The following is a 115343-nucleotide window of genomic DNA, read 5'->3' as shown; positions in this document are numbered from 1 at the left end:
GCGACGACCGGCGTGTTGTTGATGAATCCCGAGACCGGCCCGGTGACGCCGATAGTCGCGGCGAGTTGCTTACGTCGGTCGGTCCCGGCGTACGCGGCCATCTTCTGGCCGATCAGCTGGACGATGCCGGTTCGGTTGATTCCCGTGCTCAGGATGAGCATGGCCAGCACGGTAATCGTGGCCGGGTTCGCGAACCCCGAGATGCCCTCCTGCGGGGATATCTGGGTCCACGGTTGGAGGACCATCAACAGGACCATCACCAGGATGGCGGTGACGTCGATGGGGAACCACTCTGTCGCGAACAGAACGAGCGCGAGGAGAATGAGCGCGAAAACGACGAGCATGTCGGTCGTCACCGGCGTCGAAACCGGATTTTGGGCTACCAGCGAAGTGACGGAGAAAGACACATAGAAGAGAGACGCCACCGACGGATAAGGGCTGGTATTCCCGCGGGGAGTGGAGCGAAGCGCTCGTCTCGAAACTGACACTCAGTATCAATTAGGTTCGCCTAAAAACCGAAACCTCTTTTGTTGTTTAGGCGAGCCTAATTCGTATGACGGAAGATTCTCGCGGTCGTGACGCACCGACGCGGCGGCAGTACCTGAAGTACGGCGGGGCGGTCATCGGCGGCGGACTGCTCGCCGGTTGTACCGGTGGCGGGGACGCCGAGTCGAACGCCGAGACGACGTCCACGACCACTGAGACGACGACCGAGGAGACGACCCAGACCTCCACGACCGGAGACGAGTCGTCGTCCGGGGGCAAATCCTACTCGGTCTCGATGGTACCGGTCGGCGAGGTCACGTTCGACAGCGTGCCCGAGACGTGGATAGCGAACAACGGCAGTTGGGCCGACATGGGCATCGCGCTCGGTCTCGACGCGCCGAAGGGCGTCTGGCTTCCGAGCAGGTATCACACCCAGTATTACGACGAGATTCCGGGCGTGAGCGTGGACAAGAGCTCGATTCAGAAGCTGTGGGGCGACAGCGGGGTCGGCAAAGAGCAGTTCTACGAACTCGACGTGGACGTCCACGTCGCGGACCCCAACTTCCTGATGAACCGCGGGAAGTGGAAGCAGTCGGACATCGACGAAATCAGCACGCAGGTGGCGCCCTTCTTCGGGAACAGCATCTTCTCGCGGGGGTACGCGTGGCACGAGAACTACCGGTACTACACCCTGTATCAGGCCTTCGAGAAGCTCTCGAAAGTGTTCCAGCGTCAGAAGCGGTTCGAGGCGTTCGAGAAGCTCCACGAGGAGTTCCAATCCAGCCTCGCACCGGTCGTCCCCGCCCGGAAGAAGCGCCCCGAGGTCGCGGTCGTCTGGGGCGGCGGCAACCAACCCGAGAAGTTCTACCCGTACGTCGTCGACGAGGGGACGAGTTTCAAGCACCTCCGGGACCTGAAGGTGAAAGACGCCCTCGCCGCGTCCGACGTGAAGAACTTCCACAGCAGTCGGGGCGCTATCGACTACGAGACGCTGCTGGAGGTCGACCCCGAGGTGCTGCTGGTTCGCGGACAGGAAGCCAAGTCGAAGAAGAAGTTCCAGAACACGGTCGTGAAGTTCATGAAGAACCACTCCGTGGCGAGCGAACTCACCGCGGTCAAGAACGGCGACGTCTACCGCGCCGGACCGCTCTATCAGGGACCCATCACGAACCTCGTCGTCACCGACCGCATGGCCCGAACGCTGTACGGTGCCGAGGAGAAACTGTTCGACCCCAAGCGGGTCGCCGACATCGTGAACGGAGACATCTGAAGATGCCAGACGGCGGTGTAGACGCCGGTCACGACGACCGAGACGGCGGCGACTACGACGTGGTGGTCGTCGGGGGCGGACCGTCCGGCTGTTCGGCGGCCGTCTTCGCCGCTCGATACGGCCTCAACGCGGTGGTGTTCGACCGCGGGCGCTCCTCGATTCGGCGGTGCGCCTACGTGGAGAACTACCTCGGATTCCCCGCCGGTGTCGACGTCGAGACGCTGTACGCGCTGATGCACGACCACGTCGCGGAGGCCGGCGGCGAACTGGTCGCCGACCTCGTCGAGTCGGTAACTCGGGCCGACGACGGCGACGGGTTCGTCGTCGAGACGCAGGACGGCCGACGCGTTTCGGCCCGGCGAGTCGTCGCGGCCACGCGGTACGACGCCGAGTACCTCCGCCCGCTCGACGACGGGACGATGTTCGAGACGCGCGAACACGACGGCGAGGAGCGCGAGCAGTTCGACCGGTCCTATCCGGAGTCGGACGGAACGACGCCGGTGGACGGTCTCTACGTCGCGTCGCCGTCCGACGAGGCGGACCGACAGGCCGTCGTCGCCGCGGGTCGCGGCGCGCGCGTCGGACTCGCAGTCGTCGGGGACGCTCGCCGCGATGACGGCTACCCGGAGTCGGTCGCGAAGCACTACGACTGGGTGCGCCGGGAGGCGGCCCGCGACGAGGAGTGGGCCGACCGCGACCGATGGCGCGAGTGGTACGACGGCCGGCGGCCGGACGACGCAGATATCGACGACGCTCTGTGGACGGACCTTCGAGAGCGCGACATCGACCGGCGACTGTCGGCGTACCTCTCGGACGACGAGATAGCGGAGCGGACCGAGCGCGGCCAGCGCCGCCTGCTCGACCACGTCGACGACGAGTTAGTCGTCGAGCGGGCGCGCGAAATCGAGTCGGAAGGTGCGGAGGTGAGTTCGTGACCATGGCGAGCGAAACCACGGACGAACCGGCCACAGAGGCGAGTCACGAACAGTGGCTCGACGGGTCACTGATCACCCTCTGCGTCGGGAGCCTGTTCGTCGTCGTCGTCGGCGGACTCGTCCAGGTGAGTTTCGGCGCGTTCTCGATGACCATCGCCGAGGCGTGGCGGGCCGTCTTCAACCCCGAGGTACTCCTCAACCCGCGGGCGTGGGAGATGTTCCTGCTCGGCGGCAAGTTGAACGCGGACGCGCTGTTGAACCCGCTCGCGTGGGACTCGCTCATCGTCAGTGCGGAGATGCCCGAGATGAACAAGCGGAGCCTCATCGTCTGGAACATCCGCCTCCCGCGAGTACTCGTCGGTGCGCTCGTGGGGATGAACCTCGCCGTCTCGGGGGCCATCTTTCAGGCGGTCACGCGCAACGAACTCGCGAGTCCGTTCATCCTCGGCGTCTCGTCGGGCGCGGGGCTGGCGATTCTGCTCACGCTGGTCGTCTTCTCCAGTCTGTCGGCGCTCCTGCCGCTGGTCGCCTCGTTCGGCGGCGCGCTCGCGTTCCTCGTCGTCTACGCCATCGCGTGGAAGAACGGCACCTCGCCCGTCCGACTCGTCCTCGCGGGCGTCATCGTCGGGACGGTGTTCGGGAGCCTCCAGACGGGGCTGTTCTTCTTCGCCGACGACATCGGCGTCGTCCAGAGCGCCATCGCGTGGACCACGGGGTCGCTGACGGGCACCGACTGGGAGCAGGTCCGCATGGCCCTGCCGTGGACCGTCGTGGCGATGCTGCTGGCGCTCGTCAGTTCGCGCCAGTTGAACGTCCTCCTGTTGGGCGAGAACACGGCAAGTTCGCTCGGCATGAACGTCGAGAAGGTCCGGTTCGCCATCTCGGGCGTGGCGGTCCTCGCCGCCGCGGCGAGCATCGCCGTCGCCGGAATCGTGGGCTTCGTCGGCCTCATCGTCCCGCACATGGTCCGGAACCTCGTCGGCAGCGACTACCGGAAACTCGTCGTCGGCTGTATCTTCGCCGGACCGGCGCTGATGGTGGCCGCCGACGTGGGCGCGCGACTCGCACTGAGTCCCGTCCAGATTCCGGTCGGAATCGTCACCGGCCTCATCGGCGGTCCGTACTTCCTCTACCTGATGCGCAAGCAGGACGAGATGGGCGAAATCTGAGCGTCACCGCGGCCCGAGCGACTCCGAGCGTCGGACGCGTCCGGTCGGCTTCCGCCCGTCGCGTTCTTCGAAAGTGGTGATTTCCTATTCGCGTTCCGCGAAACCGGCTCAGTCGTATCGAGGCATTCTGTCGAACGATTGGAGTCTGTGCTACACCCGTAGCTAAAACCTCTCACTTCGTAGGGGAATCGGTCTCACGATAAGAACGCTACTTATAGGTGACTCCTTTCGTAAGACGAACTATGCCAGGGGACCGCGTGACAGTGTCGCTCGACGACGACGCGAAAGCCGCGCTCGAACAGCTGACCGAGCAGACCGACGAGAGCCGAAGCGAGATAATCCGCAGGGCGGTGTCGTTCTACGCGGCTAACTACGAGTCCGCGAAGACGAGCGACAGCGACGATTTGCAGACCTACTACCAGATGCTGACGACGGGCGAACACGTCTTGCTGGACGTCGACTTGCTCCACGCGTTCCTGAACCAAGTGTACGACGGCGAAACGGGTGACTCCGAGTTTCTCCAAACGGTCGATAGAGTCGCTCACTACCACTCTCAGGAGTACGCCGAGCGGTTCGATTCGCTGGGCGAGGTCCTCGATTGGCTATCGCTCTGCGGGTTCCTGACGGTCCGGAAAACGGAGGGCGACAGCTACCACGTGGTGTTCCCGTCCGAATCGCTCCGTTGGTTCATGATGCGGTTCATACAGGGGAGCGTCGAGGGCTTGCCCTTCGAAATCGACATCGAGGAGAGCGTCTCCAAGGTGTTGCTGACAGAACGTGACGAGTGAATCACTATTCACTACATTTTCACACACGTGATGCAGAAGATGCACAGGATTCACAACAACCCTTTTGTTTGATTGCCGTTACCGTGACAATGGATATCAACGTAAACGACTATGAAGGTTGTCCAACGACTCAAGGCCATCGGCCCCGGTGCAATGGTTGCAGCGGCGTTCATCGGTCCTGGCACGGTTACGACGGCTAGTGTAACGGGCGCACGATTCGGATACGCACTCCTCTGGACGATTGCGTTCTCGGTCATCGCCACCATCGTTCTCCAAGAGATGAGCGCGCGTTTGGGCCTCATCTCGGGCGAAGGACTGGGCGAGGCCCTTCGGGAACGGTTCGACAATCCCGTCGTCGAGTACTTGAGCATCTTCCTCGTCGTGGGCGCAATCGGCATCGGAACGGCGGCCTACGAGGCCGGAAACATTCTGGGTGGCGCCGCGGGACTGGCGACCATCACGGGCGTGAGTTCCACCGTCTGGGGCGTCCTCATGGGACTCGTCGCCGGCGTGTTGCTGTACACCGGTCGGTACAAAGTTATCGAGCGGGCGTTGGTGGGACTCGTGGTCATCATGGCCCTCTCGTTCGTGACCTCGGCCATCCTGATAGGGCCGGACGTGGGAGCCATCTTCGCGGGGTTCGTCCCCGGAATCCCGTCCGGGTCGCTCTATCTCATCACCGGTTTGGTCGGCACGACCATCGTGGGCTACAATCTGTTCCTCCACGCGAGCAACGTTCAGGAACGCTGGTCCGGCCCCGGTGACCTGCCCCAATCCCGCACGGACACCGTCCTGTCCATCGCGCTCGGCGGTTTCATCACGATTACGATAATGGTCACCGCGGCCGCCGCCTTCGAGACCGGTACTCAGATAAGCAACGTCGGGCGAATGGCCGAGCAACTCAAGCCGCTCGCCGGCCCGTACGCCAAACTGTTCTTCAGCATCGGCCTGTTCGCCGCGGGGTTCACTAGCGCGACCACCGCGCCGCTGGCAGGGGCGTGGGCGACGACGGGCGCCCTCGGTTGGGACTCGGACATGCAGAGCACCAAGTTCCGAGCGGTCTGGGGCGTCATCCTCGCGGTCGGCGTGTTGTCGGTCCTGCTCGGCGGCAGTCCGGTCGAGATCATCGTCTTCGCGCAGGTCGTGAACGGGATTCTGCTCCCCATCGTCGCCATCTTCCTCATCTACGCGATGAACCAAGACGACCTGCTCGGGCAGTACACGAACGGTCCCGTCACGAACACCCTCGGGGCCGTCGTCACTATCATCGTGGTCTGGCTCGGCATCCGAACGCTGCTCAGCGTGGCGGGGGTACTGTAGATGGCCGACCGGGTGGTCGGGGTCGACGTGGGCGGTACGTTCACCGACGTGACGCTGTTGGTCGACGGTGAACTCGTCACGGCCAAGGTTCCGAGTACCGAGGACCAGAGCGAAGGCGTGATGGCCGGCATCGAGAAGGCCTGTAGCGACGCCGGCATCGCTCCCGACGAACTCGACGAGTTCTCGCACGCGATGACCGTCTCGGTCAACGCGCTGCTCGAAGAGTCGGGCGCGAAAACCGCTCTCGTCACCACCGAGGGATTCCGGGACGTTCTCGAGATAGGTCGCCAAGACAGGCCGGCGTTGTACGACCTCGAAGCGGAGAAACCGACGCCGCTCGTCCCCCGGCGTCGCCGGTACGAAGTGGCCGAGCGGACGACCACTGAGGGCATCGAACGGCCCGTAGACGAGGCGGACGTCCGACGGGTGGCCGAGGAGATACGCGAGGACGGCGCCGAAGCGGTCGCCGTGTCGCTCCTCCACGCGTACGCACACCCGGAGAACGAACGGCGCGTCGTCCGGATACTCCGGGAGGAACTCGACGTTCCCGTCTCGGCATCGCACGAGGTCTTGGGCGAGTTCCGCGAGTACGAGCGAACCTCGACGACCGTCGTCGACGCGTACGTCCGACCGGCAATCGACCGGTACATCGGCCACCTCTCCGAGCGAGCGTCCGAGGCGGGCGTTCCCCAACCTCGAATCATGCAGGCCAACGGGGGAATCACCGACGCGAAAGCGGTTCGCCAGAACGCCGTCCTGACCGTACTTTCGGGGCCTGCCGCGGGCGTCGTGGGCGCGAACGCGATGGCCGGCGACAGTGGCGACGAACCGAACTCGGGACTCGTCACGTTCGACATGGGCGGTACGTCGAGCGACGTCAGTCTCGTTCGGGACGGCGAAGTCGAGCGAACGACGGACGGGTCCATCAGCGACCGACCCATCAAGACGCCGCTGGTCGACATCGAGACGGTCGGCGCAGGCGGCGGGTCGATAGCGTGGGTCGACTCCGGCGGTGCCCTCCGAATCGGCCCTCGGTCGGCGGGGGCCGAACCGGGGCCCGCCTGTTACGGGCGCGGCGGCACCGAACCGACGGTTACGGACGCCAATCTCGTGCTCGGATACATCGGGTCCAGCACGAGTCTCGGCGGAGAGTTGTCGCTCGACGAGCAGGCGGCCCACGACGCCTTGGCCGACCTCGCCGAGGAGGCCGGCATGGACGGCCCGGTCGAGGCCGCACGGGGCGTCTACCGAGTCGCCAACGCGAACATGACGCGAGCGATTCGGTCCGTGACCGTGGAGCGCGGGTTCGACCCGCGCAAGTTCGGACTGGTCGCGTTCGGCGGCGCCGGACCGATGCACGCCGTCTCCATCGCTGATAACCTCGACATGGACCGCGTGGTTATCCCGCGGGCGTCGGGAGTCCTGTCGGCGTACGGCCTGCTCGCCGCCGACGAAAAGCAGGACGCGGTCCGAACCTTCCAGCGGTCGCTCGACTCCGTCGACCCCGACGCCGTGGACGAAGTTTATTCCGAACTGGAGGACCGAGTTCTCACGGAGGTCAGCGACGGAGAGCGCGCCGCGATAGAGTACTCCGCCGACCTCAGCTATGCCGGTCAAAGTTTCGAACTCACCGTCGACGTGGGCGAGTCGTTCGACCCCGCCGACGCCGAGAGGCGATTCGCGGAGGCCCACGAAGTCGCCTACGGGTATCGAATGGACGAACCGGTCCACTTGGTCAACTGTCGCGTTTCGGCGACTATCGCGCGCGACGACCCGGATATCCGGTATCAATCCGGCGGTGACCCGCTGAAGGGGACCCGGGAGGCGACCTTCGAGGACGGCGTGTACGAGACGCCCGTCCTTCACCGCGAGAAGTTGGCCCCGGGGCGGAGCGTCGAGGGGCCGGCCGTAATCGAACAGGACGAAAGCACCGTCGTCATTCCGCCCGCGTGGGACGTGCGGGTCCGCGAAGACGGCGCGTTGGTGTCCGAAGTGGGCGAAGAATGACGACGAACACTCGCTACGATGGAATCCGACACAGGGGGTAAGACCGACATGAGTAGCACAACCGACGATATCGACCCAGTCACGCTCGAAATCCTCAGGAATCAGCTAGAGAGCATCGCGGAGGAGATGGGGCACGTCCTCATCACCGGTTCGTACTCGCCGAACATCAAGGAGCGTCAGGACTGCTCGACCGCGCTCTTCGACGCCGAGGGGAAGATGATAGCGCAGGCCGAGCACATCCCCGTCCATCTGGGGGCGATGCCCGACGCGGTCGACGTGGTGATGGACAAGGACCCGAAACCCGGAGACGTCTTCATCGTCAACGACCCGTTCGAGGGCGGCACCCACCTGCCCGACATAACGCTCGTCTCGACTATCGCGCCCCGGGACGAGGTCATCGGGTTCGCCGTTTCGCGGGCACACCACGCGGACGTCGGCGGTAGTTCCCCGGGAAGTATGCCTCCGGGGGCCAAGGAAATCTACGAGGAGGGGCTACGACTCCCGGCCGTCCGCCTCGTCGACGGCGGGGAACCGAACGACGAGGTCCACGAGATGATTCTGGCCAACGTCAGAACGCCCGACGAGCGACGGGCGGACCTCCGGGCCCAACGGGCCGCGAACGACCGTGCGGAGGAACGAATCGGCGAACTCCTCGACGAACACGGGTCGCTGCTGTTGGAAGCCTTCGACGCCGTGGTCGATTACTCGCGGGAACGCATGGAAGCCGAACTGTCGGAACTCCCGGACGGTGAGTACCGCGCTCGCGACGTACTCGAAGGCGACGGGGTGACGAACGACGACATCCCCATCGAGGCGACGGTCACCGTCGACGGGTCCTCCATCGACGTCGATTTCTCCGGGACGGCCGACCAAGTCGCCGGAAACCTCAACGCTCCGCTGTCCGTGGCGAAGAGCGCGGTCTACTTCGTCGTCCGCGCGGTGACCGACCCCGAGATTCCGCCGAATCACGGGTGCTACGAGCGAGTGACCGTCTCCGCCCCGGAACGGTCGGTTCTCAACCCGTCCCCGCCCGCCGCCGTCGTCGGCGGTAACGTCGAGACCAGCCAACGGGTCACGGACGTCACGCTGGAAGCGCTCGCGCAGGCGATTCCGGACCGGGTGCCCGCCGGCGGTCAGGGCACGATGAACAACCTGATAATCGGCGACCGAACCGGCGAGTTCACCTACTACGAGACCATCGGCGGCGGGTTCGGTGCGAGACCCGACAAGGACGGCATGGACGGGGTCCAAGTGGGGATGACGAACACGCTCAACACGCCCATCGAAGCGATGGAGGCCGAGTACCCGTTGCGTCTGGAGAGATACGCGCTCCGGGAATCGAGCGGCGGAGACGGCCGGTATCGCGGCGGGTTGGGCCTCGAGCGGTCGGTGACCGTCGAGACGGACGCGACCGTCTCCCTGCTCACCGAGCGGAGACGGACCGCACCCGCCGGCGTCGACGGTGGCGACGACGGAGCGACCGGAGAGAATCTCGTAGACGGCGAGCAGGTCCCGTCGAAGGCATCGGTCGACGTGGACGCCGGAACCACCGTGACGATACTCACGCCCGGCGGCGGCGGGCACGGCGACCCGGACGAACGCGACCCGGAGGCCAGAGAGCGCGACCGGCGGGACGAGAAGGTGACGGACTGATGGCGCGACTCGGACTCGTGGTCCCGTCTTCGAACACGACCGCAGAGCCCGAATTCCGGGCGATGGCTCCCGACGACAGCACGGTTCACGCCGCTCGGATGCCCCTCGAAGACGTCACTGCCGACCGACTCGACGAGATGGCGGACGGGGCCGAGAGAGCGGCCGAACTACTCTCCCACGCGGACGTCGACGGTGTGGCGTACGCCTGCACCACGGGCAGTCTCCTCCACGGGACCGGCTTCGACACCGAACTGGAGTCGCGCTTGTCGGAGCTGACGGGAGCGCCCGCGGTTGCGACGGCGCTATCGGTGACCAGAGCGTTGGACGAACTCGACGTGGAGACGTTGGCCGTCGTCACGCCCTACGCGTCCGAACTCGACGAACTGGAGCGGGAGTATCTCACCGAGTCGGGGTTCGACGTCGCGTCTATCGACGGGCGGGGACTCGTCGAGAACACCGAAATCGGCGGACTCACTCCCTCCGACGCCGAACGGCAGGTCCGGTCGTCGCTCGGCGACGACCCCGACGTAGACGGGGTCTTCGTTTCCTGCACGAACTACCGCTCCCTCTCGGCGCTGGCCGCCTGCGAGGAACGTCTCGGCGTTCCGGTGGTCTCCAGCAATCTGGCGACGATGTGGGACCTCGGCAATCGGTTAGGTCTCGACGTGGACCTCTCTACGTCTCTCGTCTAACGGACCGTCTATCTCGTCACTCGATTTTACTCACCCTCACCGCGCGAGTCGTTGCTCGACGCCGTACACCGCGTCCATCCCGGCATCGAACACCCGCGGCGACCCTGACAGCGAGAACAGCAACGCCGCGGCCGCGTTCGGTCGGAAATCCAGTTCGAGCGCCCGCCGGAGGTAGGGCCGACCCGCGGCCAGTCGCCCGGCCTCGCAGTAGGTCGTCCCGGCGTCGGCGAGGAACTGGGCGCGCGCCTCGGCGGGCAGGTCGTGGCGCTCTGCTCGGTGACGGCCCTCGGCGGGTAGGCCCCGAACGACCGGATTCGGGTCTACGGCTCCGAGAGTACGCGCTCGACCGCGCGGAGGAGGAACTCGACTACCACCGCGACGAGAGCGCGGACGGCCACTACTACCTGTTCGACGGGGCCGCGGCGGCGCTGGAGCGCGGCGAGCAACCGCCGGTCCCGCTGGCTCACAGCCACTGGGTCCTCGAACTGATGGAGGCGGTGCGGGCCGACGCCGAACCGGTGCGAGGCCCATCGAACGAGTTCCAGTAGCGGCGCTTACAGGAATTCGTTTCCGGGAAGGCTTTTTCCGTCGCTCCGAGTAGCGAGCGTATGGTCTCGCTGGTGCGTCGCTACTACCTCTACCGCGCGACGCTCTCCCCCGGGTTCTACATCCCGGTCTCCGTGATTTACATGGAGGCCCGGGGGCTGGGCCTCGCCGACATCGGCTTCGTGCAGGGGGCGTTCCTGTTCTCGATGGTCGCCTCGGAGCTACCGACCGGCTACCTCGGCGACCGACTCGGCCGCCGGAACGCGCTCGCGGTCGGAAGCGCAATCGTCACCGCGGTGATGCTCGGGTTCAGCGTCGCCGACTCAACCGCCGACTTCGCCGTCGTCTACGTCGTCTGGGCGGTCGGGTGGACGTTCCGGACCGGAACCGTGGACGCGTGGCTGTACGAACTGCTCGCCGAACGAGACGCCGAGGACGAGTACGCCCGAATCAGCGGTCGCGCCGACTCGGCCCTGCGACTCGTCTCCGGGATTACGGCGCTCGCCGCCAGTCTGCTGTACACCGTCGACCCGTCCGTTCCGTTCCTCGCGAACGCGGGACTGGCGGCGCTCGGCCTCCCGCTGTTGGCCACGCTCCCGACGACGCGGGGCGACGGCGAGGACGACCGGATGAGCGTCCGCGAGGCGGGTCGCGTGCTCCGGACGCAACTCTCGCGGGCGTCGCTGCGCTGGATAGTCCTCTACGCCGCGCTGTTCAACCTCGTCTTCTCGGTGACGCGGGTGTTCGAACAGCCCGCGATGCGCGCCGTCGGCGTCCCCGTCGCCGGACTGGGCGTCCTCTACGCCGGGTTCAAACTGGTCTCGGCGGTCGCCGCGAGCGCGGCCGGGCCGGCCCAAGACCGACTCGGGACGCGGGGCGTGCTGGTGCTGCTCGTTCCCGTCGTCGGAGTCGCGTACGCCAGCTTTACCGTCGTTCCGGTGCTGCTGGTCCCCGCGCTGTTCGTCAGGCGCGGCCTCCAGCGAATCACCCGTCCCGTCCGGAACGAGTACATCAACGACCGACTGGAGGACGTGGGGCGCGCGACGGTGCTGTCGGGCGTCTCGATGGCGCTCACGCTCGCGTCTGGGACCGCGAACGTCCTCGGCGGCCGGGTCGCGGCCGCCGTCGGTCCGGTGACGTTCCTCTCGGTGACCGGCGTGGCCGCGTCGCTCGCCGGCGGCCTCCTCTGGGTCGTCACGCGGCCGATTCGGGAGGGAACCGCCGACGCGGCGCCGACGTAGCGCAGAGAAATGTATATCGTTGTCTAAAGTGGGTGTAGTTGTCTCCGCGTCGCGCTCCTCGGCGGCGGGCAGGTCGTCGGCTACCGCGTCCACCACGTCCTGCTCAGGCGTCCCGCTTCGCCGGTGGGTTCACTGAGATTCCGATGAGTCACGCCCGGGAGCGGCCTTCCACCGGTTTGCGGCCGGACGAATCTCGCAGTTCGCCAACGTTTCAACGTTTTTAACTTACGGTTGTTCCTACCTCGGGCGTATGGCCGCCATCGAAACGCGCTCGCTGACAAAGCGGTTCGGTTCCCTCCACGCCGTTCGCGACCTCGACCTCCGCGTCGAACGCGGCGAAGTGTTCGGCTTCCTCGGCCCGAACGGCGCGGGCAAGTCCACGACCATCAACGTGTTGCTGGACTTCGTCCGGCGCACCTCGGGCGACGTGTCCGTCCTCGGCTACGACCCCGAGGAGGACCCCCGAGCGGTCCGCCAACGCATCGGCGTCTTGCCGGAGGCCGCCGGGTTCTACGACCGGGACACCGCCCGCGACCACCTCCGGTTCGCGACCGAGATGAAGCGCGCGACCGACGACCCCGGCGACCTCCTCGAACGCGTCGGTATCGCCGACGCCGCCGACCGGCCGGTCGGCGGGTTCTCGAAGGGCATGCGAAAGCGCCTCGGTCTCGCAATCGCGCTCGTCGGCGACCCCGACCTGCTCGTCCTCGACGAACCCCTCGGCGGACTCGACCCGTCCGGCGTGAGTCTCGTCCGCGAAATCGTCCGGGAGGAGCGCGACCGCGGTGCCGCGGTGTTCTTCTCAAGTCACATCATGGACCAAGTGGAGACGGTCTGCGACCGGGTGGGCATCATGCACCGCGGCGAACTCGCGGCCGTCGGCGCGGTCGAGTCGCTCCGGGCCGACACCGAGACGCCCGCCGAGTTCACTCTCGCCGTCGAGTCAGCGCCCGACGGCGTCGAGCGCGAACTCGCGGCGCTCGACGGCGTCGACGACGCGACGGCGCGCGACGGGACCCTTCGGGTCGTCTGCACGGACCCGTCGGTGAAGGCCGACGTGGTCTCCCGAGTGGACGACGCGGGCGCGACCGTCGTGGACATCGACAACGAAACACCGTCGTTGGAGCAGGTCTTCCGGGCGGTAACCGACGGGACGAACGCATGAGTCGGGTCTGGACCATCGCCCGGGAGGACGCACGTCGCGCGGCCCGGAGCCGACTCGTCTGGGGCGCCGTCATCCTCCTCGGAATGATGTTCCTCCTGTCGATTCCGGGGTCCGCGCGGCCGGAGATACATCCAATCGGCGAGTACCTGCTGATGCTCCCGATGGAACTGATGACCTTCGCGCTCGTGGTCGTCGCCGCCGTCGGCTACAACTCGGTCGTCGGGGACCGAGCGACCGGAACCCTCCAGTTCGCGCTCGGCCTCGGCGGAACGCGACGGGGGTTCGTCTTGGGGAAACTCCTCGCGCGCGCTGCCGTCGTCGTCGGTGCGCTGACGGTGGTCCTCGCCGTCGCGAGCGCTCTCGTCGCCCGGGGGTACGGCCGACCGCATCTGGCGTCGTTCTGGGTGATGGCCGGGTGGATGCTCCTCTACGGCGCGGTCTGGACCGCCGTCGCCGTCGGCTACTCGGCGGCGTTCGCCTCGGAGTACCGGACGCTCGGCGCGTTAGCCGGGACGTACGCCCTGTTCAGTCTGGACGTGGGCATCTGGAACGTCGTCGTCCGGCCGGTGTTCTCGCTCGTGTTCACCGGGTCGCTCGACGCGCCGTCGTACGAGACGCTGGCGTCGGCCCCGACGTGGCTCCGCGTCACCGAGCGCCTCAACCCGCTGATAAGCTTCTGGGAGGCGATGCGCTGGTCGGTCGAGTCCGTGGGTCCGGGGACTCCCACCGGCGGCCTCCTCCCGAACCTGCTGGGGGCCGCCGCGTTCGTCCTGTTCGGCGCGGTCCCGCTGGCGGTCGGAGCGCGTCGCTTCGAGCGTGCGGACCTCGACGACGACGGTTCCGGACTCGGGGTGGGGAGTCGGCTCTGGCGGTTGCTCTCCGGCGTCGGACCCGCTACACGCAGTCGGGACGGCCCCGGGCCGCGGACGACGCTCGCGCGCGTTCGCACGGTCGCCCGCGCTGACGCCCGGCACACGCTCCAGAACTGGGTCGCGATGGGCGGCATCGCGGCGGTCGTTCTGTTCACCGGACCGCGCCTCTGGCAGGGCCTCGACCCGAACAGCGTGTCGACCGTCGCCGGGGAACTCGCGGACGTTCCGCGGACGTTCTTCCTTCCGGTGACGGCCCTCGGCATCGCGGTCGGGTATCGGACCGTCGCGGGCGACCGAGAGGACGGGACCGCCCGACTGGTCCTCGGACTGTCGGCGACCCGTCGGGACCTCGTCCTCGGGAAACTCCTCTCGCGGACGACGCTCGCCGTCTGCACGCTCCTCCCCCTCGTCTGCTTCGCGGAGGCCCTCGTCGCGACGCGCTTCGGCGAGTTCTACCCCGGAGTCTTCCTCGCGTGGGCGGGATGGACGCTGCTGTACGCCGTCGCCTGGACGAGCGTCGTCGTCGGCGTCTCCGCGGCCGTCTCGTCGCGGTATCGGGCGCTCGCGGCCGCGTTCGGGACGTTTCTGGCGTTCACCCCCGCCTACGGCCTGTGGGGCGTACTCGTCCGGCCGACGGCCGCGCTCGTCTTCACCGGCGAGTTCCGCACCCCGGACACCGCGATCACCACCAGCCTCGGTCCGCTGTGGTTCCGCTACCTCGACCGCCTCAGCCCGTTCGTCGCGTTCGAGACGGTTCTCGACGGTCTCTTCGCGCTGACCGCGTACGAAACCCACGCGGAAGTGACCGCGCCGGTGTTCCTCTACAGCGTCGCCGTCTCCGCGTCGTTCGCCGCACTCGCGGTGTATCTCGGTTTCCGGCGGTTCGCTCGGAGCGACCTCGGATAGCGAAACCTCGGCTAGCGAGACGACCGACGCGACGCACACCCGGCGTCACACCGACCGAAGCCGAAACCGGTCGGCGGGCGGCGACAGAATCGCTCGGGCCTCGGGAGCCGAATCGCGCTCCAGTCGCCCGAGCCACGTCCGGGCGTCGTTGATGCGGAGCTTCAGCCTGACCGGTAGCTCCTGAATCGCCGGTCGGTCGGGGAACAGTTCGGCGTCCAAGTTCGCCCGGTCGTACTCCCGGCGGCGGTCCGGCCACGCGTTCTCGAAGGACTCGAGGAACGGCGTCCGCGCCCGGACGAACTGCTCTATCTCGTTGAGTGTCGCCGAGTCGTGGGGTCTGTCGGGCGGTCGGTGTCGAAGCACGTCCGAGTCGATGCGCTCCAGCGCCCGCCGGAAGGTCCGAGTGTTGCGGTGTTCGGGCGGGGTCCGGAGGTGCCAGTCCAGCAGTTCGGCGTCGGCCGCTGGGAACGCTTCGAGGAAGTGGTTCGCCAAGTGAGTCCGGAACGGGTGGGTCGGCTGGTTGGCGACGCCGACGGCCGCACAGCCGTTGTGCGGCGAGTCGTAGCGGTCGTCAAGTCGGTCGAACTCCCGGTCCACGGCGTCGCGGGCGAAGTCGAGACTCTCGACGCCCACGCCGAAGTCGGCGGCGCGGTCGCTCAGCGGGACGAACCCGAACTTGTCGGTCACGAGGCGTCTCGCGGGGTCGAAGTCGGTCGCCAGTTTCGACCGGGGGAGCCGATACCCCCACGCCTCGACCGCGTCGCGGGGGAGGAAGTGGCCCCGGAGGAACGTGTCGAACAGCAGGCCGTGGTACATCGCGTCGGCGTCCATGCGGTCGGCGTAGCCTCCCTGATGGATGTGGATGGACTCGCGGATACCGTTGGCGTACCGAATCGTCTCGAAGTCGGTGTTCAGGTAGTCGCCGTCGGCCTCGAAGGCGTCGTGGTCGCTGCCGTACTGGTCGGCGATGCGTCCGGCCACCGCGGCCTCGCGGCCGCCCTGTCGCGTCACGGTGTAACAGGCGTTCACGTCGGTCGCTCCGGCGAGGAAGGCCCGCGAGTCGTAGCCCGCGCTCAGGAGCAAGCCCTTCCGACCCGGAAGCCGCGCCCGGCGTTCGAGCGCGCGTTCGAGGCGGACCGCGAGTTGCTCGACGTGGTCGAACTCGGTCGGCCGGTATGCGAACCGGTCGAACGTCTCGGTGCGGTCGGCGTGGAGGCGGCCGTCGAACGGCACCCGGCGGAGTTCGTCCACGAGGGTCGCGTCGCCCAGCACCACGCCGAGGTGGAGGAATTCGAGCAGGCTGTCCCGGCGGACCGTCGGGTCGGGAATCGCGCGCGCCACCTCGAAGGCGTCGCTACCGAACACCCTGACGCCGGGCGCGTCGGTGTAGAAGCAGTCCCACGTCCGGGCCGGGTCGGTGGCGACGTAGGCCGAGTCGCCCCCGTCGACCGCGGCGAGGTGCGACCCGTTCACGTCGGCCAGCACGTCGGGACCCGCCGCGAGGGCGCGCTCCAGCATCCGCTTGGCGGGCGTCGTGGTCGCTTCCGGGAGGTACGCCTCGCCCCAGAGGACGCAGAGGCCGTCGTCGCCCGCGTGTGCGTCCGTCCGGCCCGGGATTCCGAATCCGACGTCGCGGACGCCGACAGTCATCGAGTCGCCCTCGACCACGCAGTCGAACGACGACGGTTCTCGGAACCGCGCGAACGCCGCCCGGTCGCCGAAGACGCCGAACAGTTCTCGGTTCATTCGCGCTCACTCGACGGTGACGCTCTTGGCGAGGTTGCGCGGCTTGTCGATGGCGCGGCCGAGTCGGTCGGCGGTGTGGTACGACAGCAGTTGGAGTTGGACGTTCGCCAGCAGACCCGCGATGTCCGGGTGGGTGTCCGGAATCGGCAGGTGGGCGTCGGCCGCGTCGGTGACGGTGTGGTCCGGCGGAGAGACCGCGACGATGGGCGCGCCGCGGGTCTGGGCCTCCCGAGCGTTCGTCACCGTCGTCTCGTCGTCGTCGCCCGTGACGACCGTGAAGACGGGTGTGCGGGGCGTGACGAGCGCGAGCGGGCCGTGCTTGAGTTCGCCGGCGGCGAACCCCTCGGCGTGTTCGTAAGTTATCTCCTTGAACTTGAGCGCGCCCTCGATGGCGACCGGGTAGGCGAGACCCCGGCCGATGAAGAAGAAGGCGTCGCTCCCGAGGTAGTCGTCGGCGACCCCCGCCGCGTCCTCCCGGCCGAGGACGCGTTCGACGTGGTCGGGGAGGCGTTCGAGCGCGTCGTAGAACGCCGCCGGGTCGTCCCACGGCGATTCGTCCGCCGCGTCGGCCGAGACCCGGTGGGCCAGAAGCGAGAGCGAGACGACCTGCGAGGAGAACGTCTTGGTCGCCGCGACCCCGATTTCGGGGCCGGCCCGGATGAACAGCGCGTCGTCGGCCTCCCGGGCCGCGGAGGACCCCATCACGTTCGTCACCGCGACCGTACGCGCGCCCGCCTTCGTCGCGCGGTCGAGCGCCGCGAGGGTGTCTGCGGTCTCGCCGCTCTGGGTCACCGCGACGACCAGCGTCTCGCGGTCGACCGGAATCGCGTCGTCGTACTCGCTGGCCCGGAACGCTTGGGCGGCGACCCCGGCCTTGTTGAGCAGTTGGGTGCCGTACTTCGCGGCGTGGAACGAGGTGCCGCAGGCGACGAACTGGACGCGCTCGACGCCCTCGAACGCGCCCGGCGGGAAGTCGTCGAGGTCGGGTTCCCGGCCGTCGGGTCCGACTCGGCCCTTGATTCCGTTCGCCAGCGAGACGTGCTGGGTCTCGATTTCCTTGCGCATGTAGTGGTCGTAGCCGCCCTTGCCGGTCTCCTCGGGGTCCCACGAGACGACTTCGCTCGACCGCTCGACCGGGTCGCCGTCGAGCGTCGAGAGTTCCACGTCACCGGGTCGGACGACGCCGACCTCGTCGTCTTCGAAGTAGATCACCTCGTCGGTGTGTTCGAGGAACGCGGGCACGTCGCTGGCGAGGAAGTACTCCTCGTCGTCCACGCCCAGCACCAGCGGCGACCCCTGCCTCGCGGCGAAGACCGCGTCCTCGCCCTCGACCATCGCGGCGATGGCGTAGCTTCCGTCGAGGTCCCGGACCGCCTCTCGGAAGGCCGTCTCGGGGTCGTTGTCCGCGAGGTGGCGCTCGAAGAGGTGCGGGATGACCTCGGTGTCGGTGTCGCTGGTGAACTCGTGGCCCGCGGCCTCCAACTCCGCGCGGAGTTCGGCGTGGTTCTCGACGACGCCGTTGTGGACCACCGCGACCTCTCCGGTCGCGCCGGTGTGGGGGTGGGCGTTGTCGTCGGTCGGCGGGCCGTGGGTACTCCAGCGCGTGTGCCCGATGCCGATACCGCCGTAGACGCCGCTGTCGTCGACCGACTCCTTGAGGTCGTCGACGCGGCCGCTACACTTCTGGACGGCGAGTCCCGCGCCGTTCTCCACCGCGATGCCCGCGGAGTCGTAGCCGCGGTATTCGAGTCGTTCGAGACCGCCGAGCAGTCGGTCCACGCCGTCGTCCGCGCCGATGCGCGCGATGATGCCGCACATCTCAGCTCACCCGCCCGTCGGTCGCGGTCCGGTCGTTCGACGCCGTCGCGCTCTGCATCTGTCCCGCCAGACGACTCCGTCGGGTCGTGCTGTAGGCCATACTGTCAGGGTCGGCCGGGGCGTCCATTACTATAAAGCGGGTAAGCCCTCGCTTATCGCACCGATAACGACGCCCTCTCCCTCGTGCGATTAGCTCGTTGCAACAGTTGCACTTATTTCGCTCTGATGTTCGGCTTTGCGCGAATTAGCACCCTCCAAAAATGCCTTGGTGGTGACAGACTCTCGACAACTACCTGCGCGCGTCCCATGCATCGAACGAGATTCGCCACCGGGAACAACTCGACCGCATCCCCGAGGAGAGTGAAAATCTCGGATGGTGCCAGCGGACGGCCGCTACTAACAACGCTCCGCTACGCGGAGGTCAGGGAACGGTGATGGTGAGGGTGTATGGGAAGAGTTGATTCCACCAGTCGTACTCCTTCGCGCCCTCGTACGTCGGCCACTTCGCCCAAATTGTGCCGAGCGCCTCGTAAGTCCCCGTCTGAAGGGACTCATCGCCTCCCAGCTGGTCGTGGCCGAGGCGGTAGGTCGCAGACTCGGTCCGGCCCGGCAGGAGGTCCATCTCTGCGTGTGACTCCGGAGTGACGCTCTGGCCCTCGATAACTACGTTCTCGGTCTGTTCGTACGCATCGTTCCAGAGGACGTGTTCGCCGCCGAGGCCGTACGCCCAGAGTACACCGAATGGGGCGATGCCGGCCATCTGCAGTTGGACACTGTGGTCAGCGGTATTCTGCACGGAGAGCCGGATATCAACGGAGCCAGCTGTCTCTGCATTCTCTTCGGAGACGGTCGCGTGGAACGCAAGCGGGAGTTCGTCCCAATGGACGTGGCGAGTCTCGAACACGTAGACCGCGTCGTCAACGCGGACGTAGTTACTGTCGTGGTTGAGGTCCTTGGCGAACTGTCGGGGGACCTCATCCGGATAGGTAGTGTGGATGCGGTCCTGATAGTTACCTGGTGTCTTCCGGTCACTGGTGAGGACGCGGTCGATGAAATCTCTCGTCGGCGGGCCGTACTCGGTGGCCTCCCAGACGCGGCGACCGTAGAGTTCCTCGTCAGTAACTTCCTGCGCACGAACGGTGTGCGGTGGAGCGCGTTTGGTTCGGGAGATGACGATTTCGCCAACGCCTTGCGGGGTCTCGATGTAGTCGTATCGGTCGAGGAAGTCTCGGACGGAGGGTTCGAGTCGGGTGGTCTCGTAGGGACGTCGTTGGGTTTCGACGCCAAGGGAAGCGATGGTCGAGACCACTTCTTGGATGGCATCGTTCGACTGGACGTCCTCGCTGTTGGACGCGACGGTGCGGTTTTTGACGGGTTCGCTCTTGGAGATATCGGTGTCGAGACGAACGGTCACGGTTGGGAACGTGTGCTCGATGTCCCAGACTGTGCCGTTGTACGCAACTAGGTTGACGCCGTCGATACTGTCGAGAAATGCCTGTGTAGCATCCCGAGTCTCGTAAGGTGAGGACTCGATGGCAGTACGGACAGCGTCACGGACGGACTTGTCGAGGTCCGAGAGAGGGACAGCGTCAGTTTCCGGGAAGCGGAAGGTGCCCTCTGAGAGAGTCCACGCTTTCGCCAGATACGATTCCCGTTTGATGTCGACGAGCGTCGGGGACTCGGTCGTGGTTCCGGATGTGGTAGTTCTGGAGGTCGTCCGGTCTGACGGCTTCTGTTGGTTACAGCCAGCGACGGTAGTGCTGACGGCGAGTCCAGTCGCTGTGCGGAGGAGGCCGCGTCGGGTGGCGGAGGGCGACATGGACTGAGGATTAGATGGCTCGGAGAAATGTTTTCTGTTTGTCTGTAGACTCGGATGTTGAAATAGTCGCGTCTGCTTGCATGAATCCGTAATCCTGAACTGGTAATTCCGTTTGCGGCACGTAACGAGTCACCGCTGACCGATACGCACGCTGTATCTTGCAAGTCACTCCCGACCTACCCAACCCCCGGCAGAAATAGCATGCTGAATACCAAGGATGTATGTAGTTTCTAGTAACTTCTGAGGACTCAACAGAGCCGGATTTCGGATTGGAAGCGGTGTATCTCTCCTATCCCGGTCCGAAGGCCGCGATATCGGCTCCCACTGTCGCCAGTGCGTCGGCGGGATTCGGGTCGCTGTCGGCCAGATGCGTGTAGTGGTGTTCCGGGATGCTCGACAGTGCTTCCGCGACGGCCTCGCTGTATGCCTCAACGCCTGGTTCCGTCGGGTCGTCGCCGCCCCAGACGTCTCGGATGACCGTCATCGAATCGATGCGCACTTCGAGCCTGCGTGGCTCGTAACGAGTCAACAGTTCGGAGAGTCCGAGTTGGAGGGCGACGTACTCGGCGGTGTTGTTCCCCGTCCGAGAGCCGACCGGTCGGCCGAGACGGGCGAGTTCGTCCTCCGCAGCGTCCATGATGACAGCGCCCGCACCTGCGGGGCCGGGATTACCGCGCGAACTGCCGTCGACGTAGAGGACGAAGGTATCGCTCGTCGGTTCGGCGACGGGTGGCCGGGTGAGTTCCGACGTCAGTAGACTTTCGAGCGCACGACGCAACTCGTCCGAGGTGGTCGAAGGGTCGAACAGACCGCCGTAGCCGGGGACGGCGTCGTCGATGGCGTCGGTGGCGGCCGCCATCTCGTAGCCGGCGCCCGCGAGCACCTCGTCGACGAGCGCGGCGAGCGGCGAGAGGTGTTCGGCCGGGAGTCGGTCGTCGGTCACGCCACGTCCCCCTTCGGGCATCGGTTCTGGGACCTCGCACCCTCGCCCCCGGATAGTCTCGCTGGCTGGTCGTACAACTGCATACAGGTCCTCGGTGGTCGAGCGGGATAATATCTTCAGGTGCTACCGGTAGCGGGCGGTTTGAATCGGTCGGCTGTGGGTCATCTGCGGCGGATGCAAACGGTATGTTGAATACAGAGGCTGTATTCATCACAACCGCCGACTGGAAGAGTGCGAAATGTAGAGCGTTGGAATTTTCGGGCACTCAGTACGGGTCGGTGTTTTGGACGGCCTTGATGAGGGACTCCTGCAGATCCTCGTCGGTGATGCGGAATCCGAGAGCTTCGCTCTCCCCTTCGAGTATGATGGTTCCGTCATCGAGTTGCTCTATGGACTGCACTTCGCCGATTTCGGTATCAGTATCCATTGTTGGAGTACGCGTAGGTGCTGATGGGACGAAACGGTTATGGCCAGTTCGAATGTGGCGTTTTTTGGAGGCATTATAACGCGTTCTCTCGTCTTCTGTCGCAGAAGCTCGAACACCTACGCCGGGATTGAAACCCCGCCCGACTCGGTCCAGACCCACTCGGCATGCAAGTGGATACGTGCCCTCTATTTAACACGAAAGTCACCGACTAATGATTGCCGATTGTACTGCACCTAAGTGGATATCGACCGCCACTACAAACTATCGAGACGGACTGGAAGATCCTACCCTATACACGTATTCGACTAGGACCTCGATGTCTTGGCCGGTTTGCTTGGTGATGAGCGTGATAATCTTCTCGGGAAGGTTTGGATAGTCTCGACCCTCGCAATTCTTCGCTGGAAAGCAAACAGTGGTCGATGGGCTCCACGTGGACGACGATTTCGGCATCGGTAGCCTCACGGACGTCGGTGATGTCCTCGGCGCCCATCGTAATCGGCTCACCCTGGTCGAACTGCGCTTTGTCGCCCTCAAGGACAACCATCGACGGAACTGACCGCATACCGTAGTGAAAGCAGCCGATATACTGTTCTACGATTCTGACTGTTCACCGACCGATAGCAGAGTAACGACAGTACGACAGGACTTTTGGCCTACGTAGTGGATAGTCTCACGTATGAATTCTACGGACGAAATGCTCGACACGGCCCACCTCTCGGCCGAGAACGTCGGCGGTATCGAGGAGACGGAACTCACCTTCCGTCACGGGGTCAACGTTCTCACCGGCCGTAACGCGACGAACCGTACGTCGACACTTCAGGCGCTCATGGCTGTTCTCGGAAGCGACATGGCGAGTCTGAAAGCCGACGCCGAGCGCGGGCATGTAGAACTCACTATCGGTGACGACACCTACACGCGGACGCTCACGCGGACCGATAGCGACGTAGTCATGACGGGCGAGCCACTGGTAGATACCTCCGTCCTCCCGGACCTTTACGCGTTCTTGCTGGAGAACAACGAGTCGCGGCGGGCGGTCGCGCGGAGCGATGACCTGCGAGAGGTCATTATGCGACCGGTCGATACCGACGAGATAGAGGCCGAAATCGACAGACTCGAACGGGAGAAACGCCGACTCACCGACGACCTCGAATCGCTCTCCGACCTCGAACGGCGACTGCCCAAACTCGCCGAGGAGGAGACGCGTCTGAAACGCGAACTCGAAGAGACAAGCGAGGAACTCGAAGCGAAGAAGGCCGAAATCGACGCCTCGAACGCGGACGTGGAGGAGACCCGCGAGGAGAAAGACGAGTTGGAATCGAAATTGGAGGAGTTACAGGACGTCCGGTCGGCGCTCGAAGACACCCGCTACGAGATCGAGACCAATCGAGAGAGCATCGAGCGTCTCCGCGAGGAACTCGACGAGTATCGAGAGCGCGAAGAGCAACTACCCGCCGCGCCGGCCGAGCGAATCGACGAACTCGACTCGGAGATCGACCGACTTCGACGACGGAAACGGGATCTCGAATCCGACATCACCCAACTGCAGAGCATCATCCAGTTCAACCAAGACATGCTGGACGACTACGAGTCGGACGTTCTCGAAACGCTCGGTGATACCGGAGCGTCGAGCGGCGACGGAGTGACTGACCAACTGCTCGGCGGTCAACAGGAAGTGACGTGTTGGACGTGCGGGAGTGCGGTCGAACGCGACCAGATAGACTCGACGACCGAACAGATACGAGAGTTCCAATCGACGAAACGCGACGACCGTCGCGAACTCGAAACCCGGATTTCGGAACTCGTCTCGGAACGAGACGAACTGAAGGACCGATTGCAGACGCGCGAACGACTGGAGAACCAGATCGAGGAGTCGGAAGCCGAACTCGCCGACCGCGAAGAGCGCGTCGATGAACTGCGAATCGAACGCGAGGGCCTCGAATCGGAACTCACGACGCTGAACGACGAGGTGGAGTCGCTTCGGAGCGAAGACTACGACGAGATTCTGGACCTCCACCGTGAGGCGAACCAACTCGAATTCGAGTGCGATCGCCTGAGAGACGAGCTATCGGAGGTCCGCGAGGAGATAGCGCAGGTCAAGGACAAACTCGACGAACGGGAGTCGCTCGAAGCGGAGCGAGACGAAATCGACGCGGACCTCGAAGAGCTTCGGACCCGCGTCTCCCGCATCGAACGAGAGGCCGTCGAAGCGTTCAACCAGCACATGGAGGAACTGCTCGACGTGCTCGACTACTCGAACCTCGACCGTATCTGGCTCGAACGAACCGAGACTGAAGTCCGCGAGGGACGGCGTAAGGTCTCGAAGACGACGTTCGACCTGCACGTCGTTCGTAGCACCGAGTCGGGCACCGCCTACGAGGACACCATCGACCACCTGAGCGAGAGCGAGCGTGAGGTGACGGGTCTCGTGTTCGCGCTGGCCGGGTTCCTCGTCCACGACGTTCACGAACGGATTCCGTTCATGCTGTTGGACTCGCTGGAGGCAATCGACTCCGAGCGCATCGCAGCGCTCGTCGAGTATTTCGAGTCCTACGTCGATTACGTGGTCGTCGCACTCCTCCCCGAGGACGCCGACGCTCTCCCGGACGAGTACGAGCGAATTACCGACATTTAGCGGTACTTGCAACCCTTTACCTGAATCTCTGCGTTTCCTTCTCAATGCGCCGACCACGCTACAGTCCGTCGATGTAGTTCAAATCCGTGTGGTGAGAGCCTCGACACTTGTTACGGACCCCGAAGCTCCCGTCGTTTGTACAGGTACGCAGGAATAATCAAGACTGGGAACAGCAGGGACCCGACGAGGTAGAGACCGGTATCGGGTTGCCACCCGGTCGTTACGTCTTCGAGATATTGCGAGTCGAGGTACATCGTAATCGGGCTGAGGAGGTATCCCGCGACGAGGAACGCCAGCGACCATCTGTAGAGTCCGACGACCAGCAGTACAGCCGAGAGATAGACGCCGTAGTGCCACCGATTCCAGTGGTCGGAGTGGGTATCGAGCTTTTCGACTGCCGCTTCGGAGTCCCCGCCGTAGGCGAGGGTATCCGTCCAATCGGCCGCCTCCTCCGACTCCCCGTTTCGGGGACTCCCTTGGGGTGCCATACAATCTCAAGGAGGCATGCGGATAAAAGCTTTCGTCCGAAAGCGAGAGCGATTCGTTGTCCAAACCCACACAGAAGTAATTAGAGCTAATATAGTTAATTATACATATAAGTTGATTACTCGGTAGTCGAGAAAACTCAGACTAAGGACGTGTATTCCGGTAAATGGACTGGAAATTCTATGACATTTTGTTATTGAGGGACCCACGCTATAATACTGTAAAATACGCGAATATACGAAGAATTCCCGAAATAAATGCGCATTACTCGCATTTACGGGAAATAAACCAGGGCTACGACGAGTAATATCGTTAGATTCGATAGTCCATATATCTACAAACATTTCTAATTATTGTCGGGGGTAGCGAACTCCTCCGTAGCTAAACAACTCCGCTTGCTGTGAACTCCACATTCCTCCACGAATGCGGAACGTATCCGCCGCCGGACTACCCCTCACACTCGCACCCGCGTTCGGTGAGCAGATCGACGATATCGCGTTGCGTACCGCAGTCCTCGCAGAAGACGTTGACGTCGACAAAGATGTCGAAGTCACCGACCGATATCAACTCCTTGTTGGAGAGTTTCTGTAGGTTCTGTTCTGAGACGGCAGTTAATCGACTCTGTAACCGTTGCACGCTGTCGAGGGTCTTCTCCACACGTTGCCGCTCTCCGGTTTCGGACTCCCATTCGGCGTCACGGTACTCCGTGAGATAGGTGTGGACCGCCTGATGTGAGACGAAGTTTCGTTGCAGTTCCTCGACGGCGATGCCTTCGCGTCGCAACGTCGATTCGGCCTCAGTTTTGTTGCCCGCACTCGTCTCGTCGTCGGTCAGGAGGCGGTAGAAGTTCTCTACTTCGCCGTCGAGTGGATTCATCCCGGCGTCTTCCATCGCCGTCCGTAGCAACGCCTGATTCAGGTGGTCCGCCAACTCGCGTAAACTCCGCTGGTCGTCGCCCTGGTCGGTCCACGACGCGACGAGTTCGTCGCCGGTTCCGTTCAATCCGTACTCCCCGATGACGCGGGCGACTTTACTCCGGTGTCCGGTCGACGTTTGCTCGGTCTTCTCGTCGGAGTCCATTTCTGGTTGCTCTACGTCGTCCAGATAAAAAAGGTACGCAGTTACCACTCGACGGCTTTCTACCGACGCAACGAAACCGCTTCGCCGTATCGTATCGGTAATTCACCGGCACTGGTACTGAATTCGGATACGACCCCGAGGTTCGATACGTGTCTTTCCCCGAAATCGCCGAACTGTCTCTCCCGAAACTTTACCTCCGGGGGCGTTATCTGTCCACTCCAATGTCAGACTTCGACGATACGAACTGGACGAATCCTTCCAAGATCGACCGACCGTACGAGGGAATCGAGCGACGCGTCCTCTCGTACACGGACGAACTGATGCTCGTCCATTACACGGTTGCGGAGGGAGCGGTGTTCCCGGAACACGAACACGACGAGACGGTGCAAGCCGTGTTCGTCATCGACGGTTGCATCGAACTCTTCGGCGACCGAGAGGGACGTTTGGCCGCCGGTGATTCGTTCGTCGTCCATCCCGGAGTCCGTCACGGCATCGAAGGCGTCGCACCCCGGACGCAGTTGATAGACGCTTTCAATCCGCCTATCGAGCGCTATCGTGAGTAGTCGCCGTAGACATCGTTACGCCGTTATCGTCTGTGGTACTACCGCCTGTAGAGGTCCCCTCGACACCCGGTCCGTAGATGCCTTTACAAGACTAAACGCGTAAAGCATTGTGATAAGGTAACAGGTAACTTATTTCCGGTCCGTTAGCAATAATGTGGAGTTCGAAACGCAACTGTCGGTGGCGGGGAGACAGCGCACGTAACCGGGATTTGCTAGTTACAGAACGACGGTGTAACGCTGAAATCGGGTCCGATACGGTTCACGAGTACTTCAGGTTCAGTTCGAGTTCGTTGGCAGTCCCGAGTAGGAGATTCGGAATCTCGCGGTCGAACCACTCGCCCTTCATCCGGTGTGTCGGTCCGGAGACACTGAGCGCACCGACCAGTTCGTCAGTACCGTCCATGACCGGAACGCCGACCGCACGCAGACCTTCCGTACTCTCCTCTTTGTTGACGGCGTACCCCTGCTCACGGATGAGATTCAGTTCCTCGAAGAGTTCGTCGCGGTCCGTAATCGTGTTCTCCGTGAGCGCCGGGAGTCCCCACTGATCGAGAATCTCCGTGACTCGACTCTCGGGCAGGTTCGCGAGTACGGACTTTCCGGCGGCGGTCGAGTGGAGATAGATGCGGTTCCCGAGGCCCGAATCGGTCCAGACAGCCTGTTCGCCCGTCTCCCGGTGGAGGTAGACGCCTCGGCCGTACTCCTCGATGATGAACTGGCAGCGCTCTTCGGTCTCTTCGGCCAGTTGCTTCACCTTCGGTTTTATCAGCTCGAAGGCTTCCCTCCGTTCCTTCACGGCCTCGCCCAACTTCAGGAACTTGGACCCCACCAGATACTCGTCGCCCTCCTTGACCACGTATCCCATCTCGTACAACGTCGTGAGGTGACTGTGGACCGTGCTGTTCGCCAGTCCGAGGTGGTCGGCGAGCTCTGTCACTCGCGCACCGTCCAACTCTTCGAGCCCTTCGATGATAGTGAACGCCGTTTCGGTCGTCTTGACCGTTCGACCGTCCCCGCCATGGTTTCTCATACCTATGTCTGCCTTTTGGCCAGAACTACTTATAATTCGGCCCTCACGAACTCCGGTTTGGACCAGAATACCGCTCTCAGTTAAGTAGTGTCTAATTGGATAGCGCTAAACCCCGGCCAACAGCGATTAGAACCCCGATAGAGATTCGAGGTAGTAGATTCGCTGACTGCGAAACAACATTCTCACCGTTTAACTCGGTTCCATCTCGAAACGGCGGTAAAACCCGTTCTCAAGGTCAAAAAGCTGAGACCGGCGCTTGTTCGTCTCGGTAGCGATGGCATTCGATTCGGCGACGCCGAATGCGCCGCTCAGTCGAGGTCTTCGGGTTGCGTTCCGACCCCTTCTATCCACCCCGGCGGCTTTGCGGCACTCGGTTGCGCGTGTTCGCGTTTCAGGACCATGGGTGTCCGTTCGAGCGACAGGACGAGGTCGTCGTCCTGATTGTACGCCCGCAGTTCGGTAGTGACGATTCCAACGTGGTCCCGCGAATCGCTCTCGCGTTTGTCGAGCACTTCGCTCTCGGCGAATATCGTGTCACCGTGGAACACCGGTGCGTGGTGTCGGATGTCGTCGTAGCCGAGGTTCGCCGTGGCGTTCTGCGAGACGTCGATGACGCTCATCCCGACGGCCAAGGCGATGACGAACGTCCCGTCCACGAGGCGCTCGCCAAACTCCGTCTCGGCGGCGTACGCCTCGTTGAAGTGCATCGGGTTGAGGTTCATGCTGACGTTCGTGAACCAGACGTTGTCGGTTTCGGTCACGGTCCGCCCGTAGGGGTGTTTGTAGATGTCGCCGACCTGGAAGTCCTCGTAGAAGCGCCCCTGCCAACCGGAGACGAGTCGTCGGGCGTCTTCGTCGGTCCCTTCGGGCGCGTCTCGGTCGTCGCTCTCGGAGTCGTCGGTGTCTACCATCGTTTCACGATAGAACTCGCCGAGACGATACTAAAACTTTCGCGCGGTAGTCAGTACGAGCGAGGTAGTCCGAGTACGTTCTCGCCGATGTAGTTCAGCGCGAGTTGCTGCGTTATCGGGACCAGTCGGGTCAACCGCGCCTCGCGGAAGTAGCGCTCGACGTCGTACTCCGTCGCCACGCCGAACCCGCCGTGGGTCTGCACCGCGGCGTCCGCTGCCTCGAAACACGCCTCCGCGGCGAGGTACTTCGACATGTTGGCGCGCGCGCCGATCTCCTCGCTCGACCCGCCGGTCGCGTCGGCAGCGTCGTAGGTCATCTGCTTGGCGGCCTGGACGCGGGCGTGAGCGTCCGCGAGCGGATGCTGGATAGATTGGTTCTTCCCGACGGGTCGGCCGAACACCTCGCGCTCGTTGGCGTACTCGACGCCACGCTCGACGGCTAACTCGCCGAGTCCGACGCACTCGGCGGCGATGACGAGGCGTTCCTCGTTCAGACCGTCCAGCACCTGATAGAACCCCTCGCCTTCCTCCCCTATCAGGTTCTCCTCGGGTACGCGGAGGTCCTCGAACCAGAGTTCGTAGGAGTGGACGAACTCGCTGACCGACTTCGATATCTCCTCCATCTCCAGCGCGCCCTGCGCCAGCGCGTCGTCGAGGTCGATAAGGAACATCGAGATACCGCGAGTGGACTTCTCGACGTCGGACTTGGGAGTCGTGCGGACGACGAGGACGAGGTAGTCGCTCTGGTCCACCCGCGAGGTCCATATCTTCTGTCCGTTCACGACGTACTCGTCGCCGTCCTTCTCCGCCCGGGTCTCGATGGACGTGGAGTCGGACCCCGCGTTGGGTTCGGTCAGTCCGAACGCCTGTATCGAGGCCTCCCCGTCGGCTACTTTCGGCAGCAGTTCCGACTTCAACTCCTCGCTGCCGTACTCGACGAGCGGGACGGTGTTGTAGATGCCCCCGTGGACCGCCTGCGCGGCGCTGAACCCGCCGCCGTTGGCCGCTATCTCCTCCATCATCACCACGACCTCGCTCGTCTCCATGCCCGCACCGCCGTACTCCTCCGGGATGAGCGCACCCATCCACCCGTTGTCTATCAGCTCGTCCACGAACTCGCGGGGGTAGGCTCCCTCTCGTGCCCGGTCGCGCCAGTACGCGCGGTCGAAGTTGTCGCATATCTCTCTGATGCTTCGACGCACCAGGCGCTGCTGCTCGGACAACGGGAGGGTGTCCCTGAAGCGATGAGCCATCGACCGAACATGAGGCGGCCCGGAGTATAATTCCGAGGGTTACCGAGTCCGGACCAGCGCGTCCACCACCTCGACCCCCGACTCGCGAACCAGCACGGGGTTGAGGTCGAGTTCGTCGAGCGACCCGCACTCCGCAGCGAGGTCGCCGACCCGAGAGAGGAGTTCAGCCAGCGCGGTCGCGTCGGCGTCAGATTGGACTAAGAGCGCATCGAGGCGAGTCTCGGCGATAGCGTCCGCCGCCTCCGCCGCCGTGAACGGCGGAACCAGCAACGCCCGCTCGTCGAACTGCTCGACGAGCGTCCCGCCCGGTCCCACCGCGACGAGCGGCCCGAACTCGGGGTCGGTGGAGACCCCCGTCAGCGCCTCCACGCCGTCTTCGACCTGCGGTTGGATCAGGACGCCCTCTATCTCGGCGTCGGGGACCGCCTCGCGGACGCTCGACAGTATCTCCTCGTACGCATCCCGGGCGTCGGCCGCGGTGCGCACGTCGGTCCGCACGCCGCCGACTGTGGACCGGTGGGGGACGTCGGCCGAATCGACCTTGAGGACGACCGGGAAACCGAGGTCCGACGCGACCGTCGCCGCCTCGTCCGGCCCCTCGGCGAGTCGCGTCTCGACGGTCTCGACGTCGAACGCCGAGAGGAGGTCGGCGGATTCGCCCCACGTCAGAGTCCGGTCGGTCGGCACATCGAGTTCGCGTTGGTCGCTCTCGGGCCTCTGGTAACTCCGGGCCGGTCGGTCCGCGAGTCGGTCCCGGTTCGCCCCGAACTCGACCAGCGAGGCGAGCGCGTCCATGCACCGGCCGGGGTCGTAGAACAGCGGCACTTGCTCGCGAACTCGCTCGTAGGGCTGTAGGTCGCCGAGTTCGTCGGGGTCCTTGCGGCCGGTCCAGAGGAAGAGGACGGGGTCGTCCGCGGCGTCGGCGACCGCGAGCAGGTCGTCGGCGATGTCATCGGCGCGTTCGTCCACCGCCGAGAGGCCGACCGCGAACACGTAGGCGTCGTACGCGTCGTCCGCGAACAGGGCGTCGGCGATTTCGGGGAGGTGGTCCGCGCCGTAGCCTCTGATGTCCACGGGGTTGTGGAGTTCGCCGAAGGTCAACAGCCCCTCCATGTCGAGCAGTCGGCGCTCGGTCTCCCCCTCCAAGGGCGGGACGTCGAGGCCGCGTTCGCTCGCCATGTCCGCGAGCAGACTCGCCAGCCCCCCGCTCGTGGAGGCGACGCACACCCGGTTCGACGACGGCGGGTCGAACGCCGCGTGAGCGCTCGCGCGTCCCAGAAGGTCGGGGATGTCCGGCACCTGTTGGACCCCGACCCGGTCGCAGACGGCGTCCCAGGCCTCGTCGGTACCGACCAGCGACCCCGTGTGAGACATGGCCGCGCTCTCGGCCGCGGCGGACCCGCCTATCTTGACTGCGAGGACCGGCGTACCCCCGCGGACGGCGGCCTCGGCCGCCCCCATGAACCGTCGGGGCCGGTCGAGTCCCTCGACGTACGCGCAGATGACGTCCACCGCCGGGTCGGCGGCCATGTACTCGACGTAGTCTGTGAGCGTCAGATCGGCCTCGTTACCGGTCGAGACGATGTGGGAGAACGCGAGGTCTTCGTCGGCGGCGCGCTCGAAGAAGGTCGTGAACGCCAGCGCCCCCGAGTGGCTGACCAGTCCGACGTTGCCCGGTTCCGGCTTCCGCGAGCAGGTGCTGGTCAGTACCGTCCCCTCGCGGGCGTTCGCTAGTCCGATGCAATTGGGACCGCACACCCGAATATCGTGTTCGGCGGCCGCCTCGGCCAGTTCGGCCTGAAGTCGAGCGCCCTCGTCGTCGGCCTCGGCGAACCCCGCGGTGATGACGAGCGCGGCGGGCACGCCCATCTCGCCCGCCGCGGTCACCACGTCCACCACGTACTCTCGCGGGACGCTGACGACCGCCAAGTCCACGACCTCGGGCACGTCCGCGATGGTGTCGTAGCAGGTCCGGTCCCACGCCTCGTCGCGACTCGGATTGACCGGGTACACCGTCCCGTCGTAGCCGTAGTCGAGGAGGTTGTCCATCAACTGCGAGGAGTACCACGAGTCGGGACTGGCCCCGACGACGGCCACCGACTCGGGCGCGAACAGCGGGTCGAGGTCGGGGCGCTCGGGGTTCTCTCGGTCACTCGCCACCGCCAGCACCCCCGAACGCCCCGTCCGCGCGCCACTCGTCCAGCGTGGTCTGGTCGTCGGCGACGTCCGCGAACACCTCGTCGGTGTGTTCGCCCAGCCGAGGTGCGGGACTCCGAATCTCGGTCTCGAAGTCGGGGAAGTTGACCGGGTGGCCGGGCAGGACGACCTCGCCGCCGTCGGGGTCGTCGTGTTCTCGGACGAGTCCTCGCGCCTCCGCCTGCGGGTGGTCCACCACGTCGCCCACGTCGTTGAGCGGGCCGTTCGGGAACCCGTGTTCGGTCAACGTCGAGAGCCAGTGGTCGGTCGAGCGCTTGGCGAACTCCTCCTGAATTATCGCGGTGACCTCCTCCGCGTTCGCGGCGCGCTCGTCGTTGGTCGGGTACTGCCTGAGTTCCTCCCGGCCGACGACGTCCACGAAGTCGTCCCACCGCTCGTCGCTCGGGACGCCGGTCACGACGTGCCCGTCGGCCGTCTCGAACAGCTGGTACGGCACGAGCGACTGATGGGAAGTCCCCTGGGGACCGGGAACCTCGCCGGTCATCGAGTTGAAGGTCAGGTACTCGTTCATGACGCTGACGATGGCGTCGAACAGGCCGACGTCGAACTTCCCGACGAACTCGCCGTCGCCGTCTCCCTCGGTTCCGGCCCGCCGGTCGCGCTCGTGAAGTCGGGCCAACACGGCGATGGCGGCGAACATCCCCGCGCTCAGGTCGCCGATGGCCTGTCCGACCTTCACGGGGTCGCCGTCTTCGGGACCCGTCACGCTCATGATACCGCCCTCCGCCTGCAGGATGAGGTCGAGGCCCTTCTTCTCCTTGGACGGCCCCGTCTCGCCGTACCCCTTGATGGACGCGTAGATTATCTCCTCGTTCACTTCCCGGACGTCCTCGTAGCCGATGCCGAGTTTGTCGGTGACGCCGTAGCCGAAGTTCTCGACGAAGACGTCCGCGTCGGCGAGTAGGTCGAGGGCCGCCTCCCGTCCCGCGTCGGCCTTCAGGTCGAGCGTGACCGACTTCTTGTTCCGATTGTTCGCCATGAAGTAGCCCGACTTGCCCGCCGGACCCGCCCCTTGGTCACGGGCCGGGTCGCCGATACCCGGCCGTTCGATTTTCACGACCTCCGCTCCGAGGTCCGCCAGCAGCGCCCCGCAGAAGGGGCCAGCGCGGTGGGCAGTCATCTCTACGACGGTCAGGTCCGACAGCGGTCCCTGCTTCGACATGACATAGCAACGCGACCCCGAGGACAAAAAGATTTGCCGGGCGCTACTCCTCGTTGAACTCGTCCACGAGGTCCCGGCGCTCGTCGGTGGCGAACTGCTCCCACCAGAGGTCGGCCTCGTACTCCCTCGCGGCGTCGATGTCGGGCGCGTCGGCGGCCTGGTTGATGGCCTTCTTCGAATTCTTGACAGCGCCCCGGCCGGTGCTCTGAATCGCGTCCACGATTCCGGCGACCTTCTCGTTGAGGTCCTCGGACGGGACCACGTGATTGACCAGCCCGATGCGGTGAGCCTCCTCGTCGTCGATGAACCCGGCCGTGAGAACGAGCTCCTTCGCCTTGGCCTCGCCGACGAGTTGGACCGCGCGGTAGTTCGACCCGCCGGTCGGAATCTGGCCGATGTTACAGGTAGGGACGCCGAACTGCGACCCCTCGGCGGCGACCCGCATGTCGCAGTACATCGCGAGAATCAGGCCACCGCCCGCGCAGTAGCCGTCTATCTTGGCGATGACGGGGGCGTGGAGGTCGAGCGGTGCGCGGTAGATGTCGTAGAACAGCTCTTGGCGGTCCTTCTGACGGGGGTCGTGTTCCTCGGCGGGCCCGGCGTACTGCTCGATGTCCGCGCCCGCGGAGAAAGCGTCCTCGCCCTCCCCGGTGATGACCACGACGTCGATGTCCCGGTCGAGTTGGAGTTCGGCGAACGCCCGCTGGAGGTCGAGCATCACCTCGGTGTTGAGGGCGTTGTACTTCTCGGGTCGGTGGAATTCGATGGTGGCGACGCCGTCTGCGACGTCCACCGTGATGCTATCGTAAGCGCTGTAGAAGCCCATACATCGAACGAATACAGAATCTGCCGAGAAAGAACTTTGGGTGTGATTCACTCTCGCCGTCTCCGGTCCCGAGGTCCGGAACTCTCCGGTCTCGGGGCTCGAAGCTCTCGCTGTCCCTGCTCCATCGCCGTCCGCAGAAACCTTATCGTGAAGTCCGCCCACTTGTGGGTATGGCACCAATCGCCACGGAGACGCTCCGCGAGGAGACGGAGGTCCTCGCGTTCGACCTCTGGGACACGCTTCTCGACCGCGAATCGACGCTCGTCCCCGCGCTCGGGGACCTCCTCGACGCCCACGGGAGCGACTACGACCCCGAGATTCTGCTCCGGCGGTATCTGGCGATGCACTTTCGCGACTCGATGATAGACTCGCTGATTCCCGGTCCGCACACGCCCTTCAAGGAGATAAGTCGGCGCGCGCTCGCCTACCGCCTCGACCAACTCGGTCTCGACGTGCCGGACGAGGCGGTGCGCGACGTCATCAGGCAGTGGAAGCAACTCGAACCGTACCCCGACGTGGACGCCGCCCTCGCCGACCTCGCTGAGGAGTACACGCTCGTCGGACTCTCGAACGGCGACCCCGACATGCTCGCCGCGGTCCGTCCGAACTTCGAGACGGACCTCGACGGCGTCGTCTCGGTCGCGGAAGCGGGCGCGTACAAACCGCACCGCGCCTCCTACGACCTGTGTTGCGACCGATTCGACGTCGCCCCGCACGAAGTGACGTTCGTGACCGCCCACACCTTCGATTTGGTCGGTGCGAAGGCGGTGGGAATGCGCGGGGCGTTTCTCAACCGCCACGAGAACCCCTTCGGCGGGTGGCCCCAGCGACCGGAGCTGGTAGTCGAGGACACCGAGCGGTTGGCAGAGGCGTTGCTGTGAGGAACGGTCACAACGTCACGTACTCCTCTCAACCGTCAGATTGCGCATATCGCGTAATCCGGTCGCGCCACTCCTGAGGAATCGAGCGCGACTCGCCGGTCTCGCGGTCGAACACGACCTGTACCGTCTCGGCCGTCGCGGCGACGCCGTCCCCGGTTCGAATCTCGTACTCCATGGGGATGCTCGACTCGCCCAGGTCGCCGACACCGAGCGCGACCGCGACCGTCTCGTCGGCCGTGACGGGGCGCCGGTACGCTATCGAGAGGTTCACCAGCACCGTGTCGGCTTCCGGGAGGGGTATGTCGACGACGTCGGCGTAGTAGTCGGCGCGCGCCTGCTCCAGGTACGTGGCGTAGACGGCGTTGTTGACGTGGCCCATCGCGTCGAGGTCCCGGAATCGAACGTCGAGTTCGGTCGCGTACTCGTAGTCCGTCATGATTCAGTTACGCGTCCGCCGCGGATTTATATCCTCGCCGGGCAGCGGGTATCTCGACCACCGACGGCGGAGAAGTCTGAACCGACGATGGTGGAGGTAATCGAACTGCGACGGTGAACCGTCGACGCGCTTCCCGAACGACCGGTCCTTATATCTACATCCGGAGGTACCGTAGTCGTATGAACCAACATCCACGAGTCGGCGGGCGGTTACGAGCCGTCGCGGAGTCGTCGTCGGTCGGGAGACGGAGGAGGCGGAGCCAGCGATGACCGGGACCGACTCCGCTCGCCCGCTGGACGGCGTTCGGGTCCTCGACTGCACCCAGATGCTCTCGGGACCGTTCGCGACCCAGTTGCTCGCGGACCTCGGGGCCGAAGTCGTCAAAGTCGAGCGCCCCGAGATCGGCGACATCACGAGGGCCGTGGGGCCGACGGTGGGCGACTCGGACGTTTCGAGCTACTTCGCGTCGCTCAACCGCGGCAAGCGCAGCGTCGAACTCGACCTCTCGACACCGGCGGGGGCGGCGGCCTTCGAGCGCCTCGCCGCCGACGCCGACGTGGTCGTCGAGAACTACCGCCCCGGGACGATGGCGGAGTGGGGGCTCGGCTACGACGACCTCCGGGAGGGCAACGACGACCTCGTCTACTGCTCGATATCGGGCTTCCTAGAGGGCCCCAACCGCGATCTCGCGGCGTTCGACATGGTCGTGCAGGCACTGAGCGGGAGCATGAGCGTGACGGGGCAGGCCGACGGCTCGCCGGCGCGTCCGGGGATTCCGATCGGCGACATCTGCGCGGGCATGTACGCCGCGCTCTCGGTCGTCACCGCGCTCTCGGTGCGCGACCAACACGGCGGTCAGCACGTCGAGGTTCCGATGTTCGAGGGACTCGTCTCGTGGCTGACCGAGCGCGCCGGTCGGACGCTGGCCACCGGCGACCCCTACCCGCGGATGGGGACCGCCCACCCGTCGCTCGCGCCGTACCGCGCGTTCGAGACGGCCGACGGGTGGTTCGCCGTCGCCGTGGGGAGCGAGGGGACGTGGGCGTCGTTCTGCGACGCCATCGACCGGCCGGACCTCGCAGACGACCCCCGGTTCGAGACCAACGCCGACCGGGTCGAACACCGCGAGGAACTGACCGCGGAACTCGAACCGCTGTTCGCCGGGCAGTCGGCCGAGGCGTGGTTCGACCTGTTCTGCGAGCACGGCGTCCCCGGCGCGCCGGTCCGGGACACCGTCGAGGTGTTCGAGGACCCCCAACTCCGCGAGAGCGACGTGACCACCGACCTCTCGCTCGGTGGTACCGACATGCCGCTAGTCCAGTTCCCCGCTCGATTCTCCGGTCTCAGCACCGGGACAAACCGAGTGCCGCCGCGACTCGGCGAACACACCCGTGAGGTCCTCGACGACGACGCGCTCGACGCGGTCGAACGCGACGGGGGGTGACGGTCCGCGGCGCGCCCCTGTCGGCGCGAGCGAGGACGGTCCGCGTGGGTGTGGGGTTTGCTACCTTGGGAAAGTTTCAGTACGGTGGCCTCCGACGTGGGGAGCATGGAAGTCGCAAGCGTCGAAGCGATTCCGCTACGCAGAGACCTCGGTGAACGGTTCGCCAACGCCCAGAAGTGGATAGACAGCCGCGAGTACTGCCTCGTCCGAGTCGAGGCCGACGACGGCACGGTCGGGTGGGGCGAGTGCTGGGGACCGACCGCGGGCAACCGCGAACTCGTCGAGGAGTACGTCTCGCCGTGGCTCCGGGGTCGAGACCCCCGAAACGTCGAGCAGATTCACGACGACCTCGTCTACAAACTCCGGTCGTCGTACCACTCCTACGTCCCCGCCAGCGTAGTCAGCGGCGTGGACATCGCGCTGTGGGATCTCTACGGAAAGGCGGTCGGCCAACCCGTCTCCGCGCTCGTGGGCGGTCGGCGACGAGACCAGGTGCGGGCGTACGCGACCGGCCACTTCTGGGGCGACGTCGAGGACTTCGAGACCCTCCGGGCCGACGTCGTCGAGGAGGCGGAGGGCCACGTCGCGGCGGGGTTCGACGCGCTCAAAAACAAGATCGGCCTCTCGCGCATCTTCGGATGGGGGCCGGAGAAGGACGTCGAACTCGTCCGGGCCATCCGCGAGGCGGTCGGCGACGACGTGCGCCTGATGACCGACGCCAACCACGCCTACGACGTGGCCGACGCCCGGCGCGTCGCCGAGGGACTGGCGGAACTCGACGTCCACTTCTTCGAGGAACCCGTCCCCCCGCGCAACATCGAGAACTACGCCGCGATAAACGAGGAGGTGGAGGTCCCGCTCGCGGGCGGCGAGTGCTGGGCCTTCCAGCACGAGTTCGACCGAGTCCTCGACGCCGGTGCCGTGGGGTACGTCCAACCCGACGTCACCAGCGCGGGCGGCATCACCTCGACGCGGCGCGTGGCGACGATGGCCGACGCGGCGAACGTCCAGTGTCATCCCCACGTGTTCGGCAGCGCCGTCGCGCTCGCGGCCAGCCTACAGATGTTGGCGACGATTCCCGGCGACCCGATGCTGGAGTTCGACCGCACGCCGAACCCCATCCGCGAGGACCTCGCGGTCGAACCCATCACGAACGAGGGGAACTCGGTGCCGATTCCGGACTCGCCCGGCCTCGGAATCGAAATCGATCGGGACGTGCTGGCGGAGTTCCGGGCCGACGCGTAGCGGCTATCGGCGTCCGCGGTCCGAGGTCCGTTCGGCGTCCGGCCGTTCCACACGTTCCCTGCCGGCCGTCCCATGGCCGGAGTCGCCGCGCGTCGGTGCCGTTGACAAACATATAAATTTCTCCGAACAACAATTTTGGTTCTTAAGCAACTATCTACCTTTCTCTTCTTCGCACGGTATAAGTCAATTTTCTCACACCCAGAAACCCAAAGCCATCGTTCTTACACGCCCGCCCACCGACCGATGGGCCGGTCGTCCGCGGCCCCGCACCGACCGAGGTTTTTTACGATATTTCTCCGATTGGTGGAGTATGGCATACGAGATAGCCACCATTCCCGGTGACGGTATCGGTCCGGAAGTCGTCGACGCGGCACTCCCGCTGTTCGAGGACGCCGCCGACGCGGCGGGATTCTCCTTCGAGACGGACCGCTTCGACTGGGGAAGCGAACGCTACGTCGAAGAGGGAGCGATGATGCCGGACGACGGCCTCGACCGACTGGAGTCGTACGACTCGATTCTACTCGGGGCAGTCGGCCACCCCGAGGTGCCGGACCACGTCACGCTCCACGGACTACTACTGCCCATCCGGAAAGGATTCGACCAGGGCATCTGCAAGCGCCCCTCGGTGCTGTTCGACGGCATCGAGAGTCCGCTCCGGGGCTACGAGGGCGGCGACATCGATTTCGTGGTGTACCGCGAGAACACCGAGGGCGAGTACGCGGACGTCGGCGGCCGCGAACACCTCGGGTTCGACAACGACGTGGCGGTCCAGAGCGGCGTGTTCACCCGCGACGCGACCGAGCGCATCGTCCGGGCCGCGTTCGACGCCGCGGCCGAGCGTGAGGGGAAGGTGACCAGCATCACGAAGTCGAACGCGCAGGCCCACAGCATGGTGTTCTGGGACGACATCGTCGAGGAAATCGGCGAGGAGTACCCTGATATCGAGGTCGAGCGTCTGCTGGTCGACGCCGCGAGCATGGACTTCATCCGCCGACCCGAGGAGTTCGACGTAGTGGTGGCCTCGAACCTCTTCGGCGACATCCTGACCGACATCGGGGCCATCGTCACCGGGAGCATGGGACTCGCGCCCTCCGCGAACGTCAACCCGGACGGCGAGTACCCCTCGATGTTCGAACCGGTCCACGGGAGCGCCCCCGACATCGTCGGGAAGGGCGTCGCCAACCCGCTCGCGACCGTTCTCTCGGGGTCGATGCTCTTCGAACACCTCGGCGAGCAGGCCGCGGCCGACGCCCTCTGGGACGCGGTCACCGACCAAGTGGCCGACCCCGACGCGCCGCGGACCCCCGACCTCGGCGGGGAGGCCGCGACCGAGGACGTGGTCGCCGACCTCCGAGACAGACTGTCGGTGTAGATGGTCCGAGTCAAGCATCGCGTCCTCGAACGATTCGCCCGCGATATCGTCGCCGAACTCGGGGCACCAGAGCCGACCGCGGAGCGGGTCGCCGAATCGCTGGTGGCGGCAGACCTCCGCGGGCACACTTCCCACGGCGTACTCAGACTCCCGCTGTACGCGGAGATGGTCGAGGCCGACCGACTCGACCCGACGGCGGCTCCGGCAGTCGAGCGCGAGGACGAGACGACCGCGACCGTGGACGGCCGGGACGCCTTCGGGCAGGTCGTCGGTCCCGAGGCGACGGCGCTCGCGACCGCGAAGTCGCTCGACAGCGGCGTCGCCGCCGTCGGGGTCCGGGACGCCACCCACTTGGGCCGAATCGGCGAGTGGGCCGAGCGCGCCGCCGAGGCGGGGACGGCGTTCGCCGCCTTCGTCAACGTTCAGGGCGGGTCCCAGACCGTCGCGCCGCCCGGGAGCGCCGACCGTAAACTCGCGACCAACCCCGTCGCCTTCGGCGTGCCGACGTTCGGCGCGCTCGACTTCCCGCTCGTCCTCGACATTGCTACCAGTCAGGTCGCCCACGGCAAGATACGCGAACTGGCCCACGCCGACGAACCGCTCCCCGACGACTGGACGGTCACGGCGTCGGGCGCCCCCGAGACCGACGCGCGGGCGTTCGAGGACGGTGAGGGGGCGCTGCTCCCACTCGGCGGCAGGTCGGCGGGGTACAAGGGGTTCGGACTCGCCGTCGTCGCCGAACTGTTCGCCGGTATCGCGGGCGACGCGGCGGTGGCCGGTCAGCGGAGCCACGAGTGGGCCGACAACGCGGCGCTGTTCGTCGCCTTCGACCCGACGCGGTTCACGAGCGAAGCGGGCGTCCGCGACCGAGTGACGGCGCTGGCCGACCACCTCCGGTCGGCCGACTACTCGCCGTCGGTTCCGACGGGCGCTGCCGGCGAGGGAGACGACGCCCTCCTGCCCGGGGAGGCCGAGTATCGGACCGCGGTCGAGCGCCGCGAGGCGGGGATTCCGCTCCCGGACAGAGTCGCCGACTCGCTTCGCGAACTCGCCGTCTCGCGGGGCCTCGGGGACCGCGTCCCCGACGCGTTCGCAAAGTGACGCGGACGCGACGCGCGTCGGCGGACGCGCAGTTCAGTCGGTCGTCCGGTCGTTCTCGCCGTCCGCGTCGCTTCCGGGTTCCGCGGCGCTGGACAGGCCGCCGCCGGTCCCGTCGCGGCCCGTATCGAAACTGTGGGTGTGTTCGTCCGGGGTGGCGGGGAGGAACAGGTAGAGAACCGACGCGACCGCCGTGACCCCCGCGAGGGCGAGGAACGCCTCGTCGAACCATCCCCACTCGGCCAGGACGCCGACGAACAGCGACCCCGACGCGCCGACCGCGAGGTAGAACGTCCGAAACAGGCCGTAGCCCGCGCCCTGAATCTCCTCGGGGAGCAGCGCCGCGACGAAGCCGTTGCCGACCGGGCCGATACCGAGTCGCGTCCCGAGCAGCGCGGATAGGACCGCGAGCGCCGCCGTCCCGCCGACGAAGGGGAGCGCGGCGAGCGTGAACACGCCGAACCCGGCGACCGCCGCCAGCACGGTGCGCTCGCCGTACCGGTCGGCAGCGTTTCCGGCGACCCACTGGGAGGCGGCCCCGCTCGCGTAGAACAGGCCGTACAGCGCCGACGCGGTCCCCTGATTCAGTCCCTTGACGTCGATGAGGTACGTCGGCAGGAACGCAGTGATACCCTGATAGGCGAACAGTATCAGCGTCATCGCCACCCACGCCAGCGCCACGTCGCGGTCGGTCACGCCGCGGAGCAGTCGCACGGCGGTCCGCCGGGTGAACCGCTCGGCCGCGCGGGCCTGCCCGCTCGGGCGCGGCGGGACGTAGAGCCAGAGGCCGACCGCGACCAGCGCGAGCGGAATCACGACGAACCCGAAGCCGAGACGCCAGTGGACCCACACCGCCAGCGCCCCCGCGACCAGCGGAAGCGCCGCCGCCCCGAGGTTGCCGACCGCGAAGGTGACCCCGAGCGCGGTCCCGTCGCGGTCGGGGTAGATGCGCGACAGCACCGTGACCCGCGGCGGCGCGTACAGGCCCGACCCGAGACCGAACAGCACGCTGCCGAGGACGAACACCGCGAACGAGGGGGCGAACGTCAGCGCGGCGGCCCCGGCGGCGGTGACCACCGCGCTCGCGGCCAGCGTCGTCCGCTCGCCGATTCGGTCCACCATCATGCCCGCTGGGAACTGGGTCACCGCGTAGGCGGCCCACATGACCGACACGAGCAGACCCGCGGTCGCGTTGTCGATGCCGAACGCGGTCTTGACCTGCGGGAGGAGCGCCGGGAGGACGACGCGGGTACCCAGTACCAGCAACCAACCGACCGCAACGACCGTTAGGATGCGCCCGCGGCCGTCTCCGCGGAGTGTGTCGACGCCGCTCCAGAATCTCGTGACGGCTCGGCCGACGACGTCGCGCACCATCGTGGGTTACGGGGCCGCGACCGCGGCCCGACGGACGGCGTCGGTCAGGTCGGCGACGCTGCGGTCCTCGAACTCGCGCACGACGCCGACGAGTTCCCGTCGCGCGTCCTCACCGACGCCCGACGACCGCGCCAGCGACTCGAACTTCTCGGTCACGCCGTCCCACCCGAGCGGTTTCTCGGGTTCGCCGAGGGCGGTCTCCACGAACCGCTCGTGGGTCCCGCCGTCGGTTTCGACGACGACCCGCGCGGCCCATTGGTCGGGGAACAGCGACTGGACCGTCTCGGTGGACACCACGTCGGTCGCGTCCATCAGTCCGCGGAGGTCCGGGTCGTCGAGTCGGGTCTGGGCGTCGAGGAACGCCTCCAATCCCGCCTCGCCGGTCGATAGCGCGAGCGCCGACGCGAAGGGCATGCTGAACTGGCAGTCCACGAAGTTCGACGGTCGGCGCTTGCGCTCGATGGGGTCGCCGGTCAGTCGCACGCCCGGTTCGGGGAGGTCCACGACTACCGAATTCACCGCGCTCGGAGGGATCTGCTCTCCGATTTCGGTGAGAGCGTCGATAGCCGCGTGCATGTATCGACAGCACGGGTACGGCTTCAGCGCCGTCTCCATCACGGCGTACTCGTCGCCGAGTCGGTCGAACGCGTCGGGATTCGGGTCGCCGGTGTATCCGTTGAGGAAGCCGTACTCGCCCTCGATGGCCTCGTCCGCGCCGCGGAACCCGGCCGCGGCGAGCGAGGCGGCGGTGACGCCTCGTCTGGCGGCGAGTCCGGGGTGGAGGCGCTTGTTCCACGCGCCGTTCGAGAGGAACTGGAGCGACCCGGCGGCCTGACTCCCGCCGACGCCGAAGGCCGACTCGAACTCGTCCGCCGAGAGACCGGCCACCACGCCAGCGGCGGCGATAGCGCCGAACGTCCCGCAGGTCGCCGTGCCGTGGAACCCGCGGTCGTAGTGGGCGTCGGGGTTGACCGCCCGGCCGAGGACGCAGGCCACGTCGAACCCGGCCGAGACGCCTGCGAGAACTCGTTCGGTGGTCGCCCCCTCGCGCTCGGCGACCGCGAGCGCGGCCGGAATCACCGGCGCGCCCGGGTGGAGCGACGACTCGCGGTGGGTGTCGTCGAAGTCGAGGCTGTGGGCGAGCGCGCCGTTGACCGCGGCGGCCCGGTCGGGCGCCCGTCGCTCGCCCGTCCCGATGGCAGTCGCCTCGCCGCCTTCGCCGCCGCCGAGTCCGGCGAGAATCGAGGACGTGGACTCGGCGTGTTCGCGCGCGCCGAGCGTGACCCCGAGGTAGTCGAGCAAGTGTCGCTTGAGTTTCTCTCGGACGTCTGCGGGGAGGCCCGCGAAACTCGTCTCGGCGCAGTGCGCCGCTACCCTGGCGGTCGCGTCAGTCGATGGCATACCGAATCCGATGCGATTGGGAGGAATAAACGTGGGGGTCGCGTTACCTTTCGCCTCGGATGACGCTCGACGGCGTGTCGAAGGTGAAGTGGTACTTGCCCAGACCGACACCGGCGAGCGCGATGGCGCTGAACGGGAGCGCGACGAACGTCAGCGCCCCCGCGATGGCCGACAGCATCACCCACATCCACCGAATTCGCCTGCGACCCCAGCGGACGCCGAGCGCCTGGAACAGCGTCACGCCGGTGAACTGCACGGCGAGCAGCACGACTTTGTACGGTTCGAAGCCGTAGAACCGTCCCTGCGAGACGGAGTACCACAGGAACACCGTCCCGACGAACGTGATGAGCGTCGCGGTGAACAGCGACCCCGCACCGAGCGTGACGACCCACTCTGGAACCCGAGCGAGGAGCCGGTTGTCCTCCTCCGCGACGTGTTGGTCGGAGGGGTCCTCGACTGCCTCCTGGTCGGTCGCGGTTTGGTCGGTGTCTGCCTCTTGGGCGGTTCCGTCTGTCGCGGCCTCCTCGGCGGCGGTCCCGTCCCTGAATCGCTCCGGCGTGGTGTTCTCGTCGGTCATGTCGTGGACCCTCTCATTCGCCCGGAATCGCTCCGACGCTCCTGAGCGTCTCGATGTCCTCGTCGGTGTACCCCAACTCTCGAAGGAGCGGTTCGGTGTCCTCGCCCAGCAGCGGCGGTGCCTCCTCGAACCCGGACTCCGCGTTCTCGAAGTTCAGCGGGTGTTCGACAACCGGAATCTCCCCGGCCGCGGGGTGGTCCGCCGTCGAGAGGACGTTCCGGGCCTCCACCTGCTCGTTGTGGAGCGCCTCGTCCACGTTGTAGACCGGTCCCACGGGGAGTCCCCGCTCGTCCGCGAGCAGTTCGACCCACTCGTCGGTCGGCCGCTGTCGGAAGGTCTCGGAGAGTTCGACCTCCAGTTCGTCCATGTTCTCGACCCTGTCGGCGTTGGACGCGAACCGAGAGTCCTCGAGCAGGTCGGGCCGGTCGATGGCCTCGCACAGTTCGGTCCAGAGCTTCTGGTTCGCCGACGCGACGCTGAGGTGGCCGTCGGCCGTGGGGTACACCTGATACGGCGCGAGTACAGGGTCCTTAGTCCCCATGCGCTCGGGTTTCTCGCCCGCGAACGTCTTCCCGGCCTGCTTGGTCAACCACGGGAGCGCGGCGTCCAGCATCCCGAGTTCGACGCGCTCGCCCTCTCCGGTCGATTCCCGGCGGTACAGCGCTCCCATGATTCCGAACGCGGCCCACATCCCGGTGATGAGGTCGGTCTGGGGGAGTCCGACCTTCACCGGGTCGCCGCCCTCGGGTCCCGTCACGTCCATGATGCCGCTCATCCCCTGTACGAGCAGGTCGTACCCGGGCCGGTCGCTCCACGGCCCGGAGTCGCCGAACGCGGAGATGGAGCAGTAGACGAGTCGGTCGTTGCGTGCGCGCAAGTCTTCGTAGCCGACGCCGAGTCGCTCGGCGGTGCCCGGTCGGTAGTTCTCGATGAACACGTCGGCCTCCGTGACCAAGTCGTAGAGCACCTCCAACCCCTCGTCGGTCTTCAGATTCAGTTCGACGCTCTTCTTGTCGTAATTGACCGTCCAGAAGTAGGGCGATTCACCGCGCTCCGCGGCCGTCTTCCCCGGTCCGTCGTACCCGTCCACGTCCACGAAGGGCGGTCCGGAGTGGCGGTTGTCGTCACCGGCCTCCGGGCGTTCGATCTTGATTACTTCCGCCCCCTGATTCGCGAGCATCAGCGAGGCGAACCCGCCGGTGACGAACGTCGAGAGGTCGAGGACGCGCACGCCGTCGAGTATCCCCGACTCTCCGCTCGTCGTGTCATCGGTTGACTTTGACATGGATGACGAAAGACCGACCGCTCAGATAAGATTTTGCATCGAATGGGCCGGTTATATAAGAAGGATGATGATTTACCATGCAAGAGTTTATATAACTATATGCTATGAGTTAGCTTGTATGGGGCAAACTAACCAGGCCCACGACCGCGACGGTGGTTCCGAGTGGATCACGGAACACTCGCTGGCGGCGGCGCTCATCGTGTACGCCGTACTGAGCATCCCTGTGTACATCTGGCTGGAAGGGCCAGTCGGAATTGCCGGAACGGTTGATGCCTCGCTGGTCGTTGCGGGGCTCGTCCTCGGAAGTATCCTGTTCGTGCCTATCATCAAATCGGTGCTCGTCAACACGTTCGGCGCGAGCAGAGTTCACACCGGCGTAAAATAGGATTTCAAAACGATGTACGGACTACGCAAACCGAACCGCACTACGACGATTACCGAAAACGAACTGTTCAACCATGGCTGACGCAAAACTCGAAAACGTCCGAAAGACGTTCAACGACGGGCAGGTCGTCGCCGTCGACGACATCGACTTGCACATAGAGGAGGGGGAGTTCCTCGTCCTGGTCGGCCCCTCCGGGTGCGGCAAATCGACGACGCTTCGCTGCATCGCCGGCCTGGAGGTACCGGACTCGGGAACCATCACGTTCGGCGGCCACGACGTGACCGAACTGCCGCCGAAGGACCGCGCCATTTCGATGGTGTTCCAGAACTACGCGCTCTACCCGTCGATGACGGTGTACGAGAACATGGCCTTCGGACTGAAGATGCGGGGCGCGGACAAGGAGAAGATCGACGAACAGGTCCGCTGGGCCGCCGACATCATGGAGATCAGCGACCTACTCGACCGGTACCCGAACCAGCTGTCCGGCGGACAGCAACAGCGGGTCGCGCTGGGGCGGGCCATCGTCCGGGACCCCGCGCTGTTCCTGCTCGACGAACCGCTCAGTAACCTCGACGCGAAACTCCGCGCGGTGATGCGGACCGAGATACAGGAACTCCAGCAGGAACTCGACGTCGCGTCGGTGTTCGTCACCCACGACCAGGAGGAGGCGATGAGCATGGGCGACCGCATCGCGGTGATGAACGCCGGTCGCATCGAGCAGATCGCACCGCCCGAGGAGATTTACCACGACCCCAACAGCCTGTTCGTGGCCGACTTCATCGGAAGCCCGTCCATCAACTTCTTCGAGATGACGTTCGACGGGTCGTCGATCACCGGCGACGAGTTCGGCGTGGACCTGCCGGAAGCCGTTGCCGAAGAACTCCGTGACGGTCTCCCCGGCGAGGACGTCGTCGTCGGTATTCGGCCCGGAAACATCAACGTCACCGACGCCGGGACGGGTCTCGTCGACATCGAGGTCGAGGTCGTGGAACCGATGGGTGACACGAAGATACTCTACTTCGACCTGGACGGCCAACGGGTGAACGCAGTCGTGCAGTCCACCGAGCGAGTCCAAGAGGGCGACACGATTGGACTCGAAATCGAGTGGCCGAACGTCCACTTCTTCCGCCCGGACGGTCCCAAGGTCGTCAAGTGGATGCACGCCACCGAAGGAACCGTGCCCGGCGTCCCCGGCCAACCCGACGACGAGGTCCGGGCGGACGGGTCGCCGTCGGGCGCACGCGAGGAGGGGAACTGAGCGATGTCGACGGTCTCCGAAGATATCGCGCAACGTGACCGCTCGTTCAGGGACCGGGTCCTCGAGGAGTACGGGGGACTGCAGGGCATCCTGTTCCTGCTGCCGACCCTCGTGCTGCTCACTGGCATCGTCTTCTACCCGATGGTCGTCAACGGGTTCCTGTTGAGCTTCAAGCAGTTCACGCTCAACCCGGACGCGGTGGACCCCTGGGTCGGTCTGGAGAACTACGAGTACTGGCTGTTCGGTCAGGGACAGAGCCTGTTCCTGTTCAGCCTCAAGATGACGCTGCTGTACGAACTGGTCGTGGTTCCGTTCGACCTCGTGGTCGCGCTCGGGGCCGCGCTGGTCATGAACGAGAGCCTCCCGGCCCGCCCGTTCTGGCGCGGCCTGATGCTCGCGGGGTACGCTAGCCCCGCGATCGCCGCCGGACTGGTGTGGGGGACGATGGAGCAGGCGGCCACCTACGGCCTCGTCTACAACACGCTCAACATCTTCTTCGACATCCCGGCGTCCGGAGGCATCACCTCGAACACCCCCTGGGCGTTCTGGGGCGTCGTCATCGCCAAGGTGTGGCGCGACTTCGGGTTCATGTACGTCGTATTCTTGGCCGGCGTCCAGTCGATACCGAAGGAGTTGTACGAGATAGCGAAGGTGGACGGCGCCGGTCCGGTCCAGCGATTCCGGTACATCACGCTGCCCCACCTGCGGACCGTCATCGTCACCGTCGTGATGATTCGGACAGTCTTCACGGTCGGTAAGGTGGCCATCCCGTGGGCGGTCACGAAGGGTGGCCCCGTCAACTACACGACGTTCCTCGGGGTCGCCATCTTCAAGTCGGCGTTCCTCAACTGGAGCATGGGTCAGGCCGCGGCGCTGGGCATGGTGTTCGCGGTCGGAATCATCCCGCTCATCCTCATCTGGGTGCGCACCGAAACGGAGGACTACTAATGAGTACAGATACCGATAGACGATTCGAGTTCGAGACGGACCAATCAGGGTGGAGCTGGGAGACGCACTACAAGCCGGTGCTGAAGTACATCTCGCTGGCTGTCCTGATGGTGTGGATGCTGCTACCGGTGTACTACACCTTCGCGAACTCGCTGAAGACGCCGGAGATGATCTTCACTCAGCCGCTGGGCATCCCGTTCGTCACCTTCGACCCGGTGGCGTTCAGCGGCCGGAACGCGTGGCGGACGATGTGGGATGCGTTCCCGTTCGTCGAGTACACGCTGGCGACGTTCATCGTCAGCGTCGGCACCGCCGGCCTGGCGACGGTCGCCGCGGTGTTCGCCGCCTACTCGTTCGCGCGACTCGACTACCCGTTCAAGAACTCGCTGTTCGTGCTGAGCGTCGCCGGGTTCATGTTCCCCATCGTGCTGCTGGCGATCCCGATCTTCGTCCTGATGCAGCAGCTCGGACTGCTCAACACCTACGTCGGCATGATACTGGCGTTCACCGCGTTCACGCTGCCGTACAACATCTGGCTGTTGCGGGGGTTCTTCGAGGAACTCCCGGACAACTTGGAGGAGTCGGCCCGCGTGGACGGGTGTACCCAGATCGGCGCGTTCTTCAGGGTCATCCTCCCGCTGTCGCGCCCGGCGCTGGCCTCGGTGTTCCTGCTCGCGTTCCTGCTGGCGTGGCACAACTACCTGATGGCGTTCATCATCGGGCAGGACCCGCTCCACACCACGCTCGCCCCCGCGCTGCTCGAACTCAAGGGGACGTTCTTCGTCCGGAACTTCCACTACATCATGGCCGGGACGTTCCTCTCGATGATCGTCCCCATCACGATGTACATGTACCTGCAGAAGTACCTGGTCGAAGGCCTCTCGTCGGGCGGCGGCGTCAAGGGCTAACGCCACCCCGACTTCGGCGGCTTCGTTTCCGCTGTCCGTCTACGACTCAGTAGCCGACCGTCTCGTTCTCGTGGCGGCGAACGCGGAATCGGTCGAATCCCGTCGGACGCGTGCGTAGGCCAGTACGTTGTTGGCCGTGTCCGTTTTGTATCGACTGTCAGCCGTCCCAGAGTCGTACCGGGGGTCAGTCGTCCCCTGACTCACGTCGGCCGGACCATCTCGCGGCCCCTGTCCGCGCGGACTCACCGCCGAGCGGACTGCTTCCGTTCTCTGAACCCCCGAGTGACGCGCCCGTCTGCGGCTCGTCGAACGCGGCGGCCGCTTACCCCCACTGCCCCGGCTGGATGCAGAACGCGACTACGGGTGACTCTCGGTTCGCTCGTGGTGGTAGGGACCAATCGCCCGGCTACACCGGCAGTACTCCGGAACCGGCGTCGAGACTCGACGCGTCTAGCGGTCGTCGGTCCCCGATTCGAAGCCTCGAAAAATGAGCGACGTTCAGTCCTCGCCCACGTCCACGGTCCACTCCTGGGTCTGGTCCACCTTCTCGGTCTGCCACTCTTCGAGTTTGTTGCCCAGCACCGACAGCAGGTACCCCAGCGCGAGGACGATGATTGCGAGGATGAACAGGCCACTGTTGGCGTTCGGTTCGTCCGCAAGCGCGAACTGCTCGATGAGAATCTGGCCCGAGTGGCGCCAATCGAAGTACAGTCCGGCGAGGAACATGATCCCCGCGAGCGCGTACACGACGTTGGCGGCCAGCGTGAGGTAGTCCGCCTTGTCCCGAGTGCCGACACCTGACCGTACGGTCTGCCCTGACATAGGGTGACATACACGCAAACGGCCCATAAACGTTCCGCCGTCTAACGTCCGCCGGGTACAGGCCTCGAATCATAGGAAGATGTAGCGATAGCCGGGAAAAATACTGCAAAACTTTATGATAGATGCTACCGACCAACAGTGTGGTGGGGAGTTACCAAATGGCACAGAAGCAAGACGTTGCCGATAAGGCAACTGATAATAGCACAGTCGATAGACGAAGTTTCCTCAAAGCCGCCGGAGCGGGCGCGACGGCGACGGCCCTCCCGGGTTACGTGGGGTTCCAGGGCAACGTGACGCTGGAAGTCTGGCTCTCGTACTACACGGAAGGGGAGACCAAGAAGAAGTACACCGACGAACTCGTCAAGCAGTACCAGAACGAGACCGGCACGCAGATCAACATCACGGGCGTGCCGTACACGGACGTGGTGACGAAGTTCCGATCGGCGCGGGCCGCCGGTAACGTCCCGCACCTCGTGGAGGTGATGACGCGGCCGGGCATCCTCGCGGGCGGCGCGGGCATGGTCGTCAACGACCTCTGGCAGAGTTCCTCGCTCGCCGACAAGGCCTCCGACAAGGTCATGGCCGGTCACAGGGTCTGGGGGTCCCAGTCTACGGGTGAAGAGGGCAACCTCGTGACGTTCCCGCTCGGGTTCCGTCCGTACCTGTCTGCGTGGCGGACCGACTGGCTCGAACAGGCGGGCATCGACCCGAGTGAGGTCAATCACAAGGCCGGCAGTCTCCACTGGTACGACGACATGCCGGGCATCTACGACAAGCTGAAACAGACCAAACTGGGGCAGAAAAAGGGGGCGTTCCCAGACACGACCGGGATGAAGCAGAGCGACGAGGAGTACATGTCGCTGTACATCCCCCAGCACGGCGGGTCGAAGTCCGGCGTCGTCAACCTCAAGGGGGACAAGGCCACTATCGACACGCCGGAGGCCCGCAAGGCCATCAAGATGCAGTTCGACTACATCGACCAGGGGTACTTCCACGAGAACTCCATCAACCACGGCGACGAGGAGTCCACGACGCTCCACTGGTCGGGGCAGACCGCGGTCAATCACATCCAGGACTCGACGGACCTCTGGGGCGACTACCTCGAAGAGCAGCCCAAGGCCATGAAGAACGGCGCTTACACGTGGGGCCTGCCGATGAACGCCGGTACCAAGTCGGCGCTGGCGTGGCTGCCGGCGCTCGGGTTCATCGCGGACGGGTTCGACAACCAGCAGCAACAGGACGCCGCGGTCAAGTTCATCGAGTGGTGGGTCGGCGACAGCGACCGTGCGGTCAAGAACGCCAAGAACCTCGGGTTCGTCCCGGTCGCGCCCGACCAGATCAAGAAGGAAGACTTCTTCGCGCAGACGGAGATGCACAAGGAGTTCTGGCGGGGTGCGGCGCTGAAGACGCTTAACCAGTTCGAACCGTCGGTCATCCCGGCGGTGGCCGGCGCGAACGCCATCACCTACGACATCCCGCGCAGTATGCACCAGCGCATCTCGCAGATGCTCGGGCGGGGAACGGGACTGGATAAGGCCGTGAATCAGGCGACGTCGCAGGCCGCGAAGGAGATCAACCAGCGACTGCAGCAGAGTCAGTAGCGACTCTTCCGTTCTCGTTTTTCTTCAGTCCGACTCGGTAATTAGTCGATAGACCATCGTCCGTCGGGACGCTCCCGAGAGGCGTCCGTTACAGTGTGGAGCGTTACCATTTACCAATGAGCGATTAAACTCCGGTATAGGACGTGTATATCTGGGTAAGATTTAAGACCTTCACTATTAAAGAGGGTAGTGAGTTGTTAAACTGTGGCAAGGAAACAGTCGACAGACTCGAACTCGGGGCATAGTTCCGTCAATCGCCGTCGGTTCCTGAAAGTGGCGGGTGCTGGCGCAGCGGCGACCAGTCTCGCCGGTTGTAGTGGTGGCGGCGGCGGCGGTGAAGGTAACGCTACCACGACGACCGAGTCCAGCGGCGGACAGGACCAGGGTACGACCGTCGGAAGCACCGACAAACCGACGCTCGAAATCTGGCTCTCGTACTACACAGAGGGCGAAACCAAGAAGAAATACACCGATAAACTCGTCAAACAGTTCCAGAACAAGACCGGAATTCAGATCAACATCACGGGCGTGCCGTACACGGACGTGGTGACGAAATTCCGGTCGGCGCGCGCGGCGGGCAACGTCCCGCACATGGTGGAAGTGATGACGCGGCCGGGCATCCTCGCGGGCGGCGCGGGCATGGTCGTCAACGACCTCTGGCAGAGTTCCTCGCTCGCCGACAAGACCTCCGACAAGGTCATGGCCGGTCACAAGGTCTGGGGGTCCCAGTCCACCGGCAAGCAAGGGAACCTCGTGACGTTCCCGCTCGGGTTCCGCCCGTACTTCACGGCGTGGCGGACCGACTGGCTCGACTCGGCGGGTATCGATCCGAGCGAAGTCAATCACAAGGCCGGGAGCCTCCACTGGTACGACGACATCCCGGGCATCTACGACAAACTGAAGCAGAGCAAGATGGGCCAGAAGAAAGGCTTCTACCCCGACTCGACCGGGATGAAGCAGAGCGACGAGGAGTACATGTCGCTGTACATCCCCCAGCACGGCGGGTCGAAGTCCGGCGTCGTCAACCTCACGGGCGACAAGGCCGCCATCGACACGCCGGAGGCCCGCAAGGCCATCAAGATGCAGAAGGACTACGTCGATAAGGGCTACTTCCACCAGAACTCCATCAACACCGGCGACGAGGAGTCCACGACTCGCCACTGGGCGGGCAAGCAGGCGGTCAACCACCTGCAGGACTCGACGGACCTCTGGGGCGACTACCTCGAAGAACAGCCTAAGGCCATGAAGAACGGCGACTACACCTTCGGCCTGCCGATGAACGCCGGAACCAAGTCGGCGCTCGCGTGGCTCCCATCGCTCGGATTCATCGGCGACGGGTTCAACAACCAGCAGGAGAAGGACGCCGCGGTCAAGTTCATCGAGTGGTGGGTCGGCGACAGCGACCGCGCGGTCCAGAACGCCAAGAACCTCGGGTTCGTCCCGGTCGCGCCCGACCAGATCAAGAAGGAAGACTTCTTCGCGCAGACGGAGTTGCACAAGGAGTTCTGGCGGGGTGCGGCGCTGAAGACGCTCCAGAACTTCGAACCGGCGGTCATCCCGGCGGTGCCCGGCGCGAACGCCATCACCTACGAGGTTCCGCGCAAGATGCACCAGCGCATCATGCAGCAGGGCATGAGCGTCAAGAAGGCCACCTCGCAGGCCGCAAAGGAGATCAATCAGCTCCTCCAAGAGAACTCCTGAACCGCGTTCGACCGACTCGGTTGCGCAACCGGAAGCAGGCTGTCAGTCCACGTATTCCGCGCTTTTTTCGCCGGCGATTCGACCGAACACCGCCGCGTTCGTCAGTCCGGTCCCGCCGGGGTAGTTGTCGTAGAATAGGTCACCGACGCTGTTACCGGCGGCGTACAGCCCCGGTATCACGCGGTCGCGGGTGTCGAGTACCTCCGCGTCGGCGGTGGTCGCCACTCCGCCGAAGGCGAACGTGATGCCGCCCGTCACCGCGTAGGCGTAGAACGGCGGGTCGTCGAGGGGGAGCGCCCAGTTCGATTTCCGGGGAGTCACGCCGGTCGCTTCGTTGCCGTCGAGCACCTGCGGGTCGAACGAGTCCGGGTCGCAGGCGGCGTTGTACTCCTCGACGGTGGCGACTGCGGCGTCGGGGCTCTCGCATCCCACTCGTTCGAGGACGTCGCGCAGGTCGTCGCCCACCACGGGGTCGGACGGGCCGGTCGCGTCCACCTCGTCGATGGTCTGGTCGTCCACGAGGATGAACGCCTCGCGGTTCGGCTGTTCGAATATCTTCTGCCCGAACTTGGCGTAGGTGTGGGCGCGGGAGTCCTCGCCCTCGTCCACGAACCGCTCGCCGTCGTGGTTCACCAGCAGTCCGTACTGGTAGCCGTCGATGCGGTTGGTTCCGCCCTCCACGTCCGGGGCGGCGGCGTCGATGAGCGCCATGTGCGCCCCGCCCCACTGTCCCACCGCCTTGGCCCCGGCGTCGAGCACCATGTCTATCGCTTCCCCGGTGTTGTACCGACTCCCGCGGACGGTCATCGCATCGTAGTCCGGGCCGTAGTAGCGCGTGCGCTTCTCCGGACTCGACTCGTAGCCCCCGGCGGCGAGTATCGCGGCGTCGCAGTCGAACCGGACGAACCCCTCGTCGGTGACCGCGTCGACTGCCGTTATCTGCCGGTCGCTCGACTGCCGGAGTTCTCTGGCCTCGGCGTCGTAGTAGACGTCCGCGCCCGCGTCGGTCGCCGCCTCGACGAGCGTCTCGACCAACTCCTCGCCGTCGAACCACGTCCGACCGACGGTGTACCCGGAGTTGAGCGGGGTCATGTCCCACTCGACGCCGAGTTCGGTCAGCCACTCTACCGTCTCGCCCGCGTTCTCGACCAGCGTCTGCGCGAGGTCCTCGTCGGCCCGACCGTTCGTCTGGGTCATGATGTCGTCGTAGAACTCCGAGACGGTGTAGTCGGGGATGTCGAACTCGTAGCCGTACTCGGTGAGGTCGGTGTCGGCTGACGGGACGCGGAAGGACTCAGTGAACCGAGTGTGGCCGCCCCGTCGCTCTTCCGGGGACTTCTCCAACAGCGCCACGTCGAGTCCGAGTCGCGCCGCCCGATTCCCGGCGGCCAACCCGGCCATCCCGCATCCAATTACGACGACGTCGTACTCCTCGCGTCGCTCCGGAGCGTTCCGCTCGCTGCCATCTTTCACTGCCATCGCCCGTAATATGCTCGACAATCACAATCAAACTACCGCCGATGCCGCCGCCGGAGCGAACGGCGACGGCTACGACGGAGAGTCGTCCGCATCTTCGGCGTCGTCTCGCACGGCCTCGTCCTCGCTGCCTTGCACAGTCTCGTCCCCGCCGTATCGCTCGGCCAGCAGTTCCTCGTAGCTCTGGACCTGGTGAACCGGCCGCCTTCCCTCGGGCGGACTCCCGACGGCCACGATTTTGCACCGGTCGTCGAACGGGTTGTGGAGCATGTGCGGGACGCCTTCCGCGAACCGGAGGGCGTCGTCGGTCTCGGCGTCGAACGACCCGTCATCGACCTCGACGCGGCATCGACCGTCGGCGACGTAGTAGAACTCAGCCTGATTCGGGTGGTAGTGGTAGGCGTTCTGGGACAGTCGCTCGCCCGGTTCGATGACGGCGACGTTGACGTTGTAGTCGTCGATGCCGAGTTTCGGGGATAGCTCCCACCGACGGCCGGGTTTCTCCGGATTCGTCTCCAGGTCGTCGAGCGACAGGTGTTCGTAGTCGTCGCTCATTCGTCTTCACTCGCGGCGGTGGCGTTCTCCAGTAAGCGGTCGAGCGAACCCTCGGCATCGAGCGCGGCGACGGCGGACGCGACGGCGTCGGCGCGCTCGGTGCCCACCGTCGGTTCGGCGCACTCGAAGAACTTGGCGTCGAGGCGCTCGTCGGAGACGGGGTTGTTGGGACTCCCCGGCGCGTGCTTTTCGACTTCGACGTACTCCTCGCCGTCCTTCGTCGTAACCGTCACGCGGGCACCGTACCCGGCGAAACTCCCGCCGAAGAGGTTCGTCTCGAAGTCGCGCTCGACCTTCGCCATTACCTCACGCGTGCGCGCGTCGGCGACGTACTCGTCGGAGAACTCCCGGACGCCCGCGTCCCCCTCACGGAGTATCGCGGCGAGACAGAACTCGATGGAGAACTTCGCCTGCAGGGCGTCGTCGGGGTCGGCGTGGATGAGCATCTCGGAGGCGGCCTCGTCGAGCGCGACTTGGACCGTCTCCACGTCGGCCGGGTCGAGGCCCTCGCGCTCGACCACAGCTCGCAGGGCGTCCATCGCCGCGTGGGTTATCACGCCCGAGGGGTACGGTTTGAAGCCGATGTCCTCGACAGCCCACTCCTCGCCCAGTCCCTCGGTTATCTCGGTCGGGTCGTACTCGCCGCCGGGGGTCATCACCTCGCCGTAGCCGATATCGCCCTCGAACACCGCGTCGTCGGCGGTGAAGCCGGACTCGGCGAGCAGCGCGGCGCGCACGCCCATCTGAGCGGCGTGACCCGCGTGGAGGGGTTTCGTCATGGTCCCGAAGTTCTTCTTCAGCGACGACGAGGACGAGGCCGCGATGCCGTACGCGTGGGCTATCTCCTCGGCGCTCAGTCCGAGCGCCGACCCCGCGGCCGCCGTCGCGCCGAACGTCCCGACCGTGCCGGTGCTGTGCCACCCGTTGTCGTAGTGGCTGGGGTAGGTGGCGTGGCCGGTTCGGAAGGCGGCCTCAACGCCGACGATGTACGCCGTCAGCGCGTCGCGCCCGGTGCCGTCGGCCACCTCTACCCCGGCGAGGGCGGCGGGGAACACGGGCGACGTCGGGTGGATGACTATCGACTCGAAGGTGTCGTCGTAGTCGATGGCGTGTCCGAACGCGCCGTTCGCGAGCGCCGCGCCGGGCGGACTCGCCGCGCCGCGACCGAGCACCGCCGTCTCATCGCCCGCCATGCATCGGTCTACGTACGTCGAGATGCGCTCGCCGACGCCGTGCTGGGACCCGTACAGCGCGACGCCGACGTAGTCCTTAATCGCCCGTTTCGCCTCCGTCACTATCTCGTCCGGAACGTCCTCGAACGCGGCGTTCGCTGCGAACTCGGCTAACGTGTGCGTCTCTCCCATGCGAGTTGTTATCGTAACGCCGTGATTATAATCGTACTCCCGATTCCGACACCCGGTCCTTGACGCCGACTCGGACCCCTGTCGGGTCCGGTTCGACGCAGCGACTCTGCCTCGGACTCTCGTCGCTCGGTCATCCCGTTCCTTACCAAAATTTTATACGACTCCGAATCATCGGTCCACTCGATTTACCCGATTCCGCGGTGACCACGAACGATGAAATCCAACGACCGGGCCATCGTCGGGTTCACGATGCTCGCCCACGCGATGTTCCACACCTACGAACTGGCCATCCCCATCTTCGTGACGGTGTGGCTCGACGCCTTCACGGCGACGGAGGCCACGCTGGGTCTCGTCGTCGGCGCGGGCTACGCCCTCATCGGACTGGGCGCGCTCCCGAGCGGCATCCTCGCCGACGCGTACGGTTCGAAGCGACTCGTTCTCGGCTCCGCCGCCGGGATGGGCGGCGGGTTCCTGCTCGTCAGTGTCGCCCCGAACGTCTGGGTGCTGGGCGCGGCGCTGGTGCTGTGGGGCGCGGGCGCGAGCCTCTACCATCCCGCGGGCCTCTCGCTCCTGAGCCGTGGTACCGAAGACGATAACCGCGGCACCGCCTTCGCCTACCACGGCGCGGCGGGTAACGTCGGAACCGTGGTCGGCCCGCTGGCGGCGGCGGTGCTGCTGGCGGTCCTCGACTGGCGAATCGTCGCCGGACTGTTCGTGATTCCCGCCGCCGTCGCCGGCGCTATCGCGTTCCGCCTCTCGTTCGACGAGCGGGCGGCCGCCGACGAGGCGGAGGCCGAAGTCGCCGCCGACGGCGACCCCGGGCGGACCGCCGAGACCGACGGCGGTCTCGGTTCGCTCCGCGAGTTGGTCCGAGACTCTAGACTGCTGTTCACCAGGGGGTTCGTGGTCCTGTTCGCCATCATCATGCTCTACGGCCTCTACTACCGGGGCGTGCTGACGTTCCTGCCCGAAATCCTCGGCGGCCTCTCGATGTTCGAACCGGTCACCGTCTTCGAGCGGACGTTCTCGCCCAGCAGGTACGTGTACGCGGGGCTGCTGTCGGTCGGCGTCGCGGGCCAGTACGCGGGCGGCAAGGTGACCGACATGATAGAGACCGAGTACGCGCTCGTCGCGACGTTCGCGGCGCTGGTCGTCGCGGCGCTGCTGTTCGTCCCCGCGTCGAACGCGGGCGTCGTGCCGCTACTCGGCGTCTGCGTGCTGCTGGGCTTCTTCGTCTACGTGGCCGCGCCGGTGTATCAGGCCACCATCGCCGACTACGTCACCGCCGACAGCCACGGTCTCTCGTACGGGTTCACCTACCTCGCCATGTTCGGCGTCGGGGCGCTCGGGGCCGCGCTGGCGGGGACCGTCCTCACCTACGCCGGGTCGGGCGCGCTGTTCGTCGCTCTCGCGGCCCTCGTGGCGCTCGCCGGTCTGCTCAGCCTCTACCTGCTCGTTCGCTAATTCTCCGTCCCCTCCTGCCGACTCACTCCAGCGCCCGCACCACTTCCTCACGGAGGTCCTCGCCCACGTCGCGCGGGTTCGTCTTGATGCGGCGCTCCTGAATCAGCGTGTTCTCGACGATTACGTCGGCGTCGTCGGGTCCCAGTCCGAGGTCGGCGAGCGACTCCGGGAGGCCGACGGCGTCGCGAATCCGCTCGCACTCCGCGAGGAGCGCCTCGGCCGCTTCGTCGGTGTCGTCGTCGGCCGCCGCCACGCCGAGCGTCCGCGCGACGGCGGCGTACTGCTCGCGTCGCGAGGGAAGGTTGTAGCGTAGACCGGCGGTCAGCGAGGCGGCGAGACACTCGCCGTGGGGCCGCCCCGTCATCCCGCCGACGCTGCTCGCCAGCGCGTGGACCGCGCCGAGTCCCGCGTTCGAGAACGCAGTTCCCGCGAGGTGGGACCCGAGGCTCATCGCTCGTCGGGCCTCGCGGTCGTCCCCGTCGGCGACCGCGCGCTCGTACGACCCGTGGACCAGTTCGAGCGCGCGGCGCGATATCGGCCGGGTTATCGGATTCGCCCCCTGATAGTTGATGGGTCGGGGTTCGACCCGGGTGTGGTCGCGGGCGGTCAGCGACTCCAGCGCGTGGACGAACGCGTCGAACCCCGACCGCGCGGTCACGTCGCGCGGCAGGTCGCGGGTGAGCGCCGGGTCCACGAGCGCGACGTCCGGGCGAAGCAGTTCGTCGCTCATCCCCCGTTTCACGCCGTCGTAGGAGACCACCGCGGTCTGGGTCGCCTGCGACCCGGTTCCGCTCGTGGTCGGAATCGCGACGGTCGGCGCGACCGGACCGGGGACCCGGCCGACGCCGAGGTAGTCACTGGCAGTCCCGCGGTGAGCGAGCAGCGCGGCGACCACCTTCGCCGTGTCGAGGCACGACCCGCCGCCGACGGCCACCACGCCATCCACCTCGGCGTCCGGTAGGTTCTCGAAGTCCTCGACGCTCGGTTCGGTCGTCGCGTAGTAGACGGTCGGGTCGAGTTCGAGACCGTCGAGCGCGGCGTCGAGGACGCCCGCAGATTCGACGCCCCGGTCCGTGACCACGAGCGGGGCATCCACGCCCAATCTGTCGAGCGTCTCCGGGAGGCGGTCGGCGACTCCCTCGCCGAACTCGGTCTCCGGCGTCGCGAACGCTATTCTTCTCGCTCCGACGGGGTCGCGGTGGTCCATACCCCTCGTGACGACCGCCGGGACCGTAAAACCGGACCCCGACGAGATAGCACAGATTCGCCCACTCTTGAGAAATAATATTCTGTGTCTAGAGTGGGTCTGTAACCCTCACGTCGGCCGACTGCCGCCGGGGCCGACCGCTCGCGCGGTCACCGGTCCCCGTCGGTGGCGTACCGGTCTTCGAGGTCGCGTATCCGGTCGAGTCCCGTAATCTCGTTGCGGCCCTCCCAGGTGACGAGTTCGTCCATAACCGCTTGTTGGCTCCCCGTCTCGACGATTTCGGCGTACACGTCCTGCAGGGTGTTCAGGACCGCCTTGAACCCGGTCGCGGGGAACAGTGCGATGTCGTAGCCCAGCGCGTCGAGTTCGTCGGCCGACAGCATCGGCGTCTTTCCGCCCTCGGTCATGTTCGCCAGCATGGGTGCGTCGATTCGCTCGGCCGCTTCTTCGAGTTCGGCGACCGACTCGGGGGCCTCGAAGAAGATGACATCCGCGCCCGCCTCCAAGTACGACCGAGAGCGCTCGACGGCCGCCTCGAACCCCTCGACCGCCCGCGCGTCGGTCCGGGCGATGAGGACGAACTCGTCGTCCTCGCGGGCGTCGGCCGCGGCGCGCAACTTCGCCGTCATCTCGTCAGTCGCTACCACGTCCTTGCCTTCGAAGTGACCGCACTGCTTCGGGAACGTCTGGTCTTCGAGGTGGACGCCCGCGACGCCCGCAGCCTCGAACTCCTCGACTGTCCGGCGTACGTTGATGGGGTTGCCGTACCCAGTGTCCGCGTCGGCGAATACGGGAACGTCCACCGCGTTCGCCATCTGTCGGGCGCGGTCGGTCATCTCCGTGAGCGTCGTCACGCCGACATCCGGGTAGCCGTGGACGGACGTCGAGACGCTCGACCCCGACATGTACACCACTTCCGCGCCCGCCCGTTCGACGAGTTTCGCGCTCGCGGCGTCGTACGCGCCGGGCGCGACGACGATTCCGTCGCTCTCGACCGATTCGCGGAACTCGGCTGTCGCTTTCGCCATATCCGTGGTTCGTAACCGCATACCATAACGTTAAGTGCGCTCGCCGGGACCTTCAGTCCGAATCCGCTGCGAGGCGACGCCGTGGAGGATCCACCGACGATGCAAGACCGAACTCGGGCGCTCGCCGTCGCCAGCACCGTCCTGTTGCTGTCGGTACTCGTGTGGTTCAACTACTCGGCGCTGTTGCCACGGATAGTCGAGGCGTGGTCGCTATCCGGGCTTCAAGCAGGCGCGCTGTTCGCGGCGTTTCAGGCCGGATACGTCGCCGCCATCCTCCCCGCCGGGATGGTCGCCGATACGTACTCGACGCGGCGGGTGGTCTCCGTCGGGGCGACGGGCACGGGACTGGCGAGTCTCGCGTTCGCGGCGTTCGCCGACGGCTTCCTCGTCGGCGTGGCGCTCCGACTGGTGGCCGGGGCGTTCATGGCCGCGGTGTACGTGCCCGGCATGCGATTCCTGAGCGAGTGGTACCCCGAGTCGGTCCGCGGACGGGCGCTCGGCGTCTACACCGGCGCGTTCTCGCTGAGTACCGGCCTCTCGTTCCTGCTCTCGTCGTCGGTCGCCGCGGCAGTCAATTGGCGGGTCGGCATCGGCGCGACCAGCGTCGGCGCGGTGGTCGCCGGGCCGGTGATGCTGGCGTTCGCCCGCGACCACCCGGACGCGGCCGCGAGCGACCTGCAGTTCGACCGGAGTTTCCTCTCCAATCGGGCGTACCTCTACGCGGTCGGCGTCTACGCCGGTCACACGTGGGAACTGTTCGGGGTTCGCAACTGGCTCCCCGCCTTTCTGGTCCTCACTCCGGCGCTCTCGGGGGCGTCGAATCTGGCGGTGCTGGCCGGCCTGCTGACCGGCGCGATGATGTCGCTCGGCGGCGTCGGCAACCTGCTCGGCGGGTGGGCGAGCGACTCCGTCGGCCGGATTCCGACCGTCTTCTTCGTGTTGGGCGGGAGCGCGTGCATCAGCGCGGTCCTCGGCAGCGTGGGCGACCTGCTGTCGCTGCCCGCCCTGACCGCGGTCCTGCTCGTCTACGGCACGCTCCTGACCGCCGACAGTTCGCCGACCTCGACCACCGTCACCGAGGTTGTGGACGACGAACACGTGGGGGCCGCGCTCTCGGTCCAGACGCTCACCGGGTTCAGCGCGACGGTGGTCTCGCCGGTCGTCTTCGGCGCGGTCGTGGACGCCGCCGGGTACGCGTGGGCGTTCCCGACGCTCGCGCTCGGGGCAGTGTTCGGTCTCGTCTCGCTGCAGTTGCTGTCGCGACGGCTCCGACGGTCCGCGCCCGGTCCGGATGAACCCGCGGTGGCCGGTGAGTGACGGTGGCGAACGTATATGTGTCTGGATGCGGCAGGTACACGCGTTACCACATGACTCATGTCGTCGCCTGTCTCGACGGCCTCGACCCCGAGTACCTCGCCGCCGTAGAGACGCCGGGCTGGGACCGAATCGCCGCCCGCGGGGACGCGGGCACCTGCGAAGGGCTCGTTCCGAGCCTCACCAACGTCAACAACGTGGGTATAGTCACGGCCAGTTTCCCCGCGGAGAACGGCGTGACGGGCAACACCTACTACGACCCCGAGCGCGACGAACAGGCCTACATGAACGACGCGTCGCTCCTCCGGCGTCGGACCGAACTCCAGCGCCGGGCCGACCGCGGCGAGACTGTCGCCGCCCTCGTGGCGAAGGACAAACTCGTCGGGATGGTCGGGCAGGACTGCGACCTCGCGGCGAGCGCGGAGGACCCGCCCGACTGGCTGGCAGACGCCGTGGGCGAACCGCCGGGCATCTACTCGGGCGGGGCGAGCGCGTGGCTGATGGACGCTGCGGTCCACGTCCTCGACGAACGCGACCCCGACGTGCTGTACGTCTCGACGACGGACGTGATTCCGCACAAGCACGGCCCCGAGGAAACCGCGGCCGAGGAGTGGGTCCGGGAACTCGACGCCGGAGTGGCCGCGCTCGCCGAGCGGAGCGACGCGCTCGTGGCCACCGCCGACCACGGCATGAACCGCAAGTCCGTCTGCGTGGACATCGAAGCGGCCCTCGACCGTGAAGAGTTGGACGCCGAGGTGGTCCGACTCATCACCGACGAACACACCTACCACCATCAGAACCTCGGCGGGGCCGCGTACGTCTACCTCGAAGACGGGTCGGCCGACGCCCTCGCGCCGCTGGCGGACATCGACGGCGTGGAGGAGGTCCTCCCGGCCACGGAAGCAGCCGAGCGGTTCCGACTGCCGACCGACGCCATCGGCGATGCGCTCGTTCTCGGCACCGAGTCGTCGGTCTTCGGCCCAGTCGAGGAAGGGGTTCGAGGATCGGTCGAGTTACGCTCGCACGGTTCCCACCACGAGCGCCGTGTCCCGTACGTCGCCAGCACCGGCGCGACCCTCGACTACAACATCGAGGCGTTTCGCGGACTCGAATAATCCGTGAGGTCCGAACGATGAGCGAACGACCGCAGTCCGCCGAGCGACGAGACGGACGTGTCCCGGACCGCTCGGCGAAGACCGTTGTGAGCAGTGGAGGTGCGTCGGCAGTATGAGAGCACGTCTCGACGCAATGACGACACGTCTGAGAGCGGTCCATCGAGGGGTCCGCGACGAACGCGCGTTCGTCGCGTGTCTGGTCGGAACGTGGCTGTTGACCGCGGCGACTCACTACTACATCATCGCGCCTGCGAGCGTCCTCTCGACCGTCGCGACCGACCTCCGAGTCACTCCGGCGAGGGCGGTCTGGCTGGTGAGTGCGGTCCCCGCTTCGTGGGCAGTCACGAACTTTGCGCTCGGCGTCTGGATAGACAGACTCGGCGATTACACGATGATAGCCATCGGGACCGGCATCGTCGTCATCGCTGGCGGCTGGAGCTGGTGGGCCGGTCACGAGGGCGCATTCTGGTCGCTGTTGACCGCGCGTCTCGTCGCGGGCGTCGCCGTGGGCGTTATCTGGACGGCGTCTACGAATCTGGTCGGCGGTGCCGTCTCGGACGCGAACCGCGGCACGGCCATCGGCGTCTTCATCACGAGCGCCCCCGCGGGGTTCGCGATGGGACAACTCTCCGGACCGCTCGTCGCGGCGCGGTTCGGCTGGCACGCGAACTTCCTCGCGATGATACTCGGCCCGGTCGTCGCGTTCGCACTCCTCACGGCGGGGGTGCGCGGTCTCACGGTCGAACCGACGACGAACACCGCATCGATGCGCGCGAACTTCGCCGCCATCCTGAGACGCCCGGTGGTGTGGTACGGCTGCGCGATGGCGTTCGCCGCCTACTCCTGTTACCTCTTCCTGAACAGCTGGTTGCCGTCGTACCTCGCCCGGGAGTTCGCCCTCTCGGCCGCGTTGAGCGGTCTGCTGACCGCGGTGTTCCCGGCGATGGGCGTCCTCTCGCGGGCGGGCGGCGGCGCTATCTCGGACCGACTGCTGAACCGGCGGCGACTGCCGGTCCTCCGGGTCGCGTTCCTCGTCTCGCTTCCGCTGGTCGTTCTCATCGCTCTGACGGACGTACTCGCGGTAATCGTCGCGGCGCTGGTCGTCGCCGGGTTCGTCGTTCAGCTCACGTTCGGCGTGGTGTACAGCTACGTCCAAGAGGTCGTCGAGCCCCAGATTACGGGGACGGCGCTGTCGTTTCTGACGACGGCGGGAATCTCGGGCGCGTTCACGGCACCACTGGTCGCGGGGGCGCTCATCGAAATCACCGAGACGTACCTGTTGGCGTTCGCCTACGCGGCCGCGCTGACGGGACTCGGACTCCTCGTCTCCTGGTTCGCTCCGGAGTCGCGCGGCCCGTCGGAGAGCTGAGGAGCGCCGCCCCTCGCGGACTCGTTCAGAAGGTGACTCGCTGGAATACTGAATACTCGACCGCCGACTAGATGTCGAACACGTCGAGGCCGGTCCGGTCGTCGAGGTGGTGCGTGAGCGGCGTCTCGCCGAGAGTCACGATGACCTCGAAGGTCCCAGAGACCCGCGCGCCCGAGCAGTGGCCGCCCAGCGACTGGAAGGAGTCGTCGGCCACCTGGATGTGGGTGTGTATCTTGTCCGGGCCGACGTTGCCGAGGAAGCTGGTCACCTCGAACTGGCCGGTGAACTCCTCCTCGCTGTACTCCTGGGCCTCGGTGTCGTAGTGGCCGAGCGTCACCCGGTCCACCGCGCCGATGCCGGTCAGGAACCCGTTCTCGATGTCGTACTCGTCGCGCAGTTCGCCGAGCGAGTCGAGGGCTTCCTCGCCGGGGTCGAGTCGAACGACGATTCGGTCGCCTTCGCGTACGTGGTCCATGTGTGCATTCGCTACGACGGTTACCGCTCACTTCGTAGTACCGTTTGCGTGACTTCCTGCCGGTTTTCCGAGAATAGCGGGGCGTCCGGACTCAGTCGAGGTCGGGACGCGACAGTTCGGTCTCCTTCGCGGTCACGAACTCCAGCAGGACGGGCGTCCCCTCCTCGGTCTTCTCGATACCGCGCTCGATGGCGGCCGAAATCTCGTCGGGGTCCTCGACTCGTTCGCCGTACGCACCGAGTCCTTCCGCGACTTTGGCGAAGTCCCCACCGAACGGCGTGTCGTAGCTCGCCATCTCGTCGTTGTTCAGGAGGACCGAGAGAATCGGGATGTCGTAGCGGGCCGCCGTCTCGATGTCGAGGCCGGTCATGCCGATGGCCCCGTCGCCCCAGACGTTGATGCAGAGCTTGTCTGGGTGGGCCAGTTTCGCACCCATCGCGAGGCCGAGTCCGTAGCCGAGTTGGGTCGTCTTCCCCCAGCCGATGTAGCCGAGCGGTTCCGGCGACTCCCAGAACGGCGCGAGGAAGTCGCGGGCGTTCCCGGCGTCGTGGGTGACGATGGCGTCTTCGGCGTCCACGACCTCGGTGAGTTCGTCGATGACGCGATACGGGTTGATGGGCGTCTCGTCGGACTCCAGCTTGGGCCGCCAGTCGGCGAGCCACTCCTCCTCGACGTCCCGAATCTCCGCGACAACGTCCTCGCGGCGGCCCCGCGGCCCGTCGAGGCGGTCCTCGGTTTCCGCCACCATCGCTTCGAGCGTCAGTTTCGCGTCACCGACGATTGCGTGGTCGCTCTCTACCTCCTTGTCGACGTCCGTGGGGTCGAGCGTCGAGTGGATGATGTCGTTGTTCTCGGGCACGGTGATACCGTAAGAGGTGGTCGAGAAACTGGTGCCGACGCCGAACAGCAGGTCGCACTCGTCGAGGAAGTGCGCGAGTTGGCCGGGTTCGCTCTTGGACCCCGCACCGAGCGACAGCGGGTGGTCCTCGGGGAAAGCGCTCTTCCCGTTGAGGCTGGTGGCGACCGGAGCCTCGACGAGTTCGGCGAGTTCGCGGAGCGGTTCCCACCCCTTCGCGTAGTGGACGCCCTGTCCGGCGTAGATGACGGGCCGCTCGGCGTCGAGCAACATGTCCACTGCCGGGGGTACGTCGCTCGGGTCGGGACCCGTCTTCCGGGATTCGGTCGACTCGTACTCGATGGTCCCGACGTCCTCGTCCCAGACGTCCATGGGAATCTCGACGAGCGCCGGTCGCGGCCGACCGTTTCGCGCCGCGCTGAACGCCCGGCGGACGGTGTCGGCGACCGCCTCGGGGTCGGTCAGTTGCTCGCAGGACTTGGTGACGTGCTGGTAGTTGAGGAAGGAGTTGAACTTCGGGTCCACGTCGGTCTTCGACCGGTCGTATCCCCGCGGAAACGCGATCAGCGGGACCGACTCCGCGTACGACTGCGCGACGCCCCCGAAGGAGTTCTCCGTACCGGGGCCGTGCTGGCAGGCGAACACGCCCACTTCGTCGCCCGACGTGACTCTGCTCACGGCGTCGGCCATGTGAACGCCGGTCCGCTCCTGTCTGACGATTATCGTCTCGATGCCGGCCTCCTCGACCGCACCGGTGTCGAACAGGGGATTCGACGGGAATCCGAAGAGGTAATCGACGCCTTCCTCGACGAGGATATCTGCAATCGCTTCTGTCACGTTCATGTCTCTGCCACGTCCATGCCAACGAGTGGCGTGCCGGAGTGTTGTAAAGTTAATTATCATGTTTTTACGTTATTAATAGGGTCGGCTGCAGGGGTGTGAACGGCAAAAACCTCAAATCAGTTCCGCATGAGTGATAGGTATGTCAGAGCGCGCCGATATCGAACGGCTGTACGTCCACGAAACGGTCGAGAACGTCATTCCGAAGACGGCGTTCGTCGAGGCGTTCGACGACTTCGAAATCCCCGCCGAACTCGTGGGCGACGGCGAGCAGTACGGCCGGACGGACGCAGTCGTCACCTACCGCCCGCGCCCCGAGTTCCTCGACGCCGGATGGGTCCACTGCGCCCGCGCCGGGTACGACGAGTTCGACACCGACGCCTACGAGGCGGCCGGCGTCCCGCTAACGAACTCCTCGGGCATCCACGACGAGACGGTCGGCGAACTCGCGGTCAACTACATGCTGTCGTTCGCCCGCCTTCTCCACGTCTACCGAGACCACCAGAACGACGCCGACTGGTACGAACCGGACTACGAGCGGCCGTTCACCGTCGGCGGCGAGCGACTCTGCGTGGTCGGTCTCGGGACTCTCGGGCGCGGCATCGCCGAGCGCGCCGACGCCCTCGGGATGGATGTCGTTGGCGTCCGGCGCTCCGACGAGTCGGTCCCCGGCGTCTCCCGAGTGTACGACCCGGAGGACCTCCACGAGGCCATCGCGGACGCTCGGTTCGTCGCCATCGCGGTGCCACACACTCCGGCGACAGAAGGCATGTTCGGCGCTCCGGAGTTCCGGCGCATGCGCGACGACGCGTACCTCATCAACGTCGCCCGCGGCCCCATCGTAGACGAGGACGACCTCGTCGGTGCGCTCGACGCCGGCGACATCGCTGGTGCGGGCTTGGACGTCTTCGAGACCGAACCCCTGCCGGAGGACTCCCCGCTCTGGGACTTCGAGGAGGTCGTCATCTCCCCGCACAAGGGTTCGGCGACCAACCGCTACCACCTCGACATCGCTGACCTCGTTATCGAGAACGCCCGCCGGTACCTCGCCGGCGAGAGCCTCCGCAACCGAGTCGCGTGACCGCGTTCGCACTGGCGGGGAGTCGCATTCGGTGATACGTTCTCGTGGTCGCTGGTACTTCCGCCACATGGGTGCCAGTTACGCCCCGCTGGTGGGACTCCTTCGCGGATAGCTCCCGGCGACTCGTCTTGACGGACCTTCGTCGCTCGCACCAATGAAGATACGCTTGAAAAGATTGTATAGCTTGTTTATAGAATTGTAGAGTTAGCTCTGTTCGGTAGCGGTCCGTCTCACCGGCGCGCTCAGAACGGTCGCCGGCGCTCCGCCCGGTCGAGAACCGCGGAGGTGTCTCGGCGAAGGGTTTACACGGTCCCCGCCGATTGGTACGTGATAACGTAAATCTATGGCCAAGCGCGACCTGTCCGGGGAGCCCAACCCTGCCGGCGACCAGCGAGCCAACTACGACTACCGTGAAGGCCCGGTCGAGCGGCCCGGCCTCGTTGACGACCTCGAATCGCTCGTCGACGGCGAGGTCCGGTTCGACACCTACACCCGCGAGTTGTACGCGACCGACGCCAGCGCCTACGAAGTGACGCCCATCGGCGTCGTCTTCCCCACCTCGACCGCGGACGTGAGCGCAGTGGTCGAATACTGCGCCGACCGGGGGATTCCGGTACTTCCCCGCGGCGGCGGCACCAGTCTCGCCGGGCAGACCGTAAACGAGGCCGTCGTCCTCGACTTCACTCGGGAGATGGGCGACGTGCTGGACGTCCGCCCCGAGGACCGCGAGGTGCGCGTCGAACCCGGGGCCGTCCTCGCGGAGGTGAACGAGCGACTCGCGCCCTACGACCTGAAGTTCGCGCCCGACCCCTCGACGGCGAACCGGAGCGCCATCGGCGGGGCCATCGGCAACAACACCACGGGCGCACACTCGCTGAAGTACGGCAAGACCGACGCCTACGTCGAGGAGTTGGAGGTCGTGCTGGCCGACGGCACCGTGACGACGCTCGGAGAGGTCTCGCTCGACGAACTACGGGCGGGTGCCGACCCGGACGGGACTCTCGAGGAACGTCTCTACGCCGAGGCGCTACGAATAATCGACGAGGAGTCAGACACCGTCGAAGGGGCGTATCCCAGTCTCAAGCGGAACGTCTCGGGTTACAGTCTCGACGCGCTGGTCAAGGAGTCCGAAGAGGGGGCCGTCAACCTCGCCCGTCTGATGGTCGGCAGCGAGGGGACCCTCTGTATCGTTACCGAGGCGACCCTCTCGCTGGAACCGGTGCCGAACACGACCGCTATCGGCCTGCTCACCTACGATAGCCTCGTCGAGGCGATGGAGGACGTCGAGCCGATTCTCGAACACGACCCCGCCGCAGTCGAAGTGCTAGACGGCGTCCTCGTGGACCTCGCCCGCGACCTCGAGGAGTTCAAGGACGTGGTGAGCATCCTCCCCGAGCGGACCGACTCCTTCCTGCTCGTGGAGTTCTACGCCGAGGACGACGAGGCGGCCGAGCGGAAGGTCCGCGATTTGCTCGACGACCGAGTGGACGACATCGCGTTCGACGGACTGACGGCGTTCTCCGACGAGGAGCAGGAGAAGTTCTGGAAGATGCGAAAGGCCTCGACACCGATTCTGCTCTCGCGCACCACCGACGAGAAGCACATCGCCTTCATCGAGGACATCGCGGTCCCGCCCGAACACCTTCCCGAGTACATCTCGGACTTTCAGGGCGTCTTCGACGAACACGACACGTTCGGGAGCTTCTACGCCCACGCCGGACCGGGGTGCATCCACGTCCGGCCGCTGATAAACACCAAGAACGCGGAGGGCATCGAGCGGATGGAGTCCATCGCCGACGCCGCCACCGACCTCGCGGTGAAGTACGGCGGGAGCGTCTCGGGCGAACACGGCGACGGCCGCGCCCGGACCCAGTGGAACAAGAAACTCTACGGCGAGGACGTCTGGAACCTGTTTCGGGACCTCAAGACGGCGGTAGACCCCGACTGGCTCCTGAACCCGGGCAACGTCTGCGGCGACCACGACATGACCGAGAACCTCCGGTTCGACACCGACTACGAGTTCGACGCCGGGTTCGAACCGCAACTGAACTGGGAGAACGACAACGGCTTCCAGGGGATGGCGGAACTCTGTCACGGCTGTGGCGGCTGTCGCGGCGGACAGTCCACCTCCGGCGGCGTGATGTGTCCGACCTACCGCGCCTCCGAGGAGGAGATTCAGTCCACGCGCGGCCGAGCGAACCTCCTCCGGTCGGCCATGTCGGGCGACCTCGACGTCGCGACCCCGGCGGGGACGGACTCGGGGTCGGCCGCTCCAGCAGCGGGAGACGACGAGCAGTTCGACGTGGAGTTCATGCACGAGGTGATGGACCTGTGCATCGGATGCAAGGGCTGTTCCGTGGACTGCCCGAGCGAGGTCGACATGGCGAAACTCAAAGTCGAGGTCGAACGCGAGTACAAGGAGCGCCACGGCGCGAGCCTCCGCGACCACGCGTTCGCCAACATCGACGCGCTCTCGAAGGTCGGAAGCGCGCTCGCACCCGTCGCCAACTGGGGCCAGAACCTCCCCGGTGCCCGCACGCTGCTCGAAAAGACGGTAGGTATCGCCCGTGAGCGCTCGCTGCCGGAGTTCGAGAGCGAGACGTTCCGCGACTGGTTCCAAGAGCGCGGCGGCGCACGCGTCTCCGAAGCCGAGGCCGAGCGGCGGGCCGTCCTCTTCCCCGACACCTACACCAACTACAACAAGCCCGAGACGGGGAAGGCCGCCGTGAGAGTCCTCGAAGCCGCCGGGGTCCACGTCACGGTACCGGACGTGACGGGGAGCGGACGGCCGCCACACTCGAAGGGGTTCGTCGAGAAGGCCCGTGACATCGCGAGTCAAAACGTCGATACGCTATCGGAATACGTCGCTGAGGGCCGAGACGTCGTCGTGGTCGAACCCTCCGACGCGGTGATGTTCCAGTCGGACTACCTCGACCTGCTCGGCGGGACGCAGGGCGGCCCGGAATCGACGAGCCGACAGCGCCAGCGAGTCGCGGGAGACGACGTGGAGGCCCTCGCACGCAACACCTACGGCGTCTGCGAGTATCTCGACACGTTCCGCCTCGGCGAGAGCGTGACGTGGAACGCGCCCGCGGAGTCGCTCACCTACCACGGTCACTGCCACCAGAAGTCGGTCAAGAAGGACCACCACGCCGTGGGCGTCCTGCGTCGGGCGGGCTACGAAGTCGAACCGCTCGATTCTGGGTGTTGCGGGATGGCCGGAACGTTCGGCTACGAGGCCGAACACTACTCTATGTCGCAGGCCATCGGTCGCATCCTCTTCGACCAAATCGACGACAGCGACGGCGACGTCGTGACCGCGCCGGGCGCCTCCTGTCGTACCCAACTCGGCGACGAGTACGACGCGGAGGTTCCCCATCCCGTCGAGAAACTGGCGAGCGCGCTCGGGTGACGGCGTTCGACCGGTTCCCCTCCCGTGCTAGATTTTAACAATCAGGCCGCCAACGGTACGGCCGCACATGGCGACACACGGAAACGAACGAGGGTTCGTACGCTCGTTCTTCACGTCACCGACCGCCGTCGAGGGAGACGACACCGCCGAGATGCTCCGGAAGGCCTCACAACTGCGGGGGATGCAGGCCCCCGACGTCTGGGTACCCGACAACGAGGACGCGACGGCGCCCAACCTGCGCGACGAGGGGGTCGAGAACATCCTCGACGTAGTCTCGGAGCACGGCGAGGAGTTCCCGGGCGAGATTCACCCCCGAATCGTCTGGCACAGAGACGACCCCGAAACGAGGCGGCAGGGGTTCGAACACATGATGCGCATCGCCGACCCCGACGAGGGCGCTATCGAACACATCGACGGGTTCGTCGTCCCCGAAGTCGGGTCCATCGACGACTGGAAGAAGGCCGACGAGTTCATCACCGTCGTCGAGGCCGAAAACGGCCTCGAGGAGGGGTCGTTGTCCATGTCCCCGATCGTCGAGAGCGGGGAAGCCGAACTCGCACTCGCCCGAATCGACCGGGAGATCGGCAAGCGCTCGAACAATCTGGAGCGACTGTTCCTCCTCGTCGACGGTGAAGTAGACTACACCAAGGACATGCGCGCCACGACCCCGACGGGGGAACTCCCCTCGTGGCCGGAACTGCGACACAACACCTCGCGCGCGGCGAGCGCGAACGGGCTAATCGCGGTCGACGGACCCTACGACGACATCAGGGACGTCGAGGGATACCACGAGCGGATGGCCGACAATCGGGCGAAGGGGATGCTCGGCATCTGGTCGCTGACGCCCGGCCAGGTGGTAGAAGCCAACACCGGACCCCTTCCGCCGAAGGAGGGAACGTACCTGCTCGAAGTCGAGGGGAAAACCGTCGAACTCGAACGGACCGACGGCGGCGCGCACGCGTACGAGGGCGACGACGTCGAACTCCAAGCGCTGGACGAGGGCCGATATCGACTTCGAGTGGGGCGGGATACGCGCGAACTCGACGAGGACGGACTCGCCGACGCGCTGCGAGACCGGACGCAGTACGTCGTGGCGATGGATGACTACGTCGATTCGATGGCGGAGTTCGAGGAGGCCAAGGCGGCGGGAAGAGGTGCCATCTCGATGGAGCGAACGGCGACGCTCATCATCGACGGCGTCGAGGTCGAAGTTACGCGGGACCGGATGTGGGACGAGGCCACGTATCAGGCGGCACAAACGCCGATAACACTGTTTCAGGAGGTGTACGAGGCCCGCCCGGACCAGCGAGACGAACTCAGGGACACGTACGGCGAGGATGTCGTGGACCGCGCCACGGAGGTCGGATAACGTCGCTTTCGCGGATCACCTACCGAGGCCGAATCGGTTCTACCGAGGCGACGTCGCGTCGGCCTCCACGACCATCACCCGCAGGTCGTTGACGTTCGTCCCGGTCGGCCCGGTCACGACGAGCGCGTCTCTCGCGGCCAGAAACGGGAATGCGTCGTTCTCTTCGAGCGCAGTGCGGGCCTCGCCCTTGGCGTCGCCGACAGTCTCGGTGTCGACGATTGCGCCGGCCGCCTCGGACGCGCCGTCGATGCCGTCGGTGTCCACGCTCGCTATCACGACGTCCTCTTCGTCCAGTTCGAGCGCGGCGCTCAATGCGAACTCCTGATTCGGGCCGCCGTCCCCGTCACCGCGAAGCGTTACCGTCGTTTCGCCCCCGGAGAGGACGACCGCGGGCGGTTCGAACGGGTTGCCGGTCGCACGCATCTCCTCGGCGATTCCGACGTGACTCTTGGCGGCCTCGCGCGCCTCGCCCCGTATTCGAGAGCTGAGGACGTGCGCGTCGTACCCTCGCTCAACCGCTTCGTCTCGGGCGGCGTCGAGCGCCGTGAACCCGTCCGCGAGCACGTGCGTCTCGACTCCCTCGAACGCCGAGTCGTCGGGACCGGGCGTCTCGGGAAGGTCGCCAGCGACACCTCGTCGGAGGCGCTCCCGTACCGACTCCGGGACGTCGAGGGCGTACCGGTCGAGGACGTCCAACGCCTCCGCGTACGTCGAGCGGTCGGGCGTGAGCGGTCCGCTGGCCACCACGTCGAGGTCGTTGCCGACGACGTCGCTGAAGACGAGTCCGGCCACCGTCGCGGGTGCGGCGGCCTCTGCGAGACGGCCGCCCTTGATTGCCGAGAGGTGCTTCCGAACGGCGTTTATCTCGTCTATCTCGGCCCCGGAAACTAGCAGTTCGTCGGTGACTCGCTGGAGGTCCGCGAGCGAGAGGTCGCCCGCCGGAGCGGGCAACAGCGCGCTGCCACCGCCGGTGACGACGCCGAGGACGAACGTCTCCGCCGTCGCCGACTCGGCGAGTTCGCGGACCTGCGCGGCCCCCGCCGCGCCGCGATCGCTCGGGACGGGGTGGTCACCCTCGACGAGTTCGACCTCGGTCGTCTCCGGGAGGACGTCGGTGACGACGACTCCCCCGTCGATTCGGTCGCCCACTTCGTCTTCGAGACCTGCGGCCACCGTGCCCGCCGCGTTCCCGCCACCCACGACGAGGACTTCCTCGTACTCCGAGAGGTCGTACGTGGCGCCGCAGACGGTCAACTGGTCCCCGTCGAGGGTGACGTTCTCGCCGACGACGCGGGTCGGGTGCGCACCCTCGATTCCCGCTTCGAGGCAGTTCAACGCGACTTCGTGCGCGGCCGTCTCGGCCAGCGAGTCCTGATACACGCTCATACTTCGAAGGTGTGACACGGTGGCAAAACACTAACGGTGGTCAGTACGTGCGACCGCAGTCCGTCGAACGGCGTCAATCGTCGTCGCCGACGAGAGAGGGATGGCACTCGTGGTTCCCCACGTGATACTTCGGGTACTTGACCCCGCATCGGGGACACTGGACGGTCTGCTGGTTCGTGTACCAGATACCGCCGTACAGCAGGACTACCAAGTACAGGAAGTTGAGAAACATGATTGTCAGATATATCGTCCCGAGGTGGTCTGACATCTGTTCGGGCGCTCCCACGTACTTCAGAACCACGTGTTTGAGACGGTTAGGTCTTCTCGGTGGACGGTCCGGTGCGGGCCAGTTCGAGCGGTCGAACGGAGGTCTGGAAGTCGAAATGGAGTTCGGGAGTCGTAACCGGAGTTCGAGAAGTCTTCGTCGGGACAGCGAGTCGCGGTTGCCGAGGCCGGAAGATATAAGAGAACTGTCGGGACTATAGTATTCCACTCGATAGTCGAATGCTGGTGACCATCGCCGTCAGGTTGAAGGAGCGAATCGAACACGTGATCGCGCCACTCCGCGGCGACGGCCGCGGTTGGGCGCTAGTTGCCATCGCGGTCGGGTGGCTGTTGATTCTCGGGACACGCATCACGATTCCGGTGTTGCTGCCCGGAATCAAAGCGACGTTCGACATCGACAACGCGACCGCCGGATTCACCATCACAGTCATCTGGGCGGTGTACGGCCTGTCACAGTTCCCGGCCGGTCTCCTGAGCAACCGCGTCGGCGACCGGAATGTACTCCTCGCCAGTCTCGCGGTCATGACGCTGAGTATCGCGGCGCTTGCGGCGGCACCCCTCTTCGGCGTCTTCCTCGTCACGGCGGCGCTCGTCGGCGTCGGAAACGGACTCTACGGCCCCACGCGGGGGACGCTCCTTTCGTCCATCTACCCCGACAACGACAGCGCGGCGATCGGGTTCACGCTCGCGGTCGGGAGTCTCGGTGCCGCGGCGCTCCCCATCCTCGCCGGGGCGGCCGTGACTCGACTCGGATGGCGCACGACGATTGCGGGCGCAGTCCCGCTGCTGCTCGCTACGACGGTTCTGGCGTGGCGAGTCGTTCCGCCCACCGCTATCCCCGCCACCACCGAGGCGTCCACCGGTCGTCGTCTCCGCGGCCTCCTGTCTGCGATCAGTCGGCGGCGCGTCATCCTCGGGGTAGGCGGAAAGACGATACGAGTGTTCGTCTTTCAGGGCCTCACCGCGTTCCTCCCGACGTATCTCATTACCGTCAAGGGTTTTGACGAAGTGACTGCTAGCGTCCTCTTCGCCACGCTCTTCGTGAGTGGTGCCGCCGCACAGATCAGCGGCGGACGCGCCGTTACCCGTTACGGGAACCGACTGGTACTGGTGGCTCTGGCCGCCGTCAGCGTGTTACCTCTGCTCGCGCTCCCGTTCCTCTCCGGCCTCGTGCCCATCACCGTCGTCATCGTCCTCGCGGGCGTCCAACTCGGCATCGCGCCAGTTACGAACACCTACATCATCAACGCACTCCCTCCCGCTGAACGGAACGGAGCCTGGGGATTGCTACGGACCGGATACTTCCTAATAGCATCGACGGGGTCGGTCTTCGTCGGCGTCCTCGCCGACGAGGGATACTTCGACAGCGCCGTCCTGATACTCGGTGGTCTGCTCGCCGTCGTTGCTATAATCTTCGCCTTCCTCCCCGAACTCCCGAAGGAGTGACAGTCGGGACACGAGGCACTGTCTAGTTAAGGAGTGAGCAGGCCGAAGAGCTAGTGATTCATGCTACTCTCAGACCTGCTCAGAGAGACGTTAGACACCGCGAATCTTGAATGTTGGCAGCGCGAGCGGACGGAGACGCCCGTCAGGACGTTCGCCGTCCGGCTCCACGCTGCCGGTTGCTCGCTCAGAGAAACAGCAGCGATTCTTGGGCCCCTCGGCGTTGAACGGTCGCATGGAGCGGTCTGGAGTTGGGTGTATAATCTGTCTGACATCGTACCTGACCCGCCGTCGGCGACGCCGACGCGGGTCGCGGTCGACGAGACCGCTGTCCGGATTAACGGTGAGTGGTCTTGGGTGTACGCTGCAATTGAACTTGAAACGAAGGTGCTTCTTGATGTCGCCGTATTTGGTCGGCGTGGCACCGATCCGGCGGCCGCGTTCCTCCACGGCCTCATCCAGAAACACGAGTGTTCAGAAACCGTGTTCCTGGTCGATGATGCAGTCTATCTGACTGCCCCCTTTCGATTAGGATTGAGCGGTCAACTTGAGTGTGTCGACCGAAACCATATTGAACAGTGGTTTCATACCCTCAAAATGCGAATCGACCGCTTCCATTCGTCGTGGGTGGGCAGTCGGCGGAGCGTCCGCCAGTGTCTTGCGTTGTTCGACCATTACTATAATTTCCAGCGACCGCACCAAGCACTCGATGAACGCATGCCGGTTGAGGAGGTAAACTAGACAGTGCCGTTTCTTTATTCAGTCTGTGACCTACGACTGATTCGGTGATTTTGCTCAATTTTTGATGCGAATTGTTCAGCAAGCGACCTATCGACCGTGAAAGGTAGTATCGAAAGCGTGCTGCATAGAGAGGCTGTATTCAGCAAATATTCATCGCTATCACTACGAACGTGTCGCCCTGCACTCTTCACTGTATGGTGGGTGAAAATCCACCACTATAGTGAGACGAACATATAAGCACGCCAAGGACCTTATAGGCCCGTGCACCCTGAAGAGTTCGAGAACGAACTGACGCTTCTCACCTATCAACAGAACGGAAACGAGGACGAGTTTCACGAGGCCTACGAGGAAGCGATTGAGTCCGTGAAGGCCGAATTGGGAGAGTACCACGGGCTACGCATCGACGGCAATCGCGTCGATACCGACGACCGATTCCAAGTGACGAGTCCAGGAGACTTGGACCTCGAAATTGGCGAGTTCGCCTCGGGCGGCGAATCGGAGGTCGATGCCGCGGTGAGCGCCGCCGAGGCGGCGTTCCCGGAGTGGGAGCGTCGCGATGTCGACGCGCGCACCGAGGTCTTCCGGACCGCCGCCGACCGCATGCGGGACCGTAAGTTCGAGTTGGCGGCGACGCTGTCTCTCGAAAACGGGAAAAACCGGACCGAAGCGATGGCCGACGTCGACGAGGCCATCGACTTCCTCCGGTTCTACAGTCGGGAACTGGAGCGCTCCGACGGCTATCGGTTCGATACTGGCCAACCGACGCCGCGTCAGCACACCACGAATCTGCTACGCCCGTACGGCGTCTTTGCGGTCGTCGCCCCGTTCAACTTCCCGTTGGCCATCCTCGCCGGTATGACTACCGGCGCGATGGTCACCGGAAACACTGTCGTCGCCAAACCCGCGAGCGCGACGCCCTTAATCGCTCACACGTTCGTCGACGTTCTCGCCGACGCGGGGATTCCCGACGGGGTGTGCAACTTGGTCACCGGAGGCGGTAGCGAGGTCGGCCGACCCCTCACCGAACACGAGGACGTCGCGGGTGTGGCGTTCACGGGGTCGCGCGAAGTCGGCCTCGGTATCGAGCGGACGTTTCGAGAGCAGGGCAAGCGCGGGCCCGTCATCGCCGAACTCGGGGGGAAGAATCCGGTTATCGTCAGTGACGAGGCCGACCTCGACGGTGCAGTCGAAGGGGTCGCGAAGGGCGCGTTCTCATTCAGCGGCCAGAAGTGTTCGGCAACCTCCCGCGTGTACGTCTACGAGGATGTCTTCGACGAGTTCACCGACCGACTAGTGGACTCGACCGAGCAGTTGGGGATCGGTCGCGGCGAGAAACTCGAGACCGTCGTCAATCCCGTTATCGACGACAGTGCGCTCGAACGATATCGGCGAATCACCGAGCAGGCACGGACCGACGGGACGGTCCGGACGGGCGGGTCCGTCATCGACGACGACGATCTGCCTGAGGGGCGATACGTCGAACCCACCGTCGTTACCGACATCCCCCACGAACACGACCTCGCTCGAGAGGAGCACTTCCTCCCGTTCGTGACCGTTCACCCTGTGTCTGGCTTACGGGAGGGGATCGAGAAGTCCAACGACAGCGATTACGGCCTCTGTGCGGGCATCTTTTCGGAGGACGACGAGGAGGTCGAGCGCTGGTTCGACGAGGTCGAGCCCGGAATGTGCTACGCCAACCGAACCCAGAGCGCAACTACGGGGGCGCTCGTGCAGGCCCAGCCCTTCGGCGGCTGGAAGTTCTCGGGGACGACCGGCAAGTTCGCCGGCGGCTACTGGTACCTCCAGCAGTTCATGCGTGAGCAGAGCAGGACCCGCGTCGAATAGCCGTCACCGCGGGGAAAAGCCCTCTGCTCGAACCAAGAAGCGCAACGAGCCGCAAACCTGGTTCACTACCGAACTTCTCCCCCGCCGACGTTCGTGGTCATTCTGTCAACGCCCAACTTGAGAGAACCACTCTTCGTCGAACCCCGGTCGAACTGGTATCAGGTATCAAACGAAAAGGCGAAGCTCACCGGGTGGGACAACTCGTGCGAACCGTGGAATCGGTGCGAAAACCACGCCGCAGACTGAATCAAGAAACCGTATTGCAATACTGATAACGGGGGAAAGGGGCAGCTCTGTAGCCGGTCTTAGATTTTTAACGTTCGTGGCTTGTATTCCAACTGTCCAGACCGATACCTGACGATGCCGAGACGGAAACTGCGCCGGATGCGATTCCGAACGAGATGCCGGAGGCACCACAGAGGTTCGTGTAACTGTAGGGTAGTAACCGTAGACGGGGCGAGCGCCGCTTTCCTGTTTTTCGAGACCGACGACGGGATGGCCTTTCGTATCGCCATTCCCTCCGTATGCGGTACGGTAGTCCCTTTCGGCGATAGTTCCCTCGTGGTTCGGGTCGAAGTTCTCACAGTACTCGCTGATGTTCTGCGAGCTGGAGTCGAACTCCCACTTGTTATCGCTCCAGGAGATTCCGGTACCATCGTTGGGGCGGGGGCAGTCAGATTCGGGGTGCCGCGGGTGGAGATGCGTCTCGGTACTCTATGAATTCAAAACTATATTTACGGTTGGCGCTAACCCGTGGGTCACGAAAAGAGAGTAACACCTATGACAGACCAACTACTTCAAGAGGTTGTCACTCCCGTCGCGTCCGTGGAGGGCGCGAAAGCGACCTGCGAACGGGTACGTTCTCGGGGTCGGGACGGTGGCGGTAACGTCTCGGCAGTCCACGCCATCGAGAAGACCGGCGGAGCGCCCGACAAGGAGGGCGGAGGCTGATGACCGACCAGGAACTCGCCCGCGACCTCGGCTTCCTCGAAGCGTACACCATCGGCCTCGGGACGATGATCGGGGCGGGTATCTTCGTCCTGCCGAGCATCGCCGCCGAAGCCGCCGGCCCGGCGAGCATGATCTCGTTCGCAATCGGCGGCCTCGTCTCGCTGCTCGCCGCCCTGTCGCTGTCGGAACTCGCCACCGGAATGCCAAAGGCCGGCGGCAGCTACTACTACGTGAACCGATCGCTCGGCAGCTTCTTCGGGAGCATCGTCGGCTGGGGCATGTGGGCGGGCCTGATGTTCGCCTCCGCGTTCTACATGCTCGGGTTCGGCCAGTACCTCACGTACTTCGTCCCGATGGGCTCGACCGGCGTCGCCGTCACCGCACTCGTGATGGCGGCCATCCTGACGGGCGTCAACTACTATGGCGTCAAGGAGACCGGAGCGCTCCAGAACGTCATCGTACTCGCGCTGGTTGGTCTCATCATCGTGTTCATCGCGTTCGGGGTGCTGAACGTGGACATGGAGACGCTCTCCCCGTTCAATCCGAACGGGTGGCCTGCGGTCGCCGCGACGGCGGGAACAATCTACGTGTCGTTCATCGGGTTCGAGGTCATCGCGACCAGCGCCGAAGAAATCAAGAATCCGAGTCGGAATCTCCCGCTGTCGATGATTGCGGCCGTCGTCACTCCGACGCTGATGTACGTGTTCGTGATGTTCGTCAGTACTGGCACCCTCTCCATCGACGCGCTCGCAACCTCGAACATTCCGGTCGCCGACGTCGCCGAGACGGTGATGAGTTCGTTCGGCAGGCTCGAACTCGGACCGATTTCGATTTCGTGGGCCGAGGCCGGCGGGTTCGCCATGGTGGTCGGCGCGATGCTGGCCACAGTGTCGAGCGCGAACGCCTCCATCCTGTCGGCGGCGCGCGTCAACTTCGCTATGGGCCGAGACAAGATTCTCACGAACTGGCTCAACCAAGTCCATGACCGATTCCGAACGCCCTATCGCGCTATTGTCGCAACGGGTGTGGTCATCCTCGTGTTGATTGCCAGTGGCGTCGAGATCGGCACGCTTGCGGAGGTTGCGTCGTTCTCGTATCTCATCACCTACGCGCTGGTTCACGTCGCCGTCGTGGTGATGCGTCGGGCCGACCCCGACGACTACGACCCCTCCTTCCGAGTGCCGAGCATCCTCTATCCGGTCGTCCCGGTAGTCGGATTCCTCGCCTGCATCGCCGTCCTGCTCCAGATGAGCTGGATCGTACAGGCCATTGGGGTCGCCATCGTCGCCGTCGGCATCGTCTGGTACTTCGGCTACGCCCGCCACCGCGCGACCACGGACGGACTGGTCGGGGAGGCCATCGCGCCACGCCCGACGACCGCTACGGACGGAAAGGGCAACTACCGGGTCGTCGTCCCGGTGGCCAACCCCGATACAGAACGCGACCTGCTCCGACTCGCTGCCGCGAACGCTCACGCCCACGAGGACGAGGACGCCGAAATCATCGCAGTCAACGTCATCGAAGTACCACAGCAGACCTCACTTTCCCAAGACGTCGAGTTCGAGGAGGAGCGAGTCGCACGGCAACAGGAACTCCTCGACGCGGCCCGCGATATCGCCGAGGATCTCGACATCGGCATCCGAACGCGGGCTATCGTCGGGCGTGATGTCGGCGATGTCGTGCTGGACGTGGTGGAGGACGAACGGGCCGACCACGTGCTGATGGGCTGGAAGGGGTCGCGGAGCGCCCGCGAGCACATCCTTGGGTCGAACATCGATCAAGTCGTCACCCACGCCCCCTGTGAGGTGTCACTAGTCAAGCTTGCAACGACGGAACGCGTCGACGAACTCAAAGACGTCGTCGCACTCGTCGGCGAAGGACCCCACGCCCCGATCGCCGCTGGTCGGGCCGCGGAACTCGTCGCGACGACGCGCGAAGAGGGAGCGCTCACCCTCCTCAACGCGCAACGTCCCGACGACGAGGACGATCCTCGCGAACGAGGTGAGGAGATAATTGCCGGGGTCGCCGAGCAGGCCGGAATCGAGTACATGGATTACGACACCGAGGTCGTCGTCGGCGAGGACATCGAGGAGACGTTGCTCGCCGCCGTCAGTGAGTACGACACGGTCTGTGTCGGCGCTACGCGCTCGGGATCGGTTTCACAGGCGTTGTTCGGGTCGATTCCGGAGACGATCGGCGAGGAGGTAGACGCCACCGTTGCGATGATTCGTGGGCCGAAGGAAACGACACGAAGTGTTCGTGAGGGGCTGATAGAGTACTTGAGAAAGTAGTCTCACTCGTTTCACAGCAAGACATCTCCGTCACCCGAGACCTCCTCGACGAAGTACCCACAGTTCCGAACCGAATCGGCGCTGGGAAAATTCGCGTTGCAATCGGAACTATCGACGTTCAGTATCCTGCTATTGCAGGCCTGAAAGCGTTCTTGCTTTTTAATCTCCGTCTTCCTCCACCCCGACGGAATCAACGACCTCAACGCGTGGTTGGCGGAGTAGCCGGTCTGGCCCGACTGCGTCGAGGTCGTTAGTTTGGTGAGTCGCAGACGCAGACGCCGCCTTCCCGAACCTGATTCGTGACGTGTTTATGGACGTTTTGAGCTAGTTGTTGCATGGTGTCTGCTTGGCGTTCTGTCGGGCGTCGTCCACCGTAGTAACTGTCTGTGCGATTGGTGTCGTACAGTTGTCGGAGTTCACGGGTTGTTGTGCCTGAGAGGAGGCCGAGGTCGGTTGCGCGGTCGTAGCAGGACGTGTGGTCGTGGAAGTCATTGAGGTCGTCGCCACCTTCGGCTAACGCATACGCTTCGACGGACCGTTCGGTTGCGCCGAAGCACAACTCGATAGTCGCAGTATAGAAGCCTTGGTCGGCGATGGTTTCGACAGCGGCTAGCAGTCGGCAGGCCTTCGTTAGATGTGTTTTCCAGTCGACGTCCGGATCGATTGCGTCTTCTCGTGTGAGGACACCGTAGCCTTCTTCGTTGAATGCGTCAATCGCTGCGTCGAGCGCGTCCGTGATAGCCTGTGGGTCTGTCTCTCTACTCATCGAGGTCACCATGGAACACCATCTTCCGGACTGTCTCGAATTTCTCTGTGTCATGAACGACGAGTCCGTCACTCAGCACGTCTCGGAGTTCATCAGTATAGTTCGGGACGGCGGGAAGCGATTCGACATCGATATCGTATGTGTATCGGCCGGTTTCGAATTCGTGGTCTTCGAGGTCTTGGCGGACGCGGTTCGCGGTTCGCTGGTTCGCCATCCGGTCTTCTTCAATGAGTGCCCACAAGTCGATATCACTCCGACGGTCAGCGTCTCCTCGTGCGACACTACCGTACAGGACGATACCGACGAGACCGTCGAGATTCTCGAGTATCTCCGTGACTGCTGTGCGGACCGGCTTGTGGAATTCAGGTTGCGGGATTTGGAGGAAGGGATCGTCCGAGCGTGATAATCGACCACGGTTGATGTGTACGTTCTTAGTATTCCCTTCACGTCGGGTGACGACGAGGTCGTTGGCGGCCAGTATATCGACAGCCTTCGAGATCGTTGGTTGTGAGTAGTCCACGGCGTCACCTAATTCTGTGATAGAGAACTCGTCGGTGTGATACCGAGCTAAAAATGAAAGTATCTCGTGGACTGCCTGGCTCTTGAAGAGATTCGTGTCCTGAGCCGGTATATCGAGGCGGATTGTCGATCCGCCACCCGAATCCATATTCGCATTCTCTTTCATACAAAGGTATCTCTTCCCCCTTCTACTTAAAGTTTATATGTAAAATGGCGGTCGGATTTATATATGTCCGTTACCCAGACACGTACTCAAGTATAGTGAGTAGGATACTGATTACATATTTCCTTGATATGGCGGGACTTATCGTTCAGTTCTGGGCGAGTATTCGGGGACAATTGTTGGTCTTCCACCACGCCTCTATTAGACAGTAGCAATCCTCATTCAATATCTACACATGACCACGATTCATATGGGGAATGGGTCAGGATACTTCCTTGTCGGATGCGCCGACTGTTCTTGTTGACGCGAACGTGTCTCTGACACATTCAGCCTGTACGGGAAAACAAGCGATTTTACGGGAAGACTTTATAATCATCCTGTGGTAGTAGTGTATAGGATGTCGAAATCTACGGACGAACGCGGACGCATCTACTTGCCGAAGGACGTTCGTGAGCGGTTCGGAGACCAGTATCGTATCGTCGAACTCCCGAGCCATGTTGCGCTATTTCCCGTTGACGAGGACCCATTAGAGGGACTGCGTGAGGCGGTTGGTGACGCTTTTGAGGGTGACAATACCGACCAGTTGAAAGCCGATGCCCGCAAGCGAATTACTGAAGACGTGCAAGCAGAAGTCGAGAGTCGCTCGGAGGACCACGAGGACTGACTCGTGTACGTCGAAACCGACTTCCTCATAGCCCTCGTCAAAGACAGCGATTGGCTCCGTGAGCCCGCACTTCAAGCGCTTGAGGAACAAGATGACATTCATACATCGATTCTGGCATACGCTGAGGTACTCGTTCTGTTCTACGACCGTGAACAGGCCGAGTACGAGATCGATGCGCCACGAGCAATCACCAATCTCCTCGAGTTAGTGCCGATTCGGCCAGAACACCACGAGGACGCTGTTCTCGCTGCTGCCACGTTCTTGGAGGAACACCAGATGACACCATTTGATGCACTCCACGCCGGGATGGCCACAACAGGCGATGGGAGAGTACTCTCAAGCGAGCAAGACTACGATACTGCCGGTCTTGACCGCCTCCCACTAGAAACGTATCGCGACGAATAATCTCCTCCTACTCATCGAGATCACCGTGGAACACCATCTTCCGGACCGACTTGAATTTCTCTTGTCGTGAACCACGAGTCCGTCACTCAGTATATCTCGGAGTTCATCGGTATAGTTCGGGACGGCAGGAAGCAATTCGAGATTGCTAGGGAGGCAGACGTCTCACACGATACTGCCGTGACGTATCTTAAGCGGATGGTCGAACAAGGCGAGTTGGAGGTCGTCGAGACGGCCGAGGAGCGGAGTTACAAGCCAGATTGTGTCACTCGTCGTTCGCAGTGCTCGCGAGGATTAGTTCGGTCGCCTCGTCGGGAGCGTCCCAGTGAGGATAATGCCCGCTATCCTCGAACCAGTACAAGTGAGCGCTGGGGAATCGGTCCAGCGCGCGTTTTGCCTGCCGGGGCAGGGTAACTCGATCCTTGCGACCCCATCCGATCACGACTGAGCCCGGTGTGGAGTCCGTCCCCGGTTGGCTGGGGCCGAAGGCTAACCGACGCAGTAGTTCATCGAACGACGGCGAGTCGGCGAAGGTCCGCATCTCTTCCCGTGCGACGTCGGCGGACAGATCCCAGGGCCGTGCCGAGAGTTGAGCTAGAAGTAGCGTCCGACCGATGGCGCTACCCGTAAGCTGGCGCATCACGGGTTGGAGGAGGCGAACGAGACGGATCGAGGGAGCGAGCGTCACGTAAAAGAAGTACCGCTCCCACCCCTTCCAGAACCCACCGGGGTCAAGCGCGACAGTGGTGCCGACCGTCCCCCGGCGCGCGAGTTCGAGTACGAGTCGTCCCCCCATCGAGTTACCGACCACATCAACGCCGCTGAGGTCGTTCGCGTCGAGAAACGACGTAACAGCATCGGCGAGGGTGTCGATGGACACTTCACCTGATAGCGCCGGCGTTTCACCGTGACCGGGGAGATCCACCGCAATCACCTCACGCTCGGCGGCCAGTTTGTCGAGGACGGGGGTCCACGTACGCCAACTTCCGCCCAACCCATGAACGAGGACTAACGGCATTCCCGTTCCTCGACGTATGTGGTTCATTTTCATACACTACGATGGAACTCCAGTGTTGTAGGAGTTCTGTCGACTGACGCTGTAATTTGACCCCTCCCGATCAACCCTCGCCGTCGGCGTCTCGCTCGTCTACGTGCCGCCCGTGAGTGAAATCCGAGAATCAAACCAAACGGAATGGGAATCGGTATTCTCTACGTCTGAACCGCGTGCCCGTTAGAACGGGATAATCTCGTAATCGTCGTCGACGAGCGACCGAATACTGGGGTGGCCGTCGTTCTCGTCCACCATCACGACACCAGCGTCCTCGGCGGTCCCGCCGGAATGACGGCGTCGCTATACAGCACGACATTTCTGACAATTGCTGGGCAGTCGTTTGCACCCGTGCTGAATACAGAGGGTGTATTCAGCATAACCGTCAGTACGAGGAGGAAAACGAGTCGGAGCTCGACATTACGGTGAGTCTGTCGAGGCTGGAGTATCTGAGAGTAGTGGCTCGTCGTCGATGACTTTGCCTTACATACCAGGTTATTGAGAAGTCGGGACACATCCCGCGGTTAGGCGTTGAATGCCCACTCGCCGCGGCCTGTCGCGCTGCCGTAGCGCCGGTCGGTGCCGAGGAGTCTGTCGCGCTTCCACTGGAAACTCGTGCGATGGTCGTAGGCGAGTCCACTCCCTGTTTGAAGCCCCCCGCAGCCAGTAAGTGTACTACGGGCCCGCGAATTTGCAGGTGTGATCTCAATTACGAATGTACTCCGTGTCGTATCCGACACATTTGCGACCTGCACGCCGTTTTGCGTGTGTGCGTTCGGATAGACCTCCGTGAGGCGTTTGTCGTCGGCGAAGTCCGCTTCCCGAACGGCTTTCTCGACGGCGTATCCGTCGTTCGCTGCGGCGTGCAGTTTCGTCCGGAGGCGGATGAAGAGACCAGCATCCTGTCGATTGACTGACGCCTCCGAACGCGAGACATAGGTCTCTCCAGTCGGAAAGCGGCCGGCGATATGCGCGGCACCGGCATACTCGAACATATCATCCATCGACGATTCCGGAACGAAGGTGTCGCATTCGGGGACGCGACCAACAAGCACCCATCCGAACGGATCGAGAATTGGCTCGTCCCACCCGCCCTCGGCGACAAACGTGTACGTCTCCACGGTTTCGCCGCGGGGGTCTGCGACAACGACCTTGACGGGGCGCGCCCGCACTATCTCCACGCCAAACGAGTAATCCTCTTGGACGCTGTCGAGGAGCGTCTGAACGATTCCAGTTGCGCCGCCACCCGCGACTGCGACCGGCTTCCCGGCGCGAAACGCGTTTGCGAGTTTCGTCCGGTCTGCGGTCTCAGTTGCCAGCACGGCGTCCGCATCTTCGATGGACTCTGTCGTTGTCGGTGGGTTCGGAAGGTAGTTATCGTCGCCAGCGACGTACACTGCCTCGTCATCAAGTGCCTGGCTGGTGTCCCGAGCCAGGCCCGTCGCGGGGTTCACGTCCGGCCGACTGCCCCCGAACGCGGCACACCCAGCAAGTCCGGCAAGACCAGTGGTACTTGCGACGGCGAGAAAGTGGCGGCGACTGTTGGAGGGCATAATAACAGGGACAAATTCTGGCTTGGGAATAAGTTTTTAGATGCCGTTGCCTCGTCAAACTGGTGCGCCGTCAGCATCTCGGGTGAACGATATGCGCCCTGTATTCAGCACGCGAATTCTGACAGTCCTCGAATGGGTTCTTGGTGAGCGTAATCAATATACGCTCTGTATTGCGCGACGGTTACAGGGAAATTCTGATTAAAGAAACCGTGCTATCATCTACTGTTAACCAACAGATAAAGAGGTGAATCTCGTTCTGTTGGTTAAACCCACCCGCTCTTATGTAGAACTGCGGAACGCCCCCATAACAAGGCAGTCGATGATGATATCGACGGATGCGCCGGCAAGGTTTAGCGACCGAATAAGGCCGAACGTGTGAGCGGCCTGTTCCAAGCCCTGCTTGGACAGGCCGCGGAACTTCCGCAGCCACGGTTGAACAAGCGAAAAGAGGCACTCAGCCTGGTTAATGTGGACGCCGTCGGGGGATACGTATCTCTCTTTGTGTACGACTGTTCGGTGGTCACGCTCCATCTCTCTGTAGGCTTGGAGTCCGTCTGTCCAAACCTCTCCTAGTGGCTGGGAGAGGTCTTCAGCCTCCTGAATCACTGGTTCCAGATCACCGCTGAAGTCGATGCCGAGCTGGCCGCGGATCACGCGAAGCGAGTCGCGGCACGCCGCGACGAGCGTCAGCTGATCACCGTGGCGGCCCCGCCAGCGTGAGCGGCCAGTTTGGGACGAACCGCCGCGAGAACGACTGCTTCGCGGCGGCTCTTGTCCCTTGTAGCCCGAGCAGACTGTGCCAGATTCGTCGACTTGCGTCGGTCCAGCGATGGTCTGGTCGAGGAGGCCCCAGACGACGGGGAAGCCGCGATGGATCGCGGCTTCCGCCTCCCGAATCGCCGTGTGAACGGTTTTGTAGGCTCGCCCGAGGAAGGGCGCGATCTGGTTGATACTGAGCAATGTATCGGCGTAGAGCGTGAATGCGAGAAGTACCTCGCCGCAGGTGAGGTGCTTCTCATGAAATGGCGTTCCGTAGGTGTAGACCGGCTTGAAGTTGCAGTCACGGCACCACACGCGGTCGAGATGCGACCACGTTTGAACGGAGCTGTGCCCGCACCGTGGACAGGACGTATTCTCCCAGAATTCCTTGAGTCGCCGCTCGATGGCCGCATCGAGCGGCTCGGTGTCGATCTCGACGATGCCCAACTCGATCAGCTCTCGAAACATCGCGCCGAACGCCGGCTGAGCAGAAGACATACTCCCAGATTATGGCTGGCTCAGTGTAACTACAGGGTCTTTCCGTAGTTCTACATAAGAGCGAACCCACCACCACAGAATCCCTCCTGGTCAAATAACAGGAGTTAGATTGAGCTGGAAATAGCTCCGGCGAGCGCCTACCTCCGACCGTCAAATTCTCTCTAACGAGAGTCGATGAGGAGAGAGCAACGGCCACTACTTGAACGCTGGGTGGCTTCGTCCGTCCTCTTCGCCGGAAGACTAGAATTCGGACGGCCGGAGGACGGCTCTGTCGAGAATATAACACAGCGAGGACCGACAAGATTCTTCCTTGAAAGCCCTTCGGCATCCCGCGACCACGACTGCGCTCCTCGTACCTATAGTGCTTGTAGGGTCGGGGGATGACCGAGACAGCCTCGTCCTTTCTGAGCCCGCCAGTATATGGGTATGTCACTGAGCGTCGGTCCTGGTTGAACGGTGTTTTTCGACGGCCCGCCCCGCTCGCCGCGTGCCGGCCGCCGCGTCGCTCGCGACCGACCATTCCGGGCGTGCGGGCGCTCTCCGCACCGCGAGCGCCCGGTCCGGGCTAAAGTGAATCTGGTCTCGACGCCAGCGGGTATCCGCCGGGGGTTGCGCGCCGTGGATGCTCACCCCGCGACGCATACTCCGCTGGACGCTCGCGGCGGCCGAGACGGCGCGCGGTGCTGGATGCATCCTCTCTCTAAGTGCGCTCTCGCTCGCGCCCACAGGGGACGCGAGCGAAGGCGCGAGCGAGAGCGCAGATGGGTCTGTTGGTTGTGGTTGTCGAGGAAATCCGCGATGCTGGAACATCGCGGTGTCGGGCGCGTGAGCGCCTTCAGGAGTCAGGACTCCAATGTCTAGTAACAACGCAAGCGGCAAGGTCGTTTCGGTCGATGAACAGGCACTCGAACAGGCGGACGAGCGAGCAGTCGATGCGGATGGCTTCGAGGTTGTCGAGGAGACGCCCGAACTCAGAGCGACGGTCGAGCAGGAAACACAGGCGAAGGTGGATGCAAACCATCCGGACGGAATCAAGGAGACGAGCAAAGAACGGATTCAGGGTGCGACCCTCGAACAGGAAGAGCGCATTCAGGCGCGGGAAGCAGAACTAGAGCGCATCAGCGTCAGAGCCAAAGTCAGTAAGCAGGATGGTCGGGCAAAGCGAGCGCGGGACATCGCAGCAAAGCGGAGTGCGGAGCGACGTCGGGAGTTCCAGAAGCGGGCGGCAAGCGTGACCCCAATGGCGGACCCAGAGCGTCCGGACCCACGTGAGGAGCTATCCCAGGACGAGCTATCGAGCGTGAACGAGCAGACGCGGCGGTTGAGCGAGAAGTTGGATGGGTGGACAAGAGCGGCGATTAGTCGGCGATTGGCCGAACGCGTGGTCGAAGGAGCGAGCCTGATGAGTGCAGTCGTCGGCGTTCACGAAGAATTGCAGACAGCGCCGGGACACGTGATTCCAATCGGCAAACTCGAAGACGTGAATCGCAAGGAGGTGAGCATCAAAGGTCGTGTCGACACATTGTGGGAGCCATCGCATCCAAGCATCGCGCAAGTCGGACTCATCGAAGACGAAAGCGGGCGAATCCGAGTGACGGTTTGGAAGAACTCGCGGGCGCCGTGGATGGAGGAAGGCGAGCAGGTGACCATTCGCGGAGCGGCCCGAAACTGGTACGAAGGACGGGTTTCCCTCGCCGTGACCGGGTGGACGACCATGTTCTTCCCTGAGCGCGGTCGCTGGTGGGAATAGCCCGAGCACGCCCCCTTTTTTTGCTGGTGTGGTGCGGTCACCGCCACCTCCCACCACCTCCACGGTCCGGGCCGCTTACGACCCACGGGCCGTTCGCGGCCGGGCTTTCGCCACAGCACGACTACGTCAGTCATCTACCGAGATGGCATACTCACAACTCTGGTAGTTTGAACTACCTGAGTCTGAGCAACGGAATCTACAGGTTTCTAAATCAACTGTCTGTGAGCCGAATTTGGTCGTTCACGACGTAGATATAGCCGCGATTCAAGAGTTCATCAAGCGCCACATCGATTGTCGAGTCCTCAAATCCTTCTGTGTGTAAGTATGCCTCAACTTCGTCTCGTGGAAGTGCATCTACTGTCGGCCCAATTTTCGATTTTAAACTATCGAGGACCTCCTCTGCGTATGTCGGTAGTGGCCGAGATGTTGAGGACCGCTCCATTACTCTTCGAAAGGCGTCGTATCCTCATGAATGTCCGCATTCCCATCATGACGGCGACGAGAGCTGGCGAAGATTTCCGATATGAACCGCTAATCGGAGTAGCTTAGTGGAGGCCCATCGCCTCGATTTGTTCCTAGTAGCGATTCCGAATCGTGACTTCGGTGACCTGCGCGACCTCGGCAACCTCGCGCTGGGTCTTCTTCTCGTTACAGAGTAGTGACGCCGCATAGATGGCCGCGGCCGCGAACCCCGTCGGCGACTTTCCAGAAAGCAGGCCCTGCTCGGCAGACTCGTCGATAATCTCGTTCGCCTTCATTTTCACTTCCTCACCTACTCCGAGGTCGGAACTGAAACGTGGCACGTACTCTTTGGGGTCGACGGGCTTCATCTCGAGACCGAGTTCTTGCGCGATATACCGATACGTGCGGCCGATTTCCTTCTTTTCGACGCGAGAAACCTCCGCGACTTCGTCAAGACTCCGTGGGATGCCCTCTTGGCGACACCCGGCGTAGAGACAGCTGGTCGCAACCCCCTCGATAGACCGCCCGCGAATGAGATCTTCTTTGAGTGCCCGCCGATAGATGACCGATGAGACTTCTCGAACCGACCGGGGAACGCCAAGTGCGGAGGCCATCCGGTCGATTTCTGACAGGGCGAACTGGAGGTTACGCTCACCCGCGTCCTTCGTGCGGATTCGTTCCTGCCACTTGCGCAAACGATTCATCTGACTACGCTTCTCAGAGGACAGCGACCGCCCGTAGGCGTCCTTGTCCTTCCAGTCGATCTGGGTCGTCAGTCCCTTATCGTGCATTGTTTGGGTCGTCGGGGCACCGACTCGACTCTTACTCTCGCGTTCACTATGATTGAACGCACGCCATTCCGGCCCGCGGTCGATATTCTGTTCTTCGATAATGAGCCCGCACTCCTCACAAACGACCTCGTTACTGTCCCCGTTCGTAACTAGATTTTCAGAACTGCATTCAGGACATTGCTGACCTTCCCCCTCCTTCTCGGTAGTTTCTTCGTTCGACGTGGATTTGCGCGTCCGCTCACGCTGGCGATTTGGCCGGGCCATTAGACTCGGACAAGTAACGGTCTGCCCGTCTAATAAGTATGGTTCTGGTCAGACTCCAATACTCACTAGTCTTCGATCCTCATCTCGTCGGAAGTCGCCGTTAGCGACCGCAGACCGGTTTATTTGCCCCATAGGGGATGAGGGCATCGTCAAGTTAGCGAGGTCCTCGAGGAACGTGATATCAATGTCGAGTAGGGCCATCTACGAACGAGCGTTCGACGAAGACGTACAGACCGGAGCTGAATCGAACCAATGCCCCGAGTGCGACGGTCAGGTCACTACCAACGCGGTCGAAACAATCTGTGAGGACTGTGGCCTCGTTATCAACGAGCAACGCATCGACCACGGGCCGGAGTGGCGGTCGTTCGAGGCCGACGAGCGGGAACGCACCGGTGCGCCGTTGACGGCCGCCCGTCATGACCGCGGCCTCTCGACCGAAATCGGACGTGGGACCGACGCGAACGGGAATAAACTTGCGGGGAGAAAGCGCCGACAACTTGGTCGGCTTCGCCGTGAACAGTCCCGCGGGCGCTTCCAGTCGAAAGCCGAGCGCAACCTCGCACACGGCCTCGGTGAAGTCCGCCGAATCAGTAGCACGCTCGAGCTCGCTAAAACCATTCGTGACCAAGCGTGCCAACTCTTCCGGAGTGCCCAGAATGAAGACCTGCTTCGGGGCCAGTCAATCGAGGCGATGGCGGCGGCAAGCGTCCACGGCGCATGTCGATGTAACGGCCTCTCGCGAACATTCGATGACGTTACTGAGCCAGCTCGTGTCGAGCAGGCCCGAGTGAGGACTGCGTATCAGACGCTGAATACGGAACTCGGCCTGCCAACCCAACCTGTGAAGCCGAGTGGATTCATTCCCCAGTTAGCCTCCGAACTCAACATCCCCGACCGAATCAGGAATCGTGCCCGGCAGTTAGCAGAACAGGCAGAATCAGCAGGTGCCGCTTCAGGCGTTGACCCGACAGGATTCGCCGCCGCATGTTTATACAAAGCGGGATGTGATGCAGGCCGTTTGATGGTCCAATCAGAAGTCGCACGGGCCGCGAACGTCGCTACGGTAACCATCCGCACTCACCGAGATACATTGAACGAACTCGCGGTGTAAACGCACGTGTTTCCCTAATTCGTAGTTCTGGCTGGTGAAATCCCTCAGATCTGACAGTAGACGGCGTAAGCAATTCGTGGTGCAAATTATCCTACCGGTCAGTCAATCTGTGGATTAGGAGTTCTGCAGTAGTATCTCGGGTTTAATCAAAAGTTCCATCTCATGGAGGTGGACTTTCTGCCACCATATCGACGTTTCGGAACTCGAATCGCGCTCCTCCGTCTTTGCTCTCGGTAACAGTAGTTTTCCATCCGTGGGAATCTGCAATTTGCCGGACAATGGCTAACCCGAATCCTGTTCCGTCTTCCAGCGTCGAGTACGTCCACTCGAACACCCGGTCACGCTCTTCAGCAGGGATGCCCGGCCCATCATCGGCAACAGAAAAACCGTCGTCATCGTTGGGTTGGCTTACGCGGACAAGAACACGATCACCCCCATGTTCCACTGCATTTTGGAACAGGTTCTCGAACAAGCGTATCAACTGACGCTCATCGGCAGTCACCATACATTCCACGTCAACGGTGAGGGTTGCCGTTTGAGTCCTGACGGTTTCCCATACCTTCTCGGCGACCGCTGCAAGGTCAACTGTTGTGGCATCTATGACCGAGGTGTCCTCACGAGCGAGGGTGAGGACATCGTCGATAAGGGCGTCTGCTCGGTCAAGTGCCTGCTCTATCTCGGCGACAACTTCATCATCGGCATTCCCATTCTCGCGGAGGACGCCAGTATACGTTTGAGCGGTATATAGTGGTGTGCGAAGGTCGTGGCTGAGGACGCTTGCGAAGTTTTCCAAGCGTTCGGTCTGGTGTTCAAGTTCGCGGCGACGGCGCTCTAGATCCTGTTCACGTTGCTTGTGATCGGTGATGTCCGTGTAATGTTCGATTCGTCCACCTTCGTAGGGGCCGGAGTTGATGGGTTGGCTCCAGTGTTCGAGCCAGCGGTTGTCGGTGAGACTGGAATGAGAGAGACGGCACTCAAAGTTCTCGACGTAGGAGTTAGTGTCGTAGGTCGCCAAGACTCGCTCGGCGAATCGGTCGGGGTGTGCGAAGCGGTGTTGTATCTTCTCGGTAACGAGTTCGCGTTTGTCTGTGCCGAGGATAGTATCGCGGTCAAGGTCGAAATACTTCTCAACAGCCTCGTTCGCCCAGACGACAGTGAACGTCTCGTCAAGGATGAACGTCGCGACAGCGGACGTGTTTAACACATCTGTGAGGAGTGAGACACGGTCAGCGTCGGGGGTACGCTGGTGGTTTTCGTCACCAGACTCCATCGAGTTTGATTAGTAGCTTCCGATAAAAATAAGCTACGACGGAGTATCTCTACCTAACAACACGAGATATTCACGCTCTGAATTTAGCATAGGCGAGCTACCAGTGGTAAGTTCGTGATACAAATTATTCAGTTGCTCGCTGGGTCTTAGTGACGTTCCTGAACTCAAATCGTGCCCCTCCAGCGGCACTTTCCGTCACCGAACACTCCCACCCGTACACGTCCGCCATTTCTTGGACAAACGTCAATCCTAACCCCATCCCTCCCTCACTCTTCGAGGACGTGTATCCCGTCTCGAACACAGTCTCCTGTTCGTCCGGTTCGATGCCGCGACCGTCGTCGGCGACGTAGAAGCCAGTCGGAAGGTCGCCGACCGTGACGGTGACACTGGCCCCGCCATGCTCGACGGCGTTCTCGAACAGATTCCGGAACAGGTGGCGGATGTACGTCTCGTCCACGTCTATCGTCAGGTCGGTCGCCACGTCCAGCGTCGCCTCGGGCGTGTCCGCCTCGTCCCACGCCTGCCGTACCGCATTTGCAAGGTGAACGGTCGAGCACTCCGAGACTGCTTCTCGACCCCGTGCCACGAGTAACAGGACCTCGATCATGTCTTCGATGCGGTCAAACGCCTCTGTGACGTACTCTACTGCTTGTGGCTCTTCCTCATGTGGGAGCTGTTGACTATAAATTTGGCCGATGTTGACGGGGTTCCGGAGTTCGTGTGCGAGGAGACTCGCGAAATTGTCGAGTTGCTCGTTCTGACGTTCGAGTTGGCGTTCGCGCTCGTTGCGCTCGGTCACGTCACGCACGACACCGACCACGTCGGGGATGGTATCCGCTGGCTCTGGAAGGGGTGCAGCAGTCCATTCGACCTCGATTATCTCGCCAGACGCAGTTTGCAGCCGCGTCTCATACATTTCCGAGTCAGTAGTCTCTTTTGTAAGGTTGCGCTCTACCTCCTCGCGGAGTGTCGCTGCGTTCTCTTCGTCGGTCAAGACGAGCGAGGCGTGCGAGCCGATGAGTTCCTCGCGGTCGTACCCCACAAGTTCGGTGTAGGCGTCGTTGACCAGTATGAAGTGGTTGTCTTCGTTGGTAACGAAGATGCCGTCGTTGACGGTTTCGACGATGGTTTCATAGCGTTCGAGTTCTTGGCTGTACTCTTCAGCGTCCACGGCTCGGGTTTGGGCCTGTCCATCGTGATACCCCATCCCGAGGCCGGCCACGCTGGCAAGTGCAGGGAGGATGAGGAAGTTCGCAAGGGGGTCGTTTAGCTCGGTGATGACCGAGATGAATAGGAGGATACCGACCATGACTTCGATAGCACGGACACACCACCCGGCGACAACGTGATAGAGGTCAGGACGGATGTCCTTCTGTGAGAGCCGATAGCCACCGTAGGAGAGTGCGAGACCACTTGCGCCGACGAGTAACGAAATCATCACCACGTCATTGACTGTTCTGTCGCCGACGGCTGGCGTGACTGGAAAGCTGGCGGCAATGACGATGTAGAATCCTCCAAGGGCGAGGATAACGCGCCGTCCGCCGACCTGTTCAATACCCCGTGCCAAGTACCCCATTGCTGTCCCCAAGATACTGAGAGGCCATGATGATTTTGATTCTCCGCTACAATCCTGACTTGGTTAAGTCACCACAGCACATGGTACTAGCCTTAATCGGGTAGACATCGATTGTCCTTAAGTTGAGCGCAATCGAATCGTAGGAATATATCCTCGTACAAATATTGTTCGACTAACACGGTCTAGTAATTCTGGTCGACTTGTATGAGGAAACACCCTGGCCGAGGGCATAATTAACAATTTTCCGGGTTCTCCGTTAACACTACTGAGATACCTGCTTATCTCCCCGGAATCTCCTGTCTTTATTCCATATCGCATACCGTCTCTAAGTTGACGCTCTTACAAGTAATCGTTAGTAACACAGATCGAGCGTACTGAAGGCGGTGAACACAGGTGATGGTCGACCGAGGACGAAGCTGACGCTATGATTGAAATCGCCGTCGACCGTTCGCGCGTACAACACACAGCCAACCAACCCGTAAGCGCGAACTCGTCTTCACACTCGACTACGATCCCGGTGCAACACGGTGGCGGACACGCTCGCCGACCACCCCGACTCGAATTCGCACACTCTCACTCCACCCGACCGGGGAGAGTCTGTGGCGCGTCGACCGTGCCACCGGCCCGGCCGACACCCTTACTGACATTGAGGATGCCTTTCTCACGGCTGATTACTATGCGGACTGTCTGTGACCGAGGACTGCGGCGCAACTTCCACGACCCAAATCTTCGAACATACTGACGACACGCTCGTCCTCTTCTCGTATTGGGAGCGTCCCCCGGTCTGTACGCCCGTGCCACATCTCGCACTCGACCATCTTGGCGACGACGTGCTGTTCGAAATACACCACTAACAGTGCATCGGGGGAATGAACGTCCTGATCGATGTGTACAGCGACGCCGTCGCGATTCGCAGCAGGCAAGTGTACAATATTGTGAACGGAAGGCGGAGTATCCCGATTACGACCGCCACTGCGATTGGCAAATCCGTTGAGTCGATTGCGTCAAGGCGGAATTAATCTAACCGGTGGAGAACCGCATCAATTCCACGGCGCATCATCGCGGTTGACCACACGTTCGCGCTCCTTGATGGCATCGAGTTTTGCCATGTCCTCGTCGTCGAGTTCGAGGGCGAGGCTCAGCCAGTTCTCTCGAAGGTGGTCTTCGGTCGTCGCTCTGGGGATAGCGGTCACGTTCTTCTCCCGAAGCCACGCAAGGCTGACCTGTTCGGGCGTCGCGCCGTGTTTCCTCGCGACCTCCTGTAACTCCGTCACGTGTTCGACATCGCCGCGAGCGATGGGCGAGTAGACCACGAGTTCCACGTCCACGTCGTCCCGGGAGCAGAACTCCCGGAGGTCCTCCTGCGGGAGCAGCGGGTGCATCTCGACTTGATTCGCGAAAATCGGCGCGTCGGCGACGTCGATGGCCTCCTTGAGCAAGTCGACCGTAAAGTTGCTCACACCGATTTCCTCGATGAGGCCTTCCTCTCTGAGTGCTGCGAACGCATCGAACGTCTCAACCGGGTCGTACTTGCCAGTAGGCCAGTGGACGTACAGGAGGTCCACGTACTCCATACCGAGGCGGTCGAGGCTTTCTTCGGCGCTGCGTCGGACGCCAGACTGGTCGAGGTCTGCTGGTGGAACCTTGGTGGCCACAAACAGACTTTCCCTATCTACACTCGACGCGGCGACAGCATCGCCCACCGCCTCCTCGTTGTAGTACGCCTCAACCTGCTCGGTAGTGTCGATATGCCTGTACCCGACGTCAAGGGCCTGTTGGACGTTCTCGTAGCACGTATCGTAGTCCGCATGATCGAAGGTGCCGACACCGAGCATCGGCATACCGTGAGTCGAGGATGGTGAGTAGTTAGCGACATCTCCGTCAATGCCGGTCGTCGGTACAATGTCGGCTCCGGTGCCGTCGGGGTTCCGCTCTTCGCCGACGTTCTTCACTTGGCCTTCGACCTGTTCCGCGATGTTCATCACGGAACTGAGCTGGTCGGTCATCCCTTCATCCGCTGTATTCTCGATTCCGCTGGGTGCCATTCGCTGGCGTATTTGGGTCAGGGCGTCGGTCAGGTCTCCCGGTTCGGACTCCGCCTCCTCAGCGTTCTTACTGCTTTGGCGCTGTTTGGCTAGCAGAAAGCCACCAAGAAACGCGAGAGCGAACGGGATGGTCTTCCGCAGAAGATTGTCACGGCTACCCTGAATCCGTACGTACTGCTTTCGGGTATCAGTCCATCCACGAGGCACAGGAGCTATTTGGCGACTACGTACTTTGGGGTTCTGGCAGGTCGGTAGACTCGTGGAGGTGACTGGTTCGTTTTGGCTATGTTCCAAAGTCAGGGTGGGTATTCTTCCTCGGTGCAGCAGCCGCCGTGAGTGGTGTCGCTTACTTCACTTGTGTTTCGCCGGGTCGGCAACACGTTCGAGTCGCTGGAAACCTAACGGACACCGAATGCGGACCATCGTCAAGAATCTCCAACCAGAAGTCCCCTACCGCGTGAGGCAGCGGCTCGGTCCCTCTATCACCAGAATTGCGCGAACCCTCGGACAGCCCGAGTACCGCCTTCGCGATACCGAATACGTCGGCACCATCCACCAGTCGCTGGATGAGTTCACAGCGACACTTGAGGAACACGGGTTCGAGTGGGACCCGCTAGCGTGGTATCACCAGCCGCCGGTTGGGGCGGAGCCAAACGGTAGCTGGACGTATCGACAGTCCTTGCTGGCCGACAGACAGATTCACGTCATCCTCATCGCCCACTCGCCGGAGTATATCGACGTGTTCGCCCACGAGGAGTACAACTGGCTACGACACCCGATTAAACACCTCCGGCAGGTCGGCATCGAGCGGAAAGCCGGTAGTAGTGAAACTCGGCGGTGGCTCGAGAGTCACGGCATAGAGGTCGATGCCAAATCGCGTCGCCAGCGACGGGTCGCACACAAAGTAACAGACCTCCATAAGTACCTCGTGTCCCTCATCTGATAACGTGGATTCACCTCATACTTCGAAGAAGAACAGCAAGCCACGCCATAAGCGGTGTTTTCCGGGCATTCGCCCTCAATAGCTTGGTGTTCATAGTCGCCGGTTTGCCGATGATGAAAAAGCGGAGCGTTATTGCTAATTTGGGGTTCTTACGGCAACCCTCCAAGTGCGCCGAACGAAAAGAGTAACACCGCTGGAGAGGGGTGTCATGCATAACTAACGGAGACGCAAACGAACGCTATGACGTATCAGACCACAATCGGCTGGTCTCTCGTATCTCTGGCATCGTGAGTATCATTCGCTGGCTCATCCCCGGTGATTCGGTCTGGTAGGGCGTCGGCCTGCTCGTCCTTGGGATTGTCGTACTTTATATCCGCCGAGACGACGTCTCTGAGGCATTCTCGGCACTAACTGACTCTTGATTTCTTCTCAAGCCAGCTAGCATCGACGAAGAACATCACCGTGGTGTCGTCCATTTGGATGTACTGGTCAGGTTCACCGACCCGGCGTCTTCACTCTGGCATATAATGTCTAGTATTATTAGCAAGGTAAGCAAAGAGACGTAACTCAGGGCGAGTATTCTTAACACCATCACCGCCGTGGTTGTTCATCTACGTGTTAGTTAATACCAGTATTTCATTTGGGTCGGTCGAAAGAGTCCACGTATATCTTGGATTCGTTCCGTTAGAAGTAACGGAGAATGTCCAATTCCTCTACCTGCTCGTTGGCGTCGGTCTTCTCATAGTCGGAATAATCGACCTCCTTTGGACGATACTGTGGACGAACGGCGGTGCCGGACCACTTACCTCGCCACTAATGAAGGGAACATGGCGTGGACTCAAACCACTAGGTGATTCGAACTCCCGAGTACTCAGTCTCGCTGGCCCGATCGTAATCTCGCTCACACTCGCAATGTGGGTTTTACTAATCTGGGCGGGGTGGACGTTGCTCTTCGCGAGTGATGCCAACGCGCTCAACTATACACGCGGACCAGAACCCGTCAGTTGGGTCGGACGGGGGTATTTCGTCGCATACACCATGTTCACGATGGGAAACGGTGACTTCAGTCCAGCGAGCCCACTCTGGCAGACAGTCACCGCACTCACGAACGCCAGCGGGATGGTCCTCATTACACTGGGCGTGTCGTACGTCACCTCTGTCTTGCGGGGCGTCGTCAACAAGCAATCGTTTGCAAGTAGCGTCATGGGGGTGGGCGAAACCGCCGAATCGTTCGTTCAGACAGGGTGGGATGGTGACGATCTCCAGCAACACGACCTCCCGGTCGAGTCGTTTGCGTCGAGTCTGAGTACTCTCGCAGCCCAGCACAAGGCGTACCCAGTCCTGCACTATTACCGGAGTGAGCGGCGACAACACGCGGCACCTGTGGCTGTTGCCGTCTTCGACGACGCAGTGACGATCCTCCGCGACGGCATCGACGCCGACCACCGCCCGAACGAACTAATTCTTGAGACTGCACAGTCGGGTGTACAGGACTATATCCGGACGGCCATGAGTCCGCCCGCCGATCGGACCCCACCTTCGGTGGACCTCGACCGGCTTCGAGACGCAGGAATCTCGACCGTTTCCGACGAGGAGTTTGACGAGAAACTATCGAACCGAGCAGACCAACGCCGCCAACTGTTCGGTGTGGTCGAAGAACAAGAATGGCAGTGGCCATCAGAGCAACAACAGTAACAGTCGTTGGTAATACGGTTTTTATTCAGTCGAGTGCCTGTAACTGACTTGGTGGTTTTGCTCCGGGATTCTCTTAACGATCGGGAACCGCGCGAAGACTGTCAATCCCTACAATAGAACCAGAATATATACAATACCAACCACCGGTGTCCCCACTAGATTACCATTGCCCCATAGTTCTGAACACAACGTACCCCTCGAGGATTTCACTATCTGTTACCAATGCGGGCGGACTAGTACGGCGTCCTTTGCCTGTTCGAGTCACCCTAACTCACGACCATTGCCCACCACCGGCAATAAATTCTGAGCCCATAAACAGTAGTCCCGCTTACGGTTCCAATGTCACTCACAGTGTGTTTCCACAGAGGAGACGTACTACGGTCTAAATGAGCGACCAGCGTATCGACAGGAGTAATTTACTACTGGAAGTCAGATCCATTTAACGGAAGTTTTCACCAGTTAGCGTCCAAACGCTATCATCGAAGGAGGCAGTTGTCTCCTATCGTGATAGCGTATCTCCCACAACAGTAATTACTTCCGGGAGCGTTCTTGTACAATATGGACTATACAATACAGAAGAAGGTTGACGATGACTTCGACTCAGTCGTCGAGAAGACAATGAGTGCGCTTGAAGACGAAGGCTTCGGCGTCCTCTGTGACATCGACGTGCAAGCGACGTTCGCAGAGAAACTCGACGAAGAGTTCCGTCAATATCGCATCCTCGGTGCCTGTAACCCCCAACTCGCTTTCGAAGGTCTCGCAGAGGAAATCGAACTCGGTGCGCTCCTACCGTGCAATGTCATCGTCTATGAGACCGACGACGGCGTCACCGTGAGCGCCGTCGATCCTAAACAACTAGTCGGCATTACGGACAACCCCGAACTTGACTCGATTTCCGAGGAAGTCGCCGACCGATTCGAACGGGTACTCAACGAACTGTGAACACACCGTCAACATCTCGGCGTCGATTCCTTCAGTTACTCGGCGGGGGAGGGGCAAGTGCACTTGCAGGATGCTCAGGGAGCGACGTGTTGAAGCCCACCGATGAATCGCAGCCTGCAACACCACGTCCGACCGTCTCAGCCTCTGCGGACACGTCCACGACGGTCACCGTCGCGCCCGGCCAGATCCAGCCAGGGCCGAATACATCTGCCCAGAATTGGCTGTATAACGGTGAGTTCCCCGGACCTGAACTCCGAGTCAAAGAAGGGGATGTACTCGAAACCACAGTCAGAAACGACGTTTCGGAGGGGACAACGATCCACTGGCACGGCGTCCCGGTACCGAACGCGATGGACGGCGTCCCCGACGTCACCCAACAGCCGATAGCGCCGGGTGAGACGTTCACGTACAAGTTCCGAGCGGAACCCGCCGGGACATACTTCTACCACAGTCACGTCGGACTCCAACTCGACCGCGGACTGCTCGCTCCGTTAGTAATCGAGGAACAGGACCCCCACGTTGAGTACGACCGGGAGTACACGGTCGTCGTTGACGACTACTTGGACCAGGAGCCACGACCGATTTCAGAAGTTGACTCGGGGCAGGGTCCGATGGGCGGCAGACGGGGAGGTCGAGGCGGTCGGGGTGGCATGGGGAACATGGACCAGATGGGCGACAGACGACCACCGTACGCCGGGCTCCTCATAAACGGACGCTTGCCGACCGACCCGCAGACGTTCACCGTCCGGGAGGGCGAGCGGGTACGGCTCCGATTCGTGAACGCCGGGAGTGCGACGGCCTTCCGAATCCGGTCTGCCGGTCACGAAATGTCGGTCACCCACGCTGACGGACGGCCGGTCGAACCGGTGACGGTGGACTCGTTCGTCTTCGGGGCCGGCGAACGGTACGACGCAATCATCGAAGCCGACAATCCTGGCACGTGGGAGATACGCGCCGACGCGGTCAACGGTGGGGAACCTCCGGCACGCGCTCTTCTTCAATACGAAGGGAGTAGTGGTTCTCCGTCTGCGCCGTCTGCGGAGGGACGCCGACTTCAGTACGGGGACCTCCGTGCGCTCTCACCGCTAGACGGAATCGATGGCCGTCCAGACCGTCAGTTCGACCTGACGCTGTCGGCGGGTCGCGGCGGCTCCTACGAGTGGCTTATTGATGGTCAGGCGTATCCCGACGCCGACCCGCTCAACGTGAGCGAGGGTGACCACGTCCGAGTGAGGATGGTTAACCATAGCCCGGTGATTCATCCGATGCACCTCCACGGTCACTTCTTCCAAGTCGGCAACGCAGTCAAGGACACTGTCATCGTCCCTGGCCACATGGGCGAGGTCACCTTCGACTTCATCGCCGACAATCCCGGAAGCTGGCTGTTCCACTGCCACAATCTCTACCACCTCGAAGCAGGGATGGCTCGCGTCATCCAATACGTCGAGTAAAAGGACGGGAAGTGTTTGTTCCCATCAGTCTGCTGATTGGGCTGTCTGCTGTGCTGGCACGCCCGGCAGACTTGGGAGGCTGAGGTCAACCCGGCGGAGGAACTGGGCGTTAATCGCGACGATTACTGTCGACAGCGACATCAAGAGCGCGCCGACCGCAGGCGAGAGCAGGATACCAATCGGAGCGAGGACCCCTGCTGCAAGCGGGAGTGCGAACACGTTGTAGCCCGCGGCCCACGCAAGATTCTCCTTCATCTTTCGGTAACTCGCCCTGCTCAACTTTACGAGACGGACGACATCTAGCGGGTTGTTCTGGACGAGGATGATGTCCGCCGACTGGACGGCGACGTCCGTCCCAGACCCGATGGCGATACCGATGTCAGCACGCGTGAGTGCCGGCGCGTCGTTTACACCATCGCCAACCATCGCAACAAATTTGCCCTGCTCTTGGAGTTCGGTCACTTTCTTGTCCTTGTCCTCAGGCAACACCTCAGCAAACACCGTGTCGATACCAAGGTCGTCAGCGACGGCGTTGGCGACATCTTCAGAGTCGCCAGTTAACATCGCCACTTCGATGCCGAGTTCGTGGAGCGCATCAACGACTTGGTAACTCTCCTCACGAACAACATCTGCGAGCGCGAATGCGGCAACGGGCATCTCATCGCGTAAGAGGTAGACGACTGTTTGGGCGTCCTCTCCGGCGCGTTCCGCGAACGCCGTCAGCTCTGGCGGAACGTCCATGTCAAGATGTGACAGGAGATTCGGGCCGCCGACGTGAATCGTAGCACCGTCGACGGTTGCACGTACTCCGCGACCCTTGAGCGCCTCGAAACCAGTAGCTGCTGGCGCATCTAAGCTCCGCTCATTCGCGGCCTCGCGTACTGCCTGCGCAATCATGTGTTCCGAATCACCCTCAACGGCGGCGGCAAGCGACAGCGCCTCGTCTTCGTCAATGTCTTCGACAGTCTCCACGTCGACGATGCCCTGTTCGCCCTTCGTGAGTGTCCCTGTCTTGTCGAAGATAATCGTATCCAGTTCCCGGGCCTGTTCCATCGCAATTCGATCCCGAATCAGCATCCCGTTCTGTGCGGCCAGCGACGTGTTGATCGCGACGACGAGTGGGATAGCAAGTCCGAGCGCGTGCGGACAGGCGATTACGAGTACGGTCACGACTCGCTCGATGACCGTGGCGTTGAACGAGACGGCGATCGTCCACGCGATGCCGGTTACGATAGCTACCGCCAGCGCGATGTAGAACAGCCACCCTGCCGCGCGGTCGGCAAGTTGTTGTGTCCGAGACTCGCTCTCCTGGGCCTCCTCGACGAGACGCATGATACCCGCGAGCGTCGTCTCGTCGCCCGTCGCCGCAATTCGCACCCGAAGGCTCCCATCACCGTTGATGGTCCCACCGATGACCTCGTCGCCAGGTTCCTTCGACACCGGCTTCGACTCGCCAGTAATCATCGACTCGTTCACGTCCGAGTCGCCATCCTCAACGACGCCGTCAGCAGGTACGCTAGCCCCCGGACGGACGAGTACGAGGTCGCCTTCCCCCAGTTCGTTCACCGGAATTTCCTCAGTCCCGCCGTCTTCGGTGATGCGCTCGGCGGTGTCGGGGAGGAGCTTGGCCAACTCGTCGAGGGCGCTAGAGGCCCTGCGGACCGAGCGCATCTCGATCCAGTGGCCTAGTAGCATGATGTCGATCAGCGTCACGAGCTCCCAGAAGAACGTCGGCGCCGTCGGGAAGACGACGCTCGCGAGGCTGTAGACGAACGCGACGGTGATGGCCATCGAAATGAGTGTCATCATGCCCGGTGTGCGGTCCTCGAGTTCCGGAACCGCCATCCGAAGGAACGGCATTCCACCGTATGCGAAGACGATTATCGCAAAGACGGGATTGATCCACTCGCTGCCGGGGAACGCCGGGACCGAGAACCCGAGCCACTCTTGGAGCGTCTCGCTATAGAGCAGAACCGGAATTGAAAGGAGCGTCGAGACGAAGAAGCGCCGCCGGAACATCCGTTCGTGCCCCTCGTGCATGCCACCCTCGCCGTGACCGTTATGGCCATTGGCATGCTCTCCGTGGTCGCCGTGCGTCCCACTAGAATCGTATTGCTCGTCGACCTCTCGTTCAGCCTCGTCGGCGTCTTCAGCCTCGTCCTCGAGTATTGATTGTTCAACTCGCGGTTCTTCTCGGTCGTCAACATCCGAATGCCGGTCAGACCGGTTTCCATTGCTGGATTCGCTGCTGTGGTCGTCCATGTCTCCCCCCGTAACCAGATAGTATGATTCCTCGGGGGGAAAGAGTGTGTGGCCCAGCATTAGGCCGGTAACGAACCAGACGGGAGATTACAACAGGGGGACAGTACGTTCAACCGTAAGTCGAGTCGCCTTTACGTATCTTGACTGGTGGGCCATTGACGTGCGTCAGATTCGACCAGGCCAAGCATCGTTCGGCGGCGCTTCTCTAGGTTCCCGAGAGCAGTAGTGAACTCATCGTCGGAGTTCGTCGGGATATCAGCGTCGCGAATCACCTCGAGCGCTGGCGGCGGAGGAGCACGATTTGCAGGCTCGATGAATGTCCCGTGTAGTGCTTCGAGGTAGCTCTCGACGCTCGAGCGGGCATTCTCGATGATGGCGTCACTGGGCCGTTCCTGTGCAGGAATTCCGAATTCAAGTATCGTCAACGCGTCGTCGAGGACGGCGATGCTTGTGACCGGTGCCTGCTCGGACTGCTCGCTGTGAAAATAGTGGAGAATCGGGTACGCCTTGTGATTCGATGTGAGCGTGTTCAGTTGCGTAACGTACGTGTTCAGTAGTACATCGAGCCCCTGGAACTCCTGACCGTCCCACGCATTTCGAACGAATTCATTGCCCTGCGTTCCGAGTCCACTGATGCCGGTCGCGAACGAGCGTTTCTGGGTGACCGCCTCCAGTACGGACAGGATGTACGTAACACCGAGGGTAATGAAGAGCATTCCACTCCCTGTTACGAGGACAGTAGCGATCTGCCAGACGCCACTTCGTGGGGCAAAATCCCCATTCCCAAGGGTGAACATGGCGTATCCTGTGAAGTAAATCCGGTCGACCCAGGAGATGGAGCCTCCGTCGACGGTGTCGATGAGGATGTTTTCAGCGCCGGCAAAGACGAGGGTCCAGCCGGCCCAGAGGAGGATAAGCCACACCGTGAAACCGACGGTAAGAATGAGTGGACCGGTGAGGGTACGGACTCGCGCGTTTCCACCGCCGATCCATCGAACAGTCTGCCACGTTACCGCCATGAGACGGGACGTGAGAGGACCTGCGCCGCCCTCCACCCAAAGCGTCGTCCAGAGTAGGTCGACGACGATGCCGATGAGAAGGAGCGATCCAAGTACGAAATAACCGATCGTCATCGTGGTTCTCCGTCACGGACAAACGCTCTGGTTGTAGTCCTATCATCAAACGCTTGACTCACGCGAAACGGACTCATCTTGTCTCAATCCTTCCAGTGTATCAGGGATTCTCCTCGACCTCGATTCTGCGTATTCACTCCAATACGGGTGGACATAGCAGTAATACCGACGAGAGCAGACCCAAAGAAAGTACATGACGACACGGTCCGTAGGACTATCACTCTGAAACCCGTGTTCTGGACTATGAGCTCTCGAACGCCGGAAGAGTGTATCGAACTCGCACTTGACGAATCGGCGACCGAGTCCGAACGTGAAGATGCAATTCACGAACTCGAGATGGCCAACGAGTGTGACGAACTCGACGCTCTCGTCCGGAGGGAGAGTTTGAGCGACGGGCTCCGCCAGCGAGCACTCCAGGCGTTGGCGACCCCTCAGTGCGATACAATGCTCCGGAGACTTGCCGGGGAAGAGTCCTTGGAGCCATCACTTCGCCAAGAAGCGGAGAGCATCCTTCACGAGCGAGACGATCAGTAATAGGAAACAGAACGTCAGCTTTCGAATCTGGCAACTCTTTGCCCGTCGTCGAACAGCGTCAGCGTGACGACGTATAGCGGTTGGGTCGCGACGAGAATCCTCCGAGTGTGGCAATAGCAATTGCCAACATTTTACAACAGTTTATCGTGTTCAACTTTCCTCAGCGGTCACGTCGCAGTCTGGGTTCAGACCAAGCTGCCCACAGACATTCCCCCCGCGAGACTACGCGTACACGGCACTACACCTAGCAACGCCAGTATTGTAGATGTATGTTATTGTAACAAGTCCGGAACGTGTCGCCCAGATGCTGGCTTGACACGGCAAAGAGCGGCGACGCCCGAATCAAGAATTGGTCTACGTTCGGAGTGTGCGTCGCTCCGGTCGTGTCACTGACCGAACCGACCATACATACGCCCTGGCGGCGATTAGATGTTCATGACCCAGACGGACGAGGGCGCCAACGAATTCGTCGCCGATGATTGGGCGACGCTCCAGCGGCTCCTGTACCGGGACTCGTGGAACGAGGAGCTCGGACGCCATCGGTCGCCGTACGTGTTCCGTGGCATGACGGACACCGAATACACCCTCCAGACATCGCTTCAGCGCTTCGTTGGCGATTCTGGAAAGTGGGACCTCGAGGTCCACCTGCTCCGAAACTTCCGGCAGTACGCGCGCCAGGAAATTGACCAGCCTGAGTCGCCGTTCCACCTCATGGCACTCGCCCAGCACCATGGGCTCCCGACGCGACTGCTCGATTGGACCTACTCGCCGGCGGTCGCCGCGTACTTCGCGACCGCCGGTTCACTAGACGCCGACGGTGTGGTCTGGGCGGTTGATTACGAAGCGGCTCACGACCGACTTCCTGATCACTTCCAAGCGTTCCTCGAAGAGCTGGGGACGAACATATTCAACGCCGCGATGCTCTACGATCTCATGAAGCTAGTTCTAGAACGGACAGGGGAGGACGACAGCCAGTTGGCCGACCGGCGCACGGTTCCGATGCTCGATGTCAGAGACGTCCTCGAGGAGTTCTCCGAACAGCAAGGTGAGGACTACATCGTCTTCTTCCAGCCACCGTCCATCGATCAGCGCATCGTCAATCAGGCCGCACTCTTCGCCAGTATGGCCAATCCTCGGACCTCGATGGATGAATGGCTCGAAGACCATCCAGATCTCTTCTGGAAGATTATCATTCCAGCCGAGTGTAAACGGGAATTTCGTGATAAGTTGGACCAGGCGAATATCAATCACCGAACGCTATTCCCCGGCCTCGATGGAATCGCGGCATGGCTCAAGGAGTATTACAGACCGAGCGCTTCGCAGTGAATGTATAGTGAAAAAGGGGTAGACGGAACTGCTGTCACCCAACTACTCAGTGTCGTCCACGATGGTGCTTCCCGCGACGATGGCACGTTTGACGGTGATGGGGGCCCTGTTTCGTGGTTCCCTCCTCAATCGGTTGGGTCTCGCTCGCCGTATCGGAATTGACGTCAGTTCGGTTTTCTACGTCCGCTATCGACTCATTCTCTAGCAACGTCTCTAATCGACGTTCGAACTCCGCTTCATCGATTTCACCGACAGCGTACTGCTGTTTGAGCGTATCCAGAGCCTTTTGTTTATTAGCCGTAGCACCCGAATTCGATCCGTAACTTCTTGTCTGACTTAGTAGTTTGCGGTCTACAAACACCCACGCCATACCAGCCACGACGAGAAGCGCAAAGGGCAACCAATACCAGGCAATGTTCGGGGAGGCAAAGAGGGGGCCACCACCGAACACTAGCAGGCCAATCATCCAGAGACGACCTACCCCACTTTCTTGTATTGTTCTTTACACACAATACTGTTGTAGTCCCACCACTAAAAGAGACACGGTGCTTTCGGGCGTTCGTATCGGTCATACCGATTGTTCGCGAAATGAGTGCGTTGTATAGCCGAATCTGGTAAACGGAGAGTTACATTCCCATGTCTGTGGCCATCTTCTTTGGGTTCATCATTCCCTCCTTGACGCTGTAGTAGATAAGGACAAGATTGACTGGATACGCCGCGATGAGCCCAAGCGACAGCGAGAAGAACAACGACGACCAGAACAACACATCACCCATGGTTGCCTCGCCCGCCAACCAGATGTCGACGCTGATGGCGACGATCTCCATCACGGTGATCGAGGCAGTCTCGGAGTACAGCGCGTCCTTGATGGCTTGCCTCCACGTCTCGCCCTCCTGGACGAGCGGTCCGACTGTCAGCGCGTAGCCGAACAGGTACGCGAACCCGAACGTGATGGCGATGACGTAGAAGTTTGCCAGCGCCAGAATCCCGACGGTGAGTACGATACCGGTGACCTCACCGGCCCCACATCCCGAGTAGCAGTGGGCGACCGACCGGAACCCCTTGCGCCAAAACGAGTCGTGAGCAATCTGCTGACGGCCCGAGTACCAGTATATGGCGAGGCCCAGCGGCCCGGAGTACAACACCGTGAGGACCCACACGAGCTTCATCAGGCTTTTCATCTCGTTATTGTTCGTCCAGAGGTCCCACACCAGGACGGCCTCACTAGCGACGACGAACGCTATCCACGTTGCGAGAAACGTCGGGTTCGTCAGTATGTTCTGGAGCGTCTGTTGTAGACTCATCCTAGTTGTTGTATTACCGCTTGGAGTTTTTAGCGGTTATGGCTAAACCACGAAATACTGGGTTGGTCCTAGGTAGGCGCTCGGTTACTCGGTGAGTGCGGTGTCGAGGCTGTGATGGGCTTCTGTACGTTCGCTGAGGCGTTGGACGAACCGTGTGGCTGGCGTTCCGTCAACGACATCGTGGTCGAAGGTGACGGTCAGACTCAGGAACTCCCACTCCGCCGTCGTCATCGGTGGTAACACCGGCTCTTCGACCGTCCAGCAACTTCTCCTCGTCGGGGTCCTTCTCATCGGGTACGGTAGCCTCGACCTCACTGAGACGTTTGTCCGCGAGAGCTACCTGCCGATGCTGGACGTGTTCGTCGTGACGATGGTCCTCGCTTGGGATGGAACGAATAACCGGCTGGACGGGGTCGTGCTGTTGGCCCTTTACCTCGTGTACGTCGGGGTCAGTGTCGTCCGTAGAGAGCGGACCCAGACGCTTCAAGAGCCGCCGAGCGTTGATCCTCGCAGAGATGGAGTCGTCGCAACAGGCTGCTCGTCCTAGTTCTGCTCTCTGCATCGCTCATGCTGTCGATCATTGAGGGGGTCATCGACTTGCTTGCTCTCGGTGGGTCCATGGTCGGAATCGTGACCATCGGCGTGGCCGCCGCGCTGCCGGAGTTGACGGCCGTGATGGACGCTATCCGTCGGCGGTCACCAAACGTCGCGCTCGGCACCCTCGTCGGGAGCAACATCGTCAATCCCCTCGTCGGCATCGGCCTCGGTGGCGCTATCTCCACCTACTACGTCCCATCGGCCGTCATCCTCTGGGACCTCCCGTTCAAGCTCGTAACAGGTGCTGGGTTGCTCGGGTGGACGCTGTACGTGAACGACGGAGAACTCACGCGGACAGAGGGTAGCTATCTGTTGGGATTGTATTTCGTATTCGTGGTCGGGCGCCTGCTGTTGTTCCCAGGGCAGTAGTCCGCCACTAACTGCTGTGGCTTACCCGGGTCGGTACCCGCGCTTCAAACCAACGTTCCCGACCGGGGTACTGATAGTTCGAGCTCGTTCGACGACGATACTGTCGACAGAGTCTCTCCGACAATTCCCAAGTGTGATGGGAGTGAACAGCCGGTAATGAACGACCGCCCGTACAGCCGTTCGACCGAAGCGGTTCTAGAGGCCCACGGTACCTCTACCAAGGGACTCAATTCAGGGGAGGCTCAGCGACGGCTCGCGGAGTACGGCGAGAACGAGGTCGTTCAAGCCAGCGAGCGAACGCCGCTGGCGATTTTCGTTGCGCAGTTCAACAGCGTGCTCATCTGGGTTCTGGTGGTGGCAGCTGTGCTCTCGGCTTGGGCTGGCCACACCGTTGACGCCGTTCTTATCGTCGTCATCGTCGTCGTGAACGGAGTCTTCGGATTTGTCCAGGATTATCGCGCCGAGCGGAGTCTTGAAGCACTCCGTGAAATGACTGCGCCGACGGCGACCGTCCGCCGGGACGGAACGACTGTCGAAATCGACGCGACCGAACTCGTTCCCGGCGACGTGATCGAACTGGAGAGCGGCGACGTCGTCCCCGCAGACGGACGGCTGCTCGACGATATCGACCTCGAAGTTGACGAGGCGGCGCTCACCGGCGAGAGTGCGCCGGTCTCGAAGTCGCCCGAACCGGTCGATTCCGATACACCACTCGCCGAGCGTGAGAGCATGGTGTTCAACAGCACGAATGTCACGCGCGGCAGGGCGGTCGCCGTTGTCACTGCGACCGGGATGGACACAGAGGTCGGTTCGATTGCACGAGAGCTTGCGGCTACTGAAGAGACACAGACACCGCTCCAGGAGGAATTGGATGAACTCGGCCGTCGGCTCGGTCTCGGCGTGTTCGCACTCGCCGCGCTCGTTATCCCGCTGTTGCTGGTTCAGGACACGCCACCTGTAGAAGCGGGGCTCACAGCGGTGTCGCTGGCCGTCGCCGCCATCCCCGAGGGACTGCCAGCTGTGGTGACGCTGACCCTCGCACTGGGGGTCCGGAGGATGGCCGAGGAAAACGCGCTCGTCCGCCGCCTTCCGGCCGTCGAGGCACTCGGCTCGGTGGACGTCATCTGCACCGACAAGACCGGGACGCTCACCGAGGGCCAGATGACCGTCAGCAGGGTGTGGGTGAACGACGCCGTCGTCGAATTCGACGAACCCGGCGGTGAACCCCCGTCTGACCGCATCGACCTCCTGTTGCGGGCCGGGGCGCTCTGCAACGACGCCACCGCCGAAGAGGGCGATCCGACCGAGCAGGCGCTGGTCGAGGCGGCCGAGGATCGCGGCATCGACGTCGAGGCCCTCCGCGAGGAGCAACCCCGAACCGACGAGATTCCATTTTCATCCGAACAGAAGTGGATGGGAACCATCCACGGCGACGTAGGGTACGTCAAGGGCGCCCCGGAGGTCGTTCTCTCGAAGTCCTCGCGCGTGCTCATCGATGGCGGACCGACCGAACTCACCCCTGAGGCAGCCGACCGCATCCACGAACAGGTCCGGACGTTCGCCGACGAGGCCCTCCGCGTACTCGCGCTCGCCTACACCGAGAATCCGGAGAACATGGAGGATGACCTAGTGTTCGTCGGACTCGTCGGGATGATCGACCCGCCACGAACAGAGGTCGCCGACGCGCTCGCGGCGACCGACCGGGCGGGAATCGACGTGAAGATGATAACCGGCGACAACGTCCGCACGGCCGCCGCGATTGCGTGGTCGCTCGGAATCGGCCAGGAAGTGACGGAGGGGCGTGAACTCGATCATCTGGACGACGAGGAACTCGCCCAGCGGGTCGAAGAGGTCAACGTGTTCGCGCGGACGTCTCCCGAGCATAAAGTACGCATCCTGAAGGCACTCCAGGAGATCGGGCACGTCGTCGCCATGACGGGTGACGGCGTCAACGACGCGCCAGCGCTAAAGAACGCTGACGTCGGGATCGCGATGGGCGTCCGCGGGACCGACGTGGCCAAACACGCGAGCGACATGGTTCTGCTGGATGATAACTACGCCACTATTGAGCGGGCAGTCGAACGCGGTCGGGCTATCTTCGACAACCTCTGGAAGTTCGTGGCCTTCCTGCTCAGTGCGAACGTGGCGGAAGTCGCGCTCGTCTTTCTCGCGTCACTATACGGCTACCTCGTGCTCCCGGCGGTCCAACTGCTGTGGATCAACCTGCTCACTGACGGCTTGCCCGCGCTAGCCCTCGGTGCTGACCCACAGAGCGGCGAGGTGATGGAGCGGCCGCCGCGCGACCCAGACAAAGGCATTATCGAACGCCCCATGCTCGGACTCATCGGGGGTGCCGGGACGGTTTCAACCGTGCTCATGCTCGGGTTGATGTTTTATGTACTCGGTGGAGCACCCGCAATTACGCCGTATGCCATGACGATGGTGTTCACGGGCTTCGTCTTCCTCGAGTTCGAGAAACTGTACGTCATCCGCTGGCTCCGCGAGACACCGACGTTCTCGAATCGGTGGTTCGCACTCGCGGTCGGGGTGTCGATTGCGTTGCAGCTCGCTGTGTTGTACACTCCCCTCAATCGGTACTTCGGGACGGTGGCGCTCGGGCTCGAAGACTGGGGGATCGTTGGCGCTGTGCTCGTCGTCGGCCTCCCCGCCTACCTCGCTGTCGCTCTCACAGTCAAACGACATCTGCCCGAAAACGAGGGTTCCCGAGAAGACTTCCACTGAAGTCTATCACACCCCGCTCCCAAGACGAGGACGGGCCGAATCACAGCCGAATAGCTGCCGTGTTCCCCCGTCACTGTGCTATCCACCCACCGTCGACGGGGATGTTAGCTCCCGTGATGTACGAGGCTTCGTCAGAGGCGAGGAACATTGCCAGGCCCGCAATTTCCTCCGGTTGTGCGACCCGCCCCATCGGTGTCTGACCGTGGACGTATTCGTAGAACTCCTCCTGTCCGAAGGCGGGTTCGGTCATCGGCGTCTCGACGAATCCCGGACAGATGCTGTTAACTCGCACGTTCTGTTTGGCGTAATCGACGGCGACCGACCGCGTGAAGTTGACGATGCCGCCTTTGGCCGTCGCATAGGCAGTCGCTCCCGGGCCAGCAACGAGCCCATAGATCGATGCGATGTTGACGATGCTCCCCTCAGTTTCCTTCAAGTGTGGCATCGCCGCCCGTGTCCCGTGCATGACGCCGTTCAGATTGATCCGCATCACGTCGTGCCAGTCGTCGAGCGACATCTCCTCGACCGTCCCGACGCGGCCGATTCCCGCGTTGTTCACCATCACGTCCAACCGGTCGTGCTTCTCGACGGTCGCCTCGACGAGGGCTTCGACCTGCTCGTACTCTGCGACATCACACTGGGTGAAGTCACAACCGAGTTCCTCGGCGGCTTCTTCTCCTGCATCAGCTGACCGATTTGCGATAATGACCTCGGCACCGTACTCTTTGTACTTCGCAGCAGTTGCTTTGCCGATCCCTGTCGATCCGCCAGTAACGATTGCGACCTTGTTCTCAAGCATGGAATCCATCCACCATACTCTTTCCAACGTCTAAAATATCGGTATGAGTTTCAGAAGGTGTGGTATGTGTGTTGCTTCTCGCCAGAAGTAGTGAACCTATCCAGTAGTATCAGAAATCATATTTCATTCCGATATTCAGCGCGACGAGTGTCTATTGGCTGCAATCCTGCTAGGAGCCGCAATTTAAGTTGACACTCTGTATTCAGCAGGCCTACTACGGACCTATCGCTCGGCGCGACCGGAAATGAATCGGTGAAATCACCTTGGTAATCTACTCAAGTTGGGATTAGGATTCGTCTTGCCGGAGTTGCTCCCGACGACGTTCAAACTCTTCATCACTCAGCTCGCCCCGGGCGTACGCAGTCCGCAACTCCTCAAGCGCTTGATCGCGTTCAAGGACTTGACTTCCGATGAAGCCGCGGTAGAGGATGTACCCAGTGCCGAGTAATATGGCGAAGAAGAACAGCATAGTCCCGATACCCCAGAGCGGTGAGAGACCTGTGCCAGGTCCACCCCCACCTCCACCCCACCAGCCCATCATTCCCATCATCGGCAGCGAAAATGCCATCATCAATACCGGGAGGAGAACGATGATTGCGAGTACCGCAAGGACGACCAAAAGGAGCGAATCACTTTGGTTTTGGCTTGACATCGTGAGTTACCTCTACCAGATGATTGGCCGCAGACCGTTATAAATGGACCTACGGGCAATCCGAATTGCTCAAATCCAGTGACTACTTAATTCGCGGTTCTTCGCCGCCGTCTACGGTGACGGGCTCTTCCTCGTCGTCAGTGGCGTGTCTCGCATGTCCGTGTGGGCGTCAGTTCCCGTCCTGTCGTCTGAGTGGGACTCGACGAGGAATTCGGGTAGTGTTGTATTCTCGGCGCCTGTAACCCGCAGCTGGCCTTCGACGGACTCCAAAACCAAATAGAACTCGGTGAGCTCCTACCGTGTAACGCCATTGTCTACGAGACCGACAACAGCGGCGTCTCGGTGAGCGCCGTCGACCCGAAACAACTCGTCGGCATCGCCAATAACCACGAACTCAATGCGATCGCTAATGAGGTCAGCGAACGGTTCGGGCGGATACTCGACGACCTGTAAACAGGTCGTCGACCTCTCAGTATCGATTTCCCCAAGTGCGAAAAGTGTACGTCTACGATGTCGCCGTCCTCTACGGTGTGTGCGATACGTTCGAGGCGGATGAAGTCTCCGTCCTAAAATTCGTATGTCGATTACTGATTTTGTTTAGCCGAGGAGATACTCGAGCGAAGGATATTTCTCAATGAGGGGCTGACCATCAATCTCGTACTGTTCAACGTAGGCGTCAAGGCCAAGAATGCGGCCTGCACCGAATGCGGCCACCGAGAGAAAGACAAGCATGTACATGAAGTCGCTGTTGATTGGCCCGTGGGCCATATCCCAATTGCCGAAGTAGAACAAGAGCATCATGAGCGCCCCGAAAAATGCTGCTAAGCGGGTGAGTAAACCGACTATGATTCCGAGGCCGATCGCGGCCTCACCCCATGGGACAGCCACGTTTACAATGTCGATGAACCATGGTGTTTGACTTATCCAGAGGAAGAGTCCTTCGAGGGGGTTGCCATTGGTTGCCGCGACGTTTGCAAGATAGCCCTGCGCGTCAAAGCCGCCCTGAATTTTCTCGACCCCAGAGTAGAAGAATGCGAAACCTATGACGAGGCGTAATGCGAGGACGAACCACGCACTGAGTGAGTGAGCGCGGCCCTTGACAGTGATACCCGCGATGGTCGAGCGAAATTCGTTCTGGTGGGTCTGTGTATCGCCCATTGGAGTTACTACTCCTCAAGTATGTCAATACAAACATACATAAGCTCACCGCTGGTCAGTTCGCACCACGCATCGATCATCTAGACTACTGTCAGGGCCGAAGGATTTCAACAGAGCCACTAGCTTGCAGAGTCGGCTGGTGGCTCACTGATCGATTTCGACCACCTCGATGGGAGGGTTGGCGTGGCGCTGGAGATGTGTTCCGAGGGCAAGTGGTGGCCCAAGCAGACGGCGAACGAGCCATTCTCTACGTGGGACATGGTTCGTCCCCAACGCGATGCAATCGGCCTTTTGGTCGTATGCTTCTGCCAGAATCTCGTCTTCGAGGAGATACCCCTCCCGAACGACATACGTTGCCGTGAGTGGCCCAACCGCGGCTTCTACAGTTGCTTGCAAGTCCGTGGATGTGATGGAGTGGCCTGCGTGACGGAGATTGACATGCAGGATGACTAGCGATGCTTCTGGATGACTTTCCGCAAGGTTGACCGCCCCACGAAGCGTTTGAATCCCCTCTTCGCGGAGCGGGTATCGAACTGGAACCAGAACGGTCCACGCCTCGCGTCGCTGTTCACTGTCAATCGTGTCTTCTCCCACCATCCCATGTAGATGGACGCCTGTTCTCGCCATATACCTATCTGTACTATCAGCTACATTGTTCGTCGTCCTTGGGAAGCGTCGCGGAGAGCGTAGTACGCCGAGCGCAGATACCGGTGACCGTCGTCCGATGATCGGTTGGCATCCGGTGAGATCGCTCCGGGGAACTGTTTCAACCAAGTACGTCCGAAAACCGGGAGCGTTCCTTAGATGTACTCGAAGACGCGAGCCATCCCTCGCTCTAGGTGATAGTTGTTGTGACAGTGGAAGAGCCAGTCGCCGGGGTTGTCCGCCAGAAAGTCGAACGAAACCTGGCCTCGATGGGGTGGAACAAGGACGGTGTCCTTGACTGCGTCGCCGACCTGGAAGAAGTGGCCGTGAAGGTGCATTGGGTGAATCGCCGGACTGTGGTTCACCATCCGCACCCGGACGTGCTCGCCTTCCCTGATTTCTAGCGGGTCGGCGTCCGGGTACGCCTGTCCGTCGATGGTCCACGCTCCGGGTTCCCGTATCATTCCCCCCGAAAGAGTGAGGTCTAACGTCCGGTCCGGTGTACCACCGACGTCGAGCGGTTCGAGTGCCTTGAGGTCGCCGTACTGTAGCGTCCGACCGTCAAACTGCGGCCGTTCCGCAGA

At 63.1% G+C, this 115343-nt stretch carries 99 protein-coding genes and 5 pseudogenes (2 of these 104 running past the window's edge); 52 read left to right on the top strand and 52 right to left on the bottom strand.

Features of this window, described 5'->3' with window-relative positions; all coding sequences use genetic code 11:
• Positions 1-344, bottom strand: partial view of an SLC13 family permease gene (locus M0R89_RS21540; protein ID WP_248652980.1) — the 5' portion only. Its footprint begins 1465 nt before the window's first position; the window shows 344 of its 1809 coding nt (coding positions 1-344); its start codon is at positions 342-344; its stop codon lies off the left edge, out of view.
• 209 nt (positions 345-553) lie between these two features.
• Between M0R89_RS21540 and M0R89_RS21535 the strand changes: the two genes are divergently transcribed.
• The 8 genes from M0R89_RS21535 (at position 554) to M0R89_RS21500 (ending at position 10320) form a co-directional block, all read left to right on the top strand.
• Entirely contained in the window at positions 554-1756 is a 1203-nt protein-coding gene (locus tag M0R89_RS21535; RefSeq protein ID WP_248652811.1) for an ABC transporter substrate-binding protein, read from the top strand.
• 2 nt (positions 1757-1758) lie between these two features.
• Positions 1759-2691, top strand: coding sequence for an FAD-dependent oxidoreductase (locus M0R89_RS21530; protein ID WP_248652810.1), 933 nt, complete (start codon positions 1759-1761; stop codon positions 2689-2691).
• Between the two features lie 2 nt (positions 2692-2693).
• A complete protein-coding gene (locus M0R89_RS21525) occupies positions 2694-3860 on the top strand; it encodes a FecCD family ABC transporter permease (protein ID WP_248652809.1) in 1167 nt (388 codons plus the stop codon).
• Positions 3861-4102: 242 nt separating this feature from the next.
• Positions 4103-4648, top strand: coding sequence for a ribbon-helix-helix protein, CopG family (locus M0R89_RS21520; RefSeq protein WP_248652808.1), 546 nt, complete (start codon positions 4103-4105; stop codon positions 4646-4648).
• 111 nt (positions 4649-4759) lie between these two features.
• Positions 4760-5968: an Nramp family divalent metal transporter gene (locus tag M0R89_RS21515; RefSeq protein ID WP_248652807.1), complete on the top strand. Its 1209-nt coding sequence runs from the start codon at positions 4760-4762 to the stop codon at positions 5966-5968.
• On the top strand, positions 5969-7975 hold the full coding sequence (locus M0R89_RS21510; protein ID WP_248652806.1) for a hydantoinase/oxoprolinase family protein: 2007 nt from the start codon (positions 5969-5971) through the stop codon (positions 7973-7975).
• Positions 7976-8023: 48 nt separating this feature from the next.
• The gene (locus tag M0R89_RS21505; protein ID WP_248652805.1) at positions 8024-9628 is read left to right on the top strand and encodes a hydantoinase B/oxoprolinase family protein; all 1605 of its coding nucleotides are present in this window, start codon (positions 8024-8026) and stop codon (positions 9626-9628) included.
• A complete protein-coding gene (locus M0R89_RS21500; protein WP_248652804.1) occupies positions 9628-10320 on the top strand; it encodes a maleate cis-trans isomerase family protein in 693 nt (230 codons plus the stop codon). The genes M0R89_RS21505 and M0R89_RS21500 overlap by 1 nt, the downstream gene beginning before the upstream one ends.
• 320 nt (positions 10321-10640) lie before the next feature.
• Here the strand turns inward: M0R89_RS21500 and M0R89_RS21495 are convergent, their stop codons facing one another.
• Complete coding sequence (locus M0R89_RS21495; RefSeq protein WP_248652803.1) at positions 10641-10787, bottom strand: hypothetical protein; 147 nt, start codon at positions 10785-10787, stop codon at positions 10641-10643.
• A gap of 141 nt (positions 10788-10928) precedes the next feature.
• Here M0R89_RS21495 and M0R89_RS21490 point away from each other — a divergent pair, with 141 nt between their 5' ends.
• From M0R89_RS21490 to M0R89_RS21480, 3 genes are all read left to right on the top strand, one after another.
• Positions 10929-12107 (top strand): MFS transporter, encoded by a 1179-nt coding sequence (locus M0R89_RS21490; protein ID WP_248652802.1) that lies wholly within the window; start codon positions 10929-10931, stop codon positions 12105-12107.
• Between the two features lie 250 nt (positions 12108-12357).
• Entirely contained in the window at positions 12358-13272 is a 915-nt protein-coding gene (locus M0R89_RS21485; RefSeq protein WP_248652801.1) for an ABC transporter ATP-binding protein, read from the top strand.
• Positions 13269-15050, top strand: a complete 1782-nt coding sequence (locus tag M0R89_RS21480; protein ID WP_248652800.1) for an ABC transporter permease subunit — start codon at positions 13269-13271, stop codon at positions 15048-15050. The genes M0R89_RS21485 and M0R89_RS21480 overlap by 4 nt, the downstream gene beginning before the upstream one ends.
• 45 nt (positions 15051-15095) lie before the next feature.
• Here M0R89_RS21480 and M0R89_RS21475 read toward each other — a convergent pair whose 3' ends face one another.
• From M0R89_RS21475 to M0R89_RS21450, 7 genes and pseudogenes are all read right to left on the bottom strand, one after another.
• Positions 15096-16796, bottom strand: coding sequence for an asparagine synthetase B family protein (locus M0R89_RS21475; RefSeq protein WP_248652799.1), 1701 nt, complete (start codon positions 16794-16796; stop codon positions 15096-15098).
• A gap of 6 nt (positions 16797-16802) precedes the next feature.
• The gene (gene glmS, locus M0R89_RS21470; protein ID WP_248652798.1) at positions 16803-18614 is read right to left on the bottom strand and encodes a glutamine--fructose-6-phosphate transaminase (isomerizing); all 1812 of its coding nucleotides are present in this window, start codon (positions 18612-18614) and stop codon (positions 16803-16805) included.
• 1 nt (position 18615) lies between these two features.
• The gene (locus tag M0R89_RS23355; RefSeq protein ID WP_256478574.1) at positions 18616-18741 is read right to left on the bottom strand and encodes a hypothetical protein; all 126 of its coding nucleotides are present in this window, start codon (positions 18739-18741) and stop codon (positions 18616-18618) included.
• A gap of 294 nt (positions 18742-19035) precedes the next feature.
• Positions 19036-20433, bottom strand: a complete 1398-nt coding sequence (locus M0R89_RS21465; protein ID WP_248652797.1) for a DUF8130 domain-containing protein — start codon at positions 20431-20433, stop codon at positions 19036-19038.
• A 289-nt stretch (positions 20434-20722) separates the two neighbouring features.
• Positions 20723-21376 carry a ribonuclease HI family protein gene (locus M0R89_RS21460; protein ID WP_248652979.1) on the bottom strand — a complete coding sequence of 218 codons (654 nt, stop codon included), beginning with the start codon at positions 21374-21376 and terminating at the stop codon, positions 20723-20725.
• A 265-nt stretch (positions 21377-21641) separates the two neighbouring features.
• Positions 21642-21803, bottom strand: a complete 162-nt coding sequence (locus M0R89_RS21455; protein WP_248652796.1) for a hypothetical protein — start codon at positions 21801-21803, stop codon at positions 21642-21644.
• 289 nt (positions 21804-22092) lie between these two features.
• A pseudogene (locus M0R89_RS21450) lies at positions 22093-22362 on the bottom strand (hypothetical protein); the annotation flags it as partial.
• Between the two features lie 117 nt (positions 22363-22479).
• Between M0R89_RS21450 and M0R89_RS21445 the strand changes: the two are divergent.
• Complete coding sequence (locus M0R89_RS21445; RefSeq protein ID WP_248652795.1) at positions 22480-24435, top strand: archaea-specific SMC-related protein; 1956 nt, start codon at positions 22480-22482, stop codon at positions 24433-24435.
• Between the two features lie 110 nt (positions 24436-24545).
• Here the strand turns inward: M0R89_RS21445 and M0R89_RS21440 are convergent, their stop codons facing one another.
• Together M0R89_RS21440 and rdfA are read right to left on the bottom strand one after the other, a co-directional pair.
• Positions 24546-24923: a hypothetical protein gene (locus M0R89_RS21440; protein WP_248652794.1), complete on the bottom strand. Its 378-nt coding sequence runs from the start codon at positions 24921-24923 to the stop codon at positions 24546-24548.
• Positions 24924-25368: 445 nt separating this feature from the next.
• On the bottom strand, positions 25369-26001 hold the full coding sequence (gene rdfA, locus M0R89_RS21435) for a rod-determining factor RdfA (protein ID WP_248652793.1): 633 nt from the start codon (positions 25999-26001) through the stop codon (positions 25369-25371).
• Between the two features lie 221 nt (positions 26002-26222).
• On the opposite strand from rdfA, the gene M0R89_RS21430 reads away from it, so the two are divergent.
• On the top strand, positions 26223-26564 hold the full coding sequence (locus tag M0R89_RS21430; protein ID WP_248652792.1) for a cupin domain-containing protein: 342 nt from the start codon (positions 26223-26225) through the stop codon (positions 26562-26564).
• Between the two features lie 259 nt (positions 26565-26823).
• Here the strand turns inward: M0R89_RS21430 and M0R89_RS21425 are convergent, their stop codons facing one another.
• The 6 genes from M0R89_RS21425 to M0R89_RS21400 form a co-directional block, all read right to left on the bottom strand.
• The gene (locus M0R89_RS21425; protein ID WP_248652791.1) at positions 26824-27594 is read right to left on the bottom strand and encodes an IclR family transcriptional regulator; all 771 of its coding nucleotides are present in this window, start codon (positions 27592-27594) and stop codon (positions 26824-26826) included.
• Positions 27595-27902: 308 nt separating this feature from the next.
• Positions 27903-28505, bottom strand: coding sequence for a MaoC family dehydratase (locus tag M0R89_RS21420; RefSeq protein ID WP_248652790.1), 603 nt, complete (start codon positions 28503-28505; stop codon positions 27903-27905).
• Between the two features lie 50 nt (positions 28506-28555).
• A complete protein-coding gene (locus tag M0R89_RS21415; protein WP_248652789.1) occupies positions 28556-29758 on the bottom strand; it encodes an acyl-CoA dehydrogenase family protein in 1203 nt (400 codons plus the stop codon).
• A gap of 39 nt (positions 29759-29797) precedes the next feature.
• Positions 29798-31918: an acetate--CoA ligase family protein gene (locus M0R89_RS21410; protein WP_248652788.1), complete on the bottom strand. Its 2121-nt coding sequence runs from the start codon at positions 31916-31918 to the stop codon at positions 29798-29800.
• Positions 31908-33137, bottom strand: a complete 1230-nt coding sequence (locus tag M0R89_RS21405; protein ID WP_248652787.1) for a CaiB/BaiF CoA transferase family protein — start codon at positions 33135-33137, stop codon at positions 31908-31910. The genes M0R89_RS21410 and M0R89_RS21405 overlap by 11 nt, the downstream gene beginning before the upstream one ends.
• 43 nt (positions 33138-33180) lie before the next feature.
• On the bottom strand, positions 33181-33963 hold the full coding sequence (locus M0R89_RS21400) for an enoyl-CoA hydratase/isomerase family protein (protein ID WP_248652786.1): 783 nt from the start codon (positions 33961-33963) through the stop codon (positions 33181-33183).
• A 170-nt stretch (positions 33964-34133) separates the two neighbouring features.
• Between M0R89_RS21400 and M0R89_RS21395 the strand changes: the two genes are divergently transcribed.
• The gene (locus tag M0R89_RS21395; protein WP_248652785.1) at positions 34134-34844 is read left to right on the top strand and encodes a haloacid dehalogenase type II; all 711 of its coding nucleotides are present in this window, start codon (positions 34134-34136) and stop codon (positions 34842-34844) included.
• 28 nt (positions 34845-34872) lie between these two features.
• Here the strand turns inward: M0R89_RS21395 and M0R89_RS21390 are convergent, their stop codons facing one another.
• A complete protein-coding gene (locus tag M0R89_RS21390) occupies positions 34873-35280 on the bottom strand; it encodes an acyl-CoA thioesterase (RefSeq protein ID WP_248652784.1) in 408 nt (135 codons plus the stop codon).
• Between the two features lie 265 nt (positions 35281-35545).
• Between M0R89_RS21390 and M0R89_RS21385 the strand changes: the two genes are divergently transcribed.
• The 4 genes from M0R89_RS21385 (at position 35546) to M0R89_RS21370 (ending at position 40442) form a co-directional block, all read left to right on the top strand.
• Positions 35546-36724 carry a CaiB/BaiF CoA transferase family protein gene (locus M0R89_RS21385; RefSeq protein ID WP_248652783.1) on the top strand — a complete coding sequence of 393 codons (1179 nt, stop codon included), beginning with the start codon at positions 35546-35548 and terminating at the stop codon, positions 36722-36724.
• Positions 36725-36829: 105 nt separating this feature from the next.
• Positions 36830-37969 carry a mandelate racemase/muconate lactonizing enzyme family protein gene (locus M0R89_RS21380; protein WP_248652782.1) on the top strand — a complete coding sequence of 380 codons (1140 nt, stop codon included), beginning with the start codon at positions 36830-36832 and terminating at the stop codon, positions 37967-37969.
• A gap of 310 nt (positions 37970-38279) precedes the next feature.
• Positions 38280-39341 (top strand): isocitrate/isopropylmalate dehydrogenase family protein, encoded by a 1062-nt coding sequence (locus M0R89_RS21375; protein WP_248652781.1) that lies wholly within the window; start codon positions 38280-38282, stop codon positions 39339-39341.
• Complete coding sequence (locus tag M0R89_RS21370; protein WP_248652780.1) at positions 39342-40442, top strand: Ldh family oxidoreductase; 1101 nt, start codon at positions 39342-39344, stop codon at positions 40440-40442. It abuts the gene before it with no gap.
• 33 nt (positions 40443-40475) lie between these two features.
• On the opposite strand, the gene M0R89_RS21365 is transcribed toward M0R89_RS21370, so the two are convergent.
• From M0R89_RS21365 to M0R89_RS21350, 4 genes are read right to left on the bottom strand one after another with little or no spacing between them, the layout of a single operon-like run.
• Complete coding sequence (locus M0R89_RS21365) at positions 40476-41813, bottom strand: MFS transporter (RefSeq protein WP_248652779.1); 1338 nt, start codon at positions 41811-41813, stop codon at positions 40476-40478.
• Between the two features lie 6 nt (positions 41814-41819).
• Entirely contained in the window at positions 41820-43214 is a 1395-nt protein-coding gene (locus M0R89_RS21360; protein ID WP_248652778.1) for an MmgE/PrpD family protein, read from the bottom strand.
• 43 nt (positions 43215-43257) lie between these two features.
• The gene (locus tag M0R89_RS21355) at positions 43258-43791 is read right to left on the bottom strand and encodes an MFS transporter (RefSeq protein ID WP_248652777.1); all 534 of its coding nucleotides are present in this window, start codon (positions 43789-43791) and stop codon (positions 43258-43260) included.
• Between the two features lie 13 nt (positions 43792-43804).
• A complete protein-coding gene (locus tag M0R89_RS21350) occupies positions 43805-45076 on the bottom strand; it encodes a CaiB/BaiF CoA transferase family protein (protein WP_248652776.1) in 1272 nt (423 codons plus the stop codon).
• Positions 45077-45194: 118 nt separating this feature from the next.
• Here M0R89_RS21350 and M0R89_RS21345 point away from each other — a divergent pair, with 118 nt between their 5' ends.
• The 4 genes from M0R89_RS21345 (at position 45195) to M0R89_RS21330 (ending at position 48575) form a co-directional block, all read left to right on the top strand.
• Positions 45195-45461: a hypothetical protein gene (locus M0R89_RS21345; RefSeq protein WP_248652775.1), complete on the top strand. Its 267-nt coding sequence runs from the start codon at positions 45195-45197 to the stop codon at positions 45459-45461.
• Positions 45462-45534: 73 nt separating this feature from the next.
• Positions 45535-46719, top strand: coding sequence for an ABC transporter ATP-binding protein (locus M0R89_RS21340; RefSeq protein WP_248652774.1), 1185 nt, complete (start codon positions 45535-45537; stop codon positions 46717-46719).
• A 3-nt stretch (positions 46720-46722) separates the two neighbouring features.
• A complete protein-coding gene (locus M0R89_RS21335; RefSeq protein ID WP_248652773.1) occupies positions 46723-47667 on the top strand; it encodes a carbohydrate ABC transporter permease in 945 nt (314 codons plus the stop codon).
• The gene (locus M0R89_RS21330) at positions 47667-48575 is read left to right on the top strand and encodes a carbohydrate ABC transporter permease (protein WP_248652772.1); all 909 of its coding nucleotides are present in this window, start codon (positions 47667-47669) and stop codon (positions 48573-48575) included. Before M0R89_RS21335 ends, M0R89_RS21330 begins: the two co-directional genes overlap by 1 nt.
• Positions 48576-49073: 498 nt before the next feature.
• Here M0R89_RS21330 and M0R89_RS21325 read toward each other — a convergent pair whose 3' ends face one another.
• The gene (locus M0R89_RS21325; RefSeq protein WP_248652771.1) at positions 49074-49397 is read right to left on the bottom strand and encodes a hypothetical protein; all 324 of its coding nucleotides are present in this window, start codon (positions 49395-49397) and stop codon (positions 49074-49076) included.
• A gap of 158 nt (positions 49398-49555) precedes the next feature.
• Here M0R89_RS21325 and M0R89_RS21320 point away from each other — a divergent pair, with 158 nt between their 5' ends.
• Positions 49556-50998, top strand: coding sequence for an ABC transporter substrate-binding protein (locus tag M0R89_RS21320; protein WP_248652770.1), 1443 nt, complete (start codon positions 49556-49558; stop codon positions 50996-50998).
• 273 nt (positions 50999-51271) lie between these two features.
• Complete coding sequence (locus M0R89_RS21315) at positions 51272-52699, top strand: ABC transporter substrate-binding protein (RefSeq protein WP_248652769.1); 1428 nt, start codon at positions 51272-51274, stop codon at positions 52697-52699.
• 42 nt (positions 52700-52741) lie between these two features.
• Here the strand turns inward: M0R89_RS21315 and tcuA are convergent, their stop codons facing one another.
• The 3 genes from tcuA to M0R89_RS21300 form a co-directional block, all read right to left on the bottom strand.
• Positions 52742-54178: an FAD-dependent tricarballylate dehydrogenase TcuA gene (tcuA, locus tag M0R89_RS21310; protein WP_248652768.1), complete on the bottom strand. Its 1437-nt coding sequence runs from the start codon at positions 54176-54178 to the stop codon at positions 52742-52744.
• Positions 54179-54247: 69 nt separating this feature from the next.
• Entirely contained in the window at positions 54248-54730 is a 483-nt protein-coding gene (locus tag M0R89_RS21305; protein WP_248652767.1) for a cupin domain-containing protein, read from the bottom strand.
• The gene (locus M0R89_RS21300) at positions 54727-56094 is read right to left on the bottom strand and encodes an MmgE/PrpD family protein (protein WP_248652766.1); all 1368 of its coding nucleotides are present in this window, start codon (positions 56092-56094) and stop codon (positions 54727-54729) included. The genes M0R89_RS21305 and M0R89_RS21300 overlap by 4 nt, the downstream gene beginning before the upstream one ends.
• Before the next feature lie 213 nt (positions 56095-56307).
• On the opposite strand from M0R89_RS21300, the gene M0R89_RS21295 reads away from it, so the two are divergent.
• Positions 56308-57558 carry an MFS transporter gene (locus M0R89_RS21295; RefSeq protein WP_248652765.1) on the top strand — a complete coding sequence of 417 codons (1251 nt, stop codon included), beginning with the start codon at positions 56308-56310 and terminating at the stop codon, positions 57556-57558.
• 22 nt (positions 57559-57580) lie between these two features.
• On the opposite strand, the gene M0R89_RS21290 is transcribed toward M0R89_RS21295, so the two are convergent.
• Together M0R89_RS21290 and M0R89_RS21285 are read right to left on the bottom strand one after the other, a co-directional pair.
• Positions 57581-58765: an iron-containing alcohol dehydrogenase gene (locus M0R89_RS21290; RefSeq protein ID WP_248652764.1), complete on the bottom strand. Its 1185-nt coding sequence runs from the start codon at positions 58763-58765 to the stop codon at positions 57581-57583.
• A 149-nt stretch (positions 58766-58914) separates the two neighbouring features.
• Positions 58915-59793: an isocitrate lyase/PEP mutase family protein gene (locus M0R89_RS21285; RefSeq protein ID WP_248652763.1), complete on the bottom strand. Its 879-nt coding sequence runs from the start codon at positions 59791-59793 to the stop codon at positions 58915-58917.
• 99 nt (positions 59794-59892) lie between these two features.
• Here M0R89_RS21285 and M0R89_RS21280 point away from each other — a divergent pair, with 99 nt between their 5' ends.
• The 3 genes from M0R89_RS21280 (at position 59893) to M0R89_RS21270 (ending at position 63591) form a co-directional block, all read left to right on the top strand.
• The gene (locus M0R89_RS21280; protein ID WP_248652762.1) at positions 59893-61110 is read left to right on the top strand and encodes an MFS transporter; all 1218 of its coding nucleotides are present in this window, start codon (positions 59893-59895) and stop codon (positions 61108-61110) included.
• A gap of 50 nt (positions 61111-61160) precedes the next feature.
• The gene (locus M0R89_RS21275; RefSeq protein ID WP_248652761.1) at positions 61161-62222 is read left to right on the top strand and encodes an alkaline phosphatase family protein; all 1062 of its coding nucleotides are present in this window, start codon (positions 61161-61163) and stop codon (positions 62220-62222) included.
• 133 nt (positions 62223-62355) lie between these two features.
• The gene (locus M0R89_RS21270; RefSeq protein ID WP_248652760.1) at positions 62356-63591 is read left to right on the top strand and encodes an MFS transporter; all 1236 of its coding nucleotides are present in this window, start codon (positions 62356-62358) and stop codon (positions 63589-63591) included.
• 67 nt (positions 63592-63658) lie between these two features.
• Here M0R89_RS21270 and M0R89_RS21265 read toward each other — a convergent pair whose 3' ends face one another.
• On the bottom strand, positions 63659-64066 hold the full coding sequence (locus M0R89_RS21265) for a PPC domain-containing DNA-binding protein (RefSeq protein WP_248652759.1): 408 nt from the start codon (positions 64064-64066) through the stop codon (positions 63659-63661).
• 91 nt (positions 64067-64157) lie between these two features.
• Positions 64158-65765 carry a thiamine pyrophosphate-requiring protein gene (locus M0R89_RS21260; protein WP_248652758.1) on the bottom strand — a complete coding sequence of 536 codons (1608 nt, stop codon included), beginning with the start codon at positions 65763-65765 and terminating at the stop codon, positions 64158-64160.
• Positions 65766-65904: 139 nt separating this feature from the next.
• On the opposite strand from M0R89_RS21260, the gene ddh reads away from it, so the two are divergent.
• The 3 genes from ddh (at position 65905) to aceB (ending at position 71624) form a co-directional block, all read left to right on the top strand.
• Entirely contained in the window at positions 65905-66843 is a 939-nt protein-coding gene (ddh, locus tag M0R89_RS21255; protein ID WP_248652757.1) for a D-2-hydroxyacid dehydrogenase, read from the top strand.
• 343 nt (positions 66844-67186) lie between these two features.
• Positions 67187-70255 carry an FAD-binding and (Fe-S)-binding domain-containing protein gene (locus tag M0R89_RS21250; RefSeq protein ID WP_248652756.1) on the top strand — a complete coding sequence of 1023 codons (3069 nt, stop codon included), beginning with the start codon at positions 67187-67189 and terminating at the stop codon, positions 70253-70255.
• Between the two features lie 67 nt (positions 70256-70322).
• Positions 70323-71624 carry a malate synthase AceB gene (gene aceB, locus M0R89_RS21245; RefSeq protein ID WP_248652755.1) on the top strand — a complete coding sequence of 434 codons (1302 nt, stop codon included), beginning with the start codon at positions 70323-70325 and terminating at the stop codon, positions 71622-71624.
• Positions 71625-71663: 39 nt separating this feature from the next.
• Here aceB and M0R89_RS21240 read toward each other — a convergent pair whose 3' ends face one another.
• Positions 71664-73010 carry a glycerate kinase type-2 family protein gene (locus tag M0R89_RS21240; RefSeq protein ID WP_248652754.1) on the bottom strand — a complete coding sequence of 449 codons (1347 nt, stop codon included), beginning with the start codon at positions 73008-73010 and terminating at the stop codon, positions 71664-71666.
• Positions 73011-73083: 73 nt separating this feature from the next.
• Positions 73084-73278, bottom strand: a complete 195-nt coding sequence (locus M0R89_RS21235; RefSeq protein ID WP_248652753.1) for a hypothetical protein — start codon at positions 73276-73278, stop codon at positions 73084-73086.
• A 236-nt stretch (positions 73279-73514) separates the two neighbouring features.
• Here M0R89_RS21235 and M0R89_RS21230 point away from each other — a divergent pair, with 236 nt between their 5' ends.
• The 5 genes from M0R89_RS21230 to M0R89_RS21210 all read left to right on the top strand — a co-directional run bounded on the left by M0R89_RS21230 (position 73515) and on the right by M0R89_RS21210 (position 80566).
• Positions 73515-74741 carry an MFS transporter gene (locus tag M0R89_RS21230; RefSeq protein WP_248652752.1) on the top strand — a complete coding sequence of 409 codons (1227 nt, stop codon included), beginning with the start codon at positions 73515-73517 and terminating at the stop codon, positions 74739-74741.
• A 60-nt stretch (positions 74742-74801) separates the two neighbouring features.
• On the top strand, positions 74802-75479 hold the full coding sequence (locus M0R89_RS21225; protein WP_248652751.1) for an IS6 family transposase: 678 nt from the start codon (positions 74802-74804) through the stop codon (positions 75477-75479).
• A gap of 261 nt (positions 75480-75740) precedes the next feature.
• A complete protein-coding gene (locus M0R89_RS21220) occupies positions 75741-77324 on the top strand; it encodes an aldehyde dehydrogenase family protein (RefSeq protein ID WP_248652750.1) in 1584 nt (527 codons plus the stop codon).
• Positions 77325-78104: 780 nt separating this feature from the next.
• Complete coding sequence (locus M0R89_RS21215; RefSeq protein ID WP_248652749.1) at positions 78105-78275, top strand: hypothetical protein; 171 nt, start codon at positions 78105-78107, stop codon at positions 78273-78275.
• The gene (locus tag M0R89_RS21210) at positions 78275-80566 is read left to right on the top strand and encodes an amino acid permease (RefSeq protein WP_248652748.1); all 2292 of its coding nucleotides are present in this window, start codon (positions 78275-78277) and stop codon (positions 80564-80566) included. Before M0R89_RS21215 ends, M0R89_RS21210 begins: the two co-directional genes overlap by 1 nt.
• 250 nt (positions 80567-80816) lie before the next feature.
• Here M0R89_RS21210 and M0R89_RS21205 read toward each other — a convergent pair whose 3' ends face one another.
• Both M0R89_RS21205 and M0R89_RS21200 read right to left on the bottom strand, forming a co-directional pair.
• Entirely contained in the window at positions 80817-81332 is a 516-nt protein-coding gene (locus M0R89_RS21205) for a DUF8154 family protein (RefSeq protein ID WP_248652978.1), read from the bottom strand.
• Positions 81325-82017, bottom strand: coding sequence for a nucleotidyltransferase domain-containing protein (locus M0R89_RS21200; protein WP_248652747.1), 693 nt, complete (start codon positions 82015-82017; stop codon positions 81325-81327). The genes M0R89_RS21205 and M0R89_RS21200 overlap by 8 nt, the downstream gene beginning before the upstream one ends.
• Positions 82018-82411: 394 nt before the next feature.
• Here M0R89_RS21200 and M0R89_RS21195 point away from each other — a divergent pair, with 394 nt between their 5' ends.
• The 3 genes and pseudogenes from M0R89_RS21195 to M0R89_RS23585 all read left to right on the top strand — a co-directional run.
• Positions 82412-82678 carry an AbrB/MazE/SpoVT family DNA-binding domain-containing protein gene (locus M0R89_RS21195; protein ID WP_248652746.1) on the top strand — a complete coding sequence of 89 codons (267 nt, stop codon included), beginning with the start codon at positions 82412-82414 and terminating at the stop codon, positions 82676-82678.
• A gap of 3 nt (positions 82679-82681) precedes the next feature.
• Positions 82682-83083 carry a PIN domain-containing protein gene (locus tag M0R89_RS21190; RefSeq protein ID WP_248652745.1) on the top strand — a complete coding sequence of 134 codons (402 nt, stop codon included), beginning with the start codon at positions 82682-82684 and terminating at the stop codon, positions 83081-83083.
• Positions 83084-83149: 66 nt separating this feature from the next.
• A pseudogene (locus M0R89_RS23585) lies at positions 83150-83335 on the top strand (hypothetical protein); the annotation flags it as partial.
• 10 nt (positions 83336-83345) lie between these two features.
• Here the strand turns inward: M0R89_RS23585 and M0R89_RS21180 are convergent.
• From M0R89_RS21180 to M0R89_RS21170, 4 genes and pseudogenes are all read right to left on the bottom strand, one after another.
• Positions 83346-84131: an alpha/beta fold hydrolase gene (locus M0R89_RS21180; protein WP_248652744.1), complete on the bottom strand. Its 786-nt coding sequence runs from the start codon at positions 84129-84131 to the stop codon at positions 83346-83348.
• A gap of 180 nt (positions 84132-84311) precedes the next feature.
• Positions 84312-84401 (bottom strand): annotated as a pseudogene (locus M0R89_RS23580) (DsrE family protein); the annotation flags it as partial.
• A 251-nt stretch (positions 84402-84652) separates the two neighbouring features.
• Positions 84653-85681, bottom strand: coding sequence for a hypothetical protein (locus tag M0R89_RS21175; protein ID WP_248652743.1), 1029 nt, complete (start codon positions 85679-85681; stop codon positions 84653-84655).
• 279 nt (positions 85682-85960) lie between these two features.
• Positions 85961-86938: an IS1595 family transposase gene (locus tag M0R89_RS21170; RefSeq protein WP_248652742.1), complete on the bottom strand. Its 978-nt coding sequence runs from the start codon at positions 86936-86938 to the stop codon at positions 85961-85963.
• Positions 86939-87791: 853 nt separating this feature from the next.
• Here M0R89_RS21170 and M0R89_RS21165 point away from each other — a divergent pair.
• Positions 87792-88688 carry an OB-fold nucleic acid binding domain-containing protein gene (locus M0R89_RS21165; RefSeq protein WP_248652741.1) on the top strand — a complete coding sequence of 299 codons (897 nt, stop codon included), beginning with the start codon at positions 87792-87794 and terminating at the stop codon, positions 88686-88688.
• Between the two features lie 211 nt (positions 88689-88899).
• Here the strand turns inward: M0R89_RS21165 and M0R89_RS21160 are convergent, their stop codons facing one another.
• Together M0R89_RS21160 and M0R89_RS21155 are read right to left on the bottom strand one after the other, a co-directional pair.
• Positions 88900-89130, bottom strand: coding sequence for a hypothetical protein (locus M0R89_RS21160; RefSeq protein ID WP_248652740.1), 231 nt, complete (start codon positions 89128-89130; stop codon positions 88900-88902).
• Between the two features lie 133 nt (positions 89131-89263).
• Positions 89264-90205, bottom strand: a complete 942-nt coding sequence (locus tag M0R89_RS21155) for a transcription initiation factor IIB (RefSeq protein ID WP_248652739.1) — start codon at positions 90203-90205, stop codon at positions 89264-89266.
• A 184-nt stretch (positions 90206-90389) separates the two neighbouring features.
• Here M0R89_RS21155 and M0R89_RS21150 point away from each other — a divergent pair, with 184 nt between their 5' ends.
• On the top strand, positions 90390-91316 hold the full coding sequence (locus M0R89_RS21150; RefSeq protein ID WP_248652738.1) for a transcription initiation factor IIB: 927 nt from the start codon (positions 90390-90392) through the stop codon (positions 91314-91316).
• Positions 91317-91476: 160 nt separating this feature from the next.
• Here M0R89_RS21150 and M0R89_RS21145 read toward each other — a convergent pair whose 3' ends face one another.
• Both M0R89_RS21145 and M0R89_RS21140 read right to left on the bottom strand, forming a co-directional pair.
• Positions 91477-92586 (bottom strand): PAS domain-containing sensor histidine kinase, encoded by a 1110-nt coding sequence (locus M0R89_RS21145; protein WP_248652737.1) that lies wholly within the window; start codon positions 92584-92586, stop codon positions 91477-91479.
• A gap of 124 nt (positions 92587-92710) precedes the next feature.
• The gene (locus tag M0R89_RS21140) at positions 92711-94162 is read right to left on the bottom strand and encodes a PAS domain S-box protein (protein WP_248652736.1); all 1452 of its coding nucleotides are present in this window, start codon (positions 94160-94162) and stop codon (positions 92711-92713) included.
• Positions 94163-94660: 498 nt separating this feature from the next.
• Between M0R89_RS21140 and M0R89_RS21135 the strand changes: the two are divergent.
• A pseudogene (locus M0R89_RS21135) lies at positions 94661-95016 on the top strand (helix-turn-helix domain-containing protein); the annotation flags it as partial.
• Positions 95017-95202: 186 nt separating this feature from the next.
• Here the strand turns inward: M0R89_RS21135 and M0R89_RS21130 are convergent.
• Positions 95203-96003: an aldo/keto reductase gene (locus M0R89_RS21130; protein ID WP_248652977.1), complete on the bottom strand. Its 801-nt coding sequence runs from the start codon at positions 96001-96003 to the stop codon at positions 95203-95205.
• 616 nt (positions 96004-96619) lie between these two features.
• Between M0R89_RS21130 and M0R89_RS21125 the strand changes: the two genes are divergently transcribed.
• From M0R89_RS21125 to M0R89_RS21110, 4 genes are all read left to right on the top strand, one after another.
• Positions 96620-97150 carry a hypothetical protein gene (locus tag M0R89_RS21125; RefSeq protein ID WP_248652735.1) on the top strand — a complete coding sequence of 177 codons (531 nt, stop codon included), beginning with the start codon at positions 96620-96622 and terminating at the stop codon, positions 97148-97150.
• Between the two features lie 615 nt (positions 97151-97765).
• Entirely contained in the window at positions 97766-98845 is a 1080-nt protein-coding gene (locus M0R89_RS21120) for a potassium channel family protein (protein WP_248652734.1), read from the top strand.
• 558 nt (positions 98846-99403) lie between these two features.
• Positions 99404-99787: a DUF302 domain-containing protein gene (locus M0R89_RS21115; protein WP_248652733.1), complete on the top strand. Its 384-nt coding sequence runs from the start codon at positions 99404-99406 to the stop codon at positions 99785-99787.
• Positions 99784-101238, top strand: a complete 1455-nt coding sequence (locus M0R89_RS21110; RefSeq protein ID WP_438267695.1) for a multicopper oxidase family protein — start codon at positions 99784-99786, stop codon at positions 101236-101238. The genes M0R89_RS21115 and M0R89_RS21110 overlap by 4 nt, the downstream gene beginning before the upstream one ends.
• Positions 101239-101262: 24 nt before the next feature.
• Here the strand turns inward: M0R89_RS21110 and M0R89_RS21105 are convergent, their stop codons facing one another.
• The gene (locus M0R89_RS21105; protein WP_248652731.1) at positions 101263-103500 is read right to left on the bottom strand and encodes a copper-translocating P-type ATPase; all 2238 of its coding nucleotides are present in this window, start codon (positions 103498-103500) and stop codon (positions 101263-101265) included.
• Positions 103501-103631: 131 nt separating this feature from the next.
• The gene (locus M0R89_RS21100; RefSeq protein WP_248652730.1) at positions 103632-104633 is read right to left on the bottom strand and encodes a potassium channel family protein; all 1002 of its coding nucleotides are present in this window, start codon (positions 104631-104633) and stop codon (positions 103632-103634) included.
• A gap of 243 nt (positions 104634-104876) precedes the next feature.
• Between M0R89_RS21100 and M0R89_RS21095 the strand changes: the two genes are divergently transcribed.
• Together M0R89_RS21095 and M0R89_RS21090 are read left to right on the top strand one after the other, a co-directional pair.
• Complete coding sequence (locus M0R89_RS21095; RefSeq protein ID WP_248652729.1) at positions 104877-105167, top strand: hypothetical protein; 291 nt, start codon at positions 104877-104879, stop codon at positions 105165-105167.
• 435 nt (positions 105168-105602) lie between these two features.
• Positions 105603-106493, top strand: a complete 891-nt coding sequence (locus M0R89_RS21090; protein ID WP_248652728.1) for an FRG domain-containing protein — start codon at positions 105603-105605, stop codon at positions 106491-106493.
• A gap of 626 nt (positions 106494-107119) precedes the next feature.
• On the opposite strand, the gene M0R89_RS21080 is transcribed toward M0R89_RS21090, so the two are convergent.
• Together M0R89_RS21080 and M0R89_RS23505 are read right to left on the bottom strand one after the other, a co-directional pair.
• The gene (locus M0R89_RS21080) at positions 107120-107797 is read right to left on the bottom strand and encodes a DUF4396 domain-containing protein (protein WP_248652727.1); all 678 of its coding nucleotides are present in this window, start codon (positions 107795-107797) and stop codon (positions 107120-107122) included.
• 84 nt (positions 107798-107881) lie between these two features.
• Complete coding sequence (locus M0R89_RS23505; RefSeq protein ID WP_438267701.1) at positions 107882-107998, bottom strand: hypothetical protein; 117 nt, start codon at positions 107996-107998, stop codon at positions 107882-107884.
• Here M0R89_RS23505 and M0R89_RS21075 point away from each other — a divergent pair.
• The 3 genes from M0R89_RS21075 (at position 107952) to M0R89_RS21065 (ending at position 111505) form a co-directional block, all read left to right on the top strand.
• On the top strand, positions 107952-108344 hold the full coding sequence (locus M0R89_RS21075; RefSeq protein WP_248652983.1) for a calcium:cation antiporter family protein: 393 nt from the start codon (positions 107952-107954) through the stop codon (positions 108342-108344). The two genes, M0R89_RS23505 and M0R89_RS21075, sit on opposite strands and share 47 nt — an antisense overlap.
• 20 nt (positions 108345-108364) lie before the next feature.
• Complete coding sequence (locus M0R89_RS21070) at positions 108365-108763, top strand: calcium:cation antiporter family protein (protein WP_248652726.1); 399 nt, start codon at positions 108365-108367, stop codon at positions 108761-108763.
• Positions 108764-108919: 156 nt separating this feature from the next.
• Entirely contained in the window at positions 108920-111505 is a 2586-nt protein-coding gene (locus M0R89_RS21065) for a calcium-translocating P-type ATPase, PMCA-type (protein ID WP_248652725.1), read from the top strand.
• A 70-nt stretch (positions 111506-111575) separates the two neighbouring features.
• Here M0R89_RS21065 and budC read toward each other — a convergent pair whose 3' ends face one another.
• Together budC and M0R89_RS21055 are read right to left on the bottom strand one after the other, a co-directional pair.
• Positions 111576-112304, bottom strand: coding sequence for a meso-2,3-butanediol dehydrogenase (gene budC / locus M0R89_RS21060; protein ID WP_248652724.1), 729 nt, complete (start codon positions 112302-112304; stop codon positions 111576-111578).
• 286 nt (positions 112305-112590) lie between these two features.
• The gene (locus M0R89_RS21055; protein ID WP_248652723.1) at positions 112591-112956 is read right to left on the bottom strand and encodes an SHOCT domain-containing protein; all 366 of its coding nucleotides are present in this window, start codon (positions 112954-112956) and stop codon (positions 112591-112593) included.
• A gap of 225 nt (positions 112957-113181) precedes the next feature.
• On the opposite strand from M0R89_RS21055, the pseudogene M0R89_RS21050 reads away from it, so the two are divergent.
• Positions 113182-113409 (top strand): annotated as a pseudogene (locus tag M0R89_RS21050) (DUF302 domain-containing protein); the annotation flags it as partial.
• 144 nt (positions 113410-113553) lie between these two features.
• Here M0R89_RS21050 and M0R89_RS21045 read toward each other — a convergent pair.
• From M0R89_RS21045 to M0R89_RS23500, 3 genes are all read right to left on the bottom strand, one after another.
• On the bottom strand, positions 113554-114114 hold the full coding sequence (locus tag M0R89_RS21045; protein WP_248652722.1) for a DoxX family protein: 561 nt from the start codon (positions 114112-114114) through the stop codon (positions 113554-113556).
• A gap of 144 nt (positions 114115-114258) precedes the next feature.
• Positions 114259-114711: a universal stress protein gene (locus M0R89_RS21040; protein WP_248652721.1), complete on the bottom strand. Its 453-nt coding sequence runs from the start codon at positions 114709-114711 to the stop codon at positions 114259-114261.
• A 203-nt stretch (positions 114712-114914) separates the two neighbouring features.
• On the bottom strand, positions 114915-115343 hold the 3' portion of the coding sequence (locus M0R89_RS23500; RefSeq protein ID WP_368408905.1) for a multicopper oxidase family protein. The gene runs 327 nt beyond the window's last position; 429 of the gene's 756 nt are visible here — the last part of the coding sequence; its start codon lies beyond the right edge, outside the window; the stop codon is at positions 114915-114917.

The sequence above is a fragment of the Halorussus limi genome (genome assembly GCF_023238205.1).
GTDB classification, from domain to species: Archaea; Halobacteriota; Halobacteria; order Halobacteriales; family Haladaptataceae; genus Halorussus; species Halorussus limi.
This window is presented reverse-complemented; position numbering and strand designations above follow the sequence as displayed.

What these genes read in the sequence shown, in the direction of transcription:
- M0R89_RS21535 (WP_248652811.1), top strand. Translation starts at nt 554, where the DNA reads ATGACGGAAGATTCTCGCGGTCGTGACGCACCGACGCGGCGGCAGTAC.
- M0R89_RS21530 (WP_248652810.1), top strand. Translation starts at nt 1,759, where the DNA reads ATGCCAGACGGCGGTGTAGACGCCGGTCACGACGACCGAGACGGCGGC.
- M0R89_RS21525 (WP_248652809.1), top strand. Translation starts at nt 2,694, where the DNA reads ATGGCGAGCGAAACCACGGACGAACCGGCCACAGAGGCGAGTCACGAA.
- M0R89_RS21520 (WP_248652808.1), top strand. Translation starts at nt 4,103, where the DNA reads ATGCCAGGGGACCGCGTGACAGTGTCGCTCGACGACGACGCGAAAGCC.
- M0R89_RS21515 (WP_248652807.1), top strand. Translation starts at nt 4,760, where the DNA reads ATGAAGGTTGTCCAACGACTCAAGGCCATCGGCCCCGGTGCAATGGTT.
- M0R89_RS21510 (WP_248652806.1), top strand. Translation starts at nt 5,969, where the DNA reads ATGGCCGACCGGGTGGTCGGGGTCGACGTGGGCGGTACGTTCACCGAC.
- M0R89_RS21505 (WP_248652805.1), top strand. Translation starts at nt 8,024, where the DNA reads ATGAGTAGCACAACCGACGATATCGACCCAGTCACGCTCGAAATCCTC.
- M0R89_RS21500 (WP_248652804.1), top strand. Translation starts at nt 9,628, where the DNA reads ATGGCGCGACTCGGACTCGTGGTCCCGTCTTCGAACACGACCGCAGAG.
- M0R89_RS21490 (WP_248652802.1), top strand. Translation starts at nt 10,929, where the DNA reads ATGGTCTCGCTGGTGCGTCGCTACTACCTCTACCGCGCGACGCTCTCC.
- M0R89_RS21485 (WP_248652801.1), top strand. Translation starts at nt 12,358, where the DNA reads ATGGCCGCCATCGAAACGCGCTCGCTGACAAAGCGGTTCGGTTCCCTC.
- M0R89_RS21480 (WP_248652800.1), top strand. Translation starts at nt 13,269, where the DNA reads ATGAGTCGGGTCTGGACCATCGCCCGGGAGGACGCACGTCGCGCGGCC.
- M0R89_RS21475 (WP_248652799.1), bottom strand. Translation starts at nt 16,796, where the DNA reads ATGAACCGAGAACTGTTCGGCGTCTTCGGCGACCGGGCGGCGTTCGCG.
- glmS (WP_248652798.1), bottom strand. Translation starts at nt 18,614, where the DNA reads ATGTGCGGCATCATCGCGCGCATCGGCGCGGACGACGGCGTGGACCGA.
- M0R89_RS23355 (WP_256478574.1), bottom strand. Translation starts at nt 18,741, where the DNA reads ATGGACGCCCCGGCCGACCCTGACAGTATGGCCTACAGCACGACCCGA.
- M0R89_RS21465 (WP_248652797.1), bottom strand. Translation starts at nt 20,433, where the DNA reads ATGTCGCCCTCCGCCACCCGACGCGGCCTCCTCCGCACAGCGACTGGA.
- M0R89_RS21455 (WP_248652796.1), bottom strand. Translation starts at nt 21,803, where the DNA reads ATGGATACTGATACCGAAATCGGCGAAGTGCAGTCCATAGAGCAACTC.
- M0R89_RS21445 (WP_248652795.1), top strand. Translation starts at nt 22,480, where the DNA reads ATGAATTCTACGGACGAAATGCTCGACACGGCCCACCTCTCGGCCGAG.
- M0R89_RS21440 (WP_248652794.1), bottom strand. Translation starts at nt 24,923, where the DNA reads ATGGCACCCCAAGGGAGTCCCCGAAACGGGGAGTCGGAGGAGGCGGCC.
- rdfA (WP_248652793.1), bottom strand. Translation starts at nt 26,001, where the DNA reads ATGGACTCCGACGAGAAGACCGAGCAAACGTCGACCGGACACCGGAGT.
- M0R89_RS21430 (WP_248652792.1), top strand. Translation starts at nt 26,223, where the DNA reads ATGTCAGACTTCGACGATACGAACTGGACGAATCCTTCCAAGATCGAC.
- M0R89_RS21425 (WP_248652791.1), bottom strand. Translation starts at nt 27,594, where the DNA reads ATGAGAAACCATGGCGGGGACGGTCGAACGGTCAAGACGACCGAAACG.
- M0R89_RS21420 (WP_248652790.1), bottom strand. Translation starts at nt 28,505, where the DNA reads ATGGTAGACACCGACGACTCCGAGAGCGACGACCGAGACGCGCCCGAA.
- M0R89_RS21415 (WP_248652789.1), bottom strand. Translation starts at nt 29,758, where the DNA reads ATGGCTCATCGCTTCAGGGACACCCTCCCGTTGTCCGAGCAGCAGCGC.
- M0R89_RS21405 (WP_248652787.1), bottom strand. Translation starts at nt 33,137, where the DNA reads ATGTCGAAGCAGGGACCGCTGTCGGACCTGACCGTCGTAGAGATGACT.
- M0R89_RS21400 (WP_248652786.1), bottom strand. Translation starts at nt 33,963, where the DNA reads ATGGGCTTCTACAGCGCTTACGATAGCATCACGGTGGACGTCGCAGAC.
- M0R89_RS21395 (WP_248652785.1), top strand. Translation starts at nt 34,134, where the DNA reads ATGGCACCAATCGCCACGGAGACGCTCCGCGAGGAGACGGAGGTCCTC.
- M0R89_RS21390 (WP_248652784.1), bottom strand. Translation starts at nt 35,280, where the DNA reads ATGACGGACTACGAGTACGCGACCGAACTCGACGTTCGATTCCGGGAC.
- M0R89_RS21385 (WP_248652783.1), top strand. Translation starts at nt 35,546, where the DNA reads ATGACCGGGACCGACTCCGCTCGCCCGCTGGACGGCGTTCGGGTCCTC.
- M0R89_RS21380 (WP_248652782.1), top strand. Translation starts at nt 36,830, where the DNA reads ATGGAAGTCGCAAGCGTCGAAGCGATTCCGCTACGCAGAGACCTCGGT.
- M0R89_RS21375 (WP_248652781.1), top strand. Translation starts at nt 38,280, where the DNA reads ATGGCATACGAGATAGCCACCATTCCCGGTGACGGTATCGGTCCGGAA.
- M0R89_RS21370 (WP_248652780.1), top strand. Translation starts at nt 39,342, where the DNA reads ATGGTCCGAGTCAAGCATCGCGTCCTCGAACGATTCGCCCGCGATATC.
- M0R89_RS21365 (WP_248652779.1), bottom strand. Translation starts at nt 41,813, where the DNA reads ATGGTGCGCGACGTCGTCGGCCGAGCCGTCACGAGATTCTGGAGCGGC.
- M0R89_RS21360 (WP_248652778.1), bottom strand. Translation starts at nt 43,214, where the DNA reads ATGCCATCGACTGACGCGACCGCCAGGGTAGCGGCGCACTGCGCCGAG.
- M0R89_RS21355 (WP_248652777.1), bottom strand. Translation starts at nt 43,791, where the DNA reads ATGACCGACGAGAACACCACGCCGGAGCGATTCAGGGACGGGACCGCC.
- M0R89_RS21350 (WP_248652776.1), bottom strand. Translation starts at nt 45,076, where the DNA reads ATGTCAAAGTCAACCGATGACACGACGAGCGGAGAGTCGGGGATACTC.
- M0R89_RS21345 (WP_248652775.1), top strand. Translation starts at nt 45,195, where the DNA reads ATGGGGCAAACTAACCAGGCCCACGACCGCGACGGTGGTTCCGAGTGG.
- M0R89_RS21340 (WP_248652774.1), top strand. Translation starts at nt 45,535, where the DNA reads ATGGCTGACGCAAAACTCGAAAACGTCCGAAAGACGTTCAACGACGGG.
- M0R89_RS21335 (WP_248652773.1), top strand. Translation starts at nt 46,723, where the DNA reads ATGTCGACGGTCTCCGAAGATATCGCGCAACGTGACCGCTCGTTCAGG.
- M0R89_RS21330 (WP_248652772.1), top strand. Translation starts at nt 47,667, where the DNA reads ATGAGTACAGATACCGATAGACGATTCGAGTTCGAGACGGACCAATCA.
- M0R89_RS21325 (WP_248652771.1), bottom strand. Translation starts at nt 49,397, where the DNA reads ATGTCAGGGCAGACCGTACGGTCAGGTGTCGGCACTCGGGACAAGGCG.
- M0R89_RS21320 (WP_248652770.1), top strand. Translation starts at nt 49,556, where the DNA reads ATGGCACAGAAGCAAGACGTTGCCGATAAGGCAACTGATAATAGCACA.
- tcuA (WP_248652768.1), bottom strand. Translation starts at nt 54,178, where the DNA reads ATGGCAGTGAAAGATGGCAGCGAGCGGAACGCTCCGGAGCGACGCGAG.
- M0R89_RS21305 (WP_248652767.1), bottom strand. Translation starts at nt 54,730, where the DNA reads ATGAGCGACGACTACGAACACCTGTCGCTCGACGACCTGGAGACGAAT.
- M0R89_RS21300 (WP_248652766.1), bottom strand. Translation starts at nt 56,094, where the DNA reads ATGGGAGAGACGCACACGTTAGCCGAGTTCGCAGCGAACGCCGCGTTC.
- M0R89_RS21295 (WP_248652765.1), top strand. Translation starts at nt 56,308, where the DNA reads ATGAAATCCAACGACCGGGCCATCGTCGGGTTCACGATGCTCGCCCAC.
- M0R89_RS21290 (WP_248652764.1), bottom strand. Translation starts at nt 58,765, where the DNA reads ATGGACCACCGCGACCCCGTCGGAGCGAGAAGAATAGCGTTCGCGACG.
- M0R89_RS21285 (WP_248652763.1), bottom strand. Translation starts at nt 59,793, where the DNA reads ATGGCGAAAGCGACAGCCGAGTTCCGCGAATCGGTCGAGAGCGACGGA.
- M0R89_RS21280 (WP_248652762.1), top strand. Translation starts at nt 59,893, where the DNA reads ATGCAAGACCGAACTCGGGCGCTCGCCGTCGCCAGCACCGTCCTGTTG.
- M0R89_RS21275 (WP_248652761.1), top strand. Translation starts at nt 61,161, where the DNA reads ATGACTCATGTCGTCGCCTGTCTCGACGGCCTCGACCCCGAGTACCTC.
- M0R89_RS21270 (WP_248652760.1), top strand. Translation starts at nt 62,356, where the DNA reads ATGACGACACGTCTGAGAGCGGTCCATCGAGGGGTCCGCGACGAACGC.
- M0R89_RS21265 (WP_248652759.1), bottom strand. Translation starts at nt 64,066, where the DNA reads ATGGACCACGTACGCGAAGGCGACCGAATCGTCGTTCGACTCGACCCC.
- M0R89_RS21260 (WP_248652758.1), bottom strand. Translation starts at nt 65,765, where the DNA reads ATGAACGTGACAGAAGCGATTGCAGATATCCTCGTCGAGGAAGGCGTC.
- ddh (WP_248652757.1), top strand. Translation starts at nt 65,905, where the DNA reads ATGTCAGAGCGCGCCGATATCGAACGGCTGTACGTCCACGAAACGGTC.
- M0R89_RS21250 (WP_248652756.1), top strand. Translation starts at nt 67,187, where the DNA reads ATGGCCAAGCGCGACCTGTCCGGGGAGCCCAACCCTGCCGGCGACCAG.
- aceB (WP_248652755.1), top strand. Translation starts at nt 70,323, where the DNA reads ATGGCGACACACGGAAACGAACGAGGGTTCGTACGCTCGTTCTTCACG.
- M0R89_RS21240 (WP_248652754.1), bottom strand. Translation starts at nt 73,010, where the DNA reads ATGAGCGTGTATCAGGACTCGCTGGCCGAGACGGCCGCGCACGAAGTC.
- M0R89_RS21235 (WP_248652753.1), bottom strand. Translation starts at nt 73,278, where the DNA reads ATGTCAGACCACCTCGGGACGATATATCTGACAATCATGTTTCTCAAC.
- M0R89_RS21230 (WP_248652752.1), top strand. Translation starts at nt 73,515, where the DNA reads ATGCTGGTGACCATCGCCGTCAGGTTGAAGGAGCGAATCGAACACGTG.
- M0R89_RS21225 (WP_248652751.1), top strand. Translation starts at nt 74,802, where the DNA reads ATGCTACTCTCAGACCTGCTCAGAGAGACGTTAGACACCGCGAATCTT.
- M0R89_RS21215 (WP_248652749.1), top strand. Translation starts at nt 78,105, where the DNA reads ATGACAGACCAACTACTTCAAGAGGTTGTCACTCCCGTCGCGTCCGTG.
- M0R89_RS21210 (WP_248652748.1), top strand. Translation starts at nt 78,275, where the DNA reads ATGACCGACCAGGAACTCGCCCGCGACCTCGGCTTCCTCGAAGCGTAC.
- M0R89_RS21205 (WP_248652978.1), bottom strand. Translation starts at nt 81,332, where the DNA reads ATGAGTAGAGAGACAGACCCACAGGCTATCACGGACGCGCTCGACGCA.
- M0R89_RS21200 (WP_248652747.1), bottom strand. Translation starts at nt 82,017, where the DNA reads ATGAAAGAGAATGCGAATATGGATTCGGGTGGCGGATCGACAATCCGC.
- M0R89_RS21195 (WP_248652746.1), top strand. Translation starts at nt 82,412, where the DNA reads ATGTCGAAATCTACGGACGAACGCGGACGCATCTACTTGCCGAAGGAC.
- M0R89_RS21180 (WP_248652744.1), bottom strand. Translation starts at nt 84,131, where the DNA reads ATGAAAATGAACCACATACGTCGAGGAACGGGAATGCCGTTAGTCCTC.
- M0R89_RS21175 (WP_248652743.1), bottom strand. Translation starts at nt 85,681, where the DNA reads ATGCCCTCCAACAGTCGCCGCCACTTTCTCGCCGTCGCAAGTACCACT.
- M0R89_RS21170 (WP_248652742.1), bottom strand. Translation starts at nt 86,938, where the DNA reads ATGTCTTCTGCTCAGCCGGCGTTCGGCGCGATGTTTCGAGAGCTGATC.
- M0R89_RS21165 (WP_248652741.1), top strand. Translation starts at nt 87,792, where the DNA reads ATGTCTAGTAACAACGCAAGCGGCAAGGTCGTTTCGGTCGATGAACAG.
- M0R89_RS21160 (WP_248652740.1), bottom strand. Translation starts at nt 89,130, where the DNA reads ATGGAGCGGTCCTCAACATCTCGGCCACTACCGACATACGCAGAGGAG.
- M0R89_RS21155 (WP_248652739.1), bottom strand. Translation starts at nt 90,205, where the DNA reads ATGGCCCGGCCAAATCGCCAGCGTGAGCGGACGCGCAAATCCACGTCG.
- M0R89_RS21150 (WP_248652738.1), top strand. Translation starts at nt 90,390, where the DNA reads ATGTCGAGTAGGGCCATCTACGAACGAGCGTTCGACGAAGACGTACAG.
- M0R89_RS21145 (WP_248652737.1), bottom strand. Translation starts at nt 92,586, where the DNA reads ATGGAGTCTGGTGACGAAAACCACCAGCGTACCCCCGACGCTGACCGT.
- M0R89_RS21140 (WP_248652736.1), bottom strand. Translation starts at nt 94,162, where the DNA reads ATGGGGTACTTGGCACGGGGTATTGAACAGGTCGGCGGACGGCGCGTT.
- M0R89_RS21130 (WP_248652977.1), bottom strand. Translation starts at nt 96,003, where the DNA reads ATGCCGATGCTCGGTGTCGGCACCTTCGATCATGCGGACTACGATACG.
- M0R89_RS21125 (WP_248652735.1), top strand. Translation starts at nt 96,620, where the DNA reads ATGCGGACCATCGTCAAGAATCTCCAACCAGAAGTCCCCTACCGCGTG.
- M0R89_RS21115 (WP_248652733.1), top strand. Translation starts at nt 99,404, where the DNA reads ATGGACTATACAATACAGAAGAAGGTTGACGATGACTTCGACTCAGTC.
- M0R89_RS21105 (WP_248652731.1), bottom strand. Translation starts at nt 103,500, where the DNA reads ATGGACGACCACAGCAGCGAATCCAGCAATGGAAACCGGTCTGACCGG.
- M0R89_RS21100 (WP_248652730.1), bottom strand. Translation starts at nt 104,633, where the DNA reads ATGACGATCGGTTATTTCGTACTTGGATCGCTCCTTCTCATCGGCATC.
- M0R89_RS21095 (WP_248652729.1), top strand. Translation starts at nt 104,877, where the DNA reads ATGAGCTCTCGAACGCCGGAAGAGTGTATCGAACTCGCACTTGACGAA.
- M0R89_RS21090 (WP_248652728.1), top strand. Translation starts at nt 105,603, where the DNA reads ATGACCCAGACGGACGAGGGCGCCAACGAATTCGTCGCCGATGATTGG.
- M0R89_RS21080 (WP_248652727.1), bottom strand. Translation starts at nt 107,797, where the DNA reads ATGAGTCTACAACAGACGCTCCAGAACATACTGACGAACCCGACGTTT.
- M0R89_RS21070 (WP_248652726.1), top strand. Translation starts at nt 108,365, where the DNA reads ATGCTGTCGATCATTGAGGGGGTCATCGACTTGCTTGCTCTCGGTGGG.
- M0R89_RS21065 (WP_248652725.1), top strand. Translation starts at nt 108,920, where the DNA reads ATGAACGACCGCCCGTACAGCCGTTCGACCGAAGCGGTTCTAGAGGCC.
- budC (WP_248652724.1), bottom strand. Translation starts at nt 112,304, where the DNA reads ATGCTTGAGAACAAGGTCGCAATCGTTACTGGCGGATCGACAGGGATC.
- M0R89_RS21055 (WP_248652723.1), bottom strand. Translation starts at nt 112,956, where the DNA reads ATGTCAAGCCAAAACCAAAGTGATTCGCTCCTTTTGGTCGTCCTTGCG.
- M0R89_RS21045 (WP_248652722.1), bottom strand. Translation starts at nt 114,114, where the DNA reads ATGGGCGATACACAGACCCACCAGAACGAATTTCGCTCGACCATCGCG.
- M0R89_RS21040 (WP_248652721.1), bottom strand. Translation starts at nt 114,711, where the DNA reads ATGGTGGGAGAAGACACGATTGACAGTGAACAGCGACGCGAGGCGTGG.